This is a genomic window from Micromonospora coxensis (genome assembly GCF_900090295.1).
GTDB classification, from domain to species: domain Bacteria; phylum Actinomycetota; class Actinomycetes; order Mycobacteriales; family Micromonosporaceae; genus Micromonospora; species Micromonospora coxensis.
Window position 1 is genome coordinate 3,411,318 of record NZ_LT607753.1, and the last position, 113,723, is coordinate 3,525,040.

General features: G+C 73.2%; 108 protein-coding genes (2 of these 108 cut by a window edge). 66 read left to right on the forward strand and 42 right to left on the reverse strand.

The genetic code is table 11. The annotated features are described in order from the left end of the window. Window positions 1–254, reverse strand: partial view of a hypothetical protein gene (locus GA0070614_RS15390; RefSeq protein ID WP_157745011.1) — the 5' portion only. The gene continues 1,006 nt to the left of window position 1, outside the view; only the first 254 of its 1,260 coding nucleotides appear in the window; it begins with the start codon at window positions 252–254; the stop codon falls past the left edge of the window. Window positions 255–594: 340 nt separating this feature from the next. Between GA0070614_RS15390 and GA0070614_RS15395 the strand changes: the two genes are divergently transcribed. From GA0070614_RS15395 to GA0070614_RS15415, 5 genes are all read left to right on the forward strand, one after another. Further along, a complete protein-coding gene (locus tag GA0070614_RS15395; RefSeq protein WP_088976607.1) occupies window positions 595–1,005 on the forward strand; it encodes a hypothetical protein in 411 nt (136 codons plus the stop codon). A 1-nt stretch (window position 1,006) separates the two neighbouring features. After that, the gene (locus tag GA0070614_RS15400; protein ID WP_088976608.1) at window positions 1,007–2,647 is read left to right on the forward strand and encodes a sodium/solute symporter; all 1,641 of its coding nucleotides are present in this window, start codon (window positions 1,007–1,009) and stop codon (window positions 2,645–2,647) included. A 79-nt stretch (window positions 2,648–2,726) separates the two neighbouring features. Next, the gene (locus tag GA0070614_RS15405; protein ID WP_088976609.1) at window positions 2,727–3,491 is read left to right on the forward strand and encodes an ABC transporter ATP-binding protein; all 765 of its coding nucleotides are present in this window, start codon (window positions 2,727–2,729) and stop codon (window positions 3,489–3,491) included. Beyond that, on the forward strand, window positions 3,476–5,164 hold the full coding sequence (locus GA0070614_RS15410; RefSeq protein WP_088976610.1) for an ABC transporter permease: 1,689 nt from the start codon (window positions 3,476–3,478) through the stop codon (window positions 5,162–5,164). The genes GA0070614_RS15405 and GA0070614_RS15410 overlap by 16 nt, the downstream gene beginning before the upstream one ends. Continuing rightward, window positions 5,164–5,679 (forward strand): SRPBCC family protein, encoded by a 516-nt coding sequence (locus GA0070614_RS15415; protein WP_088976611.1) that lies wholly within the window; start codon window positions 5,164–5,166, stop codon window positions 5,677–5,679. The genes GA0070614_RS15410 and GA0070614_RS15415 overlap by 1 nt, the downstream gene beginning before the upstream one ends. A 148-nt stretch (window positions 5,680–5,827) precedes the next feature. On the opposite strand, the gene GA0070614_RS15420 is transcribed toward GA0070614_RS15415, so the two are convergent. Next, a complete protein-coding gene (locus tag GA0070614_RS15420; protein ID WP_088976612.1) occupies window positions 5,828–6,085 on the reverse strand; it encodes a hypothetical protein in 258 nt (85 codons plus the stop codon). A gap of 91 nt (window positions 6,086–6,176) precedes the next feature. Between GA0070614_RS15420 and GA0070614_RS15425 the strand changes: the two genes are divergently transcribed. Continuing rightward, on the forward strand, window positions 6,177–7,043 hold the full coding sequence (locus GA0070614_RS15425) for a hypothetical protein (RefSeq protein ID WP_088976613.1): 867 nt from the start codon (window positions 6,177–6,179) through the stop codon (window positions 7,041–7,043). Between the two features lie 136 nt (window positions 7,044–7,179). Here the strand turns inward: GA0070614_RS15425 and GA0070614_RS15430 are convergent, their stop codons facing one another. Both GA0070614_RS15430 and GA0070614_RS15435 read right to left on the reverse strand, forming a co-directional pair. Further along, window positions 7,180–7,377 carry a DUF397 domain-containing protein gene (locus GA0070614_RS15430; RefSeq protein WP_088976614.1) on the reverse strand — a complete coding sequence of 66 codons (198 nt, stop codon included), beginning with the start codon at window positions 7,375–7,377 and terminating at the stop codon, window positions 7,180–7,182. Next, window positions 7,374–8,159, reverse strand: coding sequence for a helix-turn-helix domain-containing protein (locus GA0070614_RS15435; protein ID WP_088976615.1), 786 nt, complete (start codon window positions 8,157–8,159; stop codon window positions 7,374–7,376). The genes GA0070614_RS15430 and GA0070614_RS15435 overlap by 4 nt, the downstream gene beginning before the upstream one ends. 740 nt (window positions 8,160–8,899) lie before the next feature. On the opposite strand from GA0070614_RS15435, the gene GA0070614_RS15445 reads away from it, so the two are divergent. The 12 genes from GA0070614_RS15445 (at window position 8,900) to GA0070614_RS15500 (ending at window position 21,282) form a co-directional block, all read left to right on the forward strand. After that, entirely contained in the window at window positions 8,900–9,655 is a 756-nt protein-coding gene (locus tag GA0070614_RS15445; RefSeq protein WP_088976617.1) for a flavin reductase family protein, read from the forward strand. Window positions 9,656–9,936: 281 nt separating this feature from the next. Then, a complete protein-coding gene (locus GA0070614_RS15450; RefSeq protein ID WP_088976618.1) occupies window positions 9,937–10,308 on the forward strand; it encodes a DUF485 domain-containing protein in 372 nt (123 codons plus the stop codon). Next, window positions 10,286–11,959, forward strand: a complete 1,674-nt coding sequence (locus GA0070614_RS15455) for a solute symporter family protein (protein ID WP_088976619.1) — start codon at window positions 10,286–10,288, stop codon at window positions 11,957–11,959. The genes GA0070614_RS15450 and GA0070614_RS15455 overlap by 23 nt, the downstream gene beginning before the upstream one ends. Before the next feature lie 237 nt (window positions 11,960–12,196). Then, complete coding sequence (locus GA0070614_RS15460) at window positions 12,197–13,171, forward strand: NAD-dependent epimerase/dehydratase family protein (protein WP_088976620.1); 975 nt, start codon at window positions 12,197–12,199, stop codon at window positions 13,169–13,171. 78 nt (window positions 13,172–13,249) lie between these two features. Further along, window positions 13,250–14,494 (forward strand): LCP family protein, encoded by a 1,245-nt coding sequence (locus GA0070614_RS15465; protein WP_088976621.1) that lies wholly within the window; start codon window positions 13,250–13,252, stop codon window positions 14,492–14,494. 295 nt (window positions 14,495–14,789) lie between these two features. Continuing rightward, complete coding sequence (locus tag GA0070614_RS15470) at window positions 14,790–16,001, forward strand: LCP family protein (RefSeq protein WP_088976622.1); 1,212 nt, start codon at window positions 14,790–14,792, stop codon at window positions 15,999–16,001. A gap of 206 nt (window positions 16,002–16,207) precedes the next feature. After that, a complete protein-coding gene (locus GA0070614_RS15475) occupies window positions 16,208–17,146 on the forward strand; it encodes an LCP family protein (RefSeq protein ID WP_172892446.1) in 939 nt (312 codons plus the stop codon). A gap of 57 nt (window positions 17,147–17,203) precedes the next feature. Next, window positions 17,204–17,539 (forward strand): rhodanese-like domain-containing protein, encoded by a 336-nt coding sequence (locus GA0070614_RS15480; protein ID WP_088976623.1) that lies wholly within the window; start codon window positions 17,204–17,206, stop codon window positions 17,537–17,539. Window positions 17,540–17,549: 10 nt separating this feature from the next. Beyond that, complete coding sequence (locus GA0070614_RS15485) at window positions 17,550–18,341, forward strand: glycerophosphodiester phosphodiesterase (protein ID WP_088976624.1); 792 nt, start codon at window positions 17,550–17,552, stop codon at window positions 18,339–18,341. Window positions 18,342–18,393: 52 nt separating this feature from the next. Next, the gene (locus GA0070614_RS15490) at window positions 18,394–19,851 is read left to right on the forward strand and encodes a sensor histidine kinase (RefSeq protein ID WP_088976625.1); all 1,458 of its coding nucleotides are present in this window, start codon (window positions 18,394–18,396) and stop codon (window positions 19,849–19,851) included. A gap of 66 nt (window positions 19,852–19,917) precedes the next feature. Beyond that, window positions 19,918–20,334, forward strand: a complete 417-nt coding sequence (locus tag GA0070614_RS15495; RefSeq protein ID WP_088976626.1) for an ATP-binding protein — start codon at window positions 19,918–19,920, stop codon at window positions 20,332–20,334. A 63-nt stretch (window positions 20,335–20,397) separates the two neighbouring features. After that, complete coding sequence (locus GA0070614_RS15500) at window positions 20,398–21,282, forward strand: DUF5926 family protein (RefSeq protein ID WP_088976627.1); 885 nt, start codon at window positions 20,398–20,400, stop codon at window positions 21,280–21,282. Window positions 21,283–21,447: 165 nt separating this feature from the next. On the opposite strand, the gene GA0070614_RS15505 is transcribed toward GA0070614_RS15500, so the two are convergent. Further along, complete coding sequence (locus GA0070614_RS15505; protein WP_088976628.1) at window positions 21,448–22,665, reverse strand: arginine deiminase; 1,218 nt, start codon at window positions 22,663–22,665, stop codon at window positions 21,448–21,450. 163 nt (window positions 22,666–22,828) lie between these two features. Between GA0070614_RS15505 and GA0070614_RS15510 the strand changes: the two genes are divergently transcribed. The 5 genes from GA0070614_RS15510 to pheA all read left to right on the forward strand — a co-directional run bounded on the left by GA0070614_RS15510 (window position 22,829) and on the right by pheA (window position 26,315). Continuing rightward, window positions 22,829–23,566 (forward strand): hypothetical protein, encoded by a 738-nt coding sequence (locus tag GA0070614_RS15510; RefSeq protein ID WP_088976629.1) that lies wholly within the window; start codon window positions 22,829–22,831, stop codon window positions 23,564–23,566. A 181-nt stretch (window positions 23,567–23,747) separates the two neighbouring features. Next, complete coding sequence (locus GA0070614_RS15515) at window positions 23,748–24,206, forward strand: PAS domain-containing protein (protein WP_088976630.1); 459 nt, start codon at window positions 23,748–23,750, stop codon at window positions 24,204–24,206. Window positions 24,207–24,269: 63 nt separating this feature from the next. Next, window positions 24,270–24,659 (forward strand): ACT domain-containing protein, encoded by a 390-nt coding sequence (locus tag GA0070614_RS15520; RefSeq protein WP_088976631.1) that lies wholly within the window; start codon window positions 24,270–24,272, stop codon window positions 24,657–24,659. Window positions 24,660–24,799: 140 nt separating this feature from the next. Next, a complete protein-coding gene (locus GA0070614_RS15525; protein WP_172892598.1) occupies window positions 24,800–25,348 on the forward strand; it encodes a hypothetical protein in 549 nt (182 codons plus the stop codon). A gap of 10 nt (window positions 25,349–25,358) precedes the next feature. After that, on the forward strand, window positions 25,359–26,315 hold the full coding sequence (gene pheA, locus GA0070614_RS15530) for a prephenate dehydratase (protein WP_088976633.1): 957 nt from the start codon (window positions 25,359–25,361) through the stop codon (window positions 26,313–26,315). Window positions 26,316–26,354: 39 nt separating this feature from the next. Here the strand turns inward: pheA and GA0070614_RS15535 are convergent, their stop codons facing one another. The 3 genes from GA0070614_RS15535 to GA0070614_RS15545 all read right to left on the reverse strand — a co-directional run bounded on the left by GA0070614_RS15535 (window position 26,355) and on the right by GA0070614_RS15545 (window position 28,069). After that, the gene (locus GA0070614_RS15535; RefSeq protein WP_088976634.1) at window positions 26,355–27,077 is read right to left on the reverse strand and encodes an AIM24 family protein; all 723 of its coding nucleotides are present in this window, start codon (window positions 27,075–27,077) and stop codon (window positions 26,355–26,357) included. 77 nt (window positions 27,078–27,154) lie between these two features. Continuing rightward, entirely contained in the window at window positions 27,155–27,499 is a 345-nt protein-coding gene (locus GA0070614_RS15540) for a metallopeptidase family protein (RefSeq protein ID WP_170839359.1), read from the reverse strand. 138 nt (window positions 27,500–27,637) lie between these two features. Continuing rightward, entirely contained in the window at window positions 27,638–28,069 is a 432-nt protein-coding gene (locus GA0070614_RS15545) for an OsmC family protein (RefSeq protein ID WP_088976635.1), read from the reverse strand. Window positions 28,070–28,197: 128 nt separating this feature from the next. Here GA0070614_RS15545 and GA0070614_RS15550 point away from each other — a divergent pair, with 128 nt between their 5' ends. From GA0070614_RS15550 to GA0070614_RS15560, 3 genes are all read left to right on the forward strand, one after another. Continuing rightward, window positions 28,198–28,908: a hypothetical protein gene (locus GA0070614_RS15550; RefSeq protein ID WP_088976636.1), complete on the forward strand. Its 711-nt coding sequence runs from the start codon at window positions 28,198–28,200 to the stop codon at window positions 28,906–28,908. A 171-nt stretch (window positions 28,909–29,079) separates the two neighbouring features. Then, window positions 29,080–29,901: an HAD family hydrolase gene (locus GA0070614_RS15555; RefSeq protein ID WP_088976637.1), complete on the forward strand. Its 822-nt coding sequence runs from the start codon at window positions 29,080–29,082 to the stop codon at window positions 29,899–29,901. Further along, complete coding sequence (locus tag GA0070614_RS15560; RefSeq protein ID WP_088976638.1) at window positions 29,901–30,713, forward strand: HAD family hydrolase; 813 nt, start codon at window positions 29,901–29,903, stop codon at window positions 30,711–30,713. Before GA0070614_RS15555 ends, GA0070614_RS15560 begins: the two co-directional genes overlap by 1 nt. A gap of 23 nt (window positions 30,714–30,736) precedes the next feature. Here GA0070614_RS15560 and GA0070614_RS15565 read toward each other — a convergent pair whose 3' ends face one another. Beyond that, the gene (locus tag GA0070614_RS15565) at window positions 30,737–31,336 is read right to left on the reverse strand and encodes a bacterial proteasome activator family protein (RefSeq protein ID WP_088976639.1); all 600 of its coding nucleotides are present in this window, start codon (window positions 31,334–31,336) and stop codon (window positions 30,737–30,739) included. A gap of 82 nt (window positions 31,337–31,418) precedes the next feature. Here GA0070614_RS15565 and GA0070614_RS15570 point away from each other — a divergent pair, with 82 nt between their 5' ends. Further along, window positions 31,419–32,237, forward strand: a complete 819-nt coding sequence (locus GA0070614_RS15570) for an alpha/beta hydrolase family protein (protein WP_088979453.1) — start codon at window positions 31,419–31,421, stop codon at window positions 32,235–32,237. 56 nt (window positions 32,238–32,293) lie between these two features. Beyond that, window positions 32,294–33,520, forward strand: coding sequence for an ABC transporter substrate-binding protein (locus tag GA0070614_RS15575; RefSeq protein ID WP_088976640.1), 1,227 nt, complete (start codon window positions 32,294–32,296; stop codon window positions 33,518–33,520). Window positions 33,521–33,590: 70 nt separating this feature from the next. Here GA0070614_RS15575 and ddaH read toward each other — a convergent pair whose 3' ends face one another. Continuing rightward, entirely contained in the window at window positions 33,591–34,424 is an 834-nt protein-coding gene (ddaH, locus tag GA0070614_RS15580; protein WP_408630691.1) for a dimethylargininase, read from the reverse strand. A 59-nt stretch (window positions 34,425–34,483) separates the two neighbouring features. Between ddaH and GA0070614_RS15585 the strand changes: the two genes are divergently transcribed. After that, a complete protein-coding gene (locus GA0070614_RS15585) occupies window positions 34,484–34,942 on the forward strand; it encodes an Lrp/AsnC family transcriptional regulator (protein WP_088976642.1) in 459 nt (152 codons plus the stop codon). Between the two features lie 122 nt (window positions 34,943–35,064). Beyond that, entirely contained in the window at window positions 35,065–36,021 is a 957-nt protein-coding gene (locus GA0070614_RS15590) for a zinc-binding dehydrogenase (protein ID WP_088976643.1), read from the forward strand. Between the two features lie 112 nt (window positions 36,022–36,133). Here GA0070614_RS15590 and GA0070614_RS15595 read toward each other — a convergent pair whose 3' ends face one another. The 3 genes from GA0070614_RS15595 to mobA all read right to left on the reverse strand — a co-directional run bounded on the left by GA0070614_RS15595 (window position 36,134) and on the right by mobA (window position 38,185). After that, window positions 36,134–37,240 (reverse strand): T3SS (YopN, CesT) and YbjN peptide-binding chaperone 1, encoded by a 1,107-nt coding sequence (locus GA0070614_RS15595; protein ID WP_088976644.1) that lies wholly within the window; start codon window positions 37,238–37,240, stop codon window positions 36,134–36,136. Between the two features lie 91 nt (window positions 37,241–37,331). Further along, window positions 37,332–37,586, reverse strand: a complete 255-nt coding sequence (locus GA0070614_RS15600) for a DUF6457 domain-containing protein (RefSeq protein ID WP_088976645.1) — start codon at window positions 37,584–37,586, stop codon at window positions 37,332–37,334. Next, on the reverse strand, window positions 37,583–38,185 hold the full coding sequence (mobA, locus tag GA0070614_RS15605; protein ID WP_088976646.1) for a molybdenum cofactor guanylyltransferase: 603 nt from the start codon (window positions 38,183–38,185) through the stop codon (window positions 37,583–37,585). The genes GA0070614_RS15600 and mobA overlap by 4 nt, the downstream gene beginning before the upstream one ends. Before the next feature lie 199 nt (window positions 38,186–38,384). Here mobA and fdhD point away from each other — a divergent pair, with 199 nt between their 5' ends. Continuing rightward, window positions 38,385–39,239 carry a formate dehydrogenase accessory sulfurtransferase FdhD gene (gene fdhD, locus GA0070614_RS15610; RefSeq protein ID WP_088979454.1) on the forward strand — a complete coding sequence of 285 codons (855 nt, stop codon included), beginning with the start codon at window positions 38,385–38,387 and terminating at the stop codon, window positions 39,237–39,239. A gap of 4 nt (window positions 39,240–39,243) precedes the next feature. On the opposite strand, the gene GA0070614_RS15615 is transcribed toward fdhD, so the two are convergent. Continuing rightward, window positions 39,244–40,287: a DUF4192 domain-containing protein gene (locus GA0070614_RS15615; RefSeq protein ID WP_088976647.1), complete on the reverse strand. Its 1,044-nt coding sequence runs from the start codon at window positions 40,285–40,287 to the stop codon at window positions 39,244–39,246. Window positions 40,288–40,458: 171 nt separating this feature from the next. Between GA0070614_RS15615 and GA0070614_RS15620 the strand changes: the two genes are divergently transcribed. The 5 genes from GA0070614_RS15620 to GA0070614_RS15640 all read left to right on the forward strand — a co-directional run bounded on the left by GA0070614_RS15620 (window position 40,459) and on the right by GA0070614_RS15640 (window position 47,181). Continuing rightward, a complete protein-coding gene (locus GA0070614_RS15620) occupies window positions 40,459–41,373 on the forward strand; it encodes a fructosamine kinase family protein (protein WP_088976648.1) in 915 nt (304 codons plus the stop codon). Beyond that, window positions 41,370–42,383, forward strand: coding sequence for a GTP 3',8-cyclase MoaA (gene moaA / locus GA0070614_RS15625; RefSeq protein ID WP_088976649.1), 1,014 nt, complete (start codon window positions 41,370–41,372; stop codon window positions 42,381–42,383). Before GA0070614_RS15620 ends, moaA begins: the two co-directional genes overlap by 4 nt. 2 nt (window positions 42,384–42,385) lie before the next feature. Further along, window positions 42,386–42,631 (forward strand): MoaD/ThiS family protein, encoded by a 246-nt coding sequence (locus tag GA0070614_RS15630; RefSeq protein WP_088976650.1) that lies wholly within the window; start codon window positions 42,386–42,388, stop codon window positions 42,629–42,631. 13 nt (window positions 42,632–42,644) lie between these two features. Then, the gene (locus tag GA0070614_RS15635) at window positions 42,645–43,892 is read left to right on the forward strand and encodes a metallophosphoesterase (protein ID WP_088976651.1); all 1,248 of its coding nucleotides are present in this window, start codon (window positions 42,645–42,647) and stop codon (window positions 43,890–43,892) included. Between the two features lie 94 nt (window positions 43,893–43,986). Next, window positions 43,987–47,181 (forward strand): UvrD-helicase domain-containing protein, encoded by a 3,195-nt coding sequence (locus GA0070614_RS15640; protein WP_088976652.1) that lies wholly within the window; start codon window positions 43,987–43,989, stop codon window positions 47,179–47,181. A 113-nt stretch (window positions 47,182–47,294) separates the two neighbouring features. On the opposite strand, the gene GA0070614_RS15645 is transcribed toward GA0070614_RS15640, so the two are convergent. Both GA0070614_RS15645 and GA0070614_RS15650 read right to left on the reverse strand, forming a co-directional pair. Then, window positions 47,295–48,233, reverse strand: coding sequence for a prepilin peptidase (locus tag GA0070614_RS15645; protein WP_231933295.1), 939 nt, complete (start codon window positions 48,231–48,233; stop codon window positions 47,295–47,297). A gap of 11 nt (window positions 48,234–48,244) precedes the next feature. Then, a complete protein-coding gene (locus GA0070614_RS15650; protein ID WP_172892447.1) occupies window positions 48,245–49,228 on the reverse strand; it encodes an EamA family transporter in 984 nt (327 codons plus the stop codon). A 243-nt stretch (window positions 49,229–49,471) separates the two neighbouring features. On the opposite strand from GA0070614_RS15650, the gene GA0070614_RS15655 reads away from it, so the two are divergent. Beyond that, on the forward strand, window positions 49,472–49,993 hold the full coding sequence (locus tag GA0070614_RS15655) for an LppU/SCO3897 family protein (protein WP_172892599.1): 522 nt from the start codon (window positions 49,472–49,474) through the stop codon (window positions 49,991–49,993). Between the two features lie 140 nt (window positions 49,994–50,133). Next, the gene (locus tag GA0070614_RS15660; protein ID WP_088976655.1) at window positions 50,134–51,372 is read left to right on the forward strand and encodes an ATP-binding protein; all 1,239 of its coding nucleotides are present in this window, start codon (window positions 50,134–50,136) and stop codon (window positions 51,370–51,372) included. Between the two features lie 207 nt (window positions 51,373–51,579). Here the strand turns inward: GA0070614_RS15660 and GA0070614_RS15665 are convergent, their stop codons facing one another. Next, on the reverse strand, window positions 51,580–52,125 hold the full coding sequence (locus GA0070614_RS15665; protein WP_088976656.1) for a GNAT family N-acetyltransferase: 546 nt from the start codon (window positions 52,123–52,125) through the stop codon (window positions 51,580–51,582). A 134-nt stretch (window positions 52,126–52,259) separates the two neighbouring features. On the opposite strand from GA0070614_RS15665, the gene GA0070614_RS15670 reads away from it, so the two are divergent. Then, entirely contained in the window at window positions 52,260–52,805 is a 546-nt protein-coding gene (locus tag GA0070614_RS15670) for a DoxX family protein (RefSeq protein ID WP_088976657.1), read from the forward strand. Window positions 52,806–53,008: 203 nt separating this feature from the next. Next, entirely contained in the window at window positions 53,009–54,454 is a 1,446-nt protein-coding gene (locus GA0070614_RS15675) for a glycosyltransferase 87 family protein (protein ID WP_088976658.1), read from the forward strand. A gap of 553 nt (window positions 54,455–55,007) precedes the next feature. On the opposite strand, the gene GA0070614_RS15680 is transcribed toward GA0070614_RS15675, so the two are convergent. From GA0070614_RS15680 to moaC, 4 genes are all read right to left on the reverse strand, one after another. Next, window positions 55,008–55,442, reverse strand: coding sequence for a molybdenum cofactor biosynthesis protein MoaE (locus tag GA0070614_RS15680; RefSeq protein WP_088976659.1), 435 nt, complete (start codon window positions 55,440–55,442; stop codon window positions 55,008–55,010). Beyond that, a complete protein-coding gene (locus GA0070614_RS15685) occupies window positions 55,436–56,695 on the reverse strand; it encodes a molybdopterin molybdotransferase MoeA (RefSeq protein WP_088976660.1) in 1,260 nt (419 codons plus the stop codon). The genes GA0070614_RS15680 and GA0070614_RS15685 overlap by 7 nt, the downstream gene beginning before the upstream one ends. A gap of 87 nt (window positions 56,696–56,782) precedes the next feature. Next, window positions 56,783–57,253: a MogA/MoaB family molybdenum cofactor biosynthesis protein gene (locus GA0070614_RS15690; protein ID WP_088976661.1), complete on the reverse strand. Its 471-nt coding sequence runs from the start codon at window positions 57,251–57,253 to the stop codon at window positions 56,783–56,785. Next, entirely contained in the window at window positions 57,250–57,741 is a 492-nt protein-coding gene (gene moaC / locus GA0070614_RS15695; RefSeq protein WP_088976662.1) for a cyclic pyranopterin monophosphate synthase MoaC, read from the reverse strand. Before moaC ends, GA0070614_RS15690 begins: the two co-directional genes overlap by 4 nt. An 830-nt stretch (window positions 57,742–58,571) precedes the next feature. Here moaC and GA0070614_RS15700 point away from each other — a divergent pair. The 5 genes from GA0070614_RS15700 to GA0070614_RS15720 all read left to right on the forward strand — a co-directional run bounded on the left by GA0070614_RS15700 (window position 58,572) and on the right by GA0070614_RS15720 (window position 64,283). Then, window positions 58,572–61,097, forward strand: coding sequence for a putative bifunctional diguanylate cyclase/phosphodiesterase (locus GA0070614_RS15700; protein WP_088976663.1), 2,526 nt, complete (start codon window positions 58,572–58,574; stop codon window positions 61,095–61,097). Between the two features lie 48 nt (window positions 61,098–61,145). Next, window positions 61,146–62,441, forward strand: a complete 1,296-nt coding sequence (locus GA0070614_RS15705) for a glycosyltransferase 87 family protein (RefSeq protein WP_088976664.1) — start codon at window positions 61,146–61,148, stop codon at window positions 62,439–62,441. Window positions 62,442–62,451: 10 nt separating this feature from the next. Further along, entirely contained in the window at window positions 62,452–63,087 is a 636-nt protein-coding gene (locus tag GA0070614_RS15710; RefSeq protein ID WP_088976665.1) for a phosphoribosyltransferase, read from the forward strand. 29 nt (window positions 63,088–63,116) lie between these two features. Beyond that, window positions 63,117–63,530, forward strand: coding sequence for a TFIIB-type zinc ribbon-containing protein (locus tag GA0070614_RS15715; RefSeq protein WP_088976666.1), 414 nt, complete (start codon window positions 63,117–63,119; stop codon window positions 63,528–63,530). Between the two features lie 78 nt (window positions 63,531–63,608). Next, a complete protein-coding gene (locus GA0070614_RS15720) occupies window positions 63,609–64,283 on the forward strand; it encodes a maleylpyruvate isomerase N-terminal domain-containing protein (RefSeq protein WP_088976667.1) in 675 nt (224 codons plus the stop codon). A gap of 15 nt (window positions 64,284–64,298) precedes the next feature. Here the strand turns inward: GA0070614_RS15720 and dnaB are convergent, their stop codons facing one another. Continuing rightward, window positions 64,299–65,705: a replicative DNA helicase gene (dnaB, locus tag GA0070614_RS15725; protein ID WP_088976668.1), complete on the reverse strand. Its 1,407-nt coding sequence runs from the start codon at window positions 65,703–65,705 to the stop codon at window positions 64,299–64,301. 398 nt (window positions 65,706–66,103) lie between these two features. On the opposite strand from dnaB, the gene GA0070614_RS15730 reads away from it, so the two are divergent. Next, a complete protein-coding gene (locus tag GA0070614_RS15730; protein ID WP_088976669.1) occupies window positions 66,104–67,678 on the forward strand; it encodes a hypothetical protein in 1,575 nt (524 codons plus the stop codon). Window positions 67,679–67,763: 85 nt separating this feature from the next. Here GA0070614_RS15730 and rplI read toward each other — a convergent pair whose 3' ends face one another. The 4 genes from rplI to rpsF form a co-directional block, all read right to left on the reverse strand. Beyond that, window positions 67,764–68,210 (reverse strand): 50S ribosomal protein L9, encoded by a 447-nt coding sequence (gene rplI, locus GA0070614_RS15735; protein ID WP_088976670.1) that lies wholly within the window; start codon window positions 68,208–68,210, stop codon window positions 67,764–67,766. Window positions 68,211–68,224: 14 nt separating this feature from the next. After that, complete coding sequence (gene rpsR, locus GA0070614_RS15740; RefSeq protein WP_007073789.1) at window positions 68,225–68,464, reverse strand: 30S ribosomal protein S18; 240 nt, start codon at window positions 68,462–68,464, stop codon at window positions 68,225–68,227. A 41-nt stretch (window positions 68,465–68,505) separates the two neighbouring features. Then, complete coding sequence (locus GA0070614_RS15745) at window positions 68,506–69,039, reverse strand: single-stranded DNA-binding protein (RefSeq protein WP_170839349.1); 534 nt, start codon at window positions 69,037–69,039, stop codon at window positions 68,506–68,508. 78 nt (window positions 69,040–69,117) lie between these two features. Next, window positions 69,118–69,408, reverse strand: coding sequence for a 30S ribosomal protein S6 (gene rpsF, locus GA0070614_RS15750; protein ID WP_088643630.1), 291 nt, complete (start codon window positions 69,406–69,408; stop codon window positions 69,118–69,120). A gap of 624 nt (window positions 69,409–70,032) precedes the next feature. Here rpsF and GA0070614_RS15755 point away from each other — a divergent pair. Continuing rightward, entirely contained in the window at window positions 70,033–70,815 is a 783-nt protein-coding gene (locus tag GA0070614_RS15755) for a deoxyribonuclease IV (protein WP_088976671.1), read from the forward strand. A 5-nt stretch (window positions 70,816–70,820) separates the two neighbouring features. Then, complete coding sequence (locus GA0070614_RS15760) at window positions 70,821–72,971, forward strand: hypothetical protein (RefSeq protein ID WP_088976672.1); 2,151 nt, start codon at window positions 70,821–70,823, stop codon at window positions 72,969–72,971. A 124-nt stretch (window positions 72,972–73,095) separates the two neighbouring features. On the opposite strand, the gene GA0070614_RS15765 is transcribed toward GA0070614_RS15760, so the two are convergent. The 3 genes from GA0070614_RS15765 to GA0070614_RS15775 form a co-directional block, all read right to left on the reverse strand. Continuing rightward, complete coding sequence (locus GA0070614_RS15765; protein WP_088976673.1) at window positions 73,096–74,604, reverse strand: glycosyltransferase family 87 protein; 1,509 nt, start codon at window positions 74,602–74,604, stop codon at window positions 73,096–73,098. Window positions 74,605–74,721: 117 nt separating this feature from the next. After that, complete coding sequence (locus tag GA0070614_RS15770) at window positions 74,722–77,499, reverse strand: transglycosylase domain-containing protein (protein WP_088976674.1); 2,778 nt, start codon at window positions 77,497–77,499, stop codon at window positions 74,722–74,724. A gap of 188 nt (window positions 77,500–77,687) precedes the next feature. Further along, complete coding sequence (locus GA0070614_RS15775) at window positions 77,688–78,143, reverse strand: DUF5318 domain-containing protein (RefSeq protein WP_088976675.1); 456 nt, start codon at window positions 78,141–78,143, stop codon at window positions 77,688–77,690. Between the two features lie 174 nt (window positions 78,144–78,317). Between GA0070614_RS15775 and GA0070614_RS15780 the strand changes: the two genes are divergently transcribed. After that, window positions 78,318–78,956: a PadR family transcriptional regulator gene (locus GA0070614_RS15780; protein WP_088976676.1), complete on the forward strand. Its 639-nt coding sequence runs from the start codon at window positions 78,318–78,320 to the stop codon at window positions 78,954–78,956. A gap of 23 nt (window positions 78,957–78,979) precedes the next feature. Beyond that, window positions 78,980–80,059, forward strand: a complete 1,080-nt coding sequence (locus GA0070614_RS15785) for an inositol-3-phosphate synthase (RefSeq protein ID WP_088976677.1) — start codon at window positions 78,980–78,982, stop codon at window positions 80,057–80,059. Window positions 80,060–80,151: 92 nt separating this feature from the next. Here GA0070614_RS15785 and GA0070614_RS15790 read toward each other — a convergent pair whose 3' ends face one another. Further along, the gene (locus GA0070614_RS15790; protein WP_088976678.1) at window positions 80,152–81,075 is read right to left on the reverse strand and encodes a hypothetical protein; all 924 of its coding nucleotides are present in this window, start codon (window positions 81,073–81,075) and stop codon (window positions 80,152–80,154) included. 101 nt (window positions 81,076–81,176) lie between these two features. Next, on the reverse strand, window positions 81,177–81,656 hold the full coding sequence (locus GA0070614_RS15795) for a methylated-DNA--[protein]-cysteine S-methyltransferase (RefSeq protein WP_088976679.1): 480 nt from the start codon (window positions 81,654–81,656) through the stop codon (window positions 81,177–81,179). A gap of 170 nt (window positions 81,657–81,826) precedes the next feature. On the opposite strand from GA0070614_RS15795, the gene GA0070614_RS15800 reads away from it, so the two are divergent. Then, the gene (locus GA0070614_RS15800; RefSeq protein WP_088976680.1) at window positions 81,827–82,369 is read left to right on the forward strand and encodes a hypothetical protein; all 543 of its coding nucleotides are present in this window, start codon (window positions 81,827–81,829) and stop codon (window positions 82,367–82,369) included. Between the two features lie 39 nt (window positions 82,370–82,408). Beyond that, a complete protein-coding gene (locus GA0070614_RS15805) occupies window positions 82,409–83,923 on the forward strand; it encodes a flotillin family protein (protein ID WP_088976681.1) in 1,515 nt (504 codons plus the stop codon). Between the two features lie 54 nt (window positions 83,924–83,977). On the opposite strand, the gene GA0070614_RS15810 is transcribed toward GA0070614_RS15805, so the two are convergent. Then, complete coding sequence (locus GA0070614_RS15810; protein ID WP_088976682.1) at window positions 83,978–85,435, reverse strand: CCA tRNA nucleotidyltransferase; 1,458 nt, start codon at window positions 85,433–85,435, stop codon at window positions 83,978–83,980. 125 nt (window positions 85,436–85,560) lie between these two features. Between GA0070614_RS15810 and murJ the strand changes: the two genes are divergently transcribed. The 7 genes from murJ to GA0070614_RS15845 all read left to right on the forward strand — a co-directional run bounded on the left by murJ (window position 85,561) and on the right by GA0070614_RS15845 (window position 93,989). Then, window positions 85,561–87,303 (forward strand): murein biosynthesis integral membrane protein MurJ, encoded by a 1,743-nt coding sequence (murJ, locus tag GA0070614_RS15815; RefSeq protein ID WP_088976683.1) that lies wholly within the window; start codon window positions 85,561–85,563, stop codon window positions 87,301–87,303. A gap of 466 nt (window positions 87,304–87,769) precedes the next feature. Beyond that, the gene (locus GA0070614_RS15820) at window positions 87,770–89,380 is read left to right on the forward strand and encodes a protein kinase family protein (protein WP_088976684.1); all 1,611 of its coding nucleotides are present in this window, start codon (window positions 87,770–87,772) and stop codon (window positions 89,378–89,380) included. 37 nt (window positions 89,381–89,417) lie between these two features. Continuing rightward, a complete protein-coding gene (gene sigM / locus GA0070614_RS15825; RefSeq protein WP_408630692.1) occupies window positions 89,418–90,185 on the forward strand; it encodes an RNA polymerase sigma factor SigM in 768 nt (255 codons plus the stop codon). Next, window positions 90,182–91,144, forward strand: coding sequence for a hypothetical protein (locus GA0070614_RS15830; protein WP_088976685.1), 963 nt, complete (start codon window positions 90,182–90,184; stop codon window positions 91,142–91,144). The genes sigM and GA0070614_RS15830 overlap by 4 nt, the downstream gene beginning before the upstream one ends. Window positions 91,145–91,321: 177 nt before the next feature. Then, a complete protein-coding gene (gene trxB / locus GA0070614_RS15835) occupies window positions 91,322–92,275 on the forward strand; it encodes a thioredoxin-disulfide reductase (RefSeq protein ID WP_088976686.1) in 954 nt (317 codons plus the stop codon). 35 nt (window positions 92,276–92,310) lie between these two features. Further along, window positions 92,311–92,634 carry a thioredoxin gene (gene trxA / locus GA0070614_RS15840; RefSeq protein ID WP_088976687.1) on the forward strand — a complete coding sequence of 108 codons (324 nt, stop codon included), beginning with the start codon at window positions 92,311–92,313 and terminating at the stop codon, window positions 92,632–92,634. Window positions 92,635–92,831: 197 nt separating this feature from the next. Next, window positions 92,832–93,989 carry an N-acetylmuramoyl-L-alanine amidase gene (locus tag GA0070614_RS15845; RefSeq protein WP_088979458.1) on the forward strand — a complete coding sequence of 386 codons (1,158 nt, stop codon included), beginning with the start codon at window positions 92,832–92,834 and terminating at the stop codon, window positions 93,987–93,989. A gap of 48 nt (window positions 93,990–94,037) precedes the next feature. On the opposite strand, the gene GA0070614_RS15850 is transcribed toward GA0070614_RS15845, so the two are convergent. Next, a complete protein-coding gene (locus GA0070614_RS15850; protein WP_088976688.1) occupies window positions 94,038–94,706 on the reverse strand; it encodes a GNAT family N-acetyltransferase in 669 nt (222 codons plus the stop codon). Window positions 94,707–94,998: 292 nt separating this feature from the next. Between GA0070614_RS15850 and GA0070614_RS15855 the strand changes: the two genes are divergently transcribed. Then, entirely contained in the window at window positions 94,999–96,309 is a 1,311-nt protein-coding gene (locus tag GA0070614_RS15855) for an aminotransferase-like domain-containing protein (protein ID WP_088976689.1), read from the forward strand. A gap of 7 nt (window positions 96,310–96,316) precedes the next feature. After that, window positions 96,317–97,312, forward strand: coding sequence for a D-alanine--D-alanine ligase family protein (locus tag GA0070614_RS15860; RefSeq protein ID WP_088976690.1), 996 nt, complete (start codon window positions 96,317–96,319; stop codon window positions 97,310–97,312). Between the two features lie 407 nt (window positions 97,313–97,719). On the opposite strand, the gene GA0070614_RS31155 is transcribed toward GA0070614_RS15860, so the two are convergent. Further along, window positions 97,720–98,736, reverse strand: a complete 1,017-nt coding sequence (locus GA0070614_RS31155) for a hypothetical protein (RefSeq protein WP_231933297.1) — start codon at window positions 98,734–98,736, stop codon at window positions 97,720–97,722. A gap of 1,404 nt (window positions 98,737–100,140) precedes the next feature. Between GA0070614_RS31155 and GA0070614_RS15870 the strand changes: the two genes are divergently transcribed. Continuing rightward, complete coding sequence (locus tag GA0070614_RS15870) at window positions 100,141–100,584, forward strand: DUF6228 family protein (protein ID WP_157745012.1); 444 nt, start codon at window positions 100,141–100,143, stop codon at window positions 100,582–100,584. A gap of 647 nt (window positions 100,585–101,231) precedes the next feature. On the opposite strand, the gene GA0070614_RS15875 is transcribed toward GA0070614_RS15870, so the two are convergent. The 8 genes from GA0070614_RS15875 to rpmH form a co-directional block, all read right to left on the reverse strand. Next, the gene (locus GA0070614_RS15875; RefSeq protein ID WP_088976692.1) at window positions 101,232–102,266 is read right to left on the reverse strand and encodes a ParB/RepB/Spo0J family partition protein; all 1,035 of its coding nucleotides are present in this window, start codon (window positions 102,264–102,266) and stop codon (window positions 101,232–101,234) included. Between the two features lie 27 nt (window positions 102,267–102,293). Further along, window positions 102,294–103,649, reverse strand: coding sequence for a ParA family protein (locus GA0070614_RS30245; protein WP_088976693.1), 1,356 nt, complete (start codon window positions 103,647–103,649; stop codon window positions 102,294–102,296). Window positions 103,650–103,944: 295 nt separating this feature from the next. Beyond that, entirely contained in the window at window positions 103,945–104,730 is a 786-nt protein-coding gene (gene rsmG / locus GA0070614_RS15885; RefSeq protein WP_408630773.1) for a 16S rRNA (guanine(527)-N(7))-methyltransferase RsmG, read from the reverse strand. Window positions 104,731–104,761: 31 nt separating this feature from the next. Then, window positions 104,762–105,346 carry a Jag family protein gene (locus GA0070614_RS15890; RefSeq protein ID WP_088976695.1) on the reverse strand — a complete coding sequence of 195 codons (585 nt, stop codon included), beginning with the start codon at window positions 105,344–105,346 and terminating at the stop codon, window positions 104,762–104,764. A gap of 214 nt (window positions 105,347–105,560) precedes the next feature. Continuing rightward, a complete protein-coding gene (gene yidC / locus GA0070614_RS15895) occupies window positions 105,561–106,553 on the reverse strand; it encodes a membrane protein insertase YidC (RefSeq protein ID WP_088976696.1) in 993 nt (330 codons plus the stop codon). A gap of 3 nt (window positions 106,554–106,556) precedes the next feature. After that, window positions 106,557–106,796, reverse strand: a complete 240-nt coding sequence (gene yidD, locus GA0070614_RS15900; RefSeq protein WP_231933298.1) for a membrane protein insertion efficiency factor YidD — start codon at window positions 106,794–106,796, stop codon at window positions 106,557–106,559. A gap of 44 nt (window positions 106,797–106,840) precedes the next feature. Further along, window positions 106,841–107,254, reverse strand: coding sequence for a ribonuclease P protein component (gene rnpA / locus GA0070614_RS15905; RefSeq protein WP_088976698.1), 414 nt, complete (start codon window positions 107,252–107,254; stop codon window positions 106,841–106,843). A gap of 35 nt (window positions 107,255–107,289) precedes the next feature. After that, complete coding sequence (rpmH, locus tag GA0070614_RS15910) at window positions 107,290–107,427, reverse strand: 50S ribosomal protein L34 (protein ID WP_013736606.1); 138 nt, start codon at window positions 107,425–107,427, stop codon at window positions 107,290–107,292. 663 nt (window positions 107,428–108,090) lie between these two features. Between rpmH and dnaA the strand changes: the two genes are divergently transcribed. From dnaA to recF, 4 genes are all read left to right on the forward strand, one after another. After that, complete coding sequence (gene dnaA / locus GA0070614_RS15915) at window positions 108,091–109,881, forward strand: chromosomal replication initiator protein DnaA (RefSeq protein ID WP_231933700.1); 1,791 nt, start codon at window positions 108,091–108,093, stop codon at window positions 109,879–109,881. 829 nt (window positions 109,882–110,710) lie between these two features. Next, window positions 110,711–111,844, forward strand: coding sequence for a DNA polymerase III subunit beta (gene dnaN, locus GA0070614_RS15920; RefSeq protein WP_088976700.1), 1,134 nt, complete (start codon window positions 110,711–110,713; stop codon window positions 111,842–111,844). Between the two features lie 40 nt (window positions 111,845–111,884). After that, complete coding sequence (gnd, locus tag GA0070614_RS15925) at window positions 111,885–112,757, forward strand: phosphogluconate dehydrogenase (NAD(+)-dependent, decarboxylating) (RefSeq protein WP_088976701.1); 873 nt, start codon at window positions 111,885–111,887, stop codon at window positions 112,755–112,757. A gap of 16 nt (window positions 112,758–112,773) precedes the next feature. Next, a protein-coding gene (gene recF, locus GA0070614_RS15930; protein WP_088976702.1) for a DNA replication/repair protein RecF crosses the window boundary here: on the forward strand, window positions 112,774–113,723 show its 5' portion. It continues 184 nt past the right edge of the window; the window shows 950 of its 1,134 coding nt (coding positions 1–950); the start codon lies at window positions 112,774–112,776; its stop codon lies beyond the right edge, outside the window.

Here is a 113,723-nt window from a genome sequence, read left to right on the forward strand (position 1 = left end):
GACGCGTCCGGCCGGGCCTCGCCCGCCGGGTACGCCGTGACGAAGCTGTCCGCCGTCGGGCCGGCGATGGTCACGTTGAGCACCACCGCGCCGACACCGCTGGTGGGGACGCCGCCCCGGCCGGTGACCTGGAGGTCGACCTTCCCGCCCGGGCCGATCTTCGCCTTCGGCGCGCCCAGGCCACTGCGGGTGTCCATCAGGCGGGCCGGCGAGACCGGGTAGTAGGCACCGGTGGTGTCGGCGAGCTCGGCCATGGCCTGCGGCGTGACGGCGGGGGCGGCGGACGCCGTACCCGGGACCACGGCCAGTGCACATGCTCCGGCGAGCGTCGCGCCGAGGAGAGTGCGGAATTTGCGCATAGAAACCCCGTGGATGAAGAGGAAACAGGGAATTGCCGCCTCAGCGTAGGGGGCGGCCTCAAGGGCGGCAAGGAGATACCCCGATCAAACACAAGGGGTGAACCCGGCGGAACTTAATGGTGTCTTAATGCGGTCCCTCACCTCGTCGTCCACAGGTCCGATGCGTTGTCCACACGTTGTCCACAGCCCCGTGGACACCCCTTGACATCCCGCGTGAGCAGGCGAGACTGCCCAGATGACCGCCGACGACCCGCTGCCCGCACCCCGCGCGCCGCAACCGCAGCCCCGGGCGCGGATCGTGCTGGCCGAGGTGTCCCGCCGGGACAGCCGGCCCGGCCGGACCCGCACCGAACTGGCGCAGCAGACCCGGGTCGGCGAGGCGCTGGTGCGCGGGCTGGTCCGCGCCCAACTGTCACTGGCGCTGCGCCTCTCCCTGGTGGTGCTCGTCGGGCTGGGCGGCCTGCCGTGGCTCTTCGCCATCGCGCCCGCCGTCGGCCGGGTCACCGTGCTCGGGGTGAACCTGCCCTGGGTGCTGCTCGGGGTCACCTCCTTCCCCTTCCTGATCGCCGTGGGCTGGGCGTACGTGCGGCTGGCCGAGCGCAACGAGCAGGACTTCACCGACCTGGTCGAGCGGCCGGAGCGCTGAGGTGGGCAACGACTTCGTCGTCCCGGCCATCGTGGCGGTCACCCTGGTCACCCTCGGCATCGGCTTCTACGGGCTGCGGCTGGCCCGGACCACCTCCGACTTCCTGGTCGCCTCCCGGGCGGTCAGCCCGACCTGGAACGCCGCCGCCATCGGCGGGGAGTACCTCTCCGCCGCGAGCTTCCTCGGCATCGCCGGGCTGATCCTCAAGTACGGCGTCGACGTGCTCTGGTACCCGGTCGGCTTCGCCGCCGGCTATCTCGCCCTGCTGATGTTCGTGGCCGCCCCGCTGCGCCGCTCCGGCGCGTTCACCCTGCCCGACTTCTGCGAGCTGCGGCTCGGCTCGCGCCGGCTGCGCACCCTCGCCACCGTCTTCGTCATCTTCATCGGCTGGCTCTACCTGGTGCCGCAGTTGCAGGGCGCCGGGCTGACCCTGGCCACGGTGGCCGGCTCGCCGTACCCGGTGGGGGCGCTGCTGGTCGCGGCGGTGGTCACCGCGAACGTGGCGCTCGGCGGGATGCGGGCGATCACCTTCGTGCAGGCGTTCCAGTACTGGCTCAAGCTGACCGCGCTGGCCGTACCCGCGATCTTCCTGGCGTTGCAGTGGCAGGGCGACGCCCGCCCCGCGGTGACCCCGCCCGACGGGCCGGCGTTCCGGACCGCGACCACCGTCGTGGTCGAGCACCGCGCGGCGCTCACCTTCGCCGACGGCACCGTCCGGGAGGTACGCCCCGGCGACGAGCTGACCTTCGCCGCCGGTGACCGGGTGCCCGAGGTCTCCGGAGTGGCGACCGGCGCGGCCGACTGGCTGCTGCCCAGCACCGCCGGGGACGACGACCGCGGCCTGTTCGCCACGTACTCGCTGATCCTGGCCACCTTCCTCGGCACCATGGGGTTGCCGCACGTGCTGGTGCGCTTCTACACCAACCCGGACGGGGCGGCGGCCAGACGTACCACCCTGGTGGTGCTCGCCCTGGTCGGCGCCTTCTACCTGCTGCCCACGATCTACGGGGTGCTCGGCCGGATCTACACCCCGCAACTGCTGGTCTCCGGGCAGACCGACGCGGTGGTGGTGCTGCTGCCCGGCGCCGCGCTCGGCGACGGGACCACCGGCCGGCTGCTCGCCGCCCTGGTCGCGGCCGGCGCGTTCGCGGCCTTCCTCTCCACCTCGTCCGGGCTGCTCACCAGCGTCGCCGGGGTGATCTCCACGGACGTGCTGGGGCGCGGCTCGGTACGCGGCTTCCGGCTGGCGACGGTGATCGCCGGCGGGGTGCCGGCGGTGCTCGCCCTGAACGTCTCCGGGCTGGACGTCTCCCAGGTGGTGGGGCTGGCCTTCGCGGTCGCCGCGTCCAGTTTCTGCCCGCTGCTGGTGCTCGGCATCTGGTGGCGCGGCCTGACCGATCTGGGCGCGGCGGCCGGGGTGCTGGTCGGTGGCGGCGCGGCGATCGGGGCGGTCCTGGTCACCGTGCTCGGGCCACCGCTGTCCGGTTGGCCGGCCACGCTCACCGCGCAGCCGGCCGCCTGGACGGTGCCGCTCGCGTTCACCGTGATGGTGGCCGTGTCCATGGCGACCCGCCGTCGGGCGCCCACCGACGTCGGGGCCACCATGCTCCGGCTGCACGCCCCGGAGGCGCTGCGCGGCTGAGGACGTACTCCCTGGGTATGACGGGAGATCGTCCCTCGGCGGGAGCGTCGCCTGGTCCGGCCCGGATACGGTCGGGTGCATGACTGGTGAGCACCCCGCGCTCGCGCTGCGTGGCCTGGCGAAGACGTTCGACGGCAAGGTCGCCGTGGCGGGCGTCGACCTGGACGTACCGGCCGGCTCGTTCTACGGACTGCTCGGGCCGAACGGCGCCGGCAAGACCACCACGCTGTCGATGGCGGTCGGGCTGCTGCGGCCGGACCACGGGCGGGCCTGGGTGCTCGGGCACGACGTCTGGGGCGACCCGGTGGGGGCGAAGCGGCTGCTCGGGGTGATGCCGGACGGGGTACGGCTCTTCGACCGGCTGACCGGGGCGGAGCTGCTGGCGTACCACGGCCTGCTGCGCGGCATGGACCCGGCGGTGGTCGACCAGCGGGCGGCGGAGCTGCTCGACGTGCTGGCGCTCACCGACGCGGGGCGGACCCTGGTGGTCGACTACTCGGCCGGCATGAAGAAGAAGATCGGCCTGGCCTGCGCGCTGCTGCACGGCCCCCGGCTGCTGGTGCTGGACGAGCCGTTCGAGGCGGTCGACCCGGTCTCCGCCGCGCTGATCCGCGACATCCTGCACCGCTACGTCGTCGGCGGCGGCACGGTGGTCTTCTCCAGCCACGTCATGGAGGTCGTCGAGCGGCTCTGCTCACACGTGGCGATCCTCGCCGGCGGCACCATCAAGCGGGTCGGGGCGCTCGACGAGGTGCGCGGGGACCGCTCCCTGGAGGAGGTCTTCGTCGAGGTGGTCGGCGGGCGGACGGCGACCGGTGAGGAGCTGGCGTGGCTGTCCCGGTGACCGCGCCGGCCGAGCCGGCCCGGCGCGTCTCGGCCCGGCTCTTCGTCCGGCTCAAGCTGCGGGTGATGGGCAACAACTTCCGTGGCCAGGGCTGGCGGATCGCGCTCTTCGTGGGCGGTGTGCTGCTCGGCCTCTGGTTCGCCGCCGGCGGCTTCCTGCTGCTGGCCGCGCCCGGCTTCGCGGGTGAGCCCCGGTACGCGCTGATGACCGCCGCGTTCGGCGGCGGGCTGCTGGTGCTCGGCTGGCTGCTGCTGCCGCTGGTGTTCTTCGGGGTGGACGAGACCCTGGACCCGGCCCGGTTCGCGCTGCTGCCGCTGTCCCGGCGCGCCCTGGTCGGCGGGCTCTTCGCGGCGGCCCTGGTCAGCGTCCCGGTCCTGGCGATGCTGGTCGCGACCGCCGGTCTGGTGGTCACCGCCGGGGCGCTGGGCGGCTGGCCGGCCGCGCTGGCCGCCGTCGTCGGCGTGCTCGCCGGGCTGCTGCTCTGCGTCGCGGCGAGCCGCGCGGTGACCAGCGCGTTCGCCACCATGCTGCGGTCGAGGCGGGTCCGGGACCTGGCCGCCGTGCTGCTGGCGGTGGTCGCCGCGCTGCTCGGCCCGCTCCAGATCGTGGTGCTGGCGGCGCTGCGGGACGCGGACTGGGACCGGCTCGCCGGGGTGGCCGGCGTGGTCGGCTGGACGCCGTTCGGGGCGCCGTGGACGGTCGGCGTGGACGTCGCCGAGGGACGGGCCTGGGCGGCGCCGGTGAAGCTGCTGATCACCGTGGTCGCCATCGGCGTGCTGCTGTGGTGGTGGTCGCGGTCGCTGGAGTCGGCGATGGTCGGCGCGGCCGGCGCCGCCCCGGCGAAGACCCGGCGGGCCCCGACGGGCGGGGCGGTCGCGCAGCTCTTCCCGAAGATGCTCGGCTGGGCGGGGCGGGACCGGTTCGGCGCGCTGGTCGCGCGGGAGTGCCGCTACTGGTGGCGGGACGCCCGGCGGCGGGCCAACCTGATCACCATCGCGGTGGTCGGCGTCTTCGTCCCGGTCATGGTCAACCTGGGCGGCCCCGGCTTCGTCGCCTCGGAGCAGGGCGTCGAGTTCACCGGTGACTCGTCGCCGGTGCTGGTCAGCCTCTCCATGCTCTTCGTCGGGGTGCTCGCCTCGGTGACGCTGGCCAACCAGTTCGGCTTCGACGGCAGCGCGTACGCGGCCAACGTCGTGGCCGGGGTGCCGGGCCGGCTGGAGCTGCTGGCCCGGATGGCGGCCTTCTCCGTGTACGTGGTGCCGATGCTCGGTGTGGTGTCGGTGGTGATCGCGGTGGTGCTGGGCGAGCCCGGCTGGATCGGGGTGGCCGCGGGCGCGCTGCTGGCCGCGTACGGGGCGGGGCTGGCGATCAACGGGTACCTGTCGGTGCTGGGGGCGTACTCGCTGCCCGAGACGAGCAACCCGTTCGCCATGAACACCGGCGCGGGGATGGCCAAGAGCATGCTCACCCTGCTGTCGATGGTGGTGTCGACGGCCGCGGCGGTGCCGATGGTGGTGGCCGCGGCGCTGCTCGGCGACGCCTGGCTCTGGCTGGCGCTGCCGCTGGGCGCGGCGTACGGGGTGGGGGCGGCGCTGCTCGGGTCGTACCTGGCCGGGGACGTGCTGGACCGCCGGCAGCCGGAGCTGCTGGCCACCGTCACGCCGAGGCGCTGATGCCGGTCGTCGAGTCGGTGACCACCGTCCCGGTCCCGCCCGAGGTGGCCTTCGCGGTGTCACAGACCACCGCGCCGGTCCGCTACCGGTGGGACCCGTTCGTCCGGGAACAGCACTTCGTCGACGGCGCGACCCGCCCCGGCAAGGGGGTGCGCACCTTCACCCGCTCCCGGCACGGGCTGGTCATGGTGAGCGAGTACGTCTCGTTCGCGCCGCCCACCACTGTCGGGATGAAGATGGTGCGCGGCCCGTGGTTCTTCGAGATGTTCGCCGGCGGGTGGCGGTTCGCGCCCGGCCCGACGCCGGGGACGACCGTGGCGACCTGGCGGTACAGCTTCCGCTGCCGCCCGGCGTGGCTGCGCCCGGTCGCCGACCGGGTCGGGGTGTGGCTGCTCACCCGGGACATCCGCCGTCGCATCGCCGGCTACGCCGCCGGCTGCGCCGACCCGGAGGTGCTGGCCGCCGCCCGCCGCTCCCTGACCGCGGACGACCGGGCCGACGACGGTACGCCCTGAGCGTCGCCGTCGGCCCGTCACGTCGCCGTCGGCCCGTCACGTCGCCGTCGGCCCGTCGCGTCGCCGTCGGCCCGTCACGTTGCCGTCGGCCCCGAGCGCCCGCCTTGGCGCACCCGGCGTCGGATGCGCCACCAACGGACCGAGGCTGTCAGGCGGTGCGGCGCATGAAGGCGTACACGTTGTGGCCGTCGCCGACGGCGGTGACGGTGACCAGCTCCCAGCCGTAGTTCGACAGGTGCTCGACGGCCTGCATCAGCGTGGGTACCGCGCTGCGCATGAACCCGGAACTGGCGACCAGGGCGAGGTGCCGGTGAGGGTAGGCGCGCAGGTCCACCTCACCGGCGAGGAGCGAGTCGGCCCGGACGACCCGGTCCTGCGCCAGCCGCTGCGGCGATACGAAGGCCATGTCCGGCAGGGTAGGTGGTCGGCGCGAGCCCGGCCCGCCACGGGACGCCGGCTGGTGGGAACGATCCGGGGGTGCGCCGCGTCACACCGGCATGACGACTGTTTCCTCCGTACGAGCGGCGGCCGTCCTGCCGCTGGTCCTGCTGGCGACGGCGTGCGCCGGGCAGGATGACGGGGACGCCGGCGCCCGGCCGGACCCGTCCGCGTACCCCGGCGATGCCGTGGTGCTGCGAATCGACCACGTCGGTGGCTTCGTGAGCCAGGCCATGCTCGCCACCCGCCTGCCCAGGGTCGCCGTGTACGGCGACGGTCGGATGATCACCGAGGGTCCGGTGACCCTGCGGTATCCCGGACCGGCCCTGCCGAACGTCCAGGTCACCGAGCTGGATGCCGGGGAGGTGGCGCGGATCGTCGAGCGGGCCCGGGCGGCCGGCGTGGGCACCGCCGGTGACCTGGGCACCCCGTCGGTCACCGACGTCCCGACGACCCGCTTCGCCCTGCTCGGGGCCACCGGTGTGGAGGAGACCAGGGTCGAGGCCCTCGACATGGTGGAGGCCGAGAGCGGGTTGAGCGCCGACCAGCGGGCGGCCCGGGAGAAGCTGCGGGCCTTCGTCCGGTCGCTGACCGACGCGGCGGCCGGAGGCGCGTCGGCCGCGCCGTCGCCGTACCGGCCGACCGCGGTGGCGGCCGTCGCCCAGCCGTGGGTCGCCAACGACGAGGCGGGCCGGCAGGCCGAGGTGGCCTGGCCCGGTCCGGCCCTGCCCGGTGCCCCGCTCGGCACGTCCGGTGAGCTGCGCTGCGTGACGGTCACCGGCGAGCAGGCGCGACAGGTCCTCGACGCCGCCGCCACGGCGAACGCGGCGACCCCGTGGACCTCCGGCGGGAAGCGCTGGACGCTCACCCTCCGACCGCTGCTGCCCGACGAGACCGACTGCGGCGACCTGGCCACCGCCCGCTGAACGGCCCGCCCGGGTCCCAGCCCCCGGACCGGATGATCCACTCGGCTTGCGGCGTGTTGCGGTGTCCAGGCCCTCCGATACCGCGACACGTCGCAAATCGTGACGGTCGGCGCGGCGCGCGGCGCGCGGCGTGGGGTCAGCGGGGTGAGGCGGTACGGGTGTGGGTGAGGAAGGAGCGCCAGGCGGTGGGGGTGAAGCGCAGCGTCGGGCCGGAGCGGTCCTTGCTGTCCCGCACCAGCACCACCCCGGGCAGATTGTCGGCCACCTCGACACAGTTGCCGCCGGAGTCGGTTGAGCGGGACGACGTGCGCCAACGCGGCTCTGCGATGGTCATGGCGTCACCTTCAACTTCCGAACCAGGTCCACCGTGGCGCCCGTGGACAGCGCTTCGCCCAGCAGGCTATCCCACTTGCGATCGATCAAGTTGACCATCTCCGGATCGTCCACGACGTGTCCGCGTGCAGCATTCTCCAGGTAGAGGGCCCGGTCGCCGTCGGGCAGCTCAGCCAACACGAACCCGCCACCGAGTCCGACATGCTCGCCGACCGCCAGTGGAATGACGTGCAGCCGGAGGAAGGGCGATTCAGCTAGCTCCAGGAGCCGGCCGAGTTGCTCGTCAAGCACGACCGGACCGCCGACCGGGCGGTGCAGCGCCGCCTCATCGAGCACGAACACACAGTGCGGCGGCTCGTCGCGGCGCAACAACTGTTGCCGCTCCATCCGGACTGCGACCAACTCGTCCACGATGGCCGGCGCATTCAACCCGCCCGCCGAGATGACGGCACGGGCATAGCTCTCGGTCTGCAGGAGACCAGGCACCAGACAGGCTTCGAAGGCACGCAGGCGGGTGGCTTGCTGTTCATAGCCTCGCCACGGCACGAACCACGATGGCCCGCGCTCCTTGTCGGCCGCATCGAGCAGGCTGGCGAGGAGGCCGCCGGTGCTCAGGGCCTCGTCGGCGGCGACGGCGAACTCCATGGTCGGCCGGCGGCGGCCGGTCTCGATCGCGGCCACGGTGGACGGACTCCACCTGATCAGGGTCGCCAGGCCCTCCTGGGACACCTCCGCGCCGGCCCGGGCGGCCTTGAGCGCCCGGATCCACATCTCGACCTTCATCCTTACGTCTCCCGTAAGTACGTGACCGCGCTGCGTAGTAAGCCCTGGCATCCTCCCGTGTCCACGTCCCCGCGTCCAGGGTGGAGACACGCGGCCCGGCCGGTGGAGGCGACGACCCGGCGGCCGGTCCTGCGCGGGTCGCCCCGACCGGTCCCCCTGGCCGGGGCGACCCCTGACACCGGGAGGAGAGCAGCGTGTTCGGATTCCTGCGCGGCGCGGCTGGCGGGAACGGCGGGACCGGGTGACGCCGAGGCACCGGAGACCGGGCGGGCGAACAGCCCGGAGTCGGGCTGGAGGGGTCCCGGCGGGACCGGCGACCGGGCGGTCGCAGGCGGGGACCGTCGGACCAGCGACCTTCCTGCCGTACCCGGAAACGGCGGTGACGGCGAGCTTGCTGTCGTACCCGGGGACGGCGGGACCGGCGACCGGGGCGCCGGGCGCGGTGAGGCCGAAGGATCCGGTACGCCGGCCGAACCAGCGGCCCGCGTGGATGGTCGAGACCACGCTGGCCTTTCCCCGGCCGGGCTGCGCCGGTTGGCTGACTCCCGCACAGACGTGGCGGGCGAACGGCGGGCGCTGGTGACCCGGGAGCGTCAGCGGCGGGCATGGACCCGGCCGGGCGACACACCCCTGAGTCGTGATCCCGGCGCGCAGGGGTGCCGCTCGCTCCGACGTCCCCCGTCCGGCGGGCACCGACCGGAGCGGATCGGTGAGTGGCGGTGAGGCGGAGTCATCTGCCGATGCGGCCGTTGTGGCGGTGCCGGGCCTGCGGGGCGCACTGGCCGTGCCAGCCGGCCCGGCTCGGGCTGCTGGTCGAGTACCGGCACGACCGGACGGCGCTGCTGGTGTACCTGGGCGGGCTGATGGTCGAGGCGGGCGACCAGCTTGCCCGGCTCCACCCCCAGGCCCGCCCGGCCGACCTGCACGAACGCTTCCTGGGTTGGGCGCGGGCCCGGGGCGGCACAATGTTTCACGTGAATCATGAGCCGGGAGCCGAGATCCACCACACCGACCCGTTCGCCGTGCCGGCCGGGCAACGCTCGCCGGTACGCCGGCTGCGGGGCCGACTCGCGGCGCCGGTGACGCTCTGGACCGCACCCGGCCCGGCGGGTCTGACCGTGTCGTCCACGCTGGTGGCCGAGGGGGAGCCGGACCGGCTGCTCGGCCTGGTCGACCCGGAGTCGGACCTGTGGGCGGCGATCGAGGAGGCGGGTCGGTTCGCGGTGTCGCCGCTGGGGCCACCGCACCGGCAGCTCGCGGACCGGTTCGCCGGTCTGTTCCCCTCCCCGGGCGGGCTCTTCGCCACCGGCTCGTGGACCGACACCCCGTACGGCCCGGTCCCGTCGGACGCGGGCGGGTGGGCCGGCTGCCGGCTCGACGCCGCCCGGGAGTACGGCTGGGGCCTGTTGGTCGAGGCCACCATCGAGGCGGTCGACCTGGCCGAGGAGACGATGCCGCTGCTGCACTACCGGGGTCGCTACCACGAGCTGACCTGAGGGCAGGCGACCGCCGGAGCCCCGGGCACGCCGACTCCCCGGACCGGGAAACGCGCAGCGCCGGGACCTGCGCACGCCGAGCGCCGGGGCCTGGGCACGCCGAGCGCCGGTGCCCGGCGCACCGGGCGACCGCTCACCGGAGTGACCTGGGTCACTCGGCGCAGCCGGTGGACCGTTCGGCGCAGCCGACGACCAGCGTCGATCACAGCCTTCCCGGCCGGGGACCGCGCTCTCTACCGTGCGCGAAACTCCCCGACACCTGTGAAGGTGGTGATCCACACATGTCCACGGACACGCCCGCGTCCACGCCGACCGAGTCGGCGGCGGAGCGGTACCTGGCCGTACAACGGTCGGACGAGTTCGCCGGGTTGCGTCGCGCGCTGCGCGGCTTCGTCTTCCCGATGACCGTCGCCTTCTTCCTGTGGTACGCGCTCTACGTGATCCTCTCCGCGTACGCGCGGGGCTTCATGGGTACGAAGCTCTTCGGCAGCAACATCAACGTCGCACTCGTCTTCGGCCTGCTGCAGTTCGTCTCGACGTTCCTGATCGCCTGGCTCTACTCCCGGCACGCCGACCGGAAGCTCGACCCGATCGCCGACCGGATCCGCGCCGAGATCGGGGAGGTGACGCATGAACACGGTCCTCGCGGCTGAGGCGGGTGGCGGTACCGCCCGCAACCTCACCATCACGCTCTTCCTGGTCTTCGTGGCGGTGACCCTGGCCATCACCATCTGGGCCAGCCGGCAGACCAAGACGGCCACCGACTTCTACGCCGGCGGACGCTCCTTCTCCGGCTTCCAGAACGGCATGGCGATCGGCGGCGACTACATGTCGGCCGCCTCGTTCCTCGGCATCGCCGGCATCATCGCCCTCTACGGCTACGACGGCTTCCTCTACTCCATCGGCTTCCTGGTCGCCTGGCTGGTGGCGCTGCTGCTCGTCGCCGAACTGCTGCGCAACTCGGGCCGGTACACGATGGCCGACGTGCTGGCGTTCCGGATGCGCCAGCGTCCGGTCCGCACCGCCGCGGCGGTCTCCACCATCACCGTGTCGATCTTCTACCTGCTGGCCCAGATGGTCGGCGCGGGCGCGCTGGTGGCGCTGCTGCTCGGCATCAAGCCGGGCACCACCTTCCTCGGCATGGACGCCGAAACCGCCAAGGTCGCCACGATCGTCATGGTCGGCGCCCTGATGATCATCTACGTCACGGTCGGCGGGATGAAGGGCACCACCTACGTCCAGATCGTCAAGGCGTTCCTGCTGATGGCCGGCGCGCTGGCGATGACCCTGCTGGTGCTGGCGAAGTACAAGTTCAACCTCTCCTCGCTGCTCGGCGACGCCGCGTCCGCCTCGGGCAAAGGGAGCGCGTTCCTGGAACCCGGGCTGCGGTACGGCGTCGACACACCCGGCGACGCGCTGAAGACCTTCTACAGCAAGATGGACCTGCTCTCGCTCGGCATCGCGCTGGTGCTCGGCACCGCCGGCCTACCGCACATCCTGATCCGCTTCTACACCGTCCCGACGGCGAAGGCGGCCCGCAAGAGCGTGCTCTGGGCGATCGGCATCATCGGCACGTTCTACCTGCTCACCCTGGCCCTCGGCTTCGGCGCGGCGGCGCTGGTGGGCGGCGAGGCGATCACCGCGCAGGACAAGGCCGGCAACACCGCCGCCCCGCAGCTGGCCGAGGCGCTGGGTATGGACTTCCTCGGCGGCGACCTGGGCGGGGCGACCCTGCTGGCGATCATCGCGGCGGTCGCCTTCGCCACCATCCTGGCGGTGGTGGCCGGGCTGACCCTGGCCTCGTCGTCCAGCCTGGCGCACGACTTCTACGCCAACGTCGTCAAGGACGGCAAGGCGTCGGAGCGGCAGGAGGTGGCGGTCGCCCGGATCTCCGCCCTGGTCATCGGCGCGGTCTCGATCGCGCTGTCGATCTACGCGCAGAGCCTGAACGTGGCGTTCCTGGTGGCGCTGGCCTTCGCCGTCGCCGCCTCGGGCAACCTGCCGGCGATCCTCTACAGCCTGTTCTGGAAGCGGTTCAACACCTCGGGCGCGGTCTGGGCCATCTACGGCGGCCTGCTCTCCGCCGTGTTCCTGGTGTTCTTCTCGCCGGTGGTCTCCGGAGCGCCGACCGCGATGTTCCCGGACCAGGACTGGCAGTGGTTCCCGCTGTCCAACCCGGGCATCCTCTCCATCCCGTTCGGCTTCTTCTGCGGCTGGCTGGGCACCGTCCTCTCCAAGGAGCGGGACGAGGAGAAGTACGCGGAACTGGAGGTGCGCGCCCTCACCGGCGCGGGAGCGCACTGACACCGGTCCGGGTGCGTCTGTTGTCGCTCCGGCGGCGACAGACGCACCCGGAACCGTGCTTCCACACCGGCGGGGCCCGGCGCGACGTGCGTCGGGCCCCGCCGCACGCCGTCCCGCGCTGACCGCGAGCAGCACCCCCCGGCCGGGCACGCCGCGTCGCACCCCGACCGCGAGCAGCGCCGCGCCGCCGGCCGGGCACACCGCGTCCCACCCGCGCCGGTGAGTAGGCTGGCCGGCATGAAGGTCGCTCCCCGCTTCGGCACCGGTCACCGCGTCCTCGTCACCGGTGGCGCCGGCTTCGTCCCGTCCCACCTGGTCGACCGGCTCGTCGAGCGCGGTTGCACGGTGGTGGCGCTGGACAACTTCGTCACCGGGTCGAAGGAGAACGTCGCCCACCTGCTGGACACGCCGACCTTCACCCTGGTCGAGGCGGACATCTCCGACGGGTTGCCGGCCCACCCGGCGCTGGCGGAGCGGTTCGACGCCGTCCTGCACATGGCCTCGCCGGCCAGCCCGACCGACTTCGAGAAGCTGCCGGTGGAGATCCTCCGGGTCGGCTCGGTGGGCACCCTGCACCTGCTGGAGCGCGCGCTCGCCGACGGCGCCCGCTTCCTGATGGCCTCCACCTCCGAGGCGTACGGGGACCCGAAGGAGCACCCGCAGCGGGAGACGTACTGGGGCAACGTCAACCCGATCGGGGTGCGGGCCGTCTACGACGAGGCCAAGCGCTTCTCCGAGGCGGCCACCATGGCGTACCACCGCAGCAAGGGGCTGGACGCCGCGATCGTCCGGATCTTCAACACGTACGGCCCGCGGATGCGGCCCGACGACGGCCGGGCCATCCCCACCTTCATCTCCCAGGCGCTGCGCGGCGAGCCGATCACCGTGCACGGCACCGGCAACCAGACCCGCTCGATCTGCTACGTCGACGACCTGGTGCGCGGCATCCTGCTGCTGCTGGACTCGACCGAGACCGGGCCGATCAACTGCGGCACCGAGCACGAGATGAGCATGCGGCAACTGGCCGAGACGATCGTGTCACTCTGCGCGAGCAGTTCCGAGGTGACGTACATCACTCGCAGCGCGGACGACCCGGAGATGCGCCGGCCGGATCTCACGCTCGCCCGGGAGCTGCTGGGATACGAGCCGACCGTCTCGCCCGAAGAGGGCCTGCGACGCACGATCGCACACTTCCGCAGCCGGCTAGGGTAACGCCTCCCGCGCCACGCGGACGGCGTTCCGGCATTCGCCTTCGGGCAACCCTCGACCGGGCTACGTACGCTGAAACACATGTCCGCGACATCGTCTGCCGGCGTCCCGCTCCCGTACCTGCACCGGAGTTCCGGACGCGCCCAGGTCCCCGGCCCCGCCCGCGGTGCCACCGGGCGCGCCCGGCAGCCCGACGCGCAGTGGTACCCGTCGTACGACGAGGAGCAGCCACGCCCCGGCGGCCCGGGCGGCCCGGGCGGGCCGGGCGGGCCGGGCCTGCCCCCGGGCCCGGGTGGTCCGGGCGGCTCGGGGCGGCGTGGTCCGCGCCCGCGCTGGGGGCGGATCGGCATGGTCGCCGGCATCGCGGTGCTGGTGCTGGCGCTGCTCGGTGGCGCGGGGGCCTGGATGTACACCCGCAGCCTCAACAACGACCTGGCCCGGACCGACCCGTTCGCGGAGATCACCGGCGGCCGGCCGGCGAAGGCGGTCAACGGCGCGCTGAACATCCTGCTGGTGGGCTCGGACTCGCGTGACCCGGACGCGCCGGTGGACCAGCAGAGCCAGTGGCGGGCCGACACGATCATCGTCATGCACATCCCGGCCGACCACAAATCGGCCTACCTGGTCTCCATCCCGCGCGACCTGTACGTGCCGATCCCGGAGAACGCCGGCGCGGAGTGCGGCTCCGGCCAGCGCGCGAAGATCAACGCGGCCTTCGCCTTCGGCGGCCTGCCGCTGGCCGTCCGCACCGTGGAGTGCTTCACCGACGTCCGGATCGACCACGTGATGGCGATCGACTTCGGCGGCTTCAAGGAGGTCACCGACGCGGTCGGCGGCGTGGACCTGAAGGTGGAGCGGAGCGTCACCTCGATCCACAAGCCGTACCGGAAGTTCACCAAGGGCACCATGCACATGGACGGCGCGACCGCGCTGGACTGGATCCGGCAGCGCAAGCAGTTCCCGGACGGCGACTTCGCCCGGATGCGCCACCAGCAGGAGTTCCTGCGCGCGCTGATGGACAAGGCGGCGAGCACGGGCACGCTGACCAATCCGAAGAAGCTGAACGCGTTCCTCCAGTCGGTCACCGACGCGGTGACGGTGGACAAGGACTTCTCGCTGGCCGACATGGCGTTGCAGTTCCGGAACCTGCGCGGCGAGAACCTGATCTTCCTGACCAGCCCGAACTCGGGCAGCGACACCATCAACGGCGAGTCGGTGGTGGTGTCGGACCGGGAGAAGGCGCTGGCGATGTACAAGGCGATGTCGGCGGACACCATGGCCGACTGGGTCGCCGCGAACAAGGATCCGGACACCAAGGGCAACTGACGCCGCAACCCCGGCGGCGGGCCGCGCCGGCCCGCCGCCGGGGGCGGCCCGTCCGCCGGGGCGGGGCCGGACCGGTTGTTACCGGCAGATGTCGACGAACGTCATCAGAGGTACGTTCGGAGTTAGCTCGATCATCGATGGCCAACCACCGATCAGATGCAATGCCTCATCCGTTCGGATGAACAGTGGTCAGAACTGTCGGGATATCTGAGAATTGAGCGTGTGACGACCTCGCCTTGACGAGGAGCGGTACGTAAAGTGGTTCCGCCCCCCGATCAAGCGAGCTGGAGCACGCATGCCGGTTCAGACCAGCCCCCGCCCCACGTCGCTGGATTCCGACCCGCACCACCGGGCGTCCGCGGCCATTCCGACCCAGGGCGGTCGGGGCGGGCAGCGCACCGGCGGCGCCAAAAAGCGCACGAAGCGCAAGGACCCCCTCTGGGCCCGGCTCACCGTGGTCTTCGGCGCGGTGCTGATGATGACCAGCGGGGTCGCCATCGTGGGCAGCAAGGCGCTGATCAGCCAGGCGACCGGCAACATCTCCCAGAAGAACCTGCTCGGTGGGGCGGGCAAGAGCGAGGCCGAGGGCGGCGCCGACCTGGACGGCCCGATCGACATGCTGCTGCTGGGCGTGGACGCCCGCGAGCGCTGGGCGGCCGACGACGTGCGGGCGGACAGCATCATCGTGCTGCACATCCCGTCCAGCCACGACCAGGCGTACATGATCTCGATCCCCCGGGACACCGAGGCGCAGATCCCGGCGTTCGAGAAGAGCGGCTTCCAGGGCGGCACCGACAAGATCAACGCCGCGTTCCAGGCCGGCGCCCGCAACGGTGGCGGCTGGGAGGGCGGCGCCCAGTTGATGGCGCAGACCATCAAGAACATGACCGGGATCAGCTTCGACGGCGCCGCGATCATCAACTTCGGCGGCTTCAAGAACGTCATCGACACCCTGGGCAGCGTCCGGATCTGCGTCAAGCACGAGGTGAAGTCGATCCACACGGTGATGGTCGACGGCAAGCAGATGTGGAAGGCGGACGCCAAGAAGACCGGCCGGCCGATGACCCCGGTGGTCTACAAGAAGGGCTGCCGCCAGATGACCGGCCTGGAGGCGCTGGACTACTCCCGGCAGCGCTACGGCCTGCCGAACAGCGACTACGACCGGCAGCAGAACCAGCAGCAGCTGATCAAGGCGATGGCGAAGAAGGCCACCGACAAGGGCATGCTGACCAACCCGATCAAGGTGAACCAGCTGATCCGGGCCGCCGGCAAGGCGTTCGTCCTGGACACCGGCGGCGTCCCGGTCGCCGACCTCGTCTTCACCCTGCGCGGCATCAGCGCCAACGAGCTGACCATGCTGCGCACCAACGGCGGCACCTACTACGGCAACGCCAACAACCGCGAGGGCCTCAGCGAGCAGACGCTGGAGATGTTCAAGGCGGTCAAGAACGACAAACTGGGCGAATTCGTGTACGCGAACCCGTCCGTGCTCTCCACCCGCAAGTGACCGGGTGACCGGCGGGAGCTGTCGCGAAACGCGCCCGGCCGGCACCGTCCGGCCCGTAGCCTGGACGTGAGCAAGCCTCACGTAACGGCCACGGGGAGGGCGTCACGTCCAGGTCAGCGCGGGCACGTCGGGGACAGGGCGCACCGCCGCCCGGCCCCCGCAACGCCCGCTGGCCGCGCCTGCTGCTCGGTGCCGGGCTCGCCCTGGTGCTGCTCGCCGCGCTCGCCGTCGTCGGCATGAAGGCGCTCTCCTCCCGGTACGAACGGACCGTGGCCCGCGAGCACCTGCTCGCCCCGGACGCCCGGCAGGCGCGCACCGACCTGGACGAGGGGCTGAACTACCTGCTCGTCGGCTCGGACCGGCGGGCCGACTCGTCGCACCCGGACCAGCGCTCCGACACCATCCTGATCGTGCACGTGCCACCCGGCATGCGGCAGGCGTACCTCATCTCCGTGCCGCGCGACCTGCTGGTGGCCATCCCGCCGGGCAACGGGTACCCGGGCGGATCAGACAAGATCAACGCCGCGTACGAGCACGGCGGTGGCGGCGAGGGCGGCACCCGGCTCCTCTCCACCACCCTGAGCCGGCTGACCGGGATCCGCTTCGACGGCGCCGCCCTGATCGACTTCTCCGGCTTCAAGCAGGTCATCGACCAGCTCGGCGGGATCCGGATGTGCGTACGGACCGAGGTGCGCTCGATCCACACGAACCGGGTCTTCACCCCCGGCTGCCACCAGATGAACGGCGCGGAGGCGCTCGACTACGTCCGCCAGCGCTACGACCTGCCCGGCGGCGACTACGACCGGCAGCGGCACCAGCAGCAACTGCTCCGGGCGGTGCTCGACCGGGCCGGCCAGACCGACCTGCGCGGCGACCCGGTCAAGCTGGACCGGGTGCTGCGGGCGGTGGGCGGCTCGCTGACCCTCGACACCAACGGGGTGCCCCTGCGGGACCTGGCCCTCGCCCTACGGACGCTGCCGGCGGACGCGCTGAGCGGGGTGCAGGTGCCGTCGTACCCGCAGACCATCGACCAGGTCTCCTACGTGGTGCTCGACAACGGCGGCGCCGGGCTCTTCGACGCCGTCCGCGCCGAACGTGTCTCCGACTGGGCGGCCGCCAACCCGCGCTGGGTCAGCAGGTTGTGACACCAGGACCGGGCGGGCCGGTGTCGACGGGCCCGCCGAGGATCTAGGCTTTCACCCGTGTTCGGACCCCAGGTTCCCACCGTGCCCGTGACCGAGATCGACGACCGCACCTACCTGCTCGACGTCCGCGAGGACGACGAGTGGGCGGCGGGCCACGCCCCCGGCGCCCACCATCTGCCGATGATGGAGTTGCCGGCCCGGCTCGCCGAGGTGCCCACCGACCGCGACGTGGCGGTGATCTGCCGCTCCGGCGGACGCTCCGCGCAGGTCGTCGGCTACCTGCTGAACAACGGCTGGGAGCAGGTGCGCAACGCCGACGGCGGGATGCGCCAGTGGGCCGCCGTCGGCAAGCCGGTGATCGGCGAGGACGGGCAGCCCGGCCAGGTCATCTGAGAGTCGGGGCATGGGCGATCCGCTGGTCTTCGCGCACCGCGGCGCGTCGGCCGACCTCCCGGAACACACCCTCGCGGCGTACCTGCGCGCGCTGGACGAGGGCGCGGACGGACTGGAGTGCGACGTCCGGCTGACCCGCGACGGGCACCTGGTCTGCGTGCACGACCGCCGGCTGGACCGGACCAGCAACGGTCACGGGCTGGTCAGCGCGCGTACCCTCGCCGAGCTGGAGACGCTGGACTTCGGGTCCTGGCACCCGGGCTGCGTACCGGCCGACGGGGACGAGGTGCTCGACGACTCGCACACCCGGCTGCTCACCCTGGACCGGCTGCTGGCCGCCGTGACGGCCGCGGGCCGCCCGGTCCGGCTGCTGGTGGAGACGAAGCACCCGTCCCGCTACGGCGGGGACGTCGAGCGGACCCTGGTCGCGACGCTGCGCCGGCACGGGCTGGCCGACCCCCGCCCGGACGACCCGGTGCAGGTCACCGTCATGTCGTTCTCGCCGCTGGCGGTACGCCGGATGCGGGAACTCGCCCCGGCGCTGCCCACCGTGCTGCTGCTGGAGGTGCTGCCGCGCTGGCTGCGGCTGGGCCGGCTGCCCTTCGGCGCCCGGATCGCCGGCCCCGGCATCGGGCTGGTCCGGGCCCGCCCGCAGCTGGTGCCCGCGCTGCGCGCCGCCGGCCACCAGGTGTACGTCTGGACGGTCAACGAGCCGGAGGACCTGGAACTGGTCCTCGACGCCGGGGTGGACGGAGTGATCACCGACCGGCCGGCGCGCACGCTGGCCCGGCTGGGCCGGTGAGGGCCACCGAGCGGGGGTGCCCGTACTCCGGTCGAGGGGGCACACTCGGGACATGCCGGAGCGTACCGACCTCGCCGCCCTCATCACCGGCCACAACGCGGTCATCGAGATGATCAATTCCGGTGACGCGGGGCTGCCCGTCCTCACCCAGCTCCTCCAGGTGGCCCGACCGGCGCTCGGTGCGGACAGCCTGGCCTTCGTCGAGTTCACCCCGACCGGAGGCCGGGTCATCGCCGCCAGCGGCAGCGCCGAGTGGACCATCGGGCGACCGCTGCCCGCCTCCGACCCGGCCACCGTCTGCCTGCTCGCCGGTCCCCGCGTCCGGCAGGTGCGCCTCGACCGCCTCCCCGGCCCGCTCGCCGACGAGCTGGCCGCGCGCGGGCTGTGCCGGATGATCGCCGCCCGGGCCGAGATCGGCGGCCTCACCGTCGGCAGCCTGCACGCGCTCTACGCCGACGCCCAGGAGGCCGAGGACGGCACCGCGCACGCGGTCGTCGGCTACCTCGCCTCCTGCATCGCCCACATGTACGGCGACCAGAGCGGCCTGCCGGTGCACGGCGACGGTCCGGTGGTGGCGGCGCTCGCCGACGGGCTGGCCGTGGTCGACCGGGACGGGTACGTCCGGCTCTGGAACCCGGCCGCCGCGCAGTTCACCGGGCGCTGCTCCACGGAGGCGCTGAACCGGCCGCTGCCGTTCCCGCTCCCGCCGTCCGGCCAGGTGCTCGACCACCGGATGCCGGACGGGCGCTGGCTGCGGATCACCTCCGGGGAGCTGGCCGGGCCGGGCACCCTGCGGGTGGTCACCTTCCGCGACATCACCGACCAGCAGCGCCGCGACCAGGACCGCGACCTCTTCGTCGCGGTGACCAGCCACGAGCTGCGCACGCCGGTCACCGTCATCAAGGGGTACGCGGACACCCTCACCGACCACTGGGAGTCGCTGACCGAGGCGGACCGGCGGCAGGCCGCCCGGGTCATCGGGCAGCGCGCCAACGAGCTGGCCCGGCTCGTCGACCGGCTGCTCTCCTCGGCCACCGACGTACGTCCCGACGGCGACCCGACCGTCCCGTTCGACCTCGGGGAGGCGCTCCGGGCCGCCGTGCCGGACCTCCCCGCCGACCTGCGCCACCGGCTCGTCCTGGACCTCCCCGCCGACCTGCCCAAGGCGCTCGGCGACCGGCACAGCATCGCCACCGTGCTCACCGAGCTGAGCACCAACGCCGGGAAGTACTCGCCGCCGGACTCACCGATCGAGGTGACCGCCGGGGCGAACGGGCAGACCGTCTCCTTCCGGGTCAGCGACCGGGGCATCGGCATCCGCCCCGAGCACGTGGAGCGCGCCTTCGACCGGTTCTGGCAGGGGGAGTCCGGTGACCGCCGGGGCTACCCGGGCGCCGGACTCGGCCTCTACCTCGTCCGCCGGATCGTTGAACAGCAGAATGGATGGGTATCCCTCCGCCCGCGCAGCGGTGGCGGTACCGTCGCAGAGGTGCGGCTGCCACGGGGTTGACCCGTGGGCCGGCGGGGGCGAGAAGGAGCGAGGGTGTCGGCGCAGGGGGTCGAACGTTCGTGGTGTGTGGTGGTGCCCCACCACGCCACCGGCGCCCGGCTGGCCCGGCACCGGCTCGCCGACGAACTCGCCGAGGTCGTCCCCCCGGCGCTGCTGGCCGACCTGGTGGCGGTCCTGGCCGAGTTGGTGGGCAACGCGGTCCGGCACGCCGACCCGCTGCCCGGCGGGGTGGTCCGGGTCGCCTGGCGGTTGCGGCCCACGCCGACCGGCCCGCGCGTGTCGATCCGGGTGACCGACGGCGGCGCGGTGGCCGGTCCGCTGATGCGGGAGGCCAGCCCCGACGCGGTGGACGGTCGTGGCCTGCACATCGTCTCCGGCCTCTCCACCCGCTGGGGGGTGGACCGGGACGGCCTGGGCCAGAGCGTCTGGGCCGAGTTCGAGCCGAACGCCTCGTCCCGGCCCGATCTGGTCACGGCCGGCTGAACCGGCGCCCGGGAGGCGGGTCCTCCCCACGCCGCCCGGCCCCGGCCTCTAGGCTGTGTCGCCGTGAGCAAGCGTCGAAAGAACCAGCGCGCCGTCGAAGCCACTCCGCGTCGGGAGAAGGTCCGCGACATCTTCGTCCCCCGCCCGTTCGAGGGACTGGCGGACGAGCCGGAGTGGATCGCCCTGCGCGAGCTCGTGCCGGCCGCGTCCGCGCCGCTGCGGCTCACCCCCGAACTCGTCGAGGAGTACGGCGACCGCCCGGTCACCCTCGCCACCGTGCTGCCGATGGCCGCCCCGGCCATGACGAAGCCGGACGGGCGGGTCCTGATCGGCCTCCAGCGGCACCAGCAGTCCGGTGACGTCTCCCGGGACCTGGCCGAGGCGCTGCTCTGCGCGCTGCGCACCGAGCCGGGCGGCCAGGTCTCCGTGCCGCCGCTGCCGGGTCCCGGCCCGCGCCTGCAGGACATCCTGGTGGACGGCCCGCTGGAGATCACCATGCACGACGGGTTCGAGTTCTGGCTCGACCCGGGCGCGACCGACGACCCGGCCGTGCAGGCGTCCCTGGAGCGGGCCAACGCCGCCATCTACCCGACCGTGAAGCTCGCCGCCGCCGCGGCCGCCTACTGGTGCCAGGTGCCGGAGAAGGCGCACGTGCGCTGGGTGCTGCCGGAGGACGAGGACACCGCGCTGGACGCCCTCTCCCGGCTCTCCGCGGCCGGCACGCTGACCCTCGGCGAGCAGACGAAGTTCGCCGGCATGTTCCGGGCGCACGGCCGGCTGGTGCCGGTCTGGGACCTGCCGGAGGACGCCCCGGCCGCCGACTGGGAGGCCCCGGTCGCCGAGTTCGCCAAGCGGTACGCCGAGGCGCTGGAGGAGAAGGAGCCGCTGGACGCCGCCGGCCGCCGGGCCCGCCAGGGCCTGCTCGGCCGCCAGCTCACCCTGCGCTGACCCACGCCCGACCCGCACCACCACGGCCCGCCGGCCCACCCGGCGGGCCGTGCCCGTCAGGCGGTCCGTCCCCCGTCGCGTGGTCCGTCCCCGTCGCGTGGTCCGTCCCCGTCGCGTGGTCCGTCCCCGTCGCGTGGTCCGTGGCCGCCCGGCGGGCCGTGCCGGTCAGTTCCCGGAGGCGTGCAGGGGCTCGCGGACCAGCGGGCACGACATGCAGCGCGGGCCGCCCCGGCCGGAGCCCAGCTCCGAGCCGGCGATCGGGATGACCTCGATGCCGGCCCGTTCGAGCTGCGCGTTGGTCTCCACGTTGCGCTCGTAGCCGACGCAGAGCCGCGGGGCCAGCGCGAGGGTGTTGTTGCCGTCGTCCCACTGCTCCCGCTCGGCGGTCACCGGGTCCAGGCCGGTGTCGATAACCCGGAGCTGGTCGAGGTCCATCGCGTCGGCGGCGGCGCGCAGGAACGGCGCGGGCCCGTCCACCCGCGGCTCGCCGTCCGGCCCGGCGATGACCGTGTACGCCGACAGCGTGCTGGCGATGTTCGGGTACATCAGCACCGCGTCGACGTCGACCATGGTGCAGACCGTGTCCAGGTGCATGGTGGCCCGCTCCTGGGCGATCGGCACCACCAGGATGGTGTGCGCCAGCCCGGCGGCGAACACCTGCCGGGCCAGCCGCTCGGCACCGGCCGGGGTGGTCCGCTCGCCCACCCCGACGGCGAGCACGCCGGGGGCGAGCAGCAGCACGTCGCCGCCCTCCAGGTGTTCCAGCTCGGGGTGGTAGACGGCCTCGGTGCCGACGAAGCGCGGGTGGTACCGGTAGATGGCGTCGGTGAGGGTGGTCTCCCGGCGACGGGCCGGCATGGCGAGGCTGGTGACGCCGACCCGGTCACCGATCCACAGTGACGAGTCGCGGGTGAAGAGCAGGTTGGGCAGCGGGTCGATGACGAAGTCGTGCCGGTCCATCAGCGTCCACACCAGGCCGCCGGGGCGCTCCGGGCTGATCCGCACCTCCTCGTGGGCGAGCCCGGCGATGAACACGTCGGCCAGGGCCGCCGGGTCGAGGTAGGCGAGGTGGTCGGCGACCCGGCGGCGCAGGGTGTCGCCGAGCCGGGGCGAGCGGAGCACCTGCTCGGTGAGTTCGACCCGGGCGTCGGGGACGGCGAGGGTCTCGGCGAGCAGGGTGGCGAGGTAGAGCACCTCGACCCCGCGTTCGCGCAACGCCGCGGCGAACGCGTCGTGCTCCTCCTGCGCGCGTCCCACCCATGGGATAGCGTCGAAGAGCAACGAGTCGTTGTTGCGAGGGGTGAGCCGGGCGAGTTCGGGCCCCGGTCGGTGCAGCAGCACCGTGCCGAGCCGACCGACCTCGCTGTCCACGTAGTGGGTCACCCTCGCAGCGTAGGACAGGTATGAGCGGTGTTCACGGGAAGAAGTGCGGATGAATATGGCATTCATCCGCACTCATTCCGGCGCTCCAACTTGCCGTACCCCCCGGATGGCAACGTAGGGTAGTGAGGACATAACTTCGAGGGACCTTTTGCCGGAGGTCGCGATGACTGTCTTTCCCGCTCGCCGAGCCGTACCCACCCGGGCACTGCCGCCCGTGGCGGTGCCGCACCCCCGCACGGAAGCGCCCTCCGCGCTCCAGCCGGCCCGGCCGAGCCCGTTGCAGTGGGCCCGCCGCCGCCGGGCCGAGCGGGACGCCCGCCGCCTGGAGGCGGCCGGGGCGCGGGCGCTCGGTCAGCTCGACCACCTCGGGCCCGCCTGGCACGTCATCGAGTGGCCGCGCACGGACGCCGTCGACGCGTTGCTCGACCGCGGGCAGGACGACCGCGCCGGCTTCCTCGCCATCGGCCCGAGCGGGCTCTTCGCGGTGAGCATCGCCGACCACGGACGGGCCCGCGTGCTGGTGGCCGGTGACGTGGTGCAGATCAACGGCAAGCGGCCGCCGTACGTGGCCGAGGCCCGCCGGGACGCCAAGCGCGCGAGCAAGGCGCTCTCCGAGGCCGTCGGCCTGCCGATCCCGGTGACGCCGGTGCTGACCTTCGTCGGCTCCGGCGTCATCAGCGTGTACGGCCTGCCGAAGGACTGCCTCATGGCGACCCACCGGGAGCTGGACCGGCTCCTCGTCGCCGGCGGCAACCGGATCAGCCCGGCGACCGCCGAGAAGCTGTCCCGGATCGCGCAGCAGCCGCAGACCTGGCTCAACGGCACGTACCGTCCCGCCGCCGACTACCGGTGGTACGACGAGGGCCGAACGGCCGCTGACAAGCCGGCCGCCCGCCGGTAACGTCACCGGCGACGCCACGCGGTCCGGGCCGCCGGAAGGCCCCCGGGACCGCGCCGTCGCCGGCCGTCCGGTCGGTCCGGGCATCCGAACGTCGACGGCGACCGGTGACACGAGCGCGGTCGAGCGCCTGTCGAATCGACCGGCTAGCGTGGACAGACCGTCGGTGTACATAGGAGGCGCGGTGGCCCACGTCGAACTCTCGCTCTCGGATGTGTTCGCACCAGCCTCGCGGACACCGCCGGAGCAGGAGTCCGACAACGTCGGCCAGTGGTCCGCCACCGTCTCCCACGCCGACGAGCCGTGCCTGCTGATCGACGCGGAGACCCGGGTGGTGGCCATCTCCGCGTCCGGCTGCCGGCTGCTCTGCCTCGGCGCCCCGGAGGACGTGGTCGGCCTGCCGCTGCTGGAGGGCGGCCTGCGGCTGCTCGACTTCACCGCGGCCCGTGGCGAGCTGACCGAGCAGGAGACCGACAAGATCCCACCGCTGCTCGCACTGCACTCCGGGCGGCTCGCCCGGGGGCTGCTGCGGGTGCAGGCCGCCGGTGACGACGCACCGGACGCCACCGTGGACGCGATCTCCACCCCGGTGCTCACCGACGGCGAGGTCGCCGGCTCGCTCACCTTCTTCTCCCAGGTCTGACCCGCCGCGTGGCGGGTGCCGCGTGCCACGGCCCGGGTCCCGCCGACGCCGTAGGGTGCCCTCATGCTCGATCTCGCTCTGCTCCCGGGTGAGTACGCGGTGTGCCGGCTGCCCGCCGGGACGCCCCTGCCGTCCGGGCTGTGGGCCGAGCCGGGCCGCGCCGACGTGGTGACCGTGAGCTGGACCGCCGACGGGATCTCGGTGATCTGTCCGGCCGACCGCGTGCCCCGGCAGGCGGAGGTGGAGACCGCGTGGCGGTGCCTGCGGATCGTCGGGCCGGTGGGCACACCGGTGACCGGCACCCTGGCCGCCCTGGTCGGCCCGCTCGCCGAGGCCCGGGTCAACGCGGTGGCGTTCTCCACGTACGACACCGACCACGTGCTGGTCCCCGCGGTACGACTCGGCGAGGCGACCGTCGCGCTGGAACGCGCCGGCCACCGCGTCCTGCGCTGACCTTCACGCCGCCGCCCGATCCTCCTACCATGGGCGCACCGGCCACCCGGCCGCAACGACCCGTCTCGATGCCGACGAGGCTCGCCCCCTGAGGACCGGCCGTGCCGCCTGACCCATCGCACCGCGCCGCCGCGCGCCGGCTGGCCGTGGCCGCCGCCCTGCTCGCCGCCCTGCCGCTCGCCGCCTGTGACGCCCCGCCGGCCGGGGGCGCCGCCGCCCCGGTCACCTCGCCGGGCGTCGGCGGGCCGCCCACCCGCGGCGTGCTGCCGGGTGGGGTGCCCACGGCGGTGCCGCCGGTGACCGCCACCCCCGGTTTCCCACCCGGGACGACCCCGACCCCGACCACCCCGCTCGTGCCGCCCGGCCCCACCCCGGCGGCGGTCGCCACCGCCTGCGCGGGCCGACCGTCGGCCGACCGGGTGGTGGGGCTGCTGCGCGACCGGGTGCTGCCGGCCGGCGTCCGGGTCCGGGCCACCACCGGTCCGCTCTGTGCCGACGGCTGGCAGTACACCGTCCTCGCGGTGACCGGGCACGAGGCGCTCCAGGTGGTCACCCGGGGCGAGCCGGGCGCGCTGCGCCTGGTCACCGCCGGCACGGACGTCTGCTCGATCGAGGTACGCGCCGCCGCGCCACCCGCCATCCGGACGTCGGCCTGCGACGCCGGGCCGGGCGCGTTGCCGGGGCCGTAGGCTGGGTGACATGCCCGGAACACCGCCGACCCGCTTCGTCTACCTCGGCCCCGAGGGGACCTTCGCCGAGCAGGCGCTGCGCACCGTCCCCGCCGCCGAGCACGGCAGCCGTACGCCGGCACGCAGCGTCGGTGAGGCGCTGGACTGCGTACGGGCGGGTGAGGCGGACGCGGCCCTGGTGCCGCTGGAGAACTCGATCGGCGGCGCGGTGGGGGTGACCCTGGACGAACTCGCCGAGGGGGACCCGCTGGTGATCACCCGCGAGGTGATCCTGCCCGTCGAGTTCGTGCTCGGCGCCCGCCCCGGCACCACCCTGGAGTCGGTGCGCGACGTCGCCGCCCACCCCCAGGCGTCCACCCAGTGCCGCAACTGGCTGCGCGAGCACCTGCCCGACGCGACCGTGGTCGACGTGCTCTCCAACGGCGCGGCGGCGGCCGGCGCGGCGGCCGGCGAGTACGACGCGGCGATCTGCGCGCCGATAGGGGCCACCCGGCACCGGCTGGCGGTGCTCGCCGACAAGATCGCGGACCATCCGGACGCGGTGACCCGGTTCGCGCTGGTGTCCCGCCCGGGGCCGCCGCCGCCCCCGACCGGGGACGACGTCACCTCGCTGGCGGTCTACATCGCCCACGACCGGGTGGGCGCGCTGCTCTCGGTGCTGATGGAGCTGGCCGTGCGCGGGGTCAACCTGACCCGGATCGAGTCCCGCCCCACCGGTGAGGCGCTGGGCCGGTACGTCTTCTTCCTCGACGGCACCGGGCACGTCGCGGACGTCCGGATGGGTGAGGCGTTACAGGGGCTGCGCCGGGTCTGCGCCGACGTGCGCTTCCTCGGGTCGTACCCCCGGCACCGCTGGGCCGACGGGGTGGGTGACCGGCCGGTCCCGGCTCCGGCCGGGCTCTCCGACGCCGACTACGCCGACGCGGCGGCCTGGCTGGCCCGGCTGCGGCGCGGCGAGCTGACCTGATCCGGCGGGGCGCCCGGACCGGGCGCCCCGTCGGCGCGCTCAGCTGAGCAGACCGCCGAGCAGACCGCCCTGTTGCTGCTGCTGGCCGCTGCCCATGATCGGCGGCTCCTCGGACGGCTGGACCACCACGAAGCCCTGGCCGGCGAAGCTCATCGTGAACGCCTCACCGGTGCTGCGGCCGAGCAGGGTGCCCAGGCCGAGCTGCTCCGCCCGGTGGTAGCCGGTCTGGAGGTTGGCCGACCAGCAGACCGCGGCCTGCGGGTCGACGTAGGTGGGGGCGTCGACGTTGAGCACCACCGGGGTGCCCTTGGTGGTGATGGCGATCCGGCCGTGGCCGGTGAAGACGCAGTTGAACAGGCCGGACGAGGAGGCCATGCCCGCGCCGCCGACCATCTTGATGTCGTACGACAGGGTCGAGTCGAAGGCCAGCACGCTGGAGCCGTTGATGGAGAGCGCGTCGCCCGGCTCCAGGTCGATGATGTGCACGTCCTTGGCCAGCTCGGCGAGGAAGACGTCACCCTGGCCGGTCAGCTTCATCAGCGGCACGCCCTCGCCGGTCAGCCGCTGCTTGATGAACTTGCCGATGCCCCCCGAGCCGAGTGCCTGGAACTGCACCTGACCCTGGTACGCCACCATCGAGCCGACGCGGGCCATGGCCTCGCCGTTGAGTTCGATCTTCAGCATCTTGGAGTTCTGCAGCCGCATGCCGGGCTGGGCGGACTCCTTCTCGAGGTTCTCCGCGGAGAACAGCGCGCTGCGCATGGTCTTCCTCCTGATTCGGGGTGTGCTCCCCCACCGTAGGCACCCGACGCAACGGGCGGCATCCGCCGAGCGGGGCGTCAGCCCCAGCCCAGGGCGTGCAGCCGCTCGTCGTCGATGCCGAAGTGGTGGGCGATCTCGTGGACCACGGTCACCGCCACCTCGTCGACGACGTCGTCCTCGGTGTCGCAGATCCGCAGGATCGGGCGGCGGTAGATGAGGATCCGGTCGGGCAGCACCCCGGCGTAGTCCCAGCCGCGCTCGGTGAGGGCGTGCCCCTCGTAGAGGCCGAGCAGGTCCTCCCCGGGGGGTGGGTCGTCCTCGACCAGGATCACCACGTTGCTCATCAGCCCGAGCAGCTCTTCGGGCACCTCGTCGAGGGCTTCGCCGACCAGCTCCTCGAAGCGCTCACGGCTCATCTCCACCGGCACGCCGTCCATTGTCCCCGACGCCGGGCCGGTCGGCCGCCGCGCGATCCGGGGCCCGTCGTCGCCGGGGCCGAGGGACGCTCCCGGGACGCGGACGCCGCCCACCCCGGGCGGGGCGGGCGGCGTCGGGACGGATCAGGAGGCGAGTCGGGCGTTCAGGGTGATCTGGGCGCCCGGGGAGAGCAGCCGCGAGATCGGGCAGTTCTCCTTGGCGGCCTCGGCGAGCTTGGTGAACTGCGCCTCGTCCATGCCCGGCACCTGGCCGACCGTCTCCAGGTCGATTCGGGTCACGGTCATGCCCGCGTCGGTCTTGTCGAAGTGCACCTTCGCGGTGGTCTCCACCGAGGTGTCGGCGGCGCCCGCGTCGGCGAGCTGCTTGGAGAGGGCCATCGAGAAGCAGCCGGCGTGCGCGGCGCCGATCAGCTCCTCGGGGTTGGTCCCCTCGCCCTCCTCGAAGCGGGACTTGAAGGAGTAGTTCCCGGTCAGGCCGCCCTTGCCGGTGCGGACGGTCCCGGAACCCTCGGTGAGGTTGCCCTGCCAGCGTGCGGAAGCGGTACGGATAGGCATGCTGCGACGCTAACCGAAACCGCTCCGGCCGGCGACCGTCCGGCACCGATCCCGGCTCGCGCCCCCGGCCGACCCGGGCGGGGCGTGACATGATGCGGGCAGGTCCGGGACAGCGGAAGGTGATCGGAATGTCACAGGAAAGCCCGATCCCGCGACAGGACGACCGCACGGACGGGACGACCGTCGTCGAGTGGGGCGCGGCGGAGGACGCCCCGACCCGACGGTTCGGGCGCGGGCTGGCCGGCCTCCGGCAGGACGGTCGGCTGCCCCTGGTGGTGGCCGCCCTCGGCGCGGTGGCGGGGATGGCGTCGTTGCTGGGTGAGTGGCTGGTGCTGACGCTGCCGAACGGTGGGCCGGAGGGCGACGCCACCATCCAGGTGCCGAACGGGGTGTCCGAGATCGGCGGTTTCGGGGTCGCGTACCTGGTGGGGCTGCTGCTGCTCACCGCCGCCGTGGCGCTCGCCCTGCGCGGCGGCCCGGCCGTCCGGCGGGAGGCCCGGGTGGCCGGCCTGGCCGTGGCCGGCGCGTTGCTCGCCCTGCTGACCGCGACGGCCCTGTCGTTGGACGACTCCGGGCAGCGGGCGCTCTTCTACTCCACCGACGACGGCTTCCGGGTGGCGTACGGGCGGGGCCTGGTGATGGCGTTCGTCGCGGCGGCACTGCTCGGGGCCGCGCTCCAGGTCGCCGGCCGGCAGCCGGCCGGGTCCCCCGGGCCGGCGGCCGACCCGGTCGACCTCCGCCGGCCGGAGCGGGGTGGGGAGTCCGCAGCGTCCCCGGCCCCGGCCGACCTCACGGTCGCGCCGACGGTCCCGTTCGCCCGCCGGGATCCGGACGCCTGACCGGCCGCGTGAGGGTGCCGAGCACGCCACCGGGCGTTGGCACCCGATTCGCCGGGAAGTCATGGTTGCGACCGGTTCCGCGAGGTACGGTTGCTGCCCGCCGTCAACTCCGGTCGAGGCACCGACGACCGAGAACGGCCGGCTGCGACGGCGGCGGGCGAAGGAGGAACGATGACCCGCCCGGGACTGCCCAAGCTGATCGCCACCGACCTCGACGGGACGCTCGTCCGTAGCGACGACACCGTCTCGGCGTACACGCACGGGGTGCTCGACCGGGTGCGCGCCGCCGGCATCCCGGTGGTCGGCGCCACCGGCCGTGGCCCCCGGCTCAAGGAACTGACCCGCAACGACATCCGCGCCGCCGACTTCCTGGTGATGGCCGGGGGCGGTTGCGTGGTGGACCAGAGCGACCCGGCCGGCCCGCTGGTGCTCCGGGACGAGCGGCTGCCGGGTGCCGTGCTGGCCACGCTCCTGGCCGACCTGGAGGCGGCGGCGGGCCCGCTCACCGTGATGGTCGAGGCGTCCGACGAGCACGACGCGCCGCTCTGGGGCGACTACCACCCGAGCTGGCCGTACCAGGACCGGTTCGAGGCGCGCAGCCGCGCCGAGTGCCTCTCCGTCGACGTGATCAAGGCGTTCGCACGGACCGCCGACCATCATGTCGACGAGTTGCTCGCGGTGGCGCGCGAGATCATCCCACCGCACGTCGCCACGCTGACCCAGGCCGGGCTGGGGTTCATCGAGATCTGCCCGCCGGGGGTGGACAAGGCCACCGGTCTGAGCGTGGTCGCCGAGCGGCTGGGCGTGGACCCGGCGGAGGTGCTGGTCTTCGGGGACATGCCGAACGACCTGCCGATGTTCGGCTGGGCCGGGTGGGCCCGGGTGGCGGTGTCGAACGCCCACCCCGAGGTGCGGGCCGCCGCCGACGAGATCACCCTGCGCAACGATGACGACGGAGTCGCGGTCTACCTGGACCGACTACTGTCCCGGTGATGGGAATCCCACCCCGACTCGTCGCCACCGACATCGACGGCACCCTGCTCGCCGACGACCGCACGCTCAGCGCCCGGACCGCCGCGGTGCTGGAGCGGATCACCGCGCAGGGCACGCCGGTCGTGCTGGTCACCGGCCGCCCGATCCGCTGGCTCCAACTCGTCTACGACCAGCTGCCCGCCCCGCTGCCGGCGATCTGCGCCAACGGCGCGGTGGTCTACGACCCGGCCGCCGACGAGGTGCTCCGGGCCGACCCGCTCGCCCCGGAACACCTCGCCGAGGTGGCCCGGCGGCTGCGCGCGGCGGTGCCCGAGGTGAGCTTCGCGGTGGAGATCGTCGACAGCCGGCAGATGCGGCACGAGGCGCACTACCCGCTGCGCTGGGACGCCGACCACGAGGCCATCCGGGCCGTCGAGTCGCCGGAGGAGCTGCTCTCCGCCCCGGCGGTGAAGCTGCTGGCCCGGGCCGGCGAGCAGGACCCGGACGCCTTCGTCGAGCTGGTGGCCGGGGCGTTGCAGGGGCTGGCCGAGGCGACACACTCGTCGTACAGCGGGCTGGTGGAGATCTCCGCCGCCGGGGTGACCAAGGCGGCCGGGCTCGCCTGGTACGCCGACCGGCTCGGCGTCACCGAGCAGGACGTGCTCGCCTTCGGGGACATGCCGAACGACGTGCCGATGCTGACCTGGGCCGGGCGGGCGGTGGCGGTGGCCAACGCGCACCCCGCCGTCCTGGCGATCGCCGACGAGGTGACCGGGGCGAACACCGAGGACGGCGTGGCGGCGTACCTGGAGAAGGTCTTCGGGGTGGAGTGAGCGGGGCGGCGCCCCGCGCGCCGTCAGAGGTACTGGCCGGTCTGGTGCTCGCCACCGTGCGGCTGGCCCATGCCGGGCATGCCGGGCATCATCCCGGCCGGGCCGCTGGGCAGCGCCTGCCGACCGGAGCGCATCTGCTCCAACTGCACCCGGGCCGCCATCTGCTGCGCCACCAGCGCCGCCTGGATGCCGTGGAACAGCCCCTCCAGCCAGCCGACCAGCTGGGCGTGGGCGATCCGCAGCTCGCCCTCGCTGGGGGCCTTGTCCTCGGTGAAGGGCAGCGAGATCCGCTCCAGCTCCTCGCGCAGCTCAGGGGCCAGGCCCTCCTTCAGCTCGACGATCGACCGCTCGTGGATCTCCCGCATCCGGTGCCGGCTGGCGTCGTCGAGCGGAGCGGCCTTGACCTCCTCCAGCAGCTGCTTGATCATGCTGCCGATCCGCATCACCTTGGCGGGCTGCTCGACCAGGCGGGCCGGGTCCTCACCCTGCTGCTCGTCGGTCTGCACCGTGCCGACCGGGCGGCCGTCCGGTCCGATCACCACCACGGTGCCGGAGTGCCCGGCGCCGTCGCGGCCCGGCTCGTCTCTCTGTCCAGCGGAGTGCGCTTCGGTCATGGCACCCATCTTTACCCACCGCCGCGAGCCGCACGCGGTGGGACCGGTCACCGCCGCCACCGGTCCGGCGGGGCGCGCTACCGTCGCCGACATGCCCGCCGACCCCCGCGCCGTGCTCACCCGCCCCGCGCCCCCGCCCGACCTGACCCTGGCCTACGGGGACCACCCCGACCAGATCGTCGACCTGCGCCGCCCCGCCGGCGACGGCCCGCTCCGGCCGCTGGTCGCGATCCTGCACGGCGGCTTCTGGCGGGCCGAGTACGACCGCGCCCACACCGGCCCGCTGGCCACGGCGCTGGCCGGGCTCGGCTGGCCGGTCGCCCAGGTCGAGTACCGGCGCACCGGGCAGCCGGGCGGCGGCTGGCCGGGCACCCTGACCGACGTGCGCACGGCGGTGGCGGCGCTGCCCGGGATGGCGGCCCGGGCCCTGCCCGGCCAGGTGGCCGCCGGGGCGCCGCTGCTGCTCGGCCACTCGGCCGGCGGGCACCTCGCGCTCCACGTCGCGGCGCACGCCCCGGACGCCGTACGCGGGGTGCTGGCGCTGGCCCCGGTCGCCGACCTCGCCGAGGCGTACCGGCTGGACCTGGACGGCGGCGCGGTGGCCGCGCTGCTCGGTGGCGGCCCGAGCGAGCACCCGGACCGGTACGCGGTGGCCGATCCACGGGCATTGGTGCCCCCGCCGACACGGACAGTAATTTGCCACGGTGTGCGGGATCGGCAGGTCCCGGTGGCGATGAGCCGGGACTACGTGGCCGCCGCGCGGGCGGCCGGCGGCGACGTCACCCTGGTTGAACTGCCGGAATGTGAGCACTTCGGCCTCATCGATCCGGATTCGGCGGCCTGGCCGCAGGTCAGGGATGCGTTGCAGTCCCTCTGGAAAGATCAAGAGCCATTGACGCAGCGTCGCTAAGCAGGTAGAACGCCGGAGGGCGGTGACGCCCGGCAACGCTCCTCGGAAGGATTTCGGTGTCGCACATGAACCGCAGGCGCGCCCTTCAACTGCTGGCCGCACTCGGTACCACCGGGCTGGTCGCCGGCTGCGGCACCGACGACGACGGCGGCGAGACGATCGCGGACGGCTCGCCGATCAAGATCGGCCTGATCGCCCCGGAGAGTGGTATCGGCAAGGCCGTCGGCCAGGACATGGTCAACGGCTTCGAGCTCTACCTGTCGATGCACGACCAGCGCCTCGGCGGCCACCCGGTGACCCTGGAGAAGCGGGACGAGGGCGACACCGCCAAGACCGGCCAGGCCGCCGTCAACGACCTGCTCAAGCAGGGCGTGCTCGCCCTCACCGGGGTGGCCAACCCGGTCGTCATGTCGGGCATCCGCGACATCGTGGAGAAGGCCCGGGTGCCGCTGATCGGGTCGAACGCCTCACCGGTCAGCCTGCAGAGCGTCGTCTACATCTGGCGGACGTCGTACGTGCTGGACGAGCCGGGCCGGGCGCTCGGCGGGTACCTCAAGGAGCGGATGCCGCCCGGCAGCAAGGTCGTCGTCATCGCCCCCGAGGGCGGCGGCAGTCTCGACGTGGTGCAGGGCTTCCGCCAGGCCTTCGGCGTCGACGACCCGCGACTGGCCGGCGAGCCGATCTGGGCCAGGTCCGCCGCGAACCCCGGCGAGAACACCTACGCCGCCGACATCCGCGCGGCGCTCGCCCGCGAACCCGACGCGATCTTCTGCCACTTCACCGGCCAGGCCGCGATCCAGTTCATCCGGCAACTGCGCCGCAACCGGCCGGCCTACACCGGGCCGCTCTACGCGCCCGGCTTCCTGACCGAGGGCAACGTCCTCAACGAGGTACGCGGGGTGCTGCTCGACGACGACGACAACCTGCTGCCCGGGACGATCCAGACCGCGTCGAACTACTCGGCCGACCTGAACAACGCCGCCAACCGGGTCTTCGCCTCGGCGTACCGCAAGACGTTCAACGTCTCCCCCAGCACCTACGCGATGGCCTCGTACGACGCCGCGCAGGTGCTGGACAAGGCGATCCGCCTGGCCGGGCCGGACCCGACCCCGCAGCAGGTCAACCTGGCCCTCGGCAAGATCGGCCAGATCGACAGCCCGCGGGGGGTGTGGCAGTTCAACCAGCCGCGCACCCCGCAGCAGAAGTGGTACCTGCGCACCGTCCAGCTCGACGGTCGGCTGCTCTCCAACGTGATGGTCAGCGAGGTCGCCACGCTCGGCTGAGCATCCCCGGTACGCCGAAGGGCCGGCCCCCGCTCGGGGCCGGCCCTCCGTCCGTCGGAGTCGGGACGCGTCAGTGGCGCAACTCGGCGATGCAGCACTTCACGCTGCCGCCGCCCTTCTTCAGCTCGGCCAGCTCGACCGGGACCGGGTGGTAGCCGGCCGCCTTGAGCTTGCCGGCGAGCCGGGTGGCCTCGCTGTTGAGCACGACGTTGAGCCCGTCGCTGACCAGGTTCAGGCCGAAGGCCAGCGCGTCCTCGTCGTCGGCGAGCACCGCGTCCGGGAAGAGCTGGGCGAGGACCCGCTGGCTGGCCGCCGAGAAGGCCCCCGGGTAGTAGACGACGTTGGTGTCGTCGATCGAGGCGAGCGCCACGTCCAGGTGGTAGAAGCGCGGGTCGACCAGGCGCAGCGACACCACCGGCCGGCCGAGCGCCTCCTGCGCCTCGGCGTGCGCCGGCAGCTCGGTACGGAAGCCGTGGCCCGCGAGGATCAGCCCGCCGTGCGCGTCCGGCAGGTAGGCGAAGTCGCCCTCACCCTCGTTGGTCTCGCTCGGCGCGATGAACCGCCAGCCCTGCGACTCGTAGAAGGCCCGGTGCGCGGCGGCCTCGGCGGTCCGCTGCTCGTGCTTGAACCGGGCGCCGTAGACGGTGCCGTCCACCACGAAGGCGCCGTTGGCCGCGAAGACCATGTCGGGCAGCCCTGCCTCGGGGGTGAGCAGGTGCACGTCGTGACCGAGGCCGACCAGGGTCTCCCGCAGGCGGTCCCACTGCTTGACCGCCAGCTCCGCGTCGACGGGCGTCGTGACGTCCATCCACGGGTTGATCGCGTACTCGACGGCGAAGTGCTCGGGCGAGCACATGAGATATGTCCGCTTTCGCGGGACTCGCTGCTGGTTCACGGTGACCAAGAGTAGGTAGCGTAGAACTTTGGTAACAGCCAGAACTCTTGCTTTCTGAAGGCGGAACGTTGCAGATAGATGCGGTCGACCAGCGAATCATTGCGTTGCTCGTGGCAGATGCCCGGGCCTCGTACGCGGACATCGGGACCCGGGTGTCACTCTCCGCTCCGGCGGTCAAGAGGCGAGTCGACCGGCTGCGCGCCGCCGGGGTGATCCGCGGGTTCACGGCGGTGGTCGACCCGGCCGCCGTCGGGTGGACCACGGAGGCGTTCGTGGAGCTGTTCTGCGCCGGCCGGACCACGCCCGCCCAGATCGGGGTGGCCGCCCGCCGGCACCCCGAGGTGGTCGGGGCGTACACCGTCTCCGGGGAGGCGGACGCCCTCGTGCACCTGCGCGCGGCGGACATATCCCACCTGGAGGAGGCCCTGGAGCGGCTGCGGGCGGAGTCGTTCGTGACCTCCACCCGCAGCACCATCGTGCTGTCCCGGCTCGTCGAGTCCCCCGGCGTCGGCCCGTCCACCACCTGACCCCTTGACCTGAAGTCCACTTCAGGTCGTCGAATGGGTCCGTCGTCCCGGCGGTGCCGGACTCCCGGCAATGCCGGCCCCCCGGCCGGCGCCGGGACGGGACACGGAGCGGAGGGGGAACGGTGCGGGCGATCTGGTTACGGGAGTTCGGCGGGCCGGAGACGTTGACGCCGGGGACGGCACCCGACCCGGTACCCGGGCCCGGGCAGGTGCTCATCGAGGTGGCGCACGTCAACCTGACCTTCGTCGAGACGATGTTCCGGGCCACCGGGTTCGGCCCGCACGCCGCCCCGCTGCCGCTGATCCCCGGCAACGGAGTGGGCGGCGTGATCGGCGCGGTCGGCCCGGGCGTGGACCCGGCGCTGGTCGGCCGGCGGGTGGTCAGCGGCACCGGCGGCTCCGGCGGGTACGCCGAGCGGGTGGTGGTCGACCGGACCGCGCCGGTCGAGGTGCCGGACGGGCTGGCGCTGGACGAGGCGGTGGCGCTGCTCGCCGACGGTCGTACCGCGCTGCTGCTGAGCGACGCCGCCGCCCCGCGTACCGGGGAACGGGTCCTGGTGGAGGCGGCGGCCGGCGGGGTCGGCGGCCTGCTGGTGCAGCTCGCGCGGCGGGCCGGCGCGCAGGTGGTCGGGCTGGCCGGTGGCCCGCGCAAGACGGCGCTGCTGCGCGAGGCCGGGGTCGACGTGGTGGCGGACTACACCGCGCCGGACTGGGCCGACCGGATACGGGCGGCCACCGGCGGGGTGGACGTCGTCTTCGACGGGGTGGGCGGTGACATCGGCCGGACCGCCTTCGACCTGCTCGGCGCGGGTGGCCGGATGCTCAGCTTCGGGCTGGCCGGCGGCTCCTGGGCCGACGTGCCGGACCGGCTCGCGGCGGACCGGGGGGTGACCCTGCTGCGGCCCACGGCCGGGCCGGACGAGCTGCGCGCCCTCACCGCGCGGGCGCTGGCGGAGGGCGCGGCCGGGCGGCTGCGCCCGCTGATCGGGCAGCGGTTCCCGCTGGAGCGGGCCGCCGAGGCGCACGCCGCGATGGAGTCCCGCGCCACCGTCGGCAAGACCCTGCTCGACGTCGGCTGAACCCGCCGGCCGTGCCGTGGCGGCGCGCGGCCTGGCACGACGCCGGCAGCCGGGTGATGCCTGCCGGCGGCGTCGGGTGATGCGCTGCCGTGCCGTGGCAGCGCGGCGGGGATCAGAGGTACATGCCGGTGCGGTGGCCGGAATCCGCGGCGGTGCGGCTGGGCTTGTCGCCCTCGCCGAAGAACCGCTTGCCACCGAACTCCCCGTGCAGCCGGTCGTCCAGCTCGTCGGCCAGCCCGGTCATCACCTGCACCGCCAGCATCAGGTGGGTGGCCTGGAAGTTCCGGCCGAAGACGGGGATGGACGCCCACACGGTGTCGTCGGCGCAGTAGAGCCGGCCGATCGGCATCCGGTTGGTCAGCTCCGAGAGCTTCACGTAGAGGCGCTCGGTCGGCTCGACCTCGGTGAGCACCGGGGAGAAGACGTCGACCAGCGGCGGGTTGTCGCGTACCCGGACGAAGACCATGGCCGAGCCGGCGCGGATGTTGATGTCGCCGTCGGAGTCGACCTGGAGCGCGTCGGACTTCGACTTCAGCATGGTCGACACGACCGTGCGGACCCGCTCCTCCAGGGCCAGGACGTCGTTGTCGCCGCCCTGCGCGGTGGCCGCGGCGGCCAGCGCCTCGTCGAGGTCGGCCTCCACGTCCCGGTCGGGGCCGAACTCGCTGCGCGCCGTGCCGAGCGGCTCGACCGGCAGCGACTCGCCCTGCGCGTCGTGCACCAGGTACACCAGGAACGCCGGGTGCGGGGCGCCGTACACGTCGCGCAGGGTGCGGGAGAGCAGCGCGGCGAGCGTGCTCGCGTCCTCGGTCGAGCCCTCCAGGCCGAAGTCCTCGCCCGAGCCGGCCAGCACGCCGGGCGGCGACCAGCCGAGGGCGATCATGTCCGCCACGGCGGCCCGGTCCAGCCGGTAGCCCTGCGGCAGGGTGGCGTTGCCGACGGCCCGCGCGACGACCCGGCCCTCGGCCACATCCACGCTGACGGAGTAGACGGCGTCACCGGTGCCCGAGGCGGTCGGGTCGAGGGTCAGTTCGAGGTGCGCCCCGGCGGGCAGGTCACGTAGCCGCTCGGCGAGCGCCCGGGCGAACTCCCGCCACGCCTCGGTGACCTTGGCCCGCAGGTCGGCCGTGGTCGGCTCGTCCAGCAGGACCGACTCGTGATGCTCCGGCGATGCGCCGGGTTGATCACTCGCCGGCTTCGAGGGGTGCTCCGCCGTCATGATCGCCTCCGTCCGTCAAGGTCACCCTACCCACGCCGCCCGGGGAACGAATCCACCGCGACCGGGATCGGACAACCCGGACGGGCAGGGCTCACTCGGGGCGTTCGCCGCCCAGCTCGACCGGCCACGTCCCGGCCAGCGCGCTCAGCCGGGCCGCCGCCTCCGCCGGGTCCGCGCCGCGCGCCACGGCGATCCCGAGCAGGTACGCGCTGACCGGCGCGCCCGGCCGCAGCACCTGGTGCGCCACGTCCTTGGCCAGCTCCAGCACCGTCGGCACCGGCACGGCGGCCGGGTCCAGCCCCAGCTCGGCGCAGGCCGCCGTCACCCAGTCGTCCATCACCGTCATCGTGTCCACTCCTCCGCCCGGCGTACGTCCGAGTCAGTGTCGCAGTCGAACCAGGGCGGCGGGCCGCTGCCGGACCAGGGCAGCTCGCGCACGGTCAGTTCGGCCAGCAGCTCCCGCATCGAGGCCCCGTCGAGCGTCCCGCCCCGGCGGGCGGTGAGCCGGTCGAGCGCGGCCCGCAACGCCGCCACCCGCCACACGCCGCAGAGCGGCTGCCGTCGCGCCCGGTCGTCGACGAGGCACACCCCGTCGGCGTCCCGGTCCGCGTCCAGCGCGGCCCGGAGGGCGGCGACCGCCTCCCCGGTGAGCAGCGGCAGGTCGGCGGCGAGCAGGGCGACGATGGTCGTACCGGGGTGCAGCGGGGCGAGGCCGGCGGCGGTGGCGGCGACCGGGCCACCACCGGGTGGCTGCTCCCGGGTCACCAGGACGCCGTCGGGGACCGGGCCGGCCGGCCCGACCAGGACGCGCGGAGCGGCGTCGGCGACCGCCGCCAGCACCCGCTCCCGCATGGGCAGACCGCCGACCGGCACGCCGGGTTTGTCCCGCCCGCCCATCCGCCGGGCCGCGCCTCCCGCGAGCACCACCGCCGCGTACGCCGTCACCCGGTCACCGTATCCGCGCCCCCGTGCCGTCCGGCCTCCGGGACCGCCCGCCCGCCGCGTCCACCCGGCCGTCCCGTTCCGGTCGTGGCAGGTGGCGCGACCGGCGTGCCCGTACCCCGCAATCGGCGAGAAACCGGCGCGGCCGGACCCGGCGGACGTCGCCGTGCGGGCGGCCGCGGCGGCGGGGCAGGATGGCGGGATGGGACGGGCGACTGACCGGCGGGGCGTGCTCCGGATCGACCTCGACGCGGCGGTCGACGGACGGGCGGCGCTGCGCCGGCCGGACACCCTGGCGGTGGAGGAGCCGCTGGAGATCCGGGTCGGTCCGGCCGGCCCGGGACGGCGACGCCCGCTCACGGTGACCATGCGGACCCCCGGGGACGACCTGGACCTGGCGCTCGGGTTCCTGCTCACCGAGGGGCTGATCCGCTCGGACGAGGACGTGCGCACCGCCCAGCTCTGCGCGGGCGCGCAGACGCCGAACACGTACAACGTGGTGGACGTGGTGCTCGCCCCCGGCGTGCCGGAGCCGGCCACCGACCCGACCCGGAACTTCCACACCACCAGCTCCTGCGGGGTCTGCGGCAAGGCCAGCATCGACGCGATCCGCACCCGGTCCCGCTTCGCCGTCGCGGACGACCCGCTCACCGTGCCCGCCGGACTCCTGGTCGAGCTGCCCGACCGGCTGCGGGCGGCGCAGCGCGCCTTCGACCGCACCGGCGGGCTGCACGCGGCCGGCCTGTTCGACGCCGACGGGGCGCTCGTGGCGCTGCGCGAGGACGTCGGCCGGCACAACGCCGTGGACAAGGTGGTCGGCTGGGCGGTACGCCAGCGACGGCTGCCGCTGACCGGCCACCTGCTGCTGGTCTCCGGCCGGGCCAGTTTCGAGCTGACCCAGAAGGCGTGGATGGCCGGGCTGCCGCTGCTGGCGGCGGTCTCCGCCCCGAGCACCCTCGCGGCCGACCTGGCCGAGGAGGCGGGGATGACGCTCGTCGGGTTCCTGCGGGGGCGGTCGATGAACGTCTACACGGGAGCCCACCGGATCCGGCACTGACCCGTCAGGACCGGCGGCGGGGACGACGGCCCCTGCGACGGACCACCGGGGACGGCTCCCCCACCGCCGGCCAGCCGTCCAGCTCCGACGGGGGCACGCCGCGGCGGAGCAGGTCGTCGAGGAGTTGGGCCAGCGAGTAGTCGGGGTGCACGGCGAGGGCCCGCTCCAGCGCCACCGCCGCCAACGCGCCCTGGCCGCTCCGCCATGCGGCGAAGGCCAGCAGACTCGCCGGCGCGGCGATCAACTCCTCCTCGGCGCGGCGGAGCACGTCGCTCCAGAGGCTGATGTCCTCGTCCCGCCCGTCGGTGCGCTCCCAGGCGTGGTCACGGACGGGCAGGTGGGTCAGGAGCAGGCTGAGCCAGGCCACCTCGTCGTCGGTCAGCCGCTCACCCCGGCGGTGCCGGCGCAGGGCGGCGCGTACCGCGTCCACCCCGGCGGTGCGGACCGACCGGCCGCCGAGCAGGTCGGCGGCGGGCGCCTGCTCCAGCAGGGTGAGCAGTCGCCGCTCGGCGCGTACCCCGGCCCGGCGCATCGGCGCCGGATCGTGCCCCGCCTCGGGCGCGACCAGGGCGGTGAGCGCCGCCCGGTCCGGCAGGGCGACCTGGCCGGCGTAGACGGCCGCCGCGCCGACCCGGCTGCTGCCCGGGTCGTACGGGGTGCCGTCGGGCGGGCAGCAGTCCACCCCGTCGCAGAGGTACGACCAGTACCGCCCGCCGGTGACCCGCAACGCGTCCAGCACGGGCAGGCCGGCCCCGGCCAGCGCCTCGCGTACCGCGTCGACGGCGGGGGTGACCCGCTCGGCCGGGCCGTACCCGATCACGGTCGCCGCGTCGGCGTCCTGCCGGGCGAGGACGTCACCGAGGTGCCGGGCGGGCAGCCGGGGATCGGCGTCGGGCAGGTCGGCGCGGGCGGCGAAGACCACCCGCCGGCCCCGCATCGCCACCACGACCACGCTGTCGGCGGGATGGAACCCGAGCAGGTACGGCACGGCGGCGACGAGGTCGCCGGGGGAACGGACGGTGAGCCGGGGGCGGTCGGTCGCGGTCATGGGGGCAGCGTGCGGCGCGGACGTGCCGGCCGACAGACCCTGTGGACGACACGCGGTCCATCCACAGACACGGAGAGTGTTCGCGCAGGTCACGGCGTTCCGGCACGCTCCGGCAGGCGACGGTGGACGCGCCGGGCCACCGGTCCGGCCGGAAGCGGATACCTTGCGCTGATGGACCTGGCGTACCTGCGGGCGCACCCGGAACACCTGCCCACCTTCCTCACCCACCAACGGATCCGGGAGACGCCGGTCTCCGGCGGGGACAGCTGCGCCGCCTCCCGGCTCACCCTGGACGACGGGCACTCCGTGTTCGCCAAGACCTGGCCGGAGCGGGCCGGCCGCCCGGTGCCGGAGGGCTTCTTCGCCGCCGAGGCCGCCGGGCTGCGCTGGCTGCGCGCGGCGGGCACGGTGGCGGTGCCGGAGGTGGTGGTGGCGCTGCCCGAGCTGCTGGCCCTGGACTGGGTCGAGCCGGGGGAGCCGTCGCCCGGGGCGGCCGAGCGGTTCGGCCGCGAGCTGGCCGGGATGCACCGGGCCGGCGCGGACGCGTTCGGCGCGGAGTGGGCCGGGTTCATCGGGGCGCTGCCGCAGGACAACACCCCCGACGAGGGGCCGTGGTCGGACTGGTTCGCGCGGCGGCGGCTCCTGCCGTACCTGCGCCGGTCGGTGGACGGCGGCGCGCTCGGCGCCCCGGAGGCCGCCCTGGTCGAGCAGGTCGTGGCACGGATCGGGGAGTTCGGTGGCGACGAGCCGCCGGCCCGGGTGCACGGCGACCTGTGGCCGGGCAACGTGCTCTGGGGGGCGGACGACCGGGCCTGGCTGGTCGACCCGGCGGCGCACGGCGGTCACCGGGAGACCGACCTGGCGCAGCTCGCCCTCTTCGGCGGCCCGCCGCACCTGGACCGGATCATGTCCGCATACCAGGAGAACTGGCCGCTCGCCGACGGCTGGCGGGCCCGGGTGCCGCTGCACCAGATCCACCTGCTGCTGGTGCACACCGCGCTCTTCGGCGCGACGTACCGGGACGCGGTCACCAGGGCGGCCCGCGCCGTCCTGGTCGGGCACGGGCGCGCTACGGTCGACGGGTGACCGCCGCCCCGACGACCGACGGCGTCCTCGTCGACCGGTACGGCCGTGTCGCCCGGGACCTGCGCGTCTCGCTCACCGACAAGTGCAACCTGCGTTGCACGTACTGCATGCCGGCGGAGGGCCTGCCCTGGCTGGCCGGGCCGCAACTGCTCACCGACGACGAGATCGTCCGATTGATCCGGGTGGCCGTCGAGCGGCTCGGCGTGACCGAGGTCCGGTTCACCGGCGGGGAGCCGCTGATCCGCCCGGGTCTGGTCGGCATCGTGGCCGCAGTGGCGGGACTCACACCCCGTCCCCGGATCTCGCTCACCACGAACGGCATCGGCCTGCACCGGCTCGCGCCCGCCCTGCGCGACGCCGGGCTGGACCGGGTGAACGTGTCGTTGGACACCCTCGACCGGGACCGGTTCCACACGCTGACCCGGCGGGACCGGCTGGCCGACGTGCTCGCCGGGCTGGCCGGCGCGGCCACGGCCGGGCTCACCCCGGTGAAGGTCAACTCGGTGCTGATGCGGGGCGTCAACGCCGACGAGGCGCCCGCGCTGCTGCGCTTCGCCCTCGACCACGGCTACCAGTTGCGCTTCATCGAGCAGATGCCGCTGGACGCCCAGCACGGTTGGGACCGGGCGACGATGGTCACCGCCGACGAGATCCTGGCCTCGCTGGCCGGCGAGTTCACGCTGACCCCCGACCCGACCGAGCGGGGCGCCGCCCCGGCCGAGACGTGGCTGGTCGACGGCGGCCCGGCGAAGGTCGGCGTGATCGCGAGCGTGACCCGGCCGTTCTGCGGCGACTGCGACCGTACCCGGCTCACCGCCGACGGTCAGGTGCGCAACTGCCTCTTCGCCACCGAGGAGTCCGACCTGCGTGACGCGCTGCGCGCCGGGGCGGACGACGCCGACCTGGCCCGCCGCTGGCAGGTCGCGACGCGGGGCAAGCGCGCGGGGCACGGGATCGACGATCCGACCTTCCTGCAACCGACCCGTCCCATGTCGGCGATCGGAGGCTGAGCGTGGAGCTGACCGTCCGCTACTACGCCGGGGCGCGGGCCGCCGCGGGTCGTACCGAGGAGACCGCATCCGCGGGCCGCTGTCTGGACGAACTCGTCGGTGAACTGGTACGCCGCCACGGTGACCGGATGGCCGCCGTCCTGGCGGTGGCGAGTTTCCTGGTCGACGGCGTGGCCTGTCACGATCGGCGGGCACCGCTGCCGGCCGGGGTCACGATCGACGTGCTGCCCCCCTTCGCGGGCGGCTGAGAAAGAGGCTGGCATGTTGGCGACCCTGGCGTTCGTGGCCACCCTGACCCTGATCACCGGGTTGATCCACTTCTACCTCTGGAAGCGGCTGGTCAAGGACACCACCCGGGTGGGCCGGTGGCGGCGCGTCGGCAGCATCGCCGCGCTGGTGCTGGCCCTGCTCGTGCCGGCGACGATGGTGGCCACCCGGGCCGCCGGGGCGTTCTGGCTCGCCTGGCCCGGCTACCTCTGGCTGGCGCTGATGTTCTACCTGCTGGTCGTCCTCGTGGTGCTGGAAGTGCCGATGGCGGTGGCGAAGCTGGTGCTGCGCCGCCGGGCGGTGCTCGCCGAGCCCACCGCCGCCGCGCCGGAGCCCGTGCTCGTGGGGGGCGGGGGCAGCGCCGAACCGCCCGCCGCCGCAGCCGTCGACGAACCGGAGCACGACCCCTCCCGCCGGTTGCTGCTCGCCCGGGGGGCGGCGATCTTCGCCGGTCTCACCGCCGCGGGCGTCACCGGGTACGGCGTCCGCAGCGCGACGGGTCCGCCGCAGCTGGACCGGGTGCAGATCCCGCTGGCCAAGCTCCCCCGGAGCATGGACGGCCTGCGCATCGCCACCGTCTCCGACATCCACCTCGGCCCGCTGCGCGGTCGGGAGCACACCGAACGGATCGTCGCCGCGATCAACCGGCTCGACGCGGACCTCGTCGCGGTCGTCGGTGACCTGGTCGACGGCTCCGTCGCCGAGCTGGGCGGGGCCGCCGCGCCGCTGCGCGACCTGCGGTCCCGGTACGGCAGCTTCTTCGTCACCGGCAACCACGAGTACTACTCCGGGGTGGAGGAGTGGGTCCAGGAGGTGGACCGGCTCGGCCTGCGGGTGTTGCAGAACACCCGGCTGGAGATCCAGGCCCGGGGCGGCGTGCTCGACCTGGCCGGCGTCAACGACGTCACCGCCGCCGGCACCGGCCTCGCCGCGCCGCCGGACTACGCCGCCGCGCTCGCCGACCGGGATCCGAGCCGGCCGGTGGTGCTGCTGGCCCACCAGCCGGTCGCCGCCCGCGAGGCGGCGAAGTTCGGCGTCGACCTCCAGCTCTCCGGGCACACGCACGGTGGGCAGATGGTCCCGTTCAACCTGGCCGTGAAGCTCCAGCAGCCGGTGGTCTCCGGTCTGGGCGAGGTGGACGGCACCAAGGTCTACGTCACCAACGGCGCCGGGTTCTGGGGCCCGCCGGTACGGGTCGGGGCCCCGCCTCAGGTGACCCTCGTCGAGCTGCGCGCCCCATAGCGCGACCGGGCCCCGCAGTCCAGCACCGGATTGCTCAGGTCACGCGTACGCGTGGCGGCGGGCGGGTAGTGGACCGGCCGTGACAGGATGCGGCGTGCCTCCGTTCAGCGCCGCACCCCCCGGTGGCGTCCCGCCGTTCGTCGCGGACCTGCACATCCACTCGAAGTACTCGCGCGCGTGCAGCCGCGATCTCACCCTGCCCAACCTCGCCTGGTGGGCCCGGCGCAAGGGCATCGGTGTGCTCGGCACCGGCGACTTCACCCACCCCGCCTGGTACGACCACCTCCGGGAGTCGCTGCGTCCGGCCGAGCCCGGCCTGTACCGGCTCAGCCCCGAGGTGGAGCGGGACGTGGCCCGCCGGCTGCCGCCGAGGCTGGCCAGCGAGGCGGAGACCGACCCGGTCCGGTTCATGCTGAGCGTGGAGATCTCCACGATCTACAAGCGGGACGACCGGACCCGCAAGGTGCACCACCTGATCTACCTGCCGGACCTGGACGCGGTGGCGCGGTTCAACGCGGCGCTGGGGCGGATCGGCAACCTGGGCTCGGACGGCCGGCCGATCCTCGGCCTGGACTCCCGGGACCTGCTGGAGATCACCCTGGAGGCCAGCGGCGACGGCTACCTGGTGCCGGCGCACATCTGGACACCCTGGTTCTCGGCGCTGGGCTCGAAGTCCGGCTTCGACGCCATCGCCGACTGCTACGCCGACCTGGCCGAGCACGTCTTCGCGGTGGAGACCGGCCTCTCCTCCGACCCGGAGATGAACTGGCGGGTCGGCAGCCTGGACCGCTACCGGCTGGTCTCCAACTCGGACGCGCACTCGCCGCCCGCGCTGGCCCGGGAGGCGACCGTCTTCGCCACCGACCGCGACTACTTCTCCCTCCGCGAGGCGCTGCGCACCGGGGACGGGTTGGCCGGGACGATCGAGTTCTTCCCCGAGGAGGGCAAGTACCACGCGGACGGGCACCGGCTCTGCGGGGTCAACTGGTCGCCGGAGCGGACCCGGGAGGCCGGGGGACGCTGCCCGGAGTGCGGCAAGCCGCTCACCGTCGGGGTGCTGAGCCGGGTCGAGGAGCTGGCCGACCGGCCGGAGGGACACCGCCCGGCGCACGCCCGGGAGGTCACCCACCTGGTGCCGCTGGCGGAGATCCTCGGCGAGATCAACAAGGTGGGGGCCCGGTCGAAGAGGGTCGAGGGCAAGCTCAACGAGCTGGTCGCCGCGCTCGGCCCCGAGTTGGAGATCCTCACCCGGACCCCGTTGGACGAGATCGGCCGCGTCGGCGGTGAACTGCTCGCCGAGGGCGTCGGCCGGCTGCGGCGCGGTGACGTGCGCCGGGTGCCCGGCTACGACGGCGAGTACGGGGTGATCACCCTCTTCGACCCGGCCGAGCTGGGCGGGGCCGGTGCGCCGGCCGCGCAGGAGACCCTCTTCGACGTACCGGTGCCGGCGCAGCGCACCCCCGCGGAGCCGGCGCCGAAGCCGAAGGCGAAGCGCCCGGTGCCGGCGAAGGCCGAGCCGAAGCGGAAGGCCGCGCCGCCCCCACCGCCGCCGATCGCGCCGGCGCCCTCCCCGCACGAGCCGTTCGAGCCGATGCTCGCCGGCATGGAGGAGGTCGGCACCGGACTGCTGGACCGGTTGGACGCCATGCAGCGGGTGGCCGCCTCCGCGCCGGGCGGCCCGCTGCTGATCGTCGCCGGTCCGGGCACCGGCAAGACCCGGACGTTGACGCACCGCATCGCGTACCTCTGCGCGGAGCTGAACGTCTTCCCGGAGCAGTGCCTGGCGATCACCTTCACCCGGCGGGCCGCCGAGGAGCTGCGGCACCGCCTGGACGGGCTGCTCGGGCCGGTGGCCGAGGACGTCACCGTCGGCACGTTCCACTCGCTGGGGCTGACCATCCTGCGGGAGAACGCGGCGGCCGCCGGGCTGCCGGGCGACTTCCGGATCGCCGACGACGCCGACCGGACGGCGGCCCGCGCCGAGGCCGGGGACGACGACGCCCGGTACGCCGCGCTGCTGCGCAAGCAGGACCTGGTCGACCTGGACGAGCTGCTGACCCTGCCGGTCGCGCTGCTGAGGGCCGACCGGAAGCTGGTCCGCGAGTACCGCGAGCGCTGGCGGTGGATCTTCGTCGACGAGTACCAGGACGTCGACGCGGTCCAGTACGAGCTGCTGCGGCTGCTCAGCCCCGCCGACGGCAACCTCTGCGCGATCGGCGACCCGGACCAGGCGATCTACTCCTTTCGGGGCGCGGACGTCGGCTACTTCCTGCGCTTCTCGCAGGACTTCACCGACGCCCGGCTGGTCCGGCTGAACCGCAACTACCGCTCGTCGGCGCCGATCCTGGCCGCCGCGGTGCAGGCCATCGCGCCGTCGTCGCTGGTCCGGGGTCGCCGGCTGGACCCGGCCCGGCTCGACCCGGAGGCCCCGCTGGTCGGTCGCTACCCCGCGGCGTCCGTCTCCGACGAGGCCGACTTCGTGGTACGCACCATCGACGAGCTGGTCGGCGGGCTGTCCCACCGGTCCCTGGACTCGGGGCGGATCGACGGCCGGTCGACGACGCTCTCCTTCTCCGACATCGCGGTGCTCTACCGCACCGACTCCCAGGCCGCGCCGATCGTGGACGCCCTCGCCCGGGCCAACATCCCGGTGCAGAAGCGCTCGCACGACCGGCTCCGGGACCGGCCCGGCGTGATGGCGATCGCCCGCGAGCTGCGGCACGCGGACGGTCTCGGCGGTGGCCTGCCCGCCCGGGTGCGCCTCGCCGGTCAACTGCTCGCCGAGCGGTTCGCCACGCCCACCCTGGACGGCTCCGCCGCGGTACGCCCCGAGGACGTCCGGGTGGCGGTCGACCTGCTCACCCCGCTGGCCCGCCGCTGCGGCGACGACCTGGGGCTGTTCCTGTCCCAGCTCGCCACCGGCGCGGAGGTGGACTCCCTCGACCCGCGTGCCGAGGCGGTCACCCTGCTCACCCTGCACGCCGCGAAGGGGCTGGAGTTCCCGGTCGTCTTCCTGGTCGGCGCGGAGGACGGGCTGCTGCCGCTGCGCTGGCCGGGCAGCGAGCCGGACGACGACGCGGTCGCCGAGGAACGACGGCTCTTCTTCGTCGGCCTGACCCGCGCCCAGGACCGGCTCTACGTCAGCCACGCCGCCCGGCGGGTACGGCACGGCACGGAGCGCGACTGCCGGCCGTCGCCGTTCCTCGACGTGATCGACCCGGGCCTGTTCGAACGCTTCGGCGAGGCGGAGCCCCGCCGCCCCAAGGACCGCCAGCTCCGCCTGATCTGACCCGTCCCACCGTCACCGGTCGCGGACTCTCCGGCCGTCTTGCCACGCCGGACCCGGCGGCGCGGGTGTCGGTACCGCCGCCCGCGCCCGACCGCCGGCTGCTCGGCGGCGCGTCAGGCGAGCAGGACGGCGAGCCAGCCGCCGGCGAGGATCGCCGGGCCGAACGGCAGCGGTGTGTCGCGGCGTACCCGGCGGGTGGCCAGCAGGGCCAGCACCACGACGCCCTGGAGCAGGTGCGGCAGGAGCAGGCCGAGCCCGAGCGCCGACCAACCGAGCCAACCCAGCGGCAGGCCGAGGGCGGCGGCGAGCTTCACGTCGCCGAAGCCGAGCCGCGACCCGGGCAGGAGAGCCAGGGCCACGTACCCGGCCAGGGAGAGCGCGGCCCCGGCGAGCGCCGCCGCCAGCCGGCCCGGCGTGCCGGCGACCAGCGCGGCCACGACGAGCCCGGCGCCGCCGGCCACGGCGGTCGCGGCGACCAGCGGATCGGGCAGCCGCCGGCAGGCCACGTCGACCACGGCCAGCACCAGCCCACCGGCCGCCACGAGCAGGAACGCCGGCAGGGCCGGATCCGCGCCGAGCGCGACCGCCAGCCCGCCGAGGACCACTGCCCCGACGACCCCCGCCGCGCCGCTCCGGCCCGCTGCACGGACGCCGCGCGGCCACCCCGGGCCGGCTCCGGACGGTCCACCCTTCAGGCCGTCCACGGCGGCACAGTCATGCGCACGGACGCCACGCGGCCACACCGGCCCGGCTCCGGACAGGCCGTCCACGGCAGCGCGGCCGTGCGCGCGGACGCCACGCGGCCACGCCGGGCCGGCTCCGGACGGCCCGTCCTCGGGGCCGGCAGCGGCGGCGCGGCCATGGACCCGGGCGGGCCTGTCCGCTCCCGGCCGGGCGGCGGCGGGGTCGTGGAGCGCGGCGTGCCCGTCGGGCTCCACCGGTTCCGGAACGGCGGGCGGGAAGCGGCGCGCGAGGGCGGGCGCGGCCCGGCCGGCCAGCGCCCCGGTGACCGCGCCGAGCAGCGCGGCGGCGGTCACCAGGCCGACGGACACGGATCGGGACGTTACCGGCGGGCGGGCTCCCCGGCTGTCCCGGCGGCGGCCTCCCCGGCCGGCCGCCGGGGTCGCTCGGTGCTCACCACCAGCGCCACGCCCGCCACGATCACCGCGCCGCCGAGCAGCACCTGCGCGGTGACCGGCTCGGCGACCAGCAGCGCGCCGAGCGCCACCGCCACCGCCGGGTTGACGTAGGCGTACGTCGCGACCAACGAGATCGGCGCGTGGTGCAGCAGCCAGACGTACGCGGTGAAGGCGACCAGCGAGCCGGCCACCATCAGGTACGCCAACGCGGCCCAGGACCGGGCGGTCACCTCGGCGGGCGAGAATCCGCGCAGCTCGTCGCGGGCCAGCGCGAGCACGGCCAGCGCGGCGGCCCCGGCGAACATCTCGTACACGGTGGCGACGAAGGGGTCGGTGGGCATCCGCAGCCGGCCGGAGACGAACGAGCCGATCGACCAGCAGGTGGCGGCGGCGACCACGGTCAGCGCGCCGGCCAGCGGCACGGCGTCCGCGCCGCCGCTCGGCAGCACCAGCAGCACCAGGCCGAGGAAGCCGAGGGTCACCCCGGCGAAGGTCCAGCCACGCGGCCGATCGCCGGTGACCGTGCGCAGCAGCACCACCAGCAACGGCACGATCGCCACCAGCAGGGCCGCGACGCCGGACGGCACGGCCACCCCGGGCGGGCCGGACTCGGCGAGCACCACCAGTCCGTTGCCGCCGGCCAGCAGCAGCACCCCGACCAGGGCGGCGGAGCCGAGCTGCCGGCGGTCCACCCGCAACGCGCCCGGTCCTCGGCGCAGCCGCAGCACCACGGCGAGCACCAGGCCCGCCGCGGCGAACCGGAGCGCGGCCGAGGCGAGCGGCGGCAGCGACTCCACGGCGATCCGGATGCCGAGGTAGGTGGAGCCCCACAGCACGTAGACCAGCACGAGGGCGGTCCAGATCAGCGCGGGGGCGGTGGGTGTCGTACGTGAGGAAGGTGAGCTCATCGGTCGACCACGCTACGGTGACCAGGGTGTCGGCGTCCCGCAGTGGTGGCCCGGCTCTCAGCAGCGAGTACGCAGGAGGCGTGCATGGCGAACTACGGACCGCCCGACGGCCCGCCGCCGTGGGCCGGTCGGCGCTCCGACGACGCGTACGGTGCCGGGCCGGATCCGCAGCGCCCGCCCGAGTGGGGTGAGCCGCGCACCGGCCGGTCGGACCGGCACCCGGGCGGGTACGCCTCCACCGAGCTGCATCCGCCCGCCGTCCCGTACCAGCAGGGCGGGCCGGCGGCGTACCTGGGCGACCCGACGCCGCCGCGCCCGAAGCGCCGGGTTCCGCTGGTCCCGGTGCTGGCCGTGCTGGCGGTCGTCGTCCTCGGCGCCGGCGTGCTGTGGTACCTGTCCGGGCGGGAGGAGCCGACCTCGCCGGTCGCCGGCACCGCCGCGTCGGCCGGCACCGTCGATCCGGCCAGTCCCGGCCCGGGCGTCCCGGCCCCCACCACGCCGGCGCCCGCCTCGTCCTCGGATCCGCGGTTCGTCGCGGCGGGGCAGTGCGTCCGCAACGACGGGCCGGCCGGCGGCAGGCCGAGGCTGCTGATCGCCGAGTGCGCCCCGAGGACGTACGAGGTGCTGCGCCGGTTCGACGGCCAGACCAGCGGCGAGCGGGACGCCGAGGCCAAGTGCGGCCAGGTCACGGGCTACACCGACTGGTTCTTCTACGACAGCGAGCTGGACTCGCTCGACTTCGTGCTCTGCCTCCGCAAGCGCTGACCGGCCTCGTAGCCGAATATCGGGCTGTCTAGCGTCCACGCTAGACAGCCCTAGTTTTGCGTCGAGAGCCGGAGACACGCCGATAGCCCGCTCTATCCATCTCTAGGCCGACGACTAGACGGCCCGATACTGTGCGATACGTGGATCCGGTCCGCAACCCGTACGCCCCGGGCGCCGGCCAGCGCCCGCCCGAACTCGCCGGGCGGGGGCGGGAACTGGACGTCTTCGACGTCGTGCTGGAGCGCATCGCCCGGGGCCGCCCCGAACGCAGCCTGATGCTCACCGGACTGCGCGGCGTCGGCAAGACGGTGCTGCTCAACACGCTGCGCTCGCAGGCGATCAACCACCTCTGGGGCACCGGCAAGATCGAGGCCCGCCCCGACCAGTCGCTGCGCCGGCCGATCGCCGCCGCCCTGCACATGGCGGTCCGCGAACTGGCGCCCCGGCACCGCGCCCCGGACCGGATCGACGCCTTCCTCGGCGTGCTGAAGGCGTTCGCCCAGCGGGGCGCGGCGACCGGGCGGCAGGCCGCGCCGAAGCTGCGCGACCGCTGGCAGCCCGGCATCGACGTGCCGGCGAGCAGCGGCCGGGCCGACTCCGGCGACATCGAGATCGACCTGGTCGAGTTGCTCAGCGACGCGGCCGGGGTCGCCGCCGACGTGGGCACCGGGATCGCCGTCTTCATCGACGAGATGCAGGACCTCGGCGCGGAGGACGTCTCCGCGCTCTGCGCGGCCTGCCACGAGCTGTCCCAGCTCGGCGCGCCGCTGATCGTGGTCGGCGCCGGCCTGCCACACCTCCCGGCCGTGCTCAGCGCGGCCAAGTCGTACTCCGAACGGCTCTACCGCTACCAGCGCATCGACCGGCTCGACCGGCTCGCCGCCGACCAGGCGCTCTGCGCGCCCGCCGAGCGGGAGGAGGTCGAGTACGAGCAGAAGGCCCTCGACCTGCTCTACGAGTCCTCCGGCGGCTACCCGTACTTCGTCCAGGCGTACGGGAAGGCGACCTGGGACCACGCGCCCCGGTCCCCGATCACCGCGGCGGACGTCCGGGTCGCCGCGCCCGAGGCGGAGGCCGAGCTGGCGGTCGGCTTCTTCGGCTCCCGCTTCGAGCGGGCCACCCCCGCCGAACGCGAGTACATGCGGGCCATGGCGGCGCTCTCCCTGGTGGAGGGGGAGACCGACGGCGGCGGACGGGACGACATGGACGCCGCCGTGCCGACCGCCGAGATCGCGCGGGCGCTAGAACGGAAGCCGGCCAGCCTCTCCCCGGCCCGGGACGCGCTGATCAAGAAGGGGCTGATCTACTCCGGCGAGCGGGGCACGGTCGCCTTCACCGTCCCGCACTTCGGCCGCTACCTGCGTACCCAGCCGGCCTGAGCGGTCGACCTTTCCGTGCCGCCACCGGGCCCGCCCAAGTGGCTGGCGGATCGGTCGGGTGGCCGGCGGGTCGGTCGGGTGGCCGGCGGATCGGTCAGGTGGCCGGCGGGTCCTTCGGGTGGCCGGCGGATCGGTCAGGTGGCCGGCGGGTCCTTCGGGACCAGGGTCGCCGTCGGCCCGCCCGGACCGCCCGGCAGTGGCTCGAGGTCAGACCCGCGACCAGGGCGGCGGAAAGACCACCTCGCCCGCCGGTGGCGGCGGCGCGTCGCTGGTGTCCGGCGGCAGCACCAGCGCCTGCCAGGGCTCGCCGAGTCCCGACCAGGGGCTGGTCAGCCCGAGCCGGTCCGCCCGGGTGAAGCCGAACCGCCGGTAGTAGGCCGGGTCGCCGAGCACCACGACGAGCCGTTCGCCAAGCTCGGTGGCCGCCTCCAGCGCCGCCTGCACCACGGCCGCCCCGTGGCCGACCCGCTGTCGGTGCGGGGCCACCCCGACCGGCCCGAGCGCCAGCGCCGGGTACCGGGCGTCGTCGGACTTCACGTGCACCCGGCTGAGCAGGGCGTACCCGACCACCTCGCCGCCGTACTCGGCGACCATGGCCAGCTCGGGTATCCAGGCGGGACTGCCGCGCAACTCGTCGACGAGCCCCACCTCGCCCGGTGTCGTGCCGTCCGGACGGGCGAACGCGGCGGCCAGCACCCGACGGACCGGACCGGTGTCGGCAGGTCCCTCCGGGCGTAACCGCAGCGTCGTCACCCGCGCGACGTTACCCGCCGCGACCGGTCCATCAGCGACGGTCGCTCGAATCGGCGTGGCGCGACGTGCATGTCCGCCGATCCGGATCGGCCGTTGCCCGGATAACGGCCGCCCTGGCGGGGTATGACTGATCCATGAAACCCGTGCGCTCCCTCGCCCGCGTCATGTTGAGCGGCATCTTCGTGGTCAGCGGCGCCCGCAACTTCCAGCACCCCCAGCGCCTCGCACCGGCCGCGAAGCCGGTCACCGACCGGGTCGCCCCCCTGATCCAGCGGGCCGCCCCGCAACTCCCCACCGACACCGAGACACTGATCCGCGCCAATGCCGTCGCGCAGCTCGCCGCCGGCCTGATGTTCGCCACCGGGAAGTTCACCCGGCCGGCGGCGCTGGTGCTCGCCGGCACGTTGGTGCCCACCACGGTCGCCGGGCACCCGTTCTGGCAGAACGACGACCCGGCGACGCGGGCCAACAACCAGATCCACTTCCTGAAGAACCTCGGCCTCCTCGGTGGGCTGTTGCTCGCCGCCGCCGACACCGAGGGCAGGCCCGGACTGCGCTGGCGGGCGGGCCACCGCATCGGTCACTCCCGACGCTCCGTCCAGCGCGCGGTCCGTACCGCCCGCCGAGAGGCGAAGATCGCCGCCCTCTCCGCGTCCACCGCCCGGCGACTTCCAGGCTGACCTGCATCAATACGGCCACCACCCCCGCAAGGCCGCGAATCACCTGAACCACTCCACTGGCGTTAACGCGGTGGAAATGTCAAAAACATGTGTGGGATCGGACACGGTCGCATAACGCGGGAGGCATCAACGTGAGGCGCCGTTCTAGGCTCCGTACCGGACCTGGACGGGTAGGACGACCTTGGTACGGGGGTGGCCACGCCATGCCGACGATCGTCGGTAGAGGGCTGGACCGCCTCGCCCCGGTCCATCGCGCAGCGCGTGGGATCGATCGCAGGACAGTCGTACGGGTCGGCATCGTGGCCGCCGTCGCCTATGCCGCATGGCTCGCCATCGGCGCTTTCGGGCGACCGTACAACTTCTTCGACATGAAGATCTACCACGGCGCGGTGGTGTGGTGGGCGAGCGGTCACGAGCTCTACGAGTTCATCGCGCCGACCACCACGCTGGGCTTCACCTACCCGCCCTTCGCCGCCCTGGCGATGCTGCCGATGGCGCGCGTACCGGTCGAGGCCGCCGGCTGGATCAACGCGGCGGGCAGCATCGGTGCCCTGGCCGTGGTGCTGGCCGCGCTGCTGCGCCCGATCGTCGACCGGCTCGGCTGGTCGCTCTGGTTCACCGTCGGGATCGCCACCTCGATGTCCGTCGCCATCGAACCGGTCCGGGAGACCCTCGGCTACGGCCAGGTCAACGTCCTGCTCTTCGCGCTGATCATGGCCGATCTGGTCGGGCTGCGGTGGCGCTCCCGTCGGGCCCCGCACGCCCGGCCCACCGACGGCGCGTTCCTGCGTTTCCTCTACAGCGGAGCGTGGGCCGGCATGGGCATCGGCCTGGCCACCGCCGTGAAGCTGACCCCCGCGCTCTTCATCGTCTACCTGCTGGTCACCCGGCAGTGGCGTACCGCGGCCACCGCCGTCGGCACCACCATCGGCGTCACCCTGGCCACGTTCGGCATGGTCGGCACCGAGTCGCGGGCGTACTTCGGCGGGGTGCTCTGGCAGACCGAACGGGTCGGCGCCGCCGACATGACCCCGAACCAGTCGCTGGCCGGCCTGCTGGCCCGCCTCTACGACTCGATCGAGACCCCCGGCCTGCTGTGGCTGTCGTTCGCGGTGCTGATCCTGGCGCTCGGCCTGTCCCGGGCCGCCACGGCCCGCGCCGACGGCGACGAGCTCACCGCCTTCACCCTGGTCGGGCTCACCGCCAACGTGATCAGCCCGATCTCCTGGACGCACCACCTGGTCTGGGTCATCCCGGCGATCGTCGTGCTCGCCGACGCCGCGGTACGCCGGCACGAGGCGAGCCGGGGACCGGCCCTGCGGGCCGCCCAGTCGGCCGCGTACGGAGGGCCGCCCGGGGTGACCGGGCTGCGCCCGCCGATCTGGTACCCGACGCTGACCGGCCTGCGGCACGCCGTCGCGGCGGTCGGGCTCTACCTGCTCTTCCTCGTCTCGCCCATCTGGCCGTACGAGCACCAACTCCCCGAGGTCTCGCACTACCAGGACGGCCTCTTCGGCGCGCTGATGGAGAACTCGCTGGCGCTGGCGCTGATCGTGCTGGTCGCGGCGCTGCCCTGGCGTCCCGGCGCCGAGCCCGCCTTCTACGCCGACCGGCTGGCCCGCACCACCCCCGCCACCGCCCGCCGCTGACCTCCCTCACCTCACCTCACCTCGCCGACCCACCCCGCCGCCCGCCGCCCCGCCGCACTTTCACGGAAAGAGTGGCTATTCCGCGTCGGATAGCCACTCTTTCCGTGAAAGTGCCCGACCACGGAGACGACCCGGAAAAGCGGGGGCGGATCTTGGAGGCGTGAGTGGGTGAGGCGTGGGCGGAGCAGCGGGGGTGGGGTGCGCGGCGCGAGGTGCGTGCGCGGCGCGAGGTGCGTGCGCGGCGCGAGGTGCATGCGCGGCGCGAGGTGCTTTGCGCGCGAGGTGCATGCGCGGCGCGAGGTGCCTGCGCGGCCCGACGGCGCGCGCCCGGCGAGACCGTCGCGGTGGTCAGCAGCTCCAAGGCCGGCAGGTCGTGCCGGACTGGGCGGGCGGTGGCGCGGTGGTGGCCGCCAGGGCCGCAGCGGCTGTTGATCTCCCAGCCACGGGGCACGGGGCACGGAGGCGAAGACGCGCAGACGAGGACGCGGAGGCGAGGGCACGCAGGCGAGGGCGCGGGGGCGCGCGGTGATAGGGACGTGGGGTGGGTGCCCGGTCAGGGGCAGTTGACCCATTCCTCGGTGCCGTCGGCGAAGACCTGCCGCTTCCAGATCGGCAGCCGTGCCTTGACCTCGTCGACCAGGCGGGCGCAGGCCGCGAAGGCCGCCGCCCGGTGCGCGGTGCTGACCGCCGCGATCAGGGCCGCGTCGCCGATCTCCAGCCGGCCGATCCGGTGCGAGACCGCGACCGCGTACACGTCGGGGTCGGCCGCCACCTCGGCGGCGACCTCACGGAGCACCGCCTCGGCGCTCGGGTGCCCCTCGTACTCCAGCACGGTCACCGGACGGCCGTGGTCGTGGTCGCGGACGACGCCCTGGAAGGAGACCACCGCGCCGGCCCGACGGTCCGCCACCGCCGCCTCGTGCGCGGCGAGGTCGAGCGGGCGGTCGGTGACGGCGAGGACGGTCACGGACGGATCGGCGGTCACCATGAGCGCTCCCCGGGCAGCAACGGCAACGGTACGACCGGCACCCGTGCCCCGGCCTCGCCGGTGGTGCCGGGACGGATCACGGCGAAGCCGTCCGCGCCGGCCAGTCCGCGCAGCATCGCCGAGCCGACGTGGCGCAGCGGGTGCGCGGTGCCGGCGGCCCGGTCCAGCCGGACCAGCGCCAGATGGGTGTACGCGCCCCGGCCGGGCACCGGCTCGGCGAGCGTGGCGTACGGCAGCGCCGGCATCGGCCGCCCGGCAAGGCCGGCGAGCAGCGGCGCGACCAGGGACACCAGGGCGACGATCGCGGACTGCGGATTGCCCGGCAGCCCGGCCACGAAGCGGACCCGGCCATCGGCACCGGCCAACCGGGCCAGCAGCATCGGGAAGCCGGGACGGACCGCGACGGTGTTCACCACGTAGTCCGCGCCCAACGCCTCCAGCGCGGGGTGCAGGTGGTCCACCGGGCCGTGCATGGTGCCGCCGGTGGTACAGACCAGATCGGCGTTGGCCAACGCGCCACGCAGGGCAGCCACGTGGGCGGGAAGGGTGTCCGCCACCGGGCCGACCACGTCGGAGGGGCGCACCTGGCAGCCGTACCGGCGCAGCCAGGCCGGCACCGCGGGGCCGAGGGCGTCGCGGACCCGGCCCGCGCCCGGCGGGCCGGCGGTCAACAGTTCGTCGCCGAAGACCAGCAGCGCGGCCCGGGGCTGCCGGCGCACCCGCAGCTGGTCATGGCCGCAGGAGGCGGCGAGGCCGATCAGCGCCGGATCGACCGGGGTGCCAGCGGGCAGCAACTCCTCACCGGCGTGCGCCTCCTCGCCCGGCTCCCGCCACTCCGGCTTCGGCCGGGGGGTGCCGGTGACCCGCCCGTCGGAGGTACGGCTCGACTCCTCGATCCGCAGCACGGCGGTCGTACCCTCCGGGACCATCGCCCCGGTGGCGATCTCGACGGTGGTGCCGTCCACGGTCAGCGGCGGCGGGGTGTTGCCGGCCAGCACCCGCCCGATCACGTCCCACGGGCCGGCGCCGCGCACCGCCCAGCCGTCCACGCTGGAGGTGGGGAAGGCGGGCAGGTCGGTCCGGGTGGTCAGCGGCTCGGCGAGGGTGTGCCCGTCGGTCTCGGCGAGCGGCCGGCTCACGGCCGGGAGCGCGGCGGCCAGGCCGACGGCGTACACCCGGGAGCGGGCCTCCTCCCAGCCGGCCGGCGGGGGTGCCGCGGCCTCTGAACTCGCGGCGGCGGTTTCGGTGGTCACCGGGCTGGCCTCCGTTCGGTCCGCGACGCGGCGACCTCGCCGCACGCTCCCGGCGAGCCTATCGTCCGGCGCGACGCGTCCGCGCCCTCAGTGGTCGCCACCACGGAGCTGGTCGACGGCGTGGGTGAGGATCGGGCCGAGCACCGCGAGGCCGTCCTTCGCGCCCCCGGTCGACCCGGGCAGGTTGACCACCAGCATCCGGCCGGCCACCCCGGCGACCGCCCGGCTCAGGGCCGAGGCGGGGACGCGGTCACGGCTGTACGCCCGGATCGCCTCGGCGATGCCGGGGATCTCGTAGTCGAGCAGCGCCCGGGTCACGTCCGGCGTACGGTCGGTCGGGGTGATCCCGGTGCCGCCGCTGGTCAGCACCACGTCGATCCCGTCGGCCAGGGCGGTCCGCAGCGCCTCGCCCACCGGCTCGCCGTCGGGCACCACCACCGGCTCGTCGACGGCGCAGCCCAGCTCCCGCAGTCCCGCCACGAGCAGTGGCCCGCTGGTGTCGGCGTAGACGCCGGCGGCGGCCCGGTTGGAGGCCACCACCACCCGCGCCCGGATCACGGCCGGTCCTCGGGTCGGACCCACTCGCCGGTCTTGCCGCCCTCCTTGCGCAGCACCCGGACCGCGTCCACCGACGCCGCCGGGTCGACGGCCTTGACCATGTCCACCAGGGCGAGGCCGGCGACCGCCACCGCGGTCAGCGCCTCCATCTCCACCCCGGTACGGTCCGCCGTGCGCGCCGTGGCGGTGATCTCGACGGTGTCGTCGGTGAGGTGCAGGTCGACCGTGACGCCGTGCAGGGCGATCGGGTGGCAGAGCGGGATCAGGTCCGGGGTGCGCTTGGCACCCATGATGCCGGCGAGCCGGCCGACCGCCAGCGCGTCACCCTTGGGCAGGCCGTCGCGGCGGAGCAGGTCGACCACCTCGGCGGTGGTACGCAGCCGACCGGCGGCGACGGCGAGCCGGCCGGAGACCTGCTTGGCGGAGACGTCGACCATGCGGGCCGCGCCCGCCGCGTCGACATGGGTGAGCTGGGCGGGATCGGTCACGTCCGCGAGCCTATCGGCAGGCGTGGCCGGGGAGGGACGCCAGTGGCGCCCCTCCCCGGCGTACCCGCCCGTCGCAGTCGCTGGGGGGACCTCTGACAGGCGGGGGCCGCGCCGGCCTGGTTCTGACCGTGGCCAGAACCTCCCCCGATCGCCGACGTCCCACGCTAACGAGGCCGGCGATAGGAAATCGATAGAGCGCCTCAGGGCGCTGTCTCGGCGGGGCGGGCCTCGCTCGGCGGAGGCGACTCTTCCGCGCCGACTCGCACCGTCAGGCCGCCCAATGTGCGAATCTCCACGAAGGATCGACCCCCACCGCTCATCGACTCACCGTTCGCAGTTTAGCGATCACACAAGATTTCACCCGGACGCTGCCAGGCGGTCATCAAACGGCACGAGACATTCGAATTCGCGCTCATCACGATCGCCGACCCTGCCCCCGGATCGGCCGATCCGGGGTTGGGAGAAGAGGATGACACCGCCACACTGAACCCGAGCAGTCCCGCATTGCAGCCCAGGCCACAGCAATGCGCAGCGAATCGGGTACGCAACGAACGCCGACGACCGCGCTCCGCACAACCCCTATGGACAGAACGTTATGAATCGCCACACTATTGGCTAATGTTGAATATAGTTACATTTATCCCTGCTAAGTAGTCGCTTCCTAACTTAGGCTGCCAATCATCACTCATACGGCTTACCGCCACCTTCGGGAGGCGCCGGGTGGAAAGGCAGCGACATGCGCGGTAACGACTGGAACTGAATTCGACCCCTGGGGTCCGGACCGGTCCGGAGGTAGGCTGCTGACAGCGGAGGCGGTCACCGGGAGGGACATGACCCTTTCCCAGCGACGAGACAATGAGACCGATAGGCGGCTGACGCTGCTGGTCGGTCTCGTCGTCGTTGCGGCCGCGATCGTCGTTGCGGCCTCGCTGCGCGAGGCGTTCCCCACCCCGCTGCTGTCCAGCGCCACCGGCGTGTCGACCCTGGTCATGCTCACCTTCACCATCACGGTCGGCACCCTGTTCAAGGCACGTATCCGGATCAGGTCCACGACACATTCCATCAGCTGGAACGAGACCGCGCTGGTGATCGCCGTGGCGATCGCGCCGACCCCGTGGGTGATCCTGTGCACGGCGATCGGGGTGGCCCTGGCGTCCCTCCAGCTACCGCCGATCAAGCTGGCCTTCGGCGTCGGGAAGAACGTCCTGATGGCAGCGGTCGCCGGAGTGGTCTTCTCGGCCGTCGGCTGGGACCGCCTGCCCGCCCAGCCGTGGGACATGATCCCGCCCCTGGCCGTCGTGTACCTGGTCGCCGTGGTCATGGACGAGGTGCTGGCGATCCCGGTGATCGCCCTCGCCTCCGGCAACCGGATCTCCCACCAGTTCCGCAGCAACCTGGACCTGCGGGTCGCCGGTTACGCCGTCCGCTTCGTCGTCGTCGTCTGCACCCTGCTCGTCCTGCGCGCCGATCCCCGGCTGCTGCTGGCCATGCCACCCCTGGTGCTCAGCCTGCACCTGGGCTACTCCACCCGGATCCGCACCCGCACCGAGCAGCAGGCCTGGCAGCGGCTCGCCCGCACCACCGACGCGCTCAACGTGGTCGACCTGGACAAGGTCCTCACCACCGCGGTCACCCAGGCCGCCGAGCTCTTCTCCGCCGACGAGGTCGAGATCGCGCTGCGCGACGGCGGCCGCACGGTGCGCGGCGCCGGCAGCACCATCACGTACGACGGGCCGGCCGGTGAGCCGAGCCCGGTCGACGGCGCGGTGGTCGACGCCCGCCTCGAAGGGCACGACCGCACCGCCGACGTGGGCACCCTCCGGCTGCGCTTCCGCGGCCCGGTGCGACTCTCCGAACGGGAGCAGTACACCCTGCGCACCTTCACCTCCGCGCTCTGCACCGCCGTGCGCAACGCGCAGGCGTACGCGGAGCTGGCGCGGGTGGCCGCCGAGCACGAGCACGCCGCCACCCACGACGCGCTGACCGGTCTGGCCAACCGCCGGCACCTGCTGGAGAGCGGCACCGAACAGCTCGCCACCCGGCACGCCGAGGGCGTCACCGCGCTGGTGCTGATCGACCTCAACCACTTCAAGGAGGTCAACGACACCCTCGGCCACGCCGCCGGGGACCAGGTCCTCACCCAGGTCGCCGACCGGCTGCGCCGCGCCGCTCGCGACGAGGACCTGGTGGCCCGCCTCGGCGGCGACGAGTTCGCGGTGCTGCTGCGCGCCCTGCCCGCCCCCGCGGTGGCCGCGCACCGGGCGGAGGCGCTGATCGGCGTCCTGCACGAGCCGTTCGACGTGGACGGGATGCGGATCAGCGTGGAGGCCAGCGGCGGCATCGCGGCGGCACCGGCCAGCGGCGGCATGCCCGAGCTGCTGCGCCGCGCCGACGTGGCGATGTACCAGGCGAAGCGGGCCGGGCAGCGGGTCGCCACGTACGCCCCGGGCCGGGACACCGCCGACCTCGGCCGGCTCACCCTCGGCGGGGAACTGCCCAGAGCGGTGGCCGACCAGGAGTTCACCGTCAACTTCCAACCGATCGTGGACCTGGGCACCGGCGAGGTCACCGGCGCCGAGGCCCTGGCCCGTTGGCACCACCCCACCCACGGCATGATCGACCCGCTGCGCTTCCTGGAGGCGGTGGAACGCTCCGGCCTGCTGCCCGCGTTCGCCGAGGCGATCCTCGACCAGGCGCTGCTGGCCGCCGTGAGCTGGCGTACCGCCGGCTTCGACCTGCCGGTCTCGGTGAACGTCTCCCCCCGCAGCCTGCTCGACGCCCGCTTCCCCGGCGCGGTGCTCGCCCGGCTGCGCGCGCACGACCTCCCGCCGGACCGGCTGGTGCTGGAACTGACCGAGACGCTGACCCTCAGCCAGCTCGACGTCGTGGACCGGGTGCTCAGCCGGCTGCGCGACGCCGGCGTCCGGCTCGCCCTGGACGACTTCGGCACCGGCTACTCGTCGCTCTCGCTGCTCTCCCGCATCCCGGTGCACGAACTGAAGATCGACCGGAGCTTCGTCACCGCGATGGAGGGGTCGACGGAGGCCGCCGCCGTCATCCGCTCCACCCTCGACCTGGGCCGCAGCCTCGACCTGACCGTGGTCGCCGAGGGCGTCGAGAGCGAACCGCAGCGCCGGGCCCTCTGGGAGCTGGGCTGCGCCGCCGGACAGGGCCACCTCTTCGCCCGCCCACTGCCCGCCGGCACCCTCCTCGCCGCCCTCCAGCGCGGCTCGGGCGGCCGTCCGGGCAGTCTCGTCCCGCCGCTGCACGACACCGGCGCGGTCATCCGCCTCGCCCCCGGCCGTCGCCAGCCCGGCCGCGGCCGCGCGACCGGCCTTCCGCACCTGCCGGCCTGACCTCGGGCCCGCCGGGCCGCACCCGGCCGGTCTGCCAGACTTGCCGGCGTGATCGCCCCCGACCGAGCCGCCCGCACCTGGCGCGCGGTGGACTCCGCCGCCGGGGGTCTCGCCCTCGACCTGGGCCTGTACGCCGTCTCCGCCGCCTTCGCGGCGGTCACCGCCGTCACCTCCACCCTGCCGCCGCACCGGGCCTGGGGGAGCGTCGCGGCGCTCGGCTACCTGCTCGCCGCCCTGCTGGTCGCCGGGCAACTCCTCGCCCGCCGGTCCCGTCCGGCACTGGCCGCGACCCCGGTCCGCTGGGCGGTCACCGGGCTGACCTGGGCCACCACCGCCCTGCTGCCGCTGGTGGCGCAGAGCGTGCAGCGGGCGTCGGGGCGTACCGACCGGGCGCAGGAGGAGGTGGTGGTCGTCGAGCACGCCGGCATCCGGCTGGCCGACACCGGCACCCCGTACCTCGGGCACGACGCCATCGCCGCGCTCCCCGCCGACGAGCGGCTGCTCGGCTACACGCCGTACCAGCCGGGGATGGCGCTGTTCGGGCTGCCCCGGGCCGCCGTCGACGCCTGGTGGACCGACTCGCGGGTCTGGTTCGCCCTGGTCACCGCGCTGGTGCTGGCCCTGGCCGTGGCCGTCCTGCGCGACCCGCGCCGCCTCCCGACCGACCGGCCGGCCCCGGCGACGGTGCTGCGGGGCGTACAGGCGGCGACCGTGCTGCCGGTCTGCGCGCTCACCCTCGCCACCGGCGGCGACGACCTGCCCGTACTCGCGCTCTGCCTGCTCGCGCTGGCGTTCGCCGCCGCCGGGCGGCCCGGCGCGGCGGGCGTCGCGGTCGGGCTCGCCGGGGCGCTGAAGCTCTTCGCCTGGCCCGTCGCCCTCGTCCTGATCTTCTGGGGCGCCACCCGCCGGGCCGGGCTGCGGGTCAGCGCCGGCGCGCTCGGACTGCCGCTGCTCGCCCTGGTCCCGGCCCTGCTGGTCGACCGGGACGCCCTGGTCGAGAACGTGCTGCGCTTCCCGCTCGGCCACGGCCTGGTCACCAGCCCCGCCCAGTCGCCCTTCCCCGGCCACCTCGTCGCGACCACGCTGCCGGCCGGCCGGGTGGTCGCCGGCGCGCTGCTCGTCGCCGCCGGGCTGGCCATCGCCGTCCGGCTGCTGCGCCGCCCGCCACGCACCGCCGCCGCCACCGCGCTGGTCTGCGGGTACGGCCTGCTGGCCGCAATCGGACTGATGCCCTCCACCCGCTTCGGCTACCTGCTCTACCCGCTCGCCCTGCTGGTGTGGGCGCCCGCGCTCACCCCGACCGGAGTCCCGGTTTCGCCGACAGGAGCCGCCCCCAGGGCGTAGACCTGGAGACATGAGCAGCACCTACCGCGATCGCGAGGACGCCGGCCGGCAGCTCGCCGAACGACTGACCGGCCTGGTCGGGCAACCCGACGTCGTCGTGCTGGGACTGGTCCGGGGCGGCGTGCCGGTGGCCCGGGTCGTCGCCGACCGGATCGGCGCGCCGCTGGACGTGCTGGTGGTCCGGAAACTGGGCATGCCGTTCGCCCCCGAGGTCGCCTTCGGCGCGCTCGGCCCCGGCGGCGTCCGGGTGCTCAACGACCCGGTCGCCGCCCAACTCGGCCCGGACGACGTCGCCGACGTGCAACGCCGGGAGCAGGCCGAACTGGAACGCCGGGAGGCCCGCTACCGGGCCGGCCGGCCACCGCTGGACCTCACCGGCCGTACCGCCGTGATCGTCGACGACGGCCTGGCCACCGGCGCCACCGCCCGGGCCGCCGTCCAGGTCGCCCGCCACCTCGGCGCCCGCCGGGTCGTCGTGGCGGTGCCGGTCGGCTCCCAGGAGGCGTACGAGATGCTCGCCGCCGAGGCGGACCAGGTGATCTGCGCCCAGCGCCCACCGGGCTTCGGCGCGGTCGGCGCCTACTACGAGGACTTCCACGAGGTCTCCGACGACGAGGTCGGCGAGGCGCTCATCGCCACCGCCTGAAGTTCGCTCCGACCGGGTACCGTCGAGCGATGCAGCTCACCTGTCCCAAGTGTCACGGAGACATGCGCCAGTACGAGCGCAGCGGCGTCGTCATCGACCAGTGCGCGGAGTGCCGAGGGATCTTCCTCGACCGCGGCGAGCTCGAGAAGCTCTTCGAGGCCGAGGCCCGCTGGAACCAGCAGCAGAGCCCTTCGGCGCCGGGGCAGCAGCCCCACGCCCCCGCCCCGCAGCACACCCACGCCCAGGGCGGGTACGCCCCGCCGCCGCCCCCGCCCCCGCACCAGCCGGGCTACCCGGCCGCCCCGCCGCCGCCCCCGCCCGCCCCCGGCTACCCGCCGCAGCCGGCGTACGGCCACACCGGGCACCAGCAGCAGCACCACGGCTACCACGGGCACTACAAGCGCAAGAAGCACAAGAGCTTCCTGGACGAGATGTTCGGCTGAGCCGCACGCCGTGGGCCGGGCCGCCCGGCCCACGGCGGCGTCCTGCCGTTCGTGGCGACCCGTGGCAGGCTGTCAGCCATGAGGCCGATCGCGCAGCACGAGGCGCTGGCCCAGGCGTACCAGGGGATCACCGACGTGGTCCGCGGGCTGGACGACGCCGACCTGCAGCGGCCGACCCGCTGCCACGGCTGGCTCGTCGCCGACCTTCTCTTCCACGTCCTCTGCGACGCCCAGCGGGCCCTGGTCGCCCTGGCCAGCCCCGCCGACGGCCCGCCGGACGTGGACGACGTCAGCTACTGGCGGTCGTTCCCGCCGGGCGGCGACGACACCCGGCACACCTGGTGGGCACGCCGCTCGGCGGCCGCCTTCGACCGGCCCACCGGCGTGGTCCGGCTCTGGTGCGACACCGCCCCGGCCGCCGTGCGCGCGGCCACCGCCGCCGACCCGGCCGCCCACGTCACCACCCAGGGTCACGTGCTGCGGGTGGCGGACCTGCTGGCCACGTTGACCACCGAGGCAGGCGTCCATCACCTCGACCTGACGCTCGACCTGCCCGACGCGCCGCCACCCGGCCCGCTCGCCACCGCGGTCGCCGTGGCCACCATGGACGGTCTGCTCAGCGACGACGCCGTACGCCCCGCCGCCTGGTCGGACGCCGACTACCTGCTCAAGGCGACCGGCCGTACCCCGCTGACCGACCGGGACCGGTGGGAGCTGGGCGAGGCGGCGGGCTGGTTCCCGCTGCTCGGTTGAGCGACTGTCGAGCCCTCAGACGACCGCCATGTCGACGAAGCGGGACAGGTGCAGCTGGGCGGCGACCGTGATGCTGTCGGTCGGACCATTTCGGTGCTTGGCGACGATGAAGTCCGCCTCGCCGGCCCGGGGCGACTCCTTGTCGTAGTAGTCGTCGCGGTGCAGCAGGATGACCACGTCGGCGTCCTGCTCGATCGAGCCCGACTCACGCAGGTCGGACAGCTGGGGTCGCTTGTCCGTACGCTGCTCCGGGCCACGGTTCAGCTGACTCACCGCGATCACCGGGCACTCGACCTCCTTGGCCAGCAGCTTCAGGCCACGGGAGAGGTCCGCGACCTCCTGCTGCCGGCTCTCGGTCCGTTTCGGCGAGGTCATCAGCTGGAGATAGTCGACCACGATCATCTTGAGGTCGTGCTTCTGCTTGAGCCTTCGCGCCTTGGCCCGGATCTCCATCAGGTTCATGCTCGGCGTGTCGTCGACGAAGAGCGGCGCCTCGCTGATCTCGCCCATGCAGCGGGCGAGCTTGGTCCAGTCGTCGTCGGAGAGCTGGCCGCTGCGCAGCACGTGCAGGGGGACGCGGGCCTCGGCCGAGAGGAGTCGCATGACGATCTCGACCTTGCTCATTTCCAGCGAGAAGATCGCCGCCGCCTGGTTGGCGCGGATAGCCGCATTTCGGGCAAAGTCCATGCTAGCGGTCGATTTGCCCAGACCAGGTCGCCCTGCAACGATAATAAGTTGGCCCGGGTGCAGGCCGTTGAGCAGCCGATCGAGGTCGGTGAAGCCGGTCGGCACGCCGGTCATCACGCCGCCCTGGGCGCCGACCGCCTCGATCTCGTCCAGCGTCGGCTGGAGCATGTCCGCCAGGACGGCGAAGTCCTCGCTGACCCGCTTCTCGGTCACCTCGTAGACGGCCTGCTGGGCCAGGTCGACGATGTCGTCGACGTCCCGGCTGCCGCCGTTGGCGGTGCCGTAGCCGAGCTGCACGATCCGGGTGCCGGCCTCGACCAGCCGGCGCAGCACGGCGCGCTCGCCGACGATCCGCGCGTAGTACGCGGCGTTCGCCGCCGTCGGCACGCTCGCGATGAGGGTGTGCAGGTAGGGCGCGCCGCCGACCCGGGCCAGGTCACCGGAGTCGGCCAGGGCCGCCGCGACGGTGATCGCGTCGGCCGGCTCGCCCCGGCCGTAGATGTCGAGGATCGTGTCGAAGATGGTGGCGTGGATCGGCCGGTAGAAGTCGTTCGTCTTCAGGATCTCGACGACGTCGGCGATGGCGTCCTTGGAGAGCAGCATGCCGCCGAGGACGCACTGCTCGGCGGCGACGTCCTGCGGCGGGGTCTTGTCGAACTGACCCTCGCGCTGCGCCGGGGCGGACCCCTGCCCGCCGGCCCGGGGCTCCGCCCGCATGTCGTCGGTGACCGACACGGATCCCCCTCCACTGCGTCGGGTCGAGTCCAGCTCTACCGGCCAGGTACGACAACTTCCGATCGGACCGGGCCGGTCGATCGGGGGGCATCGCGCGACCGGTCGGTGCCCCACGATACGGAACCCGAGGTCAGCGCACCAAGAGCGGCGGTGGACGAGCCTCGGGACAACCTGTGGACGCGAGTGGACAACCGTGTGCGTAGCGTGTGCACAGCCTGTGGACAACGGATGGGGAATTCCGGGCCATAATCGTCTGACCTGCGGAAACTTGATCCCCACCCTGTGGACGAATATTTTCCGGTGCGGCTTCTGGGCCGGATTTCCCGTACTATCTGCTGCGAACGGCTACACCTGGACAGCGGATTGCACTTTCGGTTGAGAAGGGTCACGCTCCGGCCGTGAGTTACCGGGACTGGGAGCGCGGGGAGGGCAGCCCGCGCGAGGGCCGGCCGATCGCTCCGTGGGAGGGCCCCGGCGAGCCGGTCCCGGCCGACCCGTACTCCACCCGAGCGGAGCGGCGCCGTACGCCGAGCCGACGTCGGGCGATCGAGCGTGGCCAGCAGGAGCCGGTCGACGCGTACCTGCCGCAGTGGGCCGTGGAGTCCGGGATCGCGCACGCCGACGGGCGGGGTCGCCACGCCGCCCCGGACGACGACGAGGACGACGACCGGCCCGTCTCCGGCCCGGGGCGACGCGCGGCGCGGCGACGCGCCGAGCGCACCTGGGGTGAGCTCCGGGCGATCGGCGCGGCGCCCGAGGCGGACGACCACACCCGTGAGTGGACCTTCGACCGCCCGCAGGAGCAGGGGTACGTGGGCAGCCGGCGCGCCGACGACGACTCCCCGGTCTCCTCGCCCGCGCCGACGGCCCGCCCGCGCCGCTCCGCCACCCGACGCCCCCAGGTGATCTGGTCCGGGCTGGAGGAGACCGAGGGTGAGCCGGCCACGGACGACGGTGAGCCGGAGCGGCCGACCCGCCGCAGCCGTCGGGCGACCGCCGACGACTCCTGGGCCCGCCCGGCGGTGGATCCGTGGAGCCGAGCGGAACGGGCCGTCGAGCCGGAGCCCCCGCCCGCGGTGGACCCGTGGGACGCCTCCGGGGTGCACGTCTGGCAGCGCTCCGGCGGTGACGACCCGTGGGACCGGGCGGGCGGCACGGCCGGTTGGGGGGACAGCACCGGCCAGTTCGACCGGTTCAGCGACACCGCGCAGTGGGACCGTACCGACGCCGGGCTGCGGGACGCCGGGACCGGTCGGCGGGCCCGGTACGCCGACACGAGTCCCTGGGACGAGGACCGCACGGACGTCGGTCGTTGGGACCGTACGATTCCGCCGCAGTCGGCGGAGCCGGACACGGGTGCGGGCTGGCCGTGGGCGGAGCAGCCGGAGGGCTTCTGGTCGGGCACCCGCCTGGCCGGGGACGATCCCCGGTGGATGGATCCGCCGCCGTCGGCGCCGCGTTCTCCGGCGGTGGCGTACAGCGCGCCGCGTCCGCGCTCGGCGCCCCGGCGTCGGCCGGAGCCGGTCGCCCCGGCGGCCGCGCCGTCCTGGCGGGACCGGATCGAGTCTGTGGGTGCCGGCGGTGGGTGGAACCGCCGGCTGGAGGACGACCTGCTCGACCCGGATCCGGGTGGTCCGCTGCGTCCGCTGGTCTACACGGCGGCCTGTTACCTGGTCCCGGCGGTGCTGGTCTTCCTGTGGCTGCTCACCCTGGACGGTCAGGCGCCCGCCGGCTGTGTGACGGACATCAGCGGCGGTGGGTGCGACTCGCCGCGGGCGCACGCCTTCGGGTCCCTGGTGGCGGGGGCGCCGCGCTTCGGGTTGGCGTTCGTGAGCAGCCTGGTGGTCGCGGGGCTGCTGCGCCGGGTCGGTACGACGTGGCGGCCGGCGACGGTGGCGCTGGCGGCAGCCGTGGTCGGTGGTGGTCTCTCCACCGTGATGATCAGCGCGTTCACCGGTCAGCCGATCGGCTGACCTGGCCGGCGTCGCCGGCTCGTGGAAGATGCGGAAGGGCCCGCACCGGTTGCCGGTGCGGGCCCTTCCGTCGTGCTGTCGGGTGTCAGCCCTGGACGACGTTGAGGTCGAACTTGGCGGTCACCTCGGGGTGCAGCTTGATGCGCACCGGGTAGGAGCCGGTCGACTTGATGTGACCGGGCAGTTCCAGCCGACGCCGGTCGAGGACCGGGCCGCCGGCGGCCTTGACGGCGTCGACGATCTCGGCCGGGGTGACCGAGCCGAAGAGCCGACCACCGTCACCGGCGCGGGCCTTCAGGCTGACCTTGAGGCCCTCGAGCTGGCCCTTGACCTCGTTGGCGTGGCCGAGGTCGCGGATCTCGCGGGCCGAGCGGGCCCGCTTGATCAGCGTGACCTGCTTCTCCGCACCCTTGGTCCAGGCGATCGCGAAGCCCTGCGGCAGCAGGTAGTTACGGCCGTAGCCGTTCTTGACCTCGACGATGTCGCCGGGGGCACCGAGACCGGAAACTTCCTGGGTCAGGATGATCTTCATGTCGGTGCCTCCTCTCAGCGGGCCGTCGCCGTGTACGGCAGGAGCGCCATCTCACGGGCGTTCTTGACCGCACGGGCGATCTGGCGCTGCTGCTGCGAGGTGACGCCGGTCACCCGCCGAGCGCGGATCTTGCCGCGGTCGGAGATGAACTTGCGCAGCAGCGCGGTGTCCTTGTAGTCGATGTAGGTGATCCCGTCCTTGTCGAGCGGGTTCACCTTCTTCTTCGGCTTGCGAAGTGCCGCAGCCTTGGCCATTGCTCGTGCTCCTGGTTTGCGATCGCGGGCGCTCGGCGCCATTAGAACGGAGGCTCCTCGTCGAAGTTGCCGCCCGAACCACCGCGCGAGGGGGCGGGCGCGGCCGAGGCCCAGGGGTCGTCGAAGTTGCCTCCGCCGCCGCCCTGACCACCACCGCCGCCGGAGCCGAAGCCACCGCCGCCGCCACCGGAGCGCGACATCTTCTGCACCTTCGCCGTGGCGTAGCGCAGCGACGGGCCGATCTCGTCGACCTCGAGCTCGATGACGGTGCGCTTCTCACCCTCGCGGGTCTCGTACGACCGCTGACGCAGCCGACCCGAGACGATCACACGGGCGCCCCGCTGGAGCGACTCGGCGACGTGCTCCGCCGCCTGCCGCCACACGGTGCAGGCCAGGAAGAGCGGCTCGCCGTCCTTCCACTCGCCGGAGGCCTTGTCCATGAACCGGGGCGTCGAAGCGACCCGGAACTTGGCGACCGCCGCACCGGACGGGGTGAACCGCAACTCGGGGTCATCGGTCAGGTTGCCGATGACCGTGATGGTGGTGTCTCCTGCCATGACCATCTCCTCGCGCACTCATCGTTCTGCCGTACAGGCTCTCAGAACCCTCTGACAGCGCCGATGAGGCTGATCCGGGCGAACCGGGTTGAATGCTTAGCGCATCTCCGGCCGGATGACCTTGGTGCGCAGCACGGACTCGTTGAGCCGCAGCTGGCGGTCCAGTTCGGCCACCGCCTCCGGCGTCGCCTGAAGGTCAACGACGGCGTAGATGCCCTCGGCCTTCTTGTTGATCTCGTACGCGAGGCGCCGGCGGCCCCACACGTCCGTCTTCTCCACCGAGCCACCCGCGGTCCGGATCACGTTCAGGTACGTGTCGAGCGACGGGGCGACGGTGCGCTCCTCGAGACTGGGGTCGAGGATCACCATGACTTCGTAATGACGCAAGACGTACTCACCTCCTGTGGGCTAGGCGGCCACGGTCCTTCCGTGGCAGGAGGTCTGCGTCGTGGCCCGCTCCCGCACCGGGGGGACCCGGCCGGACGCGGACAACCGCACCAGGATACCCGGTCCGGACGATCATGCCCGGGCAGGTGGTGACGGCCGGTCCGGACACGGCGACAGGGGCCCGCGTCGGCTCCCGAAGGCCGGCGGCGGACCCCTGTCCACGAGGCCGCGGGGCGTCCCGTCCGCATTCCTTGGGTGGGACCTGGGGAGGAACGACCACACCGATGAGGTTGGATCGAGGACGCCCCGCGGAGCTTCATCCTGTTGTTATCTGACGGTACAACGGCTCTCGTACCCAGATGGCGGAATTGCAACTATTCGTCCGAGATTCTGTCGTCGAGTGGTGACTCGGCGGGACGGGTCCCGCCCCCGACGCCGGGCCGCACGACGGGGGTGACCCCGCACCGGGATCGACCACCACGGCTGCGACCGCAGGATCCGGGAGAGCCGAGCGTCGATCCCACCCCGCTCAACGACCACCGGCCCGGACGGTGACGCGGCGGGCGCCGAGACTCCCCACGACCGTCACCCCAGGCGTCGGTGCGGCGACGTAGGCTCCCCTGCATGCGTATCGGAGCCCATGTCGACCAGGCCGACCCGCTGGCGGAGGCGGCCTCACGTTCCGCCGGGGCGGTGCAGTTCTTCCTCTCCGACCCGCAGGGCTGGAAGGCCCCGAAACCGCGGGAGGACGCCGACCGGTTGCGCGCCGCCGACGTGGACCTCTACGTCCACGCCCCGTACGTGATCAACGTGGCCACCCTGAACAACCGGATCCGGATCCCCAGCCGCAAGCTCCTGCTCGGCCACGCGGCCGCGGCGGCGGAGATCGGCGCGAAGGGGCTGGTCGTGCACGGCGGGCACGTCAACGCCGGCGACGACCTGGCCGTGGGCTTCGACAACTGGCGCAAGACCTTCGCGTACGCGGCGGATTCCGGAGGGTTGCCGCTCCCGGTGCTGATCGAGAACACCGCCGGCGGTGAGAACGCCTGCGCCCGGCGGCTCGACGCGCTGGCCCGGCTCTGGGACGCCCTCGGCGACCACGAGGTCGGCTTCTGCCTGGATACCTGCCACGCCCACGCCGGTGGCGAGGAGCTGCTCGACCTGGTCGACCGGGTCAAGGCCATCACCGGACGGATCGACCTGGTGCACGCCAACAACTCCAAGGGCGCCTTCAACTCCGGTCAGGACCGGCACGACAACCTCGACGGCGGCACCATCGACCCGGACCTGGTGGTCGCGGTGATCCGGGCGGCCGGCGCGCCGGTGATCGTCGAGACGCCCGGCGGCGCGGCGGGACAGGCGGCGGACATCGCCTTCCTGCGGGAGCGGCTGGGGACGGGGGCCTGAGCCGGATGACCACCGACACGACCGACGGCGGCCGGCCGACCGGACGGACCGACGGCCCCGACGGCCCCGACGGCGGGGGCGCCACCCCTGACACCGGCAGCACGCACACCGACCCGCCACCCGCCGCCGGCGACGCGTCCGGGGACGCGGCGGCGACCCCGACCGCCCGCCCGGACGGTCCGGAGGCCACCGGCGACAAGGCCCCCGAGGGTACGACGGGCGACGCGGAGAAGACGGGCGACGCCGAGAAGGCAGGCGACGCGGAGAAGGCAGGCGACGCGGAGAAGACGGGCGGCGCGAAGAAGGACGGCGCGAAGAAGAGCGACGCGGAAAAGGCGGAGAAGAAGGACGACGCGGAGAAGAAGGACGACGCCGCGCCGGCGGACCCCTGGTCGGCGTTCGCCCCCGCCCCGGAGCCGGTCCCCGGGCGCCCCCGTCGCGCCGCACGGGCTCTCGGCCGGCTGCTCGGGCACGAGTGGACGCTCGCCGCCCTGGCCGCGCTGGCGCTCGCCGCCGCGCTGACCTGGCCGACGCTGCGCTACCCGCTCTACACACTGCCCCAGGACTACTGGGACCCGAGCCTCCAGGCGTGGCAGATGGCCTGGTCCGGGCACGCCCTGCGGACCGAACCGGCCCAGCTGTTCCACTCGAACACGTTCTTCCCGGAGCCGTGGAGCTTCGCCTTCTCCGACATGCTGCTCGGCTACGCGCCCGCCGGCATGATCGGCACCGGCCCGGAGGCGGCGGTGCTGCGCTACAACATCATCTTCGTGCTGGCCCACGCGCTCGCCACGTTCGGGGCGTACGTGCTGGCCCGTCAGCTCGGGGCGGGTCGGGCCGGCGCGGCGGTGGCCGGGGTGAGTTACACCTACGCCCCGTGGCTGCTCGCCCAGGCGGGTCACCTGCACATCGTCTCCAACGGCGGCATCCCGCTGGCGCTGGCCATGCTGGCCCGGGGGCACGGCTGGTCGTTGCGCCACGGCTACCGGCCGGAGCGCCGGCACACCGGCTGGACGCACGCCGGCTGGCTGGTCGCCGCCTGGCAGCTCAGCCTGGGCTTCGGGATCGGCCTGGTGTTCGCGTACGTCCTCGCGGGCATCGTGCTGGTCGCGGCGGCGATCTGGTTCCTGCGGCGGTACGTCGTCCGGCCGGTCAAGCGCCCGTTCGGCACCCGCCTGCTCGTCGCGGACCTGATCGGCGGCCTGACCTTCGCCGGTGTGGGCGTGCTGCTGGCGATCCCGTTCTTCAGGGTGGCCGAGCTGCACCCGAACGCCGAGCGCACGCTCGGCGACATCGGCGTCTACTCGCCACCGGCGATCGGCTTCCTCACCGCGCCGCCCGAGTCGCGAATCTGGGGCGCGCTGCACGAGGGGGCCCGGGAGACGCTGCCCTGGCACCCGGAGATGACCCTGCTGCCGGGCTTCGTGCTCTACGCGCTGGCCGCGGGCGGGCTGTTCGTCTCGGTCTGGCGGCTGCGGCACCGGCTGCTGCTGCTCGCCGGTGTGCTGGTCACCCTGGTGCTGGCGATGGGCACCCGGTTCTTCGACGGCACCTTCACCTACGCGCCGCTCTTCGAGCACCTGCCCGGCTGGAACGGCCTGCGCACCCCGGGCCGGTTGATGCTCTGGACCACCCTCCTGCTCGGCCTGCTCGCGGCCGGTGCGGTCACCGCCTTCTCCGAGCGGGTACGCGAACTCGGCGCCGAGGGTCCCGCCGCCCGTCCGTCGCCCTGGCTGCGGGCCGTCGCCCTGCTGCCGCTGCTGCTGGTGACGGTCGAGGGGTTGAACGTGACGCCGCACCCGGCGGTGCCCGAGCAGCCGGTGGCCATGCGTACGGTGGACGGCCCGATGCTGGTGCTGCCGAGCAGTCAGAACCTGGACCAGCCGGTGATGCTCTGGACGACCAGCCGGTTCCAGGACGTGGTCAACGGCGGCAGCGGCTTCACCCCGACCCAGCTCGACGAGGTGCGCCGGGTGACGCTCGCCTTCCCCGACCGGACCAGCATCGACTACCTGCGGATCCTCGGCGTCCGCAACGTGGTGCTGCTGCGCGACCAGATCGTCGGCACGCCGTGGGAGGTCACCGTGGACGCGCCGGTCGACCAGCTCGGGATCACCCGCGAGGAGATCGGCGACGCCGTCGTGTTCCGTCTCTGAGCCGTCGTCGGTGGGGTTCTCGGGGCAGCCCCACCGGCTCCGGGCGGTCAGGCTTGATCCCTACGCCGGTGGGGCTGCCCCGAGAACCTGACGTGCCCGAGGTCGTCTGGGACTCGCGCGCCTCTCAGGTGGGCGTGGTGGCAGGCACCGGTTCGGGTGCTGCGGGTCGGTTGCGGCGGTCGGCGAGCCACGGGACGTCGGGTGCGCCGTCGAGGACGCCGCCGTCCGGGTCGTCGGCGTACGTGCGGCGCACCGCGTCCCGTTCGGGGTGCAGGATGTCCCGGATCACCAGCACACAGAGCAGCACGACGGTGCCGAGGCGCAGCGTCGCCGCGAGGACGAACACCCCTTCGGGGAAGACGGGCCGGCTGGTGGCCGCGCCGAGCAGTTCGCCGTAGAAGGCGGTGAAGTAGCCGATCTCGGCGACCTGCCAGGCGATGAAGGCGCCCCACCGGGGGCGGGCCAGCACGGCCAGCGGCAGCAGCCAGAGCACGAACTGCTGCGACCACACCTTGCTGAAGATCAGGAACGCGGCGACCACCAGGAAGGCGAGCTGGGCCAGCCGGGGACGGCGGGGCGCCAGCAGCGCCAGCGCGGCCACGCCGAGGCAGGCCAGCAGGAACAGGGCGTACGACAGGTAGTTCAACGTCGGGATGTTGGCGTTCAACCACTGGAACGGCCCCTGGTCCCCGGGCACGCCGGTGTTCACCTTGCCGTCGAGGTACCGCCCGATGTACCAGAGGGTGCCCCAGTCGATGGGGCGCTCGGTGTTCAACTCGAAGAACCGGTTCCAGTTCTCCCGGTACGGGATGGCCACCGGCAGGTTGACCAGGACGAGAGCCGCCAGCGCGGTGCCGAGGGCGGTCAGCGCGGCTCGGAGCCGACCGGCGCGTACGGCGAGCACCAGGATCGGCCCGAGCACGAACAGCGGCCACATCTTGGCCGCGCCGGCGAGGCCGAGCAGCACGCCGGCCAACGCGGGGTGCCGGCGGGCCCAGGCGGCGAGGCCGAAGGCGGCCAGTCCGATGGCGAGGAAGTCCCAGTTGACCGTGGCGGTGAGCAGCAGCGCCGGCGCCAGCGCGAAGAGGGCGGCGTCCCAGGGTCGGCGTCGGCGTAGGGCGAGGATCATCGCGACGGTGGCCACCGCCAACGCGCTGAGCGTCAGCGCGTTGAGGTTGTAGAACCACCGGCCCTGGTTGATCTGCGGGTCGTCGACGCCGAGGGCGTGCACCGGCAGGCCGAGGGCGCCCATGAAGTAGCCGGTGAGCACCGGGTACTCGACGGGGTGGTCCCGGTAGGGGACCTTGCCCTCGTTGAGCCCCTCGGCGTAGTAGAGGGCGAGCACGTCGGTGTAGCAGAGCCGGGTGTACTGCACGTTGTTCTGCCAGGCGCCGTCCTGGCAGGGGGACTTCTGCACCCAGTGCAGCGCCAGGGTGAGGCAGGCCAGCGCCAGCACGATCCGGGTCGCCGTCCAGAACCGCCGCTCGCGGCCGGCGGGCCGGTCCAGCGCGACGGCGTGGTCACCGAGCGGGCCACCGATCGCCTCGGACACGCCGCGGACGAAGCCGTCGGACCGGGACGGGTGGTCGCTGCTCCCGGCGTCGTCGATGCCGGCCGTCGACTGGGTGCTCATGGAGAGGCATCCTGCCGTACGGCGGGGGTGTGCGTCCCCTCCCGGAGCGCAAGTTCCCGAAAAAGCCGTCGGCGGCCGGACGTGAGGTCCGGCCGCCGACGGCGGTGTCGCGTGGGGCTACTCGCGGATACGGGGTGACAGCGTCGGTAGGAGTCCGCCCCCGTTGCCGCCACCGCCGTCGTTGCCGCCGCCGCCGTCGTTGCCGCCGCCGCCGTCGTTGCCGCCGCCCGGGTTACCCGGGTTGGTCGGGCCCTGGTTGCCGCCGTTGGGCGGGCAGAACAGGCCGAGCGGACCGCAGTCCTGCGGCTGCTGGGGCTGGTTCGGCACGGGCGGCGGCGCGGGCTCCTCGCCGTTGCCGGCGTTCTGGTCGCCGATGCCGGTGACGCTCGGCATGCTGATCTTGTCCTTGCCGCTGAGCGCGTCGTCCATGTACCGCTCCCAGATCGCTCCGGGCAGCTTCGAACCACCGATGTCGTTACCGTTGCGGTCGAGGATCCTCGGCTTCTTCGGGTCCCGGCTGCCGACCCAGACCGCCGTGGCGAGTTGCTCGGTGTAGCCGACCATCCAGGCGTGCGCGTTGCTCTTGCTGTCGTACTCCCAGGTGCCGGTCTTGGCGGCGGCGTCGCGGCCCCCATCGAGCGAGCGGTTGTTCGGGCCGGGGATCTGCTTGAGCACACCGGTCACCTCGTCGGCGACCTCCGGCCGGATCCGCTGCTTCGGGTTGCGCTTCTCACCGGTGCCCGGGACGACCTCCCACTTGCCGGTGTCGCGGTTCTGCCGCTGCACCTTGATGACGAAGTGGGCCTTGTTGTAGACGCCGTGGTTGGCCAGGGTGGCCAGGCCGTTGGCGTGCTCCAGGACGGTCACCGGGTACTGGCCGTAGCCGACCACGTGGAAGAACGGGTGCGGGGCGACGTCCTCGCTCTTGCTCTTCAGCAGGTTGACCGGCTTCGGCGGGTTGTCGGAGGTGGTCCACATCGTGGTGATGCCGGCCGCCTTCGCCATGTCGATGATCTTGGAGGGCTTGATCTTCTCCGAGACGTGGTAGAAGGGCACGTTGTACGACTGGATGGTGGAGAACTCCAGCGTGCACCACTTGCCGCAGGTCTTGCTCACGTCACGGCCGGCGTTCTGCACCGGGTTCTTGAAGCCCTCCGGCTTGAACGGGGTGGCGTCCCAGTGCGACTTGACCGAGATGCCCTCGTTGATCGCCGCGGCCAGCGTGTAGACCTTGAACGACGAGCCCGGCGGGTGCCCACCGGTGAGGTTGCCGCCCGAGTCGACGTTCTTGCCGGCGTAGTCGAAGTCGGCGCCCGAGTCGCCGCCGTAGTAGGCGAGCACCCGGCCGGTCTTCGGCTCGACCGACACCACCGCCGCCATCAGGTTCTTCGGCTCGGGGAACGTCTCCGAGCCCTTCTTGCGCTGGGCGGCGTCCTCGGCGGCCTTCTGCAGCTTCGGGTCGATGGTGGTCTGGATCCGGTAGCCACCGTCGCGCAGCTCGTCCACACAGCTCGGCTTGCCGGGGGCGTTGGAGTTGGTGCAGACGCCCCACCCCTCCAGCTCCTCGCGGACGTAGTTGACCACGTTGCCCCGGGGCGTCTTCACGCCGAATCCGGCGCCGCCGTCCTTCGGCTTGAGCAGTGACTTCGTCGGGTACTCGGTGGGCCGCTGCGGCTTGCCGGCGGCGTTGAGCCAGCCCTTGGCGACCATGCCGTCGAGGACGTACGTCCAGCGCTGCTGCGCCTCGACCGGGTTGACCGCCGGGTCGTAGCCCTTGTGGCCGCCGGGAGCGGTGCTCGCCACCGGCTGCTTGATCAGTGCGGCGAGCACGGCGCCCTGGGCCACGTCCAGGTCCTTGGCCCGCTTGCCGAAGTACGTCTGCGCCGCCGCCTCGATGCCGTACGCGCCTCGGCCGAAGTAGATCACGTTGAGGTAGTGCTGCATGATCTCCGGCTTGGAGTACTTCTCGTTGAGCTTGGAGGCGAGGATCGCCTCCTTCACCTTCCGGGCGTAGGTGTCGTCCTTGAGGTTCTCGTAGGCGTTGCGGGCGTACTGCTGGGTGATCGTCGAGGCGCCCTGCTTGTCGCCGCCGGTGAGGTTGTTCCACGCGGCGCGGGCGATGCCCTTGTAGTCGACGCCCGAGTGCTCGTAGAAGTTCCGGTCCTCGGCGGCGGCGACGGCGTCCTGCACGTGCGTCGGGATGTCGTCGATCGTGACGAAGGTGCGGTTCTCGTCGCCGAGCTTGGCCAGCTGGGTCTTGTTGTCCTGCGCGTAGATGGTGGTGGACAGCGGCAGCGGCACCTCGTTGGGCAGCACCACGTTTGTCGAGTAGTAGGTGAACCCGATCACGCTCACACCGGCGAGCATGATGAAGACCGCGAAGCTGGCGATCAGCATGTTGATCCGCTTGCGCTTCTTCGCCCGGGCCGCCGCCTGCGGATCACCCGCGCCGGGGCCACCTCGGCCGCCCCGCCCCGGGCCACCGGGACCACCCGGGCCGCCGCCGGAGACCGGCGCGACACCCGCCCGGGCCACCGCCGCCCGTCCGCCGACCGAGGCGGAGCCGACGCTGGCGCGCCCACCGACCGCCGCCGCGCCGACGCTCGCCCGCCCGGAGGAGCCGGGGGCCGGGGAGACCGGGACCGAGGCGCGTCCGGCGCCGGCGCGTCCGCCGGGCGCCGGGGACACCGGCACGGAGGCCCGCCCCGCACCGGCCCGCCCCACCGACGCCGAGCCGGCGGCGCCGGGCTGGCGCGGCGGCACCGACGCCGAGGCCCGGCCCGTGGGCGCACCGCCCGAGCCGACCGAGGCCCGGCCCGCGGGGGCCGCACCGTCGTTCGCACCCGGAACCTGGGCCCGCGCACGCGGGGAACTGGGATCGCCGTACGAGTTCATTCCTCACACCCTGCCGGTCGCGGTGGGGCGCGGGGGCGCCGCCACCGGGTTGCCGTGAGTTGACACACGTGGCGCCGCCCCCCGCAGGGGCAGCGCCGCATCCGTACCAATCGGACCAATCGGGCCATCGAGCTGTCGGTCCGGGTACCCGGCGTCGTCGACGCCGGGAAGGACCGGTCCAGCCAGGATCACCGTTGCGCCTCTCGCCTTCGCCCGTGGGCCGGGCCCGCGCCGGGGGCGTTCACGCCCGCCGCACCCTGCTCCGACCCGTCCTCGGCCAGCCCGTCCCGGCCGAGCAGGAACTGCTCGACGAGATGGTTCCAGTCACAGCCGAGGCACACCTCCACCACGAAGACCTGGAACTCACGCAGCGTCATCGCCAACACGGGCAACTCGGCCAGGTTCCGCGCCTGTCCGGCGGACTGCTTGAGTTCGTCCCCGTAAATGTAGTGGACGTGGGTGAGGTTCTCGCTGCGACAGATCGGGCAGCGCTGCTCGGTCGGCTCGCCGTGGAAACGAGCCGCGTTCTTCAGGTACGGCGAGGCGTCGCAGACGTCGTAGGTGCCGACCCGACCGGCCAGGAGCTCACGCAGCACCGCCCGCTTCTGGAGCGAGTAGTCCACCACCTGGCGCTGCGTACGCATGCGGTGAAGGGTACGCGGTCCGGACGGGTGAGGCGACCGCCGTCACGATCCGTGATGACGACACCGCGGAACGGGGGTTTGCCCTGATCGCGGATGAGGTACTAACGTGCGATGTATCGGTCCGATACATCGAGACGGTTAACGGCCCTGTGCCGGGGGTAGGAAGGATGGCCCGTGCTCGAGCTAGCCATCCTCGGCCTCCTGCAGGAGTCTCCGATGCACGGTTACGAGCTGCGCAAGGAGCTCACCGCCAAGCTCGGAGCGATCCGGGCGGCGATCAGCTACGGCTCGCTCTACCCGACCCTTCGCCGGCTGCAGGCGGCGGGATGGATAACCGAGGCCGACGAGACACCCGCGACCGCCGAGGAGGTTCCCGCGTTGACCAGCCGACGCGGTCGGGTGGTCTACAAAATCACCGCGGAGGGCAAGGAACGCTTCGCCCAGCTCATCGCCCAGGCCGGGCCCGAGACGTACGACGACACCGGTTTCGGCGTGCACTTCGCGTTCTTCGCCCGGACCGACCAGGCGACCCGCCTGCGCATCCTGGAGGGTCGCCGCCGCACGATCGAGGAGCGTCGCGAAGGACTTCGTGACGTGCTGGGCCGGGCAGCCGAGCGCCTCGACGCGTACACCCTGGAACTGCAACGCCATGGGCTCGACGCCTGTGAGCGCGAGGTCCGCTGGCTGGAGGAGCTCATCGCCAACGAGCGCTCCGGCCGTGCCCCGACAGTCCCGCAGCCCGGGACGGCCGGCGGCCGACGAGACAACAACAGCCCGCCCCCGCCTGGAGAGTCCAGGACAGAGCGGCCGTGATGAAGAAGAAGGAGGCAGACGCTATGGGCTCCGTCCGCGTCGCCATCGTCGGTGTGGGTAACTGCGCCTCGTCCCTCGTGCAGGGCGTGGAGTACTACCGGAACGCCGACCCGAACGACCGCGTCCCGGGTCTCATGCACGTCACCTTCGGCGACTACCACGTATCGGACGTGGAGTTCGTCGCGGCGTTCGACGTGGACGCCAAGAAGGTGGGCATGGACCTCGCGGAGGCGATCGTCGCCAGCGAGAACAACACCATCAAGCTCTGCGACGTGCCGCCGACCGGCGTCAGCGTGCAGCGCGGCCCGACCTTCGACGGTCTGGGCCAGTACTACCGCGAGATCGTCGAGGAGTCGGACGCCGAGCCGGTCGACGTGGCCCAGGCGCTGCGTGACGCCCAGGTCGACGTCGTCGTCTCCTACCTGCCGGTCGGTTCCGAGCAGGCCGACAAGTTCTACGCGCAGGCCGCGATCGACGCCGGCTGCGCGTTCGTGAACGCCCTGCCGGTCTTCATCGCCTCCGACCCCGAGTGGGCGAAGAAGTTCGAGGACGCGGGCCTGCCGATCGTCGGTGACGACATCAAGAGCCAGGTCGGCGCCACCATCGTGCACCGCGCGCTGGCGAAGCTCTTCGAGGACCGCGGTGTCGAGCTGCTGCGCACGTACCAGCTCAACTTCGGCGGCAACATGGACTTCATGAACATGCTGGAGCGCAACCGCCTGGTCTCGAAGAAGATCTCGAAGACCCAGTCGGTGACCTCGCAGATCCCGCACGAGATGAGCAAGAGCGACGTGCACATCGGCCCGTCGGACCACGTGCCGTGGCTGGACGACCGCAAGTGGGCGTACATCCGCCTGGAGGGTCGCTCCTTCGGTGACACCCCGCTCAACGCCGAGCTCAAGCTCGAGGTGTGGGACTCGCCGAACTCGGCCGGTGTCATCATCGACGCCGTCCGGGCCGCGAAGATCGCCCTGGACCGGAAGATCGGTGGCCCGATCCTCTCCGCCTCCTCGTACTTCATGAAGTCCCCGCCGGTGCAGTACGCCGACCACGACGCGCACGCCGCGGTCGAGTCCTTCATCAAGGGCGAGGTCGAGCGCTGACGCGCTGACGCTCCACCGGGCGGGCGCACACCCGCACCAGCACGGCCGAGGGCCGGGTCCGTACGGACCCGGCCCTCGGCGCGTACGCGTCGCTACTTCGCCCAGGACGGCTTGGTCCGCCGGGCCAACTGCGCCCGCTGGTCCTCCGCCGCCAGTCCGCCGCTCGAGGGCAGGATCGACGGGTTGACGCTGCCGGACGCGACGACGAACGCGACCACGTCCAGGATCACGTGGGTGGTCTGCTGCGCGTGCACGGAGATCTGGTCGGCCAGCGGGTTGATCCCGGTCAGGAAGAAGTTCGACAGGGTCTGACCGGCCTGGAAGTTGATCGACGAGAAGGCCGGCGGACGCTGGCCCGGGTCCGGGAAGATCTGCAGGAAACCGGCGGCGAGTGCGCCGGTGACGGTCACGTTGCCGTACACGGCCTCACCGAGGAAGACGTAGTCGTCCAGGTTGACCTGGATCGTGTGGCCGCGCAGCAGCCGGCCGGCGCTGTCCAGGTTGCCGGCGGGGTTGACGATGCTCTTCCGACCGGCGGCGGTCCGGGTGTCGATCACCCGCTGCGGCACCACCGGAACCAGCTCGTTCGAGTTGGCGTTCGTCCGGACGTACTCGACGAAGTTGCCCTCCATGGGTGGCAGGCCCGGACTGGTCACGGCCCAGATCGTCCCGGCGGTGTCCAGCGAGACCGAGCCCACCTCGGCGTGCCAGCCGAGGCCCCGTCCGGTCGGCGTCAGCCGCAGGGCCGGACCTGAGAACGGGACGCCGTCCGGATCGGTCTCGACAGTCGTGTTCTCCAGCCGCAGGGGCGCGGAGGTGAGCGAGCCGCCGCGCAGGGTGGTGGGGGTGCCGGCCTCGTTGACCTGCCCCTGGAGCACCGGCTCGCCCGGTGCGGCCTGGGCCTGCCCGGCGGTCGCGGCTCCCACCGCCGCCGTGCCGGCGAGACCGGCGGCGACGGTCGAGGCGCGGCGCAGCAGGAGACGGCGGTCGAGGGTGCGGTCCTGGTCGTTGCTCACGATGTTTCTCCCCGTGGTCGTGGTGCGGTGTACCTCGTGCCGGTGGAACGTCCCACCGCGGCACCGGGTTGCACCCGGACAGCAACCGGATCTCGGGAAGTTCAGGACCAGGCGCGCCGGAGGGCGACGCCGGCCTCCAGCTCCAGCAGCTTCACCTTGCGCTCCACGCCACCGCCGAAGCCGACCAGCTTGCCACCCGCGCCGACGATCCGGTGGCAGGGCACGAGCACCGGGACCGGGTTGCGGTTGCAGGCCACCCCGACCGCCCGTGCGGCACCGGGGTCGCCGACCAGCCGGGCCACCTCGCCGTAGGTGAGCGTCTCCCCGTACGGGATGCGGGTCATCTCCCGCCACACCGCGCGCTCGAACTCGGAGCCGCGCCGGGCCGCCACCGGCACGCCGAATTCGGTCAGCTCCCCGGCGAAGTACGCCCGCAGCTCCGTAACCGTCCGCCGGGCCAGCGCGTCACCGGGCTCGTCGACCGCCGACTCCACCCGGCCGAAGTGCGCGCCGCACACCGCCTCGTCGTCGGTGGCCACGGAGAACTCCCCGATCGGCGAGTCGAGCACGGTCCAGCGCATGCGCCGATTCTTCCTCCACCCGGAGCGGACCACCAGCGCGGCCGACTACGCCCGGCCCCGCTGATCGACACCGGATGCGGTATGTCCCGGTGTCCGCAGAGCCGGACACCGCGACACGCCGCACATCGCGGGGACGCGCGACGGAGGTGGGCGGAGATCACGGCCCGGAAATGTTGCACGACGTCGATACGGTGCAGGTCGTGGCCACGGGGACCTTCATCTTCCTGATCATCGGCGGGGCGGGTGTCGCCGTGCTGGCGCTCTCGCTGCTCGGCACCGAACTGTTCCACTTCGGTCACGCCGACGTCGACGGGCCGGTCTCCGTCGAGGCGGTGGCCGGCTTCCTCGGCGCGTTCGGCTTCGGCGCCGCGATCGTCAACGAGCTGCTCGGTGGTCGTACCGCCGGGACGGTCGCGGTGGCGGCGGCCGGCGGCGCGCTCGCGGCCGTGCCCACCGCCTGGCTGGCGGCCCGCCTCAGCCGGGCCGCGCGGAACATGCGCACCGACCCCACCCCCACCCGCGACGACCTGGTCGGCGCCATCGGCCTGGTCGTCACGCCGGTGCCCGCCGCCGGTTACGGCGAGGTCCGGGTACGCGTCGCCGGCCAGCCGGTGAAGCTCAACGCCCGCGCGGACCATCCGATCCCGGTCGGCGCGCAGATCTTCGTCGTACAGGCGCTGAGCGAGACCAGCGTCCACGTCGAGACCTACTGACCCCCTCCCTTCCCCTCCTCGCAGAGACGGAACCTGCCCATGCCCCTCGTCATCGCCGTCGGCGGCGCGGTCCTCCTCGTCCTCGTGCTCGTGCTCTTCGTGCTCTCCCGGATCAAGGTCGCCGGCCCGAACGAGGCGTTCATCGTCACCGGGCGCAAGGGCCGGACGACGCAGACCGCCGACGGTGGCCGGTCCACCGACATGTCCGGGCAGAAGGTCGTGCTCGGCGCGTCCGTCTTCGTGCTGCCGGTGGTGCAGAAGCTCCAGTCGCTCGACCTGTCCAGCCGCCGTATCGACGTCGGCATCCGGGGCGCGGTCAGCAAGCAGGGCATCCGGGCGGACCTGCACGGCGTCGCCATCGTCAAGGTCGGCGGCACCGAGGACGCGATCCGCGCCGCCGCCCAGCGCTTCCTGCACCAGCAGGACGAGATCGACAACTTCACCCGGGAGGTGCTGGCCGGCGCGCTGCGCTCGATCGTCGGTCGGCTCACCGTCGAGGAGGTCATCCGGGACCGGGCGGCGTTCGCCAGCGCGGTCGCCGAGGAGGCCGAGCACTCGATGACCAACCAGGGCCTGGTGCTGGACACCTTCCAGCTCCAGGACATCCTGGCCGAGGGCTCCTACCTGCAGGACCTGGGCCGACCGGAGGCCGCCCGGGTGCTCAAGGACGCGGCCATCGCCGAGGCGCGGGCCCGGCAGCAGGCCGAGCAGGAGCGGCTGCTCGCCGAGGAGGCGATCGCCGAGGCCAACCGGAACCTGTCGCTCAAGCAGGCCGCCATCCAGGCCGAGATCGACGCGGCGAAGGCGAAGTCGGCGGCGGCCGGGCCGCTCGCCCAGGCCGAGCGGGACCAGGCGATCCTCTCCGAGCAGCAGAAGGTGGCCGAGCGCAACGCCGAACTCAAGCAGCGTCAGCTCGACACCGAGGTGCGCAAGCCCGCCGACGCGGCCCGGTACAAGGTGGAGCAGGAGGCCGAGGCGGCCCGCAACGCGGCGGTGCTGAACGCCGACGCGCAGCGGCAGTCCGTGATCGCCGCCGCCCAGGCCGCCGCCGAGCAGGCCCGGCTCACCGGTGAGGGCGAGCGGGCCCGGCGGGCCGCGCTGGCCGAGGCGAACGCGATCGAGGGCGCCAAGGAGGGTGAGGCGGAGCAGCGCCGGCGCTCGGCGATCGCCGAGGCGGTCGAGCGGGAGGGCCAGGCCGAGGCCGCGGCGATCCTGGCCAAGGGGCAGGCCGAGGCGGACGCGATGGCGCGCAAGGCCGAGGCGTTCGCCGCGTACGGCGAGGCGGCCGTACTGGACCTGCTGGTCAAGGTGCTGCCGCAGGTGGTCGAGGCGGCCAGCGCCCCGATCGGCGCGATCGACAAGATGACCGTGATCTCCACCGACGGCGCGTCGTCGCTGACCAAGTCGGTCGCCGGCAACGTCGCCCAGGGGCTCCAGCTCGGCAGCGACCTGACCGGCATCGACCTGGCCGGCCTGCTCGCCAAGCTGGGCTCGGCGTCGACCGCCGGCAACGGCAAGGCGCCCGTCGAGGGCACCACCGTCGAGACCCGCTGACCGTACGACGACGAAGGGGCCGCCCGGCGAACCGGGCGGCCCCTTCGGTGTCCGTCAGGCCAGGCCCTGCTCGCGGGCCCAGCGCAGCAGCTCCGCCTCCGCCTCCGCGCGCTCCAGCGGACCGCGTTCCAGGCGCAGCTCCTTGAGGTGCTGCCAGGCCCGGCCGACCACCGGCCCCGGCGGCACGCCGAGCAGCTCCATGATGGCGTTGCCGTCCAGGTCGGGACGGACCCGGGCCAGGTCCTCCTCGGCCGCGATCCGGGCGATCCGCTCCTCCAGCGCGTCGTAGTCCGCGGCGAGCTGCGCGGCCTTGCGGCGATTGCGGGTGGTGCAGTCCGAGCGGGTCAACTTGTGCAGCCGGGGCAGCAGGTCGTCGGCGTCGGTGACGTACCGGCGCACCGCCGAGTCGGTCCACTCGCCGCGGCCGTACCCGTAGAAGCGCAGGTGCAGCCCGACCAGCTTGGTCACCTGGGCGGTGACGTCCTTGGGGTAGCGCAGGGCCTTCATCCGGGCCTTGGTGAGCCGGGCGCCGACCACCTCATGGTGGTGGAAGCTGACCCGGCCGTCCGGCCCGACCGCCTTGGTCGCCGGCTTGCCCACGTCGTGCATCAGCGCGGCCATCCGCAGGACGAAGTCACAGCCGTCCTCCTCGTACGAGACGGCGTTGCTCACCACGGTGAGCGTGTGCTCGTAGACGTCCTTGTGCTGGGCGTGCTCGTCGATCTCCAGCTTGAGCCCGGTCAGTTCGGGCAGGAACCGCTCGGCCAGCCCGGTGTCGACCAGCAGCCGCAGCCCGGTGATCGGATCGGCGCCGCAGAGCAGCTTGGTGAACTCGTCCCGGATCCGTTCGGCGGTGATCCGGTCGAGGTCGGCCGCCATCCGGGTCATCGCCTCGCGCACCTGCGGGTGCACGGCGAAGCGGAGCTGAGCGGCGAACCGGGCCGCACGCAGCATCCGCAGCGGGTCGTCGCCGAACGACTCCCGGGGCGTGCCGGGGGTACGGATCACCTTGGCGGCGAGGTCGTCGAGGCCACCGTGCGGGTCGGTGAAGCGGTGGTCGGGGAGGCTGACCGCCATCGCGTTGATGGTGAAGTCGCGCCGCCGCAGGTCCTCGGTGAGGCTGGTCCCGTACTCGACGATCGGGTTGCGGCTGACCTGGTCGTACGCCTCGGCCCGGTAGGTGGTGACCTCCAGCCGGAGCCCGTCGCGCTGGCAGCCGATGGTGCCGAACTCCCGACCGGTCTCCCAGATCGACTCGGCCCAGCCCTTGACGATCCGCAGCGTCTCGTCGGGGTGGGCGTCGGTGCAGAAGTCCAGGTCGTCGCCGAGCCGACCGAGCAGGGCGTCGCGGACCGATCCGCCCACCAGGTGCAGTTCGTGACCGGCGCGCGCGAACCGGCGGCCGAGCTCGTCGGCGACCGGGGAGACGCGGAGCAGTTCGGCGACGGCGTTGCGCTGCGCGGCGGTGAGTTCGCGGCGGTCGGCGGCGTGGGGAGCGGAGGCTTCGGACATGGGAGCGCCAGCCTATCGGGCCGGGCCGTGATCTGATCCGCCGGGCGCGGGTATGCCACCCGGGTTGACTATGGTCATGGCGTGCGGGCCGGCGCCGGTTCCGACGTACCCCTTGGAGGCTGGAGATGAGCGGCGGGCTCTACCGCAGCGCGAACGCCGCGCAGGGAGGCGGGCCGCCGCCGGGCGACGACGCCACCTTCATCTCCGCCGAGCCGCTGAACCAGCCCGGGGTGGAGGCCACCGCGCCCCCGCAGGAGGTGGTGGCGGAGACCAGCGCCGCGGCGAACAGCGCGGTGATGGCGGTCGGCAGCCTGGTCAGCCGGGGCACCGGCTTCATCCGCAACCTGATGATCGGCGCGGCGCTCGGCAGCCTGGTCGGTGACGCGTTCACCACCGCGCTGTTCCTGCCCAACCAGGTGTACGAGTTCCTGCTCGGCGGGGTGCTCACCAGCGTGCTGATCCCGGTGCTGGTACGGCGCCGCAAGACCGACCCGGACCGGGGCGAGGCGTACGCGCAGCGGCTGCTCACCCTGGCGGTGCTCGCGCTCGCCGTCACCGTGGTCATCGCGTTGCTGCTGGCCTCGACGCTGACCGCCATCTACGCCGGCGGCAAGGACGAGAACTACACCGGCCTGGTCACGAACCTGTCGTACCTGATGCTGCCGATGCTGTTCTTCACCGGCGTGAGCGCGCTGATCGCCGCGGTGCTGAACACCCGGGGGCACTTCGCCGCGCCGATGTGGGCGCCGATCCTGAACAACCTCGTGGTGATCGGTGTCTTCGGCCTCTACATCGTGGTCTACGGCGCGAAGGCGCTGCGCCCGGAGCAGATGGGGTGGGGCCGGATCCTGCTGGTCGGCGGGGGCACCCTGCTCGGCGTGGCGGTGCAGACCGCGGGCCTGCTGCCGGCGCTGCGCAAGGTGGGTTTCCGCTGGAAGTGGCGCTTCGACTTCCGCGAGCTGGGGCTGCGCGAGCTGGCCCGACTCGGGGCGTGGATGTTCTGCTACGTCGCGGTCAACCAGCTCGGCCTCTTCGTGGTGGTCAACCTGCTCACCCGCGCGGCGGGCGAGAACAGCGCCGGACTGCTGATCTACAACAACGTCTTCCTGCTGCTGATGATGGCGCACGGCATCATCGCCGTCTCGATCATCACCGCGTTGATGCCCCGGATGAGCGGTGCCGCCGCCGACGGCCGGTTCCACGACCTCACCGCCGACCTGTCCCGGGGCACCCGGATGGTCACCGCGGTGCTCGCCCCGATCGCGGTCTGCTACGCGGTGCTGGCCGCGCCGATCTCGGTGGTGGTCTTCCGGTACGGGGCGTTCACCGGCGACAACGCGGTGGCGACCTCGACGGTGCTGCTGGTCGCCGCGGTGGGGCTGGTGCCGTTCGCGATCAGCCAGCTCTTCACCTTCGCCTTCTACGCCCTGCCGGACACCCGTACCCCGGCGCTGGTCAACATCCCGGTGGTGGCGCTGCGGGTGGCCCTCCAGATCGGGCTGTACCTCGTCTTCTCGACCACCTTCGCGGCGGCGGGCATGATGCTCGGCAACGCGATCTCGTACCTGGCCGCCGCGGTCATCTCGGCGATGCTGCTGCGTCCCCGGGTGGGTCGGATCGGCCTGGGCGGGATCATGCGGACGATGGGCAAGGTGCTGGTGGCCGCGCTCGGGGCGGCCCTGGTCGGGCTGCTGGTGGTGGCCCTGCTGCCCGGTGACCGGGAGGACCTGGGCTGGCTCGCGGCGGCGGTGCAGCTGGTGGTCGGCGGCGCGGTGATCGGCGGGACGTACCTGGGGCTGGCGATGGTCCTGCGGATCGGCGAGATCACCGAGGTGGTCGGGATGGTGCGGCGGCGGCTCGGCCGCTGAGGCGGCGCCGTCCGTGGTGCTGGACGACATGCCGCCCGCTCCGGCCGGCGGACACGGAGTGTCAACGAGGATCACCAGCCTGGGGACACGGCTGTGGATAACTCCGCGATTCCCCGGTCAGCGACCGAAAGGTCCTGTGGACAACCAGCCGTACGGTGGAGCATGGCGAGCCGTTCGGCGGGAACCCGGTGGGACGTCGCCGGACCGCCACACCCAGGTCGGCCCCTGCGACGGCTACTTGCGGTCAACCCGTAGATTGGCTAGTACATGTGCCAGCAACGTGGCTGACAACGGTCGCAACCGGACGAGGTCGGTCACATCAGGCACGTCGCCGCAGGCGGCGGGAAGATGACATGTCGGTATGACGGGCAGTCCGGGTAAGGTCGCTCTGGACGGACACGGCAGGTGGCCGACGGCTCGCGTCGACGCGCCGACCGGTTCCATCGAAGGCAGAGCGGGAAGCCACATGCCCAGCAGCGCGGGTCCATCGATCGACACGATCACCGAGGGAGGACGGGTGACCCAGGTCGGCGAGGGTCAGGAGGCGGAGGAATCCGCTCCTCCGGTCATGACCTTCGGTGCTCCCACGGCCGGTGAGATCCTCGCCGAGCGGTACGAACTGGTCGAGCACATCAACAACGACAGCGCCGGGCGACTCGTGTGGCGAGGGGTCGACGTCGTGCTGCGCCGACCGGTCGCGGTCGTGCTGCGCTACCCGGGCGGCGACTCGGCCACCGAGATGCTCCAGGCCGCGGTGGCGGCCAGTCGGGTCATCCACCCCAATCTGGTCGGCGTCTACGACGCGATCGACGAGGGCGAGCGGGCGTACGTCGTCCGCGAGTGGGTCGACGGGCGGTCGCTGCGCGAGCTGGTCGCCGCCGGCCCGCTGGACCCGGCCCGCGCCACCGCCATCGGCAACGCCGTGGCCAGCGCGCTCGCCTCCGTGCACGCCACCGGCATGGTGCACGGCAACGTCCACCCCGGCACCGTGATGATCAGCGACGACGGCCGGGTGGTGCTGGCCGACGCGCGCACCGACGGCGACGACAGCCAGGAGAACGACGTCCGGGCGGTCGGCGGCATCCTCTACTTCGCTCTCACCGGGCACTGGCCGCACGCCGAGGCCCCGCTGCGGGGCGCGACGGCCGGGCACGGCCGGGCCGCCATCGTTGACGCCGTCCGCGACGCCAGCGGTTCCATCGCCGCCCCGCGACAGGTCCGGGCCGGTGTGCCGGCGTACCTCGACGACCTGACCATGGACCTGCTCGACCCGGAGATCGCGTCGCCCTCGTCGGACGTGCTCGCCGCCGAACTGGGTCGGCTCGACATCCCGGCCGAGGACCACTTCCTCGACCAGACCGGCACGATCCGTTTCAGCGCGGACCCGGGCGACGACCCGTCGCCGCTGGCCGCCGCCGGTGGCCGCAAGGTGGCGATCGGCATCGCCGGTCTGCTGGCGGTCGCCCTGGTCGGCCTCCTCATCGGCATCAGCGCGTTCGGTGGGGACAAGTCCCCCGACACCCAGCCGGTCGCCCGCCCCTCGGCGAGCGCGCCGGCCGCCGCCGGGACGACCGCCCCCGCCCCGGCCGTCAAGAACCTCACCATCCAGGACGTCCGGATCATCGACCCGGACAGCAGCGACCGCGCCGAGGTGCGCAACGCCGAGAAGGTCATCGACGGCGACGAGGACGAGGGCTGGGAGACCGCCAGCTACCGCAACCACGGCAAGTTCGGCGGCCTCAAGAAGGGCATGGGCATCTGGATCGACCTGGGCGCCCCGCACACGGTGAAGTCGCTCCAGGCCACCCTGTCGTCCACCGGCGCCTCCGCGGAACTGCGCGCGGGCCTCGCCGACTTCCCGTCCAGCTCCTCCGGCGACAAGCAGCTCGTCGCCAGCTACACCACGCTGATCGGGCAGCCGTTCGAGGGGCACGACGGCACCAAGATGACCTTCAACGGGTTCGACGCCGACAAGCAGTACCAGTACCTGCTCTTCTGGATCACCGAACTGCCGGAGAAGGACAGCGGGGACGGCTGGAAGCTCGGCGTCCAGGAGATCAAGGTCCAGGGTTCGTGAGCCGTCCGCCGCGATCCCGGCACCACCCCCGCCGGGTGTGGTGATGGCGGGTCGCGGCGGGCATACGCCCGAGCCGGCGACCGGCTCCCTCCCGCCGGTGACGCTGTCGGCCGCCGAGGCCTCCGACCTCGACCTGCTCCGCGCCCACGTCGCCGGTGACCGGGACGCCTTCACCGAACTCTTCCACCGGCACCGGGACCGTCTCTGGGCGGTGGCGCTGCGGACCCTCGGCGACCGCGAGGAGGCCGCCGACGCGTTGCAGGACGCGCTGCTCTCCGCCCACCGGGCCGCCGCCCGGTTCCGGGGCGACTCCGCCGTCACCACCTGGCTGCACCGCATCGTGGTGAACGCCTGCCTGGACCGGATCCGCCGCCGTCAGGCCCACCCGACCGTGCCGCTGCCCGACGGCACCCGCACGGAGGAGGGCACCGGCGGCGGAGTGGAGCCGGCCGCGCCGGCCACCGACCACGACACCGCGCTGGTGGTCCGGCAGGCCCTGGCCGCGCTGCCGGTCGAGCAGCGGGCCGCGCTCGTCCTGGTGGACGTGCAGGGCTACCCGGTCGCCGAGGTCGCCCGCATCCTCGGCGTGGCCGAGGGCACGGTCAAGAGCCGCTGCGCCCGGGGCCGGGCCCGGCTCGCGGTGCAGCTCGGGCACCTGCGCACCGGTGACGACCCGGCCCCGCCGGGCCCCGATCCCGCCGGCCGGGACGTGCCCGGCGTCACCATCGGGAACCCACGGACTCCGGACAGCGTCCGATCGGGGTCGGGGCGCTTTCGGCGGGACGCCAACCAGGAGGACACGTGACGACCGGGGAGTTCAGCGGGGTCGATCACGACCTGCTCGCCGACTACCTGGGCGGGGCGCTGGACGGTACCCCCGAGGAGGCGACGGTCGCGCGGCTGGTCGCGCAGGACCCGGCCTGGGCCGAGGCGTACGCCGCGCTGGCTCCCGCCGTCGCCCGGACCACCGCCGACCTGGGCGCGCTCGCCGCTGTCGAGATGCCAACCGCCGTCGTCGAGCGACTCACCGCCGTACTGGCCGGTGCGGGACCGGGCAACGCCGGCCAGCCGCTGGACGCCGCCCCCGTCGACCGGCCGGACACCGCCCACCGTCCCGGATCCCCGGTCGTGCCCGCGCAGGGCGGCGGCGCGGCACCGCGTACCCCGGGATCCCGGCGTGACGACGTCGCCGGGCCGGGCCGGCGGCGCCGGCGCTGGGCCCGCCTGGCCGCCCCCACCGCGCTCGCCGTGGCCTCCATCGCCGCCGTCGGGTTCGGCGTCGGGCACCTGCTGGACGGCTCCGGCGCGACCGACGGCGCCGAGTCGACGGCGGCCGGCCCCGCTGCGGCCGCCGACCAGGGCTCGTTCCGGGTGACCGTGGCCCCGCAGCGCAGCGGCACCGACTGGACGCCGGAGTCGCTGGCCGCCGGCGCCGCCGCGAGCGTGCTGCCCCGACTGGCCACCGAGGTGCCCGGGATGGCGCCCGGCGAGGTCCCCGGGGAGATCCGGCAGGCCGGCCCCGGCGGGCTGGACCGGCTCGGCGCGCCCGACGCCCTCAAGGACTGTCTCGCCGAGGTCGCCGCCGCCCACGGACGCGCTCCGCTCACCGTCGAGTTCGTCGACTACGCCGCCTTCCGGGGTGAGCCGGCGCTGGTGCTCCGGTTCGCCGACCGGACCGGCGAACGCTGGGCCTGGGTGAGCGGGGCGGAGTGCGGTGTGCCGGGGTCCGGCGCGGACACCCGCTACCAGGCGCGGGTAGGGTGAGGTCGCGGTCAACGGTCGGCCGTCGCCGCGTGACGTGACCCACCGGACGACCGGTTCGGGAATCCCCGGTTCGTACGATGACGTTCTGCAAGTCAGTCGCCGACGTCGCTGAGCCGTCGGCACTCGGATCGATGTCGGTGCGCCGCCGATGTCGAACACACACATCGGGAGACGGCAGTGGACGAGGTCCGCAACCTGATCATCATCGGCTCCGGGCCGGCCGGCTACACGGCGGCGGTCTACGCCGCACGCGCCAACCTGAAGCCCCTCGTCATCGAGGGTGTGCAGTCCGGCGGCGCGCTGATGACCACGACCGAGGTGGAGAACTTCCCCGGCTTCGCGGACGGCATCCTCGGCCCCGAGCTGATGGACAACATGCGCAAGCAGGCCGAGCGGTTCGGCGCGGAGTTCCTCACCGACGACGTCACCCGGGTCGAGCTCAAGGACACCGGCATGATCGGGTCGGACGCGGTGAGCACCGTCTGGGTCGGGCAGACCGCCTACCGGGCGAAGGCCGTCATCCTCTCCACCGGCTCGGCCTGGCGTCCGCTGGGTGTGCCGGGGGAGCAGGAGTACCTGGGCCACGGGGTGTCGTCCTGCGCCACCTGCGACGGGTTCTTCTTCCGTGGCCAGGACATCGTGGTGGTCGGCGGTGGCGACTCCGCGATGGAGGAGGCCAGCTTCCTCACCCGGTTCGCCGACTCCGTCACCATCATCCACCGGCGCGACTCGTTCCGGGCCAGCAAGATCATGGCGGAGCGGGCGCTCGGCAACGACAAGATCAAGGTCGAGTGGAACACCACCGTCGAGGAGATCCTCGGCGAGGACGGCAAGGTCAGCGGGGTCCGGGTCCGCAACGTGCACAGCGGTGAGACCAAGGTGCTGGACGTGACCGGCGTCTTCGTGGCGATCGGCCACGACCCGCGCAGCGAGCTGTTCCGGGGCCAGGTCGAGCTGGACGACGAGGGGTACGTCAAGGTCGAGGCCCCGAGCACCCGGACCAGCGTGCCGGGCGTGTTCGCCGCCGGCGACGTGGTGGACCACACCTACCGGCAGGCCATCACCGCCGCCGGCACCGGCTGCGCCGCCGCCCTCGACGCCGAGCGCTTCATCGCCACGCTGCAGGGCTGAAAACCGAGAACGAACGCCTGAGGAGGAGGGTCATAGTGGGAGCAACAAAGGTCGTCACCGACGCGAACTTCGCCACCGACGTGCTGAAGTCCGCCAAGCCGGTGCTGGTGGACTTCTGGGCCGAGTGGTGCGGGCCGTGCCGCAAGGTCTCCCCGCTGCTGGAGGAGATCGCGGGCGAGATGGGTGACCAGGTCACCATCGTCAAGCTCAACATCGACGAGAACCCGGAGACCGCCCGCGCCTACCGGGTGATGTCCGTGCCGACCCTGACCATCTTCAAGAACGGCGAGCCGGTGCAGTCGATCGCCGGCGCGAAGCCCAAGGGCGAGCTGGTCCGGCTCATCCAGTCGGCGCTCTGAGACGACGTACCACCGCGACCCCCGCACCCGTACCGGGTGCGGGGGTCGCGTCCTGTTGGCTCCTGACCTGGGCGAACCCCCGCCCGGAGCAGGACCGGTCACGATACGCTCCGTAAGCGTCCGCTGGGCGGAGCGTGCCGATCGCCACGCGACACGTGACCGTGGCACCGGCCAACCAGCAGCAGAGGGGGTCGTACGTGCGTCCGATCCGACCCGGTGACCGTGGGCCCGCGGTGACGGAGATCCGCACCGTCCTCACCGGCCTCGACCTGCTCCCCCCGTCGACCGACGACGAGTTCGACGGGGCCACCGAACGTGCCGTGCGGGCCTTCCAGCAGTCCCGTGGGCTCAGCATCGACGGGCGGGTCGGCGCGGAGACGTGGCGGGCCCTGGACGCCGCCCGCTGGCGGCTGGGCGCCCGCACCCTCTACCACGCGGTGCCCGAACCCCTCACCGGCGAGGACGTCCGCTCGCTCCAGGAGCGACTGCTGGAGATGGGGTACGACGTGGGCCACGCCGACGCCATCTACGGCATCCGCACCTCCCGGGCGGTGGCCCAGTTCCAGCGGGAGGTGGGGTTGAAGCCGGACGGGTCCTGCGGGCCGCACACCATGGGCGCGCTGCGCCGCCTCGGGCGCAAGGTCGTCGGTGGCCGCCCCCAGTGGTTGCGCGAGTCCGACGCGATCCGGCAGTCCGGCCCGACCCTCGTGGGGCGCACCGTGGTGATCGACCCCGGCCACGGCGGCACCGACCCCGGCGTGGTGGTGCCGGACGGCCCGCTGCGCTGGACCGAGGCGGACCTGGTGCACGACCTCGCCAGCCGCCTGGAGGGACGGCTCGCCGCCGCGGGCGTACGGGTCCAGCTCACCCGGGGACCGTCGCCGGCGACCTGCCTGCCGGACGCCGACCGGGCGCAGCTGGCCAACTCGCTCGGCGCGGACGTGTTCATCTCGCTGCACACCGACGAACACGCCAACCCGGAGGCGGAGGGGGTGGCCACCTACCACTACGGCACGGACAACGGCGTCACCTCGACCACCGGCGAACGACTGGCCGGACTGGTGCAGCGGGAGATCGTGGCGCGGACCGGGCTGCGGGACTGCCGTACCCACGCCAAGGCGTGGGACCTGCTGCGGCTGACGAAGATGCCGGCGGTCCGGGTCGAGGTCGGCTACCTCACCTCCCCCCGGGACCGGGGACGGCTGGTCGACCCCCGGTTCCGCGACCGGGTGGTGGAGGCGATCGTGGCCGCCGTGCAGCGGATGTACTTCCCCGTCGAACGGGACGTGCCGACCGGCTCGATCGACGTCAGCGAGCTGCGGGCGGTGGTGGCCGCCGGGGCGGTGGTCGACTGAGCGGACGCGTCGGAGGCCGGCCGGGCCGGTCCGGCCGGATCGCGGCGGTCAGCCCGAGGTGCTGCGGGTGGCCGGGGCGGGGCGGACCGGGCGGAGCAGCGTCTCGGGGCTCATCGAGCCGAGCAGCTTCTCCAGCGCGTACTCGACGTCCGACTTCCAGCTCAACGCGGTGCGCAGCTCCAGCCGCAGCCGGGGGTAGCGGGGGTGCGGGCGGACGGTCTTGAAGCCCACCGAGAGGAAGAAGTCGGCCGGGGCGACACAGGCCCGGGTGGCGTCCCCCGCGTCGTCGCCGAACTTGGCGTCGCCGAACGCCTCGATCGCCTTGATGCCCCGCTTGGTGAGATCCCGGGCGACGCCCTGCACGAGCATCCGGCCCAGCCCGCCGCCGGCGAACGCCGGCACCACGTTCGCGGTCATCAGCAGCGCCGCGTCCGCCGAGACCGGGGAGGTGGGGAAGGCCATCGAGCGGGGCACGTAGGCGGGCGGGGCGTACATGACGAACCCGGCGGGCATCCCGTCGACGTACGCCAGCTTGCCGCAGGAGCCCCACTCCAGCAGGGTCTGCGAGACCCAGGCCTCCTTCTCCAGTCCCGGGTCACCGGCGGCGCACGCCCGCTCGGCGGAGACCGGGTCGAGTTCCCAGTACACGCACTCCCGGCACGGGCGGGGCAGGTCTTCCAAGGTGTCCAGGGTCAGACTGACCAGACGTCGCGACATCGGCGGGCCCCCACAATAGGCTCGGAGGTGGAACCGGCGCGCACCACCGCCGCCACTCCGCCCCCGACGAGCGATCGTACGCCCCCCGCCGACCGTACGGGAGGGGACGCGCGAATGCCCACCCGAGCCGGTCATGGCCGGTCCGGGATGTGGACGTACCCGAACTCACGGGTCCGGACGCGGCGCGGGCGGACTACGATCGAGCGACCGGCGTCCCGCGCCGCCATGGTCGCCGGCACCGCGGGTACCCCAGCGGGCGGCAGCCCGACCGACACCCGATCGAGGTGATGTCATGACCGGCACGACGCTCGACGACTACACCGACCGCTACGCGCGGCGGGTCCGGGGCATGACCGCCTCCGAGATCCGGGCGCTCTTCGCGGTGGCCAGCCGGCCGGAGGTCGTCTCGCTCGCCGGTGGCGCCCCCTACATCGCCGCGCTGCCGCTCGACGCGGTCGGCGAGATGCTCGGCAAACTGGGCTCGGAGCACGGCGTCACCACCCTCCAGTACGGCATCGGCCAGGGCACCCTGGAGCTGCGCGAGCGGATCTGCGAGGTGATGGCCCTCTCCGGCATCGACGCGTCCTGCGGCGCCTCCCCGGACGACGTGGTGGTCACCGTGGGCGGGCAGCAGGCCCTCGACCTGGTGTCCCGCCTCTTCCTGGACCCGGGGGACGTGGTGCTCGCCGAGGGCCCGACGTACGTCGGCGCGCTCGGGGTGTTCCAGGCCGCCCAGGCCCAGGTCGTGCACGTGCCGATGGACGACGAGGGGCTGGTGCCGGAGGCGCTGGAGGTGGCGATCGCCGACCTGGCCCGTGCCGGCCGGCGGGTGAAGTTCCTCTACACCATCCCCACGTACCAGAACCCGACCGGCGTGACGCTGAGCGAGGAGCGCCGGGAGCGGGTCCTCGACATCTGCGAGCGCGCCGGGCTGCTGGTGGTCGAGGACGACCCGTACGGCCAGCTCGGCTTCGAGGGGGAGGCCCCCGCACCGCTGCGCGCCCGCCGCCGGGACGGGGTCTTCTACCTGAGCACCTTCTCCAAGACGTTCGCGCCCGGCCTGCGGGTGGGCTGGATCCTCGCCCCGCACGCGGTCCGGGACAAGCTGGTGATCGCCAGCGAGGCGCAGATCCTGTGCCCGAGCGGGTACGCCCAGGCCGCCGTGGCGACGTACCTGTCGACCATGCCCTGGCGGGAGCAGCTGAAGGTCTACCGCGAGGTCTACCGGGAGCGGCGGGACGCCATGCTCTCCGCCCTGGAGGACCTGATGCCGGAGGGCACCACCTGGACCAACCCGGCCGGTGGGCTGTTCGTCTGGACGAACCTGCCCGACGGGCTCGACGCGAAGGCGATGATGCCGCGCGCCATCGCCGCCCGGGTCGCCTACGTGCCGGGTACCGGCTTCTACGCCGACGGGTCCGGCACCGGCAACATGCGGCTCAACTTCTCCTTCCCGCCGCCGGAGCGGATCCGGGAGGGCGTCCGCCGGCTGGCCGGCGTCATGGAGCAGGACATCGCCATGCGCAAGGTCTTCGGCACGGTCACCCCGGCCGGCCGCCGCCGGCAGGGCGGCGCGGATGCGCCGGGCCCCGACTTGGCATGATTCCGGCATGGCTGTCACCTCTGCCGACCGAGTTCCCGTGACCGACCCCGCCACCACCGACCTGCACGTGCTGGTGCTCGCCGGCGGCCTCTCGTACGAGCGCGACGTCTCGCTGCGATCCGGCCGTCGCGTGCTCGACGCGCTGAAGACGGTCGGTGTCGAGGCGGAGCTGCGGGACGCCGACGTGGCGCTGCTGCCCGCGCTGACCGCCGACCCGCCGGACGCGGTGGTGATCGCGCTGCACGGCGCCACCGGCGAGGACGGCTCACTGCGCGGTGTGCTCGACCTCTGCGGCGTGCCGTACGTCGGTTGCGACGCCCGCGCCTCCCGGCTCGCCTGGGACAAGCCCTCGGCGAAGGCGGTGCTGCGCGAGTTCGGCATCCCCACCCCCGACTGGGTGGCCCTGCCGCACGACCGCTTCTCCGAGCTGGGCGCGGTGGCGGTGCTGGAGCGGATCGTCGACCGGTTGGGCCTGCCGCTGATGGTGAAGCCGGCCCAGGGCGGGTCCGGCCTGGGCGCCGCCGTGGTCCGGGACGTCGCGGCCCTCCCGGCCGCGATGGTGGGTTGCTTCGCGTACGACTCGACGGCGCTGGTGGAGCGGTACGTGCCCGGCATGGACGTGGCGGTCTCCGTGGTCGACCTGGGCGACGGGCCGCGCGCGCTGCCGCCGGTGGAGATCGTGCCGCGCAACGGCGTGTACGACTACGCCGCCCGCTACACCGCCGGCCGCACCACCTGGCACGCCCCGGCCCGGCTGGAGGAGTCGGTCACCGAGACGGTCACCGAGGTGGCGCTCGCCGCGCACACCGCGCTGGGCCTGCGGGACCTCTCCCGGGTCGACATGATCGTCGACGCCGACGGGCGGCCGCACGTGCTGGAGGTCAACGTGTCGCCCGGCATGACGGAGACGTCGCTGCTGCCGCTCGCCGTCCAGGCGGCCGGGCTGGACTTCGGGCGGGTGCTGGGGTCGTTGGTGGCCCGGGCCGCCGCCCGACGGTCCTGACGCGCCCACCGCCTGATCCCGGTTCTCCGAGTCCGTCCGGTCCGTGGCGTGTCACGGCCCGGGTGGGTGCCGTCTCGTGCCGGTGGTCCCCCTCGCTCACGACTGCGACGGGGTGAGTGTGGCCCGCTGCGTGAGTCCGGTCCGCCGCGTGAGTCTGCTCTGCCTCGGCTTGGTCCGCCGCGTGATCCTGCTCTGCCTCGTGGCCTGCTCCGCCGCTCGAGCCTGCTCCGCCTCGTGGCCTGCTCCGCCTTCGTGGTCTGGTCCGCTGCGTGGGTCTGGTCCGCTGAGTGCCGGTGGCAACTTGCTGCCGATGGCCGGCGCGGCGGCGAGCGGATGGTGCCCACCGGCCGGCGTGGCGCCGGCATCACCACTGCGGCGTAGCTGCGGCCACCCGACCCGCGCGGTGGTCAGCGGTTGTTCGCGGCCGGTGAGTCCTCCGGCTTCGTGGCGCCGCTCGATGCCGCACCGGGCCGGGGACTGCCGTTCTGCTCTGTCCCCGCCGGCTCGTCGTCCGTCGCGGAGTCGGCACCGCTGCCTGCGGCGTCGGACGCGGCGATCTCGGACCCGTCCGCGTCGGAGCCGACAGCGTCGGTTTCCACCGCGTCCGACCGGGCGGCGTCCGACCGGATGGCGGTGGGCTCGGCGGCGGTGGAGCGGGTGGCGGCCTCGTCGGCGGTCGGCCGGTCGGTGGTCGGCCGGTCGGCGGGCTGTCCGGCGTCGTCGAGGTCGGTGACGTCCTCGACGACCTCGACCGGGATCTCCTCCTCGGACTCGATCACCGACACGGCCTCGTCGTCCCGGGACCTCTGCGCGGCATCGGACTGGTCGGCGAGGCTGGACGGTGCCTGCCACTGGATGCGCGGCGGTTCGGCGAGCGGACGCCCACCGAACTCGGCGAGCCAGGCGGCCACCATGGCCAGGTTCTCCCGCCACTGCGACTCGGAGATGGGCGGAAGGATCGAGTCCCACAGGGAGAGGAAGGTGCCCCGCAACTGGAGCCGCCCGTACGGCCGGGCCAGGAACCACATGTGCAGGTGCGCCGAGCCGTCACCCCACCGGTTCACGTGGACGCGGGCGACACCGTCCAGCGACCGGATGGCGCGCTCCAGCCGTACCGTCATCACCCCCAGTTCGGCGGCGAGCAGGTTGGGCAGGTCCCCGAGATCGAGGTGCGATCGGGACTCCAGGATCAGCACCATGGGCAGACCGGTGGGCCGGTCCATGGCGCGTACCCGCCATCGCTCACCCACCCAGATGTACGCCTCATCGGGCGCGTTGCAGGCGGTGCATTCCCGATGCGCCTCGCCCTTGCGGGGCGGCTCGACCGGCACCGGGTCGTCGAGCTGCTTGAGACGGATCTCGCCCTCGAAGGGGAACGAAGGCCACTGGGTGAAGTCCGGAAGCGCGGGAGGGGTGTCGTGCACGAGGCTGACCCTAACCGAGGAGAGCACCCCTGTCCCTACTCCGAACGACGGTGATCATGAGCCGGTCTCACGCGGTCGGAGGCAGTGACCCTGAGCGGTCGAGAGCCATCACAGAGCAGTTGTCCACAGGCTGATGAGATCACCACCACTCCACGTCATCCACAGGTCAGAGCACTGCGCTGAGCGCTGTTTCACGTGAAACGGGGTGGGCCTGTGGAAAACCGCTGTGGATAACTTCGGGCCTCCTCCACAACGTCGGTCACAGGGTTCGCGGGCCCGTTCGTCCAACGATCGAGGCGGCCGGTCGGCTGCTGCCCGCCCGCCCCCGATCTCGGATCGTTTGTCGGCGGGCTCCGGCTCTCGTGGCGACGGCGGGAGGGGCGGCAAGGTGCCCGTGGCGTGACACCGGCACGGACCGACTGACGACGCGCGGTGGAGAACTGCCCGAGCTGCTGACGGGTGACGAACCTGCGGTTGGGAGCTGGTGAGTGCCCGGGCTCGGTGAATGCCCGGGCTCCATGAAGGGCCTGAGCCGGCATGCCGGGTCAGTGCCCGACCTCCGGGCTCCAGCTCGTTGCTCAGCCGACCAATGCTCTGGCTCGACATCTCACCCAGGGCCTCACGGGCCGACACGTCCCCGGCTTCTGACAGCAGCACGGCATCCTGGTTCCACGTGAAACAAGCGGGGTCACTACGCAGAATCCGATGTGCTGCCGCCCAGCTAAATCACGCTGCTACGGCAGCGCGGCCCACCGGCACCGTGTGCCCGCATCGTCGGCCTCTCCGCCCACGTCCACGTCAACCACGCCCGGTTGCCGCCCGGCCTTCTACCCAGCGGCGGCACGGCACGGTTTCACGTGAAACGGTCAAGGGCGCTGGCATGCGCCCGATCAACTGAGGTGTCATCCACACGACCCCACCTTCCATGCCCGGTTCTCAGGAGCCGACCCGGTTCCACGTGAAACAAGCAGAGGTCCGGACCCACGGCGGAGCGACCACGGGGTAGGGCGTCGAATCCGCCCGGCAAGGGCCGACGGACCAACGACCCACCACGGTCAGGCCCGAAGCAGCAGCCGGAAATCCCGCTGCTCGCTGTGCGCGACCGCAGCCAATCCCGATCCCCCCGTCCCGAACGCCGCCCCGATCGTCGTTGCGGACGCAGCGACGCCCCTCCAGTACCGACCGGCCACCCCCGCGATCCTGCGAGCCGACCGCCGACACCCTGGTTCCACGTGAAACCGAGGCCCGATGGATCCGCCGCCCACTGGGCAACCTGATCGAGTCTCACGGAGCCACCCCTACCGCCGACGTCAACTCGCCTCGACCGCCGGCTACCGGATGAGCGGGATCGCCAGCCGCCGCGGGATCGGCAGCACGGGCCGCCGGGATCTACGCTGGGCCGCGATGAGCGAACCTTTCGTCCTGCGGTCGGAGCTCGGTACGCGCTGGGTGCTCCACGCCCCGCTGGACCCGTACGGGGACGGCTACGTCCTCATGCTCTCGACCGAGCTGTACGGCTACGGCATGGCCGCCGCCACCGTCGTCGAACTCGACGGCATCTTCGTCAACCCGCAGGCGGTCCGGCTGCCGGATTTCCTCACCGGGCTCGCCGTCGACTGGCGCGGGTGGGAGGGCGTCCGATACTGGGCGTCCGGTCAGCGACAGCTCGTCCTCGAAGCCACCCACGACGGCGCGTCCCACGTCTCGCTCGGGGTGACCCTGCGGGCGGCCGACACCGACCCGACCGTCGCGCCCTGGTCCGCCACAGTCGTCTTCGTCATCGAGGCGACCCGGGAACTGGCACGACTGGCCCGGCGGCTGACCGACTTCCTGGACGCCGAGCAGTAGCTCCCACGTCGACCCGAGACGCCCCGGCGCTGAGCGGTCCCGGCGACCCCCGCTGCTGCGAGCGAGACTCGGCCCACTCCGACCCCGTCGACCGCCGCCGACCCGGGGGAGACCGCGTCGGCGGGACGGGCTGACCGACGTGCTTCCCGGACTGGCCAACGCGGCGCGGGGAGGAGACCCGACAACCGGCGCCACGACACCTGGGGAGCGGCATCGACCGTCCCGGAGTCCGACGCTGACAGCGGTCGGGCGTTCGCGGGGCAGCAGCAGCCGGTGCCCGCCCGACGGGTACGACCGGATCGACCCGGCGGAGGAACCACCGCACCGCCCCAACCCGCTCCATGGACCGCGATGCGCGTGAGAGCGGCCGGTCGGACCTGACGCATCGCCCGGCCCCCTTCGACGCCTCCCGACTAGACGGATCAGCGATGCGGGCGACCGGGCCCGGAGCCGCGCCGGGCTCCGGCACCACCGCCGGCCGGTCCCGCTCCGAGGTGACCCCTTGGCCGAGCCACACACGCCGCCCGACGATCAGTGGGCCTCAGGGGAGCCGTGCACGTATCCCGCTGAGCGGGCCGCACGCATGACAACGGCCGTGCCTCCCGGTACGGGGAGAGGCACGGCCGTTCATGCCGTCAGAACGCCACTCAACCCTCTTCGGGCTCCTCCTGACCGACGCCGATGATGCCGACGATGCGCTCCAGGTCGTCCACCGTGGCGAACTCGATGGTGATCTTCCCCTTGCTCCGGCCGATGTCCACCTTGACCCGGGTGTCGAAGCGGTCGGAGAGTCGGTCGGCCAGGTCGGTGAGCGCGGGCGCGTGGGGCTTGGTCCGTCGCTTGGCGGCCGGGGTCTTGGCCGGCCCGTCCGAGAGGGCGAGGGCCACGATCTCCTCGGTCGCGCGTACGGAGAGGCCCTCGGCCACGATCCGCAACGCGAGTTGTTCCTGCGCCTCGGGCTCCTCCAGGCTCAGCAGCGCCCGGGCGTGACCGGCGGAGAGCACCCCGGCGGCGACCCGGCGCTGTACCTGGGCCGGGAGGTTCAACAGCCGGATGGTGTTGGAGATCTGCGGCCGGCTCCGGCCGATCCGCCGGGCCAACTCCTCGTGGGTGGCGCCGAACTCCTCCAGCAACTGCTGGTACGCGGCGGCCTCTTCGAGCGGGTTGAGGTTCGCCCGGTGGATGTTCTCCAGGAGCGCGTCCCGGAGCATCGCGTCGTCCCTGGTGTCCCGGACGATCGCGGGGATGTGCTCCCGGCCCACCGCCTGGGCGGCCCGCCACCGGCGCTCACCCATGACGAGTTCGTACTTCTCACCGTCGAGCGCGCGGACGACGATGGGCTGGAGGAAGCCGACCTCCCGGATCGAGGTCTTCAGCTCCTCCAGCGCCTCCTCGTCGAAGACCTGCCGCGGCTGCTTCGGGTTGGGCACGATCGCGTCGACCGGGATCTCGGCGAAGCGGGCCCCCGGCACCGGGCTCAGCTGCGGCTGCGGCTGCGGCTCGGGCATCGCGGGCGGGGCGGCGTGCACCGCCGGGGTCGCCTCGACCGGAGCCGCGGTCACCGTACGACCGGCGTCCGGCTCGGCCGGAGCGGCGACCGTGCCCGGTGCGTCCGCCACCGGACCGGTCGGGATCAGCGCCCCGAGTCCTCGACCCAGACCGCCACGGGGTCGGTTCTTCATGCGACGCCTCCCAGCGACTCGTCCGCACTACGCATTCCGGCTCACCGGCTCCTTGACGCCACGCTCGGCGATCTCCTGGGCGGCCTCGAAGTAGCTCGTCGCCCCCCGCGATCCGGGATCGTAGGTCATGACGGACTGGCCGTAGCTGGGTGCCTCGGAAACGCGGACGTTGCGGGGGATGACCGCCTGGAGCACCTTGTCGCCGAAGTGGTTGCGCACGTCCTGCTCCACCGCGTCGGCCAGCCGGGTACGCCGGTCGTACATGGTGAGCAGGATCGTGGACACCTCCAGCTTCGGGTTCAGGTGCTGACGAACCAGGTTGATGTTGTTGATGAGCTGGTTCAGCCCTTCGAGCGCGTAGTACTCGCACTGGATGGGGATCAGCACCTCCTGCGCGGCCACCAGGGCGTTGACCGTCAGCAGGCCGAGCGAGGGCGGGCAGTCGATGAAGACGTAGTCGAAGTGCCCCGGGTACGCGGCGATCGCCCGGGCCAGCCGGGACTCCCGGGCCACGACCGACACCAGCTCGATCTCCGCGCCGGCGAGGTCGATGGTGGCCGGTACGCACCAGAGGTTGGGGATGCCCTCGACCTCCTGCGCCACCTCCTCCAGCGGCACACTGTTGATCAGGCAGTCGTAGACGTCCGGCACACCGGTGTGGTGCGGGACGTTCAGCCCGGTCGAGGCGTTGCCCTGCGGGTCGAGGTCGACCACCAGGACCCGGTTGCCATGCAGGGCCAACGCCACCGCCAGGTTCACCGTGGTCGTGGTCTTACCCACGCCGCCCTTCTGGTTCGCGACGCACATCACCCGCGTCCGCTCGGGACGAGGCATGGTCACCTCGCCGCTCGGGTTAAGGATCTGCACGGCGCGCATCGCCTCCATAGCCAACGGTGGGTCATCCTCTTCGCGCGTCGGGGTTTCACGTGAAACGTACGCGGCACTGGCCGGGTCGGCGGAGACGACCCCGGACACCGGAGCCGGCGTGTCGGTGGTGACGGACACCGAGTCCGGCACCGTACCCGGGTGCGGCTGCTGCGGTACGGGCGGCGGGACGTTGCCGCCGACCGGGGGCTCGAACCGGGACGGCACTCCGGCGTTGCGCTGGACCGGGGCGGCCCGGCCGCTCGGGGCGTTCGACGGCCGGCCGTCCGGCGTGGACGGTGGCGGCACGTACGACTGGGGGGACGGGCGCGCCGCGCCGACGGCCGGCACGTCCCGCCGGACCACCGGGTCGCAGTCCGGCGGACGGACGGCAGGGCCGGGCTCACCGCCCGAGGGCCAGGACTGCTGCTCGGTTTCACGTGAAACAGGCTCCGCACCGGGGGGAAGGCCCTCGGAGCGACTCACCCGTGGATCGTCGTACCTGCCGTCGTCATGCACCTGTCATCCCTGCCCGCTCCGGATGGTCGGTCCGCACCCCGTCAACTGGCCGCACGCGCGCTCGCACCGCGGAGCGTCCGGCCCGGCGGGAGCGGTCGGGATTCGGTGCGCCCGGCGCCCGCCCGCTCCACACTATCGACGCGCGGCCAGCCTACGGGGGACGGGCGCGGCGGGTCCATCTCCGTTCTCATCGCCGGCCAGCGACGAGTCTCACTCCCGTCCACGACGATGCCGGACCACCGACGGGTCGGCGGCCCGGCCGGGCCCGAGGGTGGTGAGGTGGGATACCCAGGCGTCAGCGCGCCTTCTTGCGGCCACCGCGCGACCGCTTGGGCGCCTTCTTGGCCGCCGGAGGGCGGACCACCCGCTCCCGGACGACCTCCACCACGGTGGTGGCGGGGTCGATCACGCCCACACCGCACAGGTGCACCGTCGGCTCGCCGCCGCCGAGCCGCTCCACCGTGGCGGCGTGCTCGGCGATCTCGTCGGCGGCGGAGGACCCCTTGAGGGCGACCAGCCGCCCGCCGGGCACCGCCAGCGGCAGGCACCAGCCGGCGAGCCGGTCGAGCGGGGCGACCGCGCGGGCGGTGACGACGTCCGCGCTCAGCGGACCGACGCCGGTCTCGCCCGAGGCCGCCTCGTCGGCCCGTCCTCGGAACACCCGGACCATCTTCGCGAGCCCCAGGTGCTGGACCGCCTCGATCAGGAAGGAGGTGCGCCGGGCGAGCGGCTCGACCAGGGTCACCTGGAGGTCGGGACGGGCGATCGCCAGCACCAGGCCGGGCAGCCCGGCGCCGGAACCGACGTCGATCACCGTCGCACCCTCCGGGATCCGTTCCGCCACGGCGGCGCAGTTGAGCAGGTGCCGGTCCCAGATCCGGGGCGCCTCGCGCGGGCCGATCAGGCCGCGGACCACACCGTCGGTGGCGAGCAGTTCGGCGTACGCGGCAGCCAGGTCGAGCCGGTCGCCGAAGAGCGTCCGGGCGGCGTCGGCCAGCTCCACCGGGAGGACGGCGTCGGCCGGGGACGGCTCGGGGCGGACAGCCGACGGCCCGGGCGGCGTGCCACCCGGGCCGGTCACGGCGTCCGCCGTGTCGTCGTGGGTCACCCGGTCAGTCCGCCGGCCGGACGATGATGCGCCGGTTCGGCTCGACGCCCTCGGACTCGCTCTCCACGCCGCTCATGGCGTTGACCACGTCGTGCACGCACTTGCGCTCGAAGGCGGACATCGGCTCCAGCCGGACCGGCTCGCCGTGCTCCTTGACCTTCTCCACCGCGTTCTTGGCCACTGCGGCGAGCTCCTTGCGCCGGGTGGCGCGGTAGCCGCCGACGTCCAGCAGCAGCCGGCTCGGGGTGCCGGTCTGCCGGAACACCGCCAGCCGGGCCAGTTCCTGGAGCGCCTCCAGGGTGGCGCCGCGCTGGCCGACCAGGTTCTGCAGCCGGCCACCGACCACCTCGACCACCGGACGGCCACCGGAGACCAGCTCGTCGATGTCACCGTCGTAGTCGAGGATGTCGAGCAGTCCCTCGATGTAGTCGGCGGCGATCTCGCTCTGCGCGAAGAGTTCGCTCTCGCTGGCCGCCTTCTTCGAGGTGCCCGCCCCGGTCTCCGCGGCGTCGCCCTCACCCGTGGCGGCGGTCGGCTCGTTCACCTCGTCCACGGACTGCTCCGCACTGGGGATGCTGGTCTCGGTCACGGTCTCATCTCCGTACTCGCTCGGCCGGACCGTCGGGTCCGCTGGTTTCCCGGGGCGCCGGCGGGAGATGGCCGGTGCCCACGGGCACGTCTGTACGGGCAGTCTCGCCCGTGATCGCGCGGTGCGCGGCGGGTTCCGGCCCGGCGCCGGCCGTACGGCGGCTGCGCGGTACCGGAAGGCCGCCGTCGGGACGACCGACGGCGGCCCGGGTGGGTCAGCCCTGCCGCTTGGCGGGCCGGCTCCCCTTCTTCGGGTTGGTCGGCTTGGCGCCCGGCTTCGGCCCGGCGACCTTCGGCGCGGCCGGCTTGGCCGGGGCCTGCGCGGCCGGCTTCTTGCGGTTGAGGAAGCCACCGGTCTTGGCCGGCTGCACCGGGTTGCGGGCGGCCGTGGCACCGGGCTTGGTGTTGGTCACCAGCGGCGGGAACTTGCGCAGCACCCACTGCTGCTGGGCCAGGGTGAACAGGTTGTTGGTGACCCAGTAGATGATCACACCGATCGGGAAGATCGCGCCGGAGATCAGCAGCGACAGCGGGATGCCGTAGAGCATGAGTCGCTGGATCATCCGCTGCTGCGGGTCCTCCGCCCAGCCGGTCTTGAGGATCATCTGGCGGCTGGTCAGGTAGGTGGTGCCCATCATGACCAGGACCAGGATGCCGGCGATGACCTTGACGGTGGTGCCGTTGGCGCCGAGCCGGGAGAGTTCCTCGGCGGTGGAGCCGAACTTGCCGGCGATCGGGGCGGTGAAGATCGTGGCGCTGGAGGCGCTGTCGAACTGGCCGACCGTCCAGCCGTAGAGGGTCTTGCCGGCCTCGCTCTTGTCCGGGTTGAGCCGGCGCAGCACGTGGAAGAGGCCGAGGAAGACCGGGATCTGGAGGAACATCGGAAGGCAGCCCATGAGCGGGTTGGCCTTTTCCTTCCGATAGAGCTCCATCATCTCCTTCTGGAGCGTCTCCCGGTCACCCTTGTGCTTCTCCTGCAGCTCCTTGACCTTGGGCTGGAGCGCCTGCATCGCCCGCTGCGACTTGATCTGCTTGACGAAGACCGGGAACAGGATCACCCGGACGGTGACCACCAGGAAGACGATGGCCAGGATCCAGGCCCAGTTCGTACCGATGACCTCGCCGACCGGCACCCCGATGGCGTCCCAGGCCGAGTGCCAGGTCAGCAGGATCCACGAGATCGCGAAGTAGATCCAGTCGAGACTCAATTCTCAGGCTCCAGTCAGGTCGGCACGGCGGCGGCCGCCCGGCTCCGGCACCGGGTCATGTCCACCTGGGTGGAAGGGCTGGCAGCGCAACAGCCGCAGGACCGTCAGGCCGGCTCCCCGGAGCGCGCCGTGGCGGGCCACCGCCTCCAGGGCGTACGCACTGCACGACGGGTAGAACCGACAGCGGGCCGGCAGCGCCGGGCTTATCCAACGACGGTACGCGATGATGGGGCCACTCAGCATTCGGGCACCCCAGGTCGTGGGCCGCGCGGCGGCGGGTCGGTCGCTCACCGCGACCGCCGTCCCCGAGGCGCCCGCGCGGCGGCGACCGCCGCGTCCAGGTCGGCCCCGAGTCGTTGGTACGACGCCTCGGCCGCGGCGGGCAGCGCGCGTACCACCAGGGTGGTCCCCTCGGGCAACGTGGCGAGCCGCTCGCGGACCAGGTGCCGCAGCCGGCGCCGGACCTTGTTGCGGACCACGGCCGGGCCGACCGCCTTGGACACGACGAAGCCGGCGCGGGTCGTCACGGAGATCAACTCCGTGTCGTCGTCCCGCGCCGGCTCCGGCGAGGTTGTCGCGACGGGTTCGGTGGTCGGCAGACTCAGGTGTACGACGACGGCGCCACGGCCGGCCCGTCGGCCACCCCGGACCGCTGCGGCGAAGTCGGTGCTGCGCCGCAGTCGCTGTGCGGCCGCCAGCACGACTGCCCACGTCCCCCGGATCGGGCCCGGTCGGCTCAGGCCGACAGGCGGGCGCGACCCTTGGCGCGGCGGGTCGAGATGATGGCGCGGCCGGCACGGGTGCGCATGCGCAGCCGGAAGCCGTGGGTCTTCGCGCGCCGGCGGTTGTTCGGCTGGTAGGTGCGCTTGCTCACGTCAGGCTCTCCGTTTTCGTACGTCCACGGCGCGGGATCGCCGGGGTCGTGTGGTGGTCCAGGCCACCTCGGCGGTGGCCCCCGATCGGTGCTGCCCGGCGACGCGGGACCTCGACGGTGCGGGGATCCGACCGCGGACAGCAAGCACCCATCACCCTAGCAGAGGGCGACAGAGCAGCCGCTCCAGCCTACGCAGGGGGGCAATGACCGTCAAACACCCCACTCAGGGCCAGGAGCAGGGCGGGAAGGCGACCGAACCGGCGCTTTTCACTGATGCCGACAACCGGCGCCGGGCGGCGGCGGTTGATGGTCGCCCTTCGTCGCTGTTACCGTGCCCGATTGCGGTCATCGTCGGGTCCGGGTCGTCGCCGACGGGCAAGACCGGACAAGGCAGTGAATCGTTCGGCACGGTGAACCCGCTTCAACGCCCTCGAGGACATGGGGGCCACGGTCCGGCCCGCGTCCGGCGGACGGCACAATCGGTCGGTACACACAGGCTGTGGATAACTTGTGGATGCCGGTCGGTGATCCGCCCGGTGGAGTGCGGAACCACCCGCTCGAACGCGGTGGCGGGCCCGGAACGGTCGACTGGACCACAGCGGCGGCCGGGAGCAGAGGCGAGGGGGTGGCACGACGGTGGCCGGTACGACCGACCTTGCCGCGGTGTGGACCGCGGCGACGGACGAACTCGCCGACGAGATCATCTCCGCGCAGCAGCGCGCGTACCTGCGGCTCACCCGGCTGCGGGCGATCGTCGAGGACACCGCGCTGCTCTCCGTCCCGGACGCCTTCACCCGGGACGTGATCGAGTCCCGGCTGCGCCCGGCGATCACCGAGGCGCTGACCCGGCGACTGGGCCGGCCGATCCAGGTCGCGGTGACGGTACGGGTCGCCGAGGACGCCGCCGGCCGTCCCGCCGGCACCGTCTACCGCAGCGCGCCCGAGATCGAGCCCGAGGCTCCCGGGGACGACTTCGCCGCCGGACGGCAGCCCGCCTTCCCCGAGTCGCAGGGCACCTTCGTCGAGCCCGCCTACCCGGGGCAGGGCTATCCGGAGGAGCCGTACGGCGAGCGGCCGGCGCAGCCCGAGCCGTCGGTCGGGCCGGCGCACCAGGACGGACACCGTCCGGCGGGCCGGATCCCGGCGAGTCGGGACGGCGGCCAGGACACCCTCTTCGGCGCCGCCTTCGCCGAGCCGATGCGGGTGAGTCGCCCCACACCGGAGCGGCGCGGCTTCGAGGAGCGGTCCGCCCCGGACGGGCCGGGCGTCGACGGGCGCGGCTTCGAGCCGGCGTACCGCGGCGAGGCCCGCCCGCCCCGCGAGCTTCCCCGCGACGGGGGCACGGACAGCGGCCCCGGTCGGACCGGCGTCGACCGCCGCCCGGGTGGCGGGGTCGACCGGCGACCCGGCGGCGCGGAGAGCGGCGGCAACCGGCTCAACCCGAAGTACATGTTCGAGACGTTCGTCATCGGCTCGTCCAACCGGTTCGCGCACGCGGCGAGCGTCGCGGTGGCCGAGTCGCCGGCGAAGGCGTACAACCCGCTGTTCATCTACGGCAGCTCCGGGCTGGGCAAGACCCACCTGCTGCACGCCATCGGGCACTACGCCACCACGTTGGGCAACGCCCGCTCGGTCCGGTACGTCTCGACCGAGGAGTTCACCAACGACTTCATCAACTCGCTGCGCGACGACAAGACCAGTGCGTTCCAGCGCCGCTACCGCGACGTCGACATCCTCCTGATCGACGACATCCAGTTCCTGGAGAACCGCGAGCGGACGCAGGAGGAGTTCTTCCACACCTTCAACACCCTGCACAACGCCAACAAGCAGATCGTGATCACGTCCGACCGCTCGCCGAAGCAGCTGGCGACGCTGGAGGACCGGCTGCGGACCCGGTTCGAGTGGGGCCTGCTGGCCGACATCCAGCCGCCGGACCTGGAGACCCGGATCGCGATCCTGCAGAAGAAGGCGGCCCAGGAGCGACTCTTCGCCCCGCCGGACGTGCTGGAGTTCATCGCCTCCCGGGTGTCGAACTCGATCCGGGAACTGGAGGGGGCGCTGATCCGCGTCACCGCGTTCGCCAGCCTGACCCGCTCCAACGTCGAGCTGTCGCTGGCCGAGGAGGTGCTGCGGGACTTCATCCCGGACGGCGCCGGGCCGGAGATCACCGCCGACCAGATCATGGTCTCCACCGCCGACTACTTCGGCGTCAGCCTGGAGGACCTGCGCGGCCACTCCCGCTCCCGGGTACTGGTCAACGCCCGCCAGGTCGCCATGTACCTGTGTCGGGAGCTGACCGACCTGTCGCTGCCCCGGATCGGGCAGGCGTTCGGCGGTCGGGACCACACCACGGTGATGCACGCCGACCGCAAGATCCGTCAGCAGATGGCCGAGCGCCGCTCGCTGTACAACCAGATCGCCGAGCTGACCAACCGGATCAAGCAGAACACCTGAGCCGGCTTCCGGTCCGCCGCCGCGCGTCGGACGCGGCGCACCGGAACCGTCGTGGCGTACGTCACGCCCATCCCACCCGCAGCGCCCGGCCGAGCCACACCGGCCGGGCGCTCTGTCGTCCCTGTGCGCGATTGCGACTCGACCCTCGACCGGGTCGAGGGCCCAGGATCGGTGTCGTGTTCGTCCACAGGTCTGCCCGGTTGTCCACACCCCCTGTTCCACAGGCGGTGGAAAACCACGCTCCGTCCCGGCCCGGTTACCCACAGACTGTGGACAAACCCTGGGGACGACGTTGTGGACGCCTGTGCACGACGGCGTCGTCGTCCACCGACGACGGTCGACCTGTGGGCGGCCTGTTGAAGGTTCTGGGGACAACCTCGGCCGGAGCCGCCGGCGGTGTCCACAGCACTGGGGAGAAACCCGGTGGATTACCGGTGGACAACCGGTGGACAACCGTGGACAACTCCGGGGAACGCGCGACCTGTGGATCCACACCCGGGTTTACCCCCGGGTCATCCACAGCCAAACCACCGGTGGATAACCTGTCTGAGCTGCGCAGACGCGGGTTCTCCACAGTTTGCACAGGTGCGATGAAGACGATGAGTTATCTCTTCAAAAGAATCAAAAACCAATCATCACCGTTGGACTTCCTGTGGATCGGGCCGGAACGCCGCCGTCGGCGGTCGCCCCGGCACCTGGATCCACGGGGTCGGGCGCACAGCCGATGCCCACGCGCCCTAAGGTGCGATGGGTACCCGCACGGTCGGGCGGGACGGTGGGCAGCGGTCGGCATGAGAGAGTTGTCGCTGACGTCGACGCGGAGGCATTGATGAAGTTCCGAGTGGAGCGCGACGCGCTCGCCGAAGCGGTGGCGTGGACCGCCAAGAGCCTGCCCAACCGGCCGTCCGTACCGGTGCTCGCCGGGGTGATGCTCCGGGTCACCGACGGCAACCTGCAGGTCTCCGGCTTCGACTACGAGGTCTCCAGCCAGGTGACCGTCGAGGTGCAGGGGGACGCCGACGGCGCCGCCCTCGTCTCCGGCCGCCTGCTCGCCGAGATCACCAAGGCGCTGCCGGCCAAGCCGGTGGACATCGCCGCGGTCGGCGCCCATCTGGAGCTGGTCTGTGGCAGCGCGCGGTTCACCCTGCCCACCATGCCGGTGGAGGACTACCCGACCCTGCCGGAGATGCCGGAGAGCACCGGCACCGTCGACGCGGCCGCCTTCGCCGCCGCCGTCGCCCAGGTCGCCGTGGCGGCCGGCCGGGACGAGACGCTGCCGATGATGACCGGCGTACGGATCGAACTCTCCGGCGGCACGCTGGCCATGCTCGCCACCGACCGCTACCGGCTCGCCCTGCGCGAGATGGAGTGGAACCCGGACGACCCGGAGATCAGCATCAACGCGCTCGTGCCGGCGCGCACCCTGCACGACACCGCCAAGGCGCTCGGCCCGCTCGGCGGCCAGGTCGTCATGGCGCTCTCCCAGGGCTCCGCCGGTGAGGGCATGATCGGTTTCGCGGGCGGCACCCGGCGTACCACCAGCCGGCTGCTCGACGGGGCGAACTACCCGCCGGTGCGCTCGCTCTTCCCGGCCACCCACAACGCCGAGGCCCGGGTGCCGGTCAGCACGCTCATCGAGGTCGTCAAGCGCGTCGCGCTGGTCGCCGAGCGGACCACCCCGGTGCTGCTGAGCTTCAGCTCCGACGGGCTGGTGGTCGAGGCCGGCGGCACCGAGGAGGCGCGGGCCAGCGAGGCGATGGAGGCCACCTTCACCGGTGAGCCGCTGACCATCGGCTTCAACCCGCAGTACCTGATCGACGGCCTGGCCAACCTCGGCGCCCAGTTCGCGCAGCTGGCGTTCGTCGACGCCTTCAAGCCCGCGGTGATTTCCCCCGCCGGCGAGGATGGCGAGGTCGTCCCGGGGTACCGGTACCTCATCATGCCGATCCGCGTCTCCCGCTGATCGCAGCCCCGCACGACCACACGCACGGAGGTAGGAGCAGATGCAGCTCGGCCTGGTAGGACTCGGCCGGATGGGCGGCAACATGCGCGAGCGGTTGCGCGCCGCCGGGCACGAGGTGGTCGGCTTCGACCGCAACGCGGAGCTGAGCGACGTCGCCGGCCTCGCCGAGCTGGCCGGGAAGCTGGAGTCGCCGCGCGCCGTCTGGGTGATGGTCCCGGCCGGGGTCACCGACGCCACCATCGACGAGCTCGCCGGCGTGCTGGGCGAGGGCGACATCATCATCGACGGCGGCAACTCGCGGTTCAGCGACGACGCCCCGCGCGCCGAGCGCCTCGCCGAGCAGGGCATCGGCTACGTCGACGTGGGCGTCTCCGGCGGCGTCTGGGGCAAGCAGAACGGGTACGGCCTGATGGTCGGCGGCGCGCAGGAGCACGTCGACCGGCTCATGCCGATCTTCGAGGCGCTCAAGCCGGCGGGCGAGTTCGGCTTCGTGCACGCCGGCCCGGTCGGCGCCGGCCACTACGCCAAGATGGTGCACAACGGCATCGAGTACGGCCTGATGCACGCCTATGCCGAGGGCTTCGAGCTGCTCTCCAAGTCGGAGATCGTCACCAACGTGCCGGGCGTCTTCAAGTCCTGGCGCGAGGGCACCGTGGTCCGCTCCTGGCTGCTCGACCTGCTCGACCGCGCGCTCGACGAGGACCCGGAGCTGGCCGAGCTGAGCGGCTACACCGAGGACACCGGCGAGGGCCGCTGGACGGTCGACGAGGCGGTCCGGCTTGCCGTGCCGTTGAACGTCATCACCGCCTCGCTCTTCGCCCGGTTCGCCTCGCGGCAGGACGACTCGCCCGCGATGAAGGCCGTCGCCGCGCTGCGCCAGCAGTTCGGCGGGCACGCCGTGCGTAAGCGCTGAGCGGTATCCACAGCCTGTGTACGTCCGCCGGCTCGAACTGGTCGACTTCCGCTCGTACGAGCGGGTCGGCGTCGACCTGGAGCCGGGGCCGAACGTCCTGACCGGCGCCAACGGCGTCGGCAAGACGAACCTGGTCGAGGCGCTCGGCTACCTGGCGACCCTGGACTCGCACCGGGTCGCCACGGACGCCCCGCTGGTCCGGATGGGCGCCGGCTCGGCGGTGATCCGTTGCGCGGTGGTGCACGACGGCCGGGAACTGCTGATCGAGCTGGAGATCGTCCCGGGCAAGGCCAACCGGGCCCGGCTGGGACGCTCACCGGCCCGCCGGGCCCGGGACGTGGTCGGCGCGCTGCGGCTGGTGCTCTTCGCCCCGGAGGACCTGGAACTGGTCCGGGGCGACCCGGCCGAGCGCCGCCGCTACCTGGACGACCTGCTGGTGCTCCGGCAGCCCCGGTACGCCGGGGTGCGCGCCGACTACGACCGGGTGGTCAAGCAGCGCAACGCTCTGCTCCGGACGGCGTACCTGGCCCGCAAGACGGGCGGGTCGCGGGGCGGGGACCTGTCGACCCTGGCCGTCTGGGACACCCACCTGGCGCGGCACGGCGCGGAGCTGCTGGCCGGCCGGTTGGAGCTGGTCGCCGCGCTGGCCCCGCACGTGGCCAAGGCGTACGACGCGGTGGCGGCCGGCAAGGGCGCGGCGGGGATCGCGTACCGGCCGTCGGTGGAGCTGACCGAGCCGACCACCGACCGGGCGGTGCTCGCCGAGGCGCTGACCGCCGCGCTGGCGGAGTCCCGGTCGGCCGAGATCGAGCGGGGCACCACGCTGGTCGGCCCGCACCGCGACGAGTTGAGTCTCACCCTCGGGCCGCTGCCCGCCAAGGGGTACGCCAGCCACGGCGAGTCCTGGTCGTACGCGCTGGCCCTGCGACTGGCCGGGTACGACCTGCTGCGCGCCGACGGCATCGA

Bases quoted from the DNA above. Each gene is read 5' to 3' on its own strand.
- GA0070614_RS15395 (WP_088976607.1), top strand. From the start codon at position 595: ATGACCGCCGACGACCCGCTGCCCGCACCCCGCGCGCCGCAACCGCAG.
- GA0070614_RS15405 (WP_088976609.1), top strand. From the start codon at position 2,727: ATGACTGGTGAGCACCCCGCGCTCGCGCTGCGTGGCCTGGCGAAGACG.
- GA0070614_RS15415 (WP_088976611.1), top strand. From the start codon at position 5,164: ATGCCGGTCGTCGAGTCGGTGACCACCGTCCCGGTCCCGCCCGAGGTG.
- GA0070614_RS15420 (WP_088976612.1), bottom strand. From the start codon at position 6,085: ATGGCCTTCGTATCGCCGCAGCGGCTGGCGCAGGACCGGGTCGTCCGG.
- GA0070614_RS15425 (WP_088976613.1), top strand. From the start codon at position 6,177: ATGACGACTGTTTCCTCCGTACGAGCGGCGGCCGTCCTGCCGCTGGTC.
- GA0070614_RS15430 (WP_088976614.1), bottom strand. From the start codon at position 7,377: ATGACCATCGCAGAGCCGCGTTGGCGCACGTCGTCCCGCTCAACCGAC.
- GA0070614_RS15435 (WP_088976615.1), bottom strand. From the start codon at position 8,159: ATGAAGGTCGAGATGTGGATCCGGGCGCTCAAGGCCGCCCGGGCCGGC.
- GA0070614_RS15445 (WP_088976617.1), top strand. From the start codon at position 8,900: ATGCGGCCGTTGTGGCGGTGCCGGGCCTGCGGGGCGCACTGGCCGTGC.
- GA0070614_RS15450 (WP_088976618.1), top strand. From the start codon at position 9,937: ATGTCCACGGACACGCCCGCGTCCACGCCGACCGAGTCGGCGGCGGAG.
- GA0070614_RS15455 (WP_088976619.1), top strand. From the start codon at position 10,286: ATGAACACGGTCCTCGCGGCTGAGGCGGGTGGCGGTACCGCCCGCAAC.
- GA0070614_RS15460 (WP_088976620.1), top strand. From the start codon at position 12,197: ATGAAGGTCGCTCCCCGCTTCGGCACCGGTCACCGCGTCCTCGTCACC.
- GA0070614_RS15465 (WP_088976621.1), top strand. From the start codon at position 13,250: ATGTCCGCGACATCGTCTGCCGGCGTCCCGCTCCCGTACCTGCACCGG.
- GA0070614_RS15470 (WP_088976622.1), top strand. From the start codon at position 14,790: ATGCCGGTTCAGACCAGCCCCCGCCCCACGTCGCTGGATTCCGACCCG.
- GA0070614_RS15485 (WP_088976624.1), top strand. From the start codon at position 17,550: ATGGGCGATCCGCTGGTCTTCGCGCACCGCGGCGCGTCGGCCGACCTC.
- GA0070614_RS15490 (WP_088976625.1), top strand. From the start codon at position 18,394: ATGCCGGAGCGTACCGACCTCGCCGCCCTCATCACCGGCCACAACGCG.
- GA0070614_RS15510 (WP_088976629.1), top strand. From the start codon at position 22,829: ATGACTGTCTTTCCCGCTCGCCGAGCCGTACCCACCCGGGCACTGCCG.
- GA0070614_RS15520 (WP_088976631.1), top strand. From the start codon at position 24,270: ATGCTCGATCTCGCTCTGCTCCCGGGTGAGTACGCGGTGTGCCGGCTG.
- pheA (WP_088976633.1), top strand. From the start codon at position 25,359: ATGCCCGGAACACCGCCGACCCGCTTCGTCTACCTCGGCCCCGAGGGG.
- GA0070614_RS15535 (WP_088976634.1), bottom strand. From the start codon at position 27,077: ATGCGCAGCGCGCTGTTCTCCGCGGAGAACCTCGAGAAGGAGTCCGCC.
- GA0070614_RS15545 (WP_088976635.1), bottom strand. From the start codon at position 28,069: ATGCCTATCCGTACCGCTTCCGCACGCTGGCAGGGCAACCTCACCGAG.
- GA0070614_RS15550 (WP_088976636.1), top strand. From the start codon at position 28,198: ATGTCACAGGAAAGCCCGATCCCGCGACAGGACGACCGCACGGACGGG.
- GA0070614_RS15555 (WP_088976637.1), top strand. From the start codon at position 29,080: ATGACCCGCCCGGGACTGCCCAAGCTGATCGCCACCGACCTCGACGGG.
- GA0070614_RS15560 (WP_088976638.1), top strand. From the start codon at position 29,901: ATGGGAATCCCACCCCGACTCGTCGCCACCGACATCGACGGCACCCTG.
- GA0070614_RS15565 (WP_088976639.1), bottom strand. From the start codon at position 31,336: ATGGGTGCCATGACCGAAGCGCACTCCGCTGGACAGAGAGACGAGCCG.
- GA0070614_RS15570 (WP_088979453.1), top strand. From the start codon at position 31,419: ATGCCCGCCGACCCCCGCGCCGTGCTCACCCGCCCCGCGCCCCCGCCC.
- GA0070614_RS15595 (WP_088976644.1), bottom strand. From the start codon at position 37,240: ATGACGGCGGAGCACCCCTCGAAGCCGGCGAGTGATCAACCCGGCGCA.
- GA0070614_RS15600 (WP_088976645.1), bottom strand. From the start codon at position 37,586: ATGACGGTGATGGACGACTGGGTGACGGCGGCCTGCGCCGAGCTGGGG.
- fdhD (WP_088979454.1), top strand. From the start codon at position 38,385: ATGGGACGGGCGACTGACCGGCGGGGCGTGCTCCGGATCGACCTCGAC.
- GA0070614_RS15615 (WP_088976647.1), bottom strand. From the start codon at position 40,287: ATGACCGCGACCGACCGCCCCCGGCTCACCGTCCGTTCCCCCGGCGAC.
- GA0070614_RS15620 (WP_088976648.1), top strand. From the start codon at position 40,459: ATGGACCTGGCGTACCTGCGGGCGCACCCGGAACACCTGCCCACCTTC.
- GA0070614_RS15635 (WP_088976651.1), top strand. From the start codon at position 42,645: ATGTTGGCGACCCTGGCGTTCGTGGCCACCCTGACCCTGATCACCGGG.
- GA0070614_RS15650 (WP_172892447.1), bottom strand. From the start codon at position 49,228: ATGAGCTCACCTTCCTCACGTACGACACCCACCGCCCCCGCGCTGATC.
- GA0070614_RS15670 (WP_088976657.1), top strand. From the start codon at position 52,260: ATGAAACCCGTGCGCTCCCTCGCCCGCGTCATGTTGAGCGGCATCTTC.
- GA0070614_RS15675 (WP_088976658.1), top strand. From the start codon at position 53,009: ATGCCGACGATCGTCGGTAGAGGGCTGGACCGCCTCGCCCCGGTCCAT.
- GA0070614_RS15680 (WP_088976659.1), bottom strand. From the start codon at position 55,442: ATGGTGACCGCCGATCCGTCCGTGACCGTCCTCGCCGTCACCGACCGC.
- GA0070614_RS15700 (WP_088976663.1), top strand. From the start codon at position 58,572: ATGACCCTTTCCCAGCGACGAGACAATGAGACCGATAGGCGGCTGACG.
- GA0070614_RS15710 (WP_088976665.1), top strand. From the start codon at position 62,452: ATGAGCAGCACCTACCGCGATCGCGAGGACGCCGGCCGGCAGCTCGCC.
- GA0070614_RS15715 (WP_088976666.1), top strand. From the start codon at position 63,117: ATGCAGCTCACCTGTCCCAAGTGTCACGGAGACATGCGCCAGTACGAG.
- GA0070614_RS15720 (WP_088976667.1), top strand. From the start codon at position 63,609: ATGAGGCCGATCGCGCAGCACGAGGCGCTGGCCCAGGCGTACCAGGGG.
- rplI (WP_088976670.1), bottom strand. From the start codon at position 68,210: ATGAAGATCATCCTGACCCAGGAAGTTTCCGGTCTCGGTGCCCCCGGC.
- rpsR (WP_007073789.1), bottom strand. From the start codon at position 68,464: ATGGCCAAGGCTGCGGCACTTCGCAAGCCGAAGAAGAAGGTGAACCCG.
- GA0070614_RS15755 (WP_088976671.1), top strand. From the start codon at position 70,033: ATGCGTATCGGAGCCCATGTCGACCAGGCCGACCCGCTGGCGGAGGCG.
- GA0070614_RS15760 (WP_088976672.1), top strand. From the start codon at position 70,821: ATGACCACCGACACGACCGACGGCGGCCGGCCGACCGGACGGACCGAC.
- GA0070614_RS15765 (WP_088976673.1), bottom strand. From the start codon at position 74,604: ATGAGCACCCAGTCGACGGCCGGCATCGACGACGCCGGGAGCAGCGAC.
- GA0070614_RS15770 (WP_088976674.1), bottom strand. From the start codon at position 77,499: ATGAACTCGTACGGCGATCCCAGTTCCCCGCGTGCGCGGGCCCAGGTT.
- GA0070614_RS15775 (WP_088976675.1), bottom strand. From the start codon at position 78,143: ATGCGTACGCAGCGCCAGGTGGTGGACTACTCGCTCCAGAAGCGGGCG.
- GA0070614_RS15785 (WP_088976677.1), top strand. From the start codon at position 78,980: ATGGGCTCCGTCCGCGTCGCCATCGTCGGTGTGGGTAACTGCGCCTCG.
- GA0070614_RS15795 (WP_088976679.1), bottom strand. From the start codon at position 81,656: ATGCGCTGGACCGTGCTCGACTCGCCGATCGGGGAGTTCTCCGTGGCC.
- GA0070614_RS15800 (WP_088976680.1), top strand. From the start codon at position 81,827: ATGTTGCACGACGTCGATACGGTGCAGGTCGTGGCCACGGGGACCTTC.
- GA0070614_RS15805 (WP_088976681.1), top strand. From the start codon at position 82,409: ATGCCCCTCGTCATCGCCGTCGGCGGCGCGGTCCTCCTCGTCCTCGTG.
- GA0070614_RS15810 (WP_088976682.1), bottom strand. From the start codon at position 85,435: ATGTCCGAAGCCTCCGCTCCCCACGCCGCCGACCGCCGCGAACTCACC.
- murJ (WP_088976683.1), top strand. From the start codon at position 85,561: ATGAGCGGCGGGCTCTACCGCAGCGCGAACGCCGCGCAGGGAGGCGGG.
- GA0070614_RS15820 (WP_088976684.1), top strand. From the start codon at position 87,770: ATGCCCAGCAGCGCGGGTCCATCGATCGACACGATCACCGAGGGAGGA.
- GA0070614_RS15850 (WP_088976688.1), bottom strand. From the start codon at position 94,706: ATGTCGCGACGTCTGGTCAGTCTGACCCTGGACACCTTGGAAGACCTG.
- GA0070614_RS15855 (WP_088976689.1), top strand. From the start codon at position 94,999: ATGACCGGCACGACGCTCGACGACTACACCGACCGCTACGCGCGGCGG.
- GA0070614_RS15860 (WP_088976690.1), top strand. From the start codon at position 96,317: ATGGCTGTCACCTCTGCCGACCGAGTTCCCGTGACCGACCCCGCCACC.
- GA0070614_RS15870 (WP_157745012.1), top strand. From the start codon at position 100,141: ATGAGCGAACCTTTCGTCCTGCGGTCGGAGCTCGGTACGCGCTGGGTG.
- GA0070614_RS15875 (WP_088976692.1), bottom strand. From the start codon at position 102,266: ATGAAGAACCGACCCCGTGGCGGTCTGGGTCGAGGACTCGGGGCGCTG.
- yidD (WP_231933298.1), bottom strand. From the start codon at position 106,796: ATGCTGAGTGGCCCCATCATCGCGTACCGTCGTTGGATAAGCCCGGCG.
- dnaN (WP_088976700.1), top strand. From the start codon at position 110,711: ATGAAGTTCCGAGTGGAGCGCGACGCGCTCGCCGAAGCGGTGGCGTGG.
- gnd (WP_088976701.1), top strand. From the start codon at position 111,885: ATGCAGCTCGGCCTGGTAGGACTCGGCCGGATGGGCGGCAACATGCGC.